Genomic DNA, 115,343 nt, shown 5'->3' on the forward strand with positions numbered 1-115,343 from the left:
TACTTGCTAAAAGCACGACGTAGAGAGATGGCTCATTAAGCAATAGGCCAAAAACCATAAGTTCTAAGGCTTGTCGTTCGACAAGCCTCTTTTGATTCATCAAGCTTAGCTAGACCCTTCATTTTTAGGCTTCATCAAACAACTCACATTGTGAAAATTCACACCCGATCAAGAAATGGAACAATAGTAATCCTCCTTTTCCACAGCAACAAATACTCATCGACAATACAACCAGCAACTTATAATTGTTGTACTTGAAGCTTCACTGAGCTCTAGGCTTGCACTCCACAGATTCTGCTATTTATTTCGATCCATTAACTGACACCGTTAATTTCCCTCTGATTGTAAATTAAGGCTAACTAACTTACCTTAAGCAGTGAATGCATTCACAAAACATAGTAATAAAAACATAAAAAAGGAGTTTTTATGAATAAATGGATATTTTACTCTGCGCTAGTGCCATTTTTAGCAGCTTGCGGATCCACACTTCCGAATACGTCTGCTGAAACTTACACTAAATACACATATGTCCCTTTAGATCCTCTTCCAATAGACACGAAACCAGGAGAAAGCTGTGTTGAAAACGCAGTGCAACTGAGCTATATCACAGAAATTGAATTAACTAAGGCGCTTCCCGATCAGACTGTAAGGATGGCGACACGAAAATTTAATGCCGATGGTAGCACTGACTTTACACTCGCTAAAACAGCAGTCGAGAATGAACAGTTTGAAGTTATTTTAGATTATATGAATACAGACACAGCTCCTGGCAACTTCAGTGTAAGGCGCTATGTAGCAGATTTAGTGAATTATAAAGCAGGTCTATTTAACACAACTTACAAGAATGTCAGTTATAAAAAAGGGGACACTCTTGGATTTACAACACCAACACCACCTGGTGTGATCAGTAAATATGAGATACACCCCTATGTTGATGGAAAATATACTGGAAATGAGTGGAGTCAGATCTCCATTCCAATCTATGTGGGTCTAGGACTTAGACTCAAGGCAAATGCCAATGTTATCAAAGGTAGTGTCAATATTTCCGGATTCCCGGGGATCGCAGCAAAAGCATCGAGTGGAGATATACAAGGCTCTCTTGTCGTGCAGACCTTAGGAGTTAGTGGAGAGAAGATTGCAGCAACCTTACCTTTACCCAGTGAATTGAATGAAACCACCTTTATGAACAGTATTTTGGCCATGGGGGCTATTAAAGCGCAAATTCATTCATCAGACACCGACAGAACGCCAAGAGTGGTTGGTTTTTATAACCCTTTCGGTGGCGGTGAAGAGTTCATCAACGCCATGATTAGCGCTCTATCGGAGAAGCGACATCCTTGGTTTAGAGCCTGTACAGCCCCGAAAGTAATTGGAGGCTAAACATTCGAGTCATTTATGGTACATCGTAATTAAGCTGCTATTTTCCTAAAACAGATTCAATTAATTCAAATTAATTTGATTACAACTGTCGACTTATTGATAAGATTCTAAATTTCTGGTTTAATCGAAATAAGGTGATTTGTCGATAACTACAAATCTGTCTCGATATCAAAGGCATTATTATGAATAACATGAACGCTCAGTTAGTTGATAAGCAGATCACCGATGAGTTGTGTGAATGGTCAATTATGCACGGTGTTGCCTTTAAAAATAGGGATGGAACGGCAAGCCATTGTCCATTCAGTCTTGCCCCCATGTCCATGAAACGTGGTGTTTACCAACACTTACTCCAAGTCACTCCCTTGCTAACCAAGTTAATCAGTCGGGTGTCTGAAGATCATCTTTTTCTGCAATCTTCGTTGAGTAAAATGGCAAAAGCGGATCCATTTTTTGAACGCTTGATGCTGTTGCACCACCAGATCCATGGAGTTAAAGAACAGCCAATGTTTCCGGCCCGCCAGCCGCTGCTGTTGATGCGAACAGACTATATGGATGATCGCCAGCAAGGAGCAAAGGTAATTGAATTTAATGGTATTGCAGCGGGAATGGGACCATTTGGCAAGCGTATCACCCAGTTGCACCAATTCATCAAAAATCAATGGCCAGAAACCTATCATGACTGGGTTGAAGATCCTTCAGCGACTCCAGCCGACAATGACGGCCTTGGGCAGTTAGCTTACGCCATTGCCCACTCAGCCCATAAAATACAGGCAGACTTTAATGAAACAGGCCAAGCCACTTTTTTGATGATTGTGCAAAGGCATGAAGATAATGTTTACGATCAGCACCTGCTTGAAGTTGAACTTCAAAAACGAGGAATAAGAACCGTTAGGCGCACCTTTGATCAACTGGCGTCTCAGTTATATTCAGGTGAAGAAAGAAGGTTAATGCTCAAGGATATCGGCGCTATCGATGTCGTTTACCTGCGTGCAGGTTATCAATATATCGATTATTTTGCGCCTGCACTGCGTGAAGATACCTGCTGCCAAACGTTAAGCCAAACGCGTGTTTTTATCGAACAGCATAATGTGGCAGTGAACGCGACAGTAAGCCAGCAACTTGCCACCAGTAAAACGATGCAGATGATATTGACCATGATGCCCGAACAGGACTTCTCACGTTGGGGGCTTTCAGTCGAGGAAGTTAGGCTAGTGAAAACCGTATTGGCTGAGATGGTGCCTATCAATCAAGCAACAATCACATGGTTTGCATCCGATGCTGACAAACATGAGTGGGTTTTGAAAAACCAAGGAGAGGGCGGAGGTCATTGTGTGTTTGGTGATGAGATCAGCCACAAGCTTAATCAGCTAAACGTTGAGCAGTATGATGCATGGGCGCTCATGAAGCGTTTACATCCACATGAGCGTGAACGCCCAACGATTGCTGTACGCAATGGCGAGCAGACGAAAATTGATGACTTAGTCAGTGAAATTGGCCTGTTTACTGCATTTTTCAATGGTGAGCCGATGACTGAATTGAATGGCTATGCTGGGTACCTAGTACGAAGCAAACCAGCAAAGGAGAATGAAGGCGGTATACACAGTGGTCAAGGGATCTTAGATTCTATCACTTTGGTTGATTAAGCCTGGCTTAGCCAGGCTCATATATCTCTACAGATAAGGATTCCACCCTAGCCGCCAGTGAGTTGCTGCCACCATGAAAGTGGCTCACCGCAGTTCTTAGCTGGGTGATAACTGGCTGCCAATGCAGGTAGTGCAATGGAGTTTTCACAGCCAGCTTGTTTAGCGACACCTGTGGTTTTATCGAAATGACCATTAACCACACCGCTGATTGGCGTCCTTCTTAAACTGATAGGTGGGCGAATACCAAGGAAGTCTTGATACACAGCCATGGCGCCACTGCTTCCATAAAGACCTGTCTTGCCATTGTCATCACGACCCACCCAAATTGCAGCAACGTTACGTTCATCAAATCCTGCAAACCAAGAGTCGCGGGAGTCGTTACTGGTGCCGGTTTTACCCGCTAACGTGGTATGTGGGAAAGTACGCCCAAGCCTAGATGCAGTGCCTGATTTAACCACTTGAGTCATAGCGTATTGCACCAGATAAGTGGTGCTGGCAGCCAAGGCTTCACTCTGCTCCACTCGTTTGACTGGTAAAGGGTTATTTTCCATGTCCAATACATCTGTAACTGATGACAGTCGTCGATAATGGCCGTTATCCGCGATGGTTTGATAGACTTGAGCAACCATTAATGGTGAACCATTAACCGCTCCCAGCAACATTGAAGGGTACTCAGAGACCTTATCTCTCCATCCCGCTTTATCAAGCGTGGTCGCGACACTGCTGACACCAATCTCCATGCCTAAGTTTACCGTTGGCACGTTGATCGACTTCTTAAACGCCGTTAACAGTGGCACTTCGCCTCTGAACTTTTTATCGACATTTTGCGGTGACCAAGTCTTACCTTGGCCGTTATTTAAGGTTATAGGTTGATCTTTCAGTGGTGTCGCCAATGTGTACTTCGCTGGCTGATTTAAGGCGGTCGCATAGACAAAAGGTTTGATTAATGAGCCTATCGGGCGTCTTATTTCAACCGCTCGGTTATACCCTTTATAGCCAGGTGCTTTATCGCCAACCATGGCTGCGATACCGGCTGAGTACTTATCGGTTACGACCATACCGATCTGCAGATCTTGATCATTTTTCCCTAAGCGAGCCATGGTCTTTTTCACCGCTTTCTCAGCCGCTTCTTGTGCCATCGGATCCAGCGTAGTGTAAACCTTAATGCCAGACTGCTTTAACAAAGAATCACCAAAACGTCTGCCAAGCTCATGTTGCACTACCGCAAAAAATGCCGGTAATTTTTGATGTACTGGTTTATCGGCACTTCTCAGGCCTAGAGGCGATTCAACCGCTGCGGTGTATTGAGCAACGCTGAGCTTACCGTCTTCCATCAGGAGGCGTAACACTAAGTCACGGCGACTTGCAGCACGCTCAGGATAACGCCACGGGTTGTAATAAGAGGGCCCTTTGATGACCGCAACAAGGAAAGCTTGCTGGGGTAAAGTCAGCTCTGCAATGGGGCGACCAAAATAGAATTGAGACGCCAGTCCCATGCCGTGAACTCCACGAGATTTGTCTTGACCCATATACACTTCGTTAAGATAAGCCTCTAATATTTCATCTTTTTCATAGCGAAAATCGATAATTATCGCCATCAAAGCTTCACGGATCTTACGTACCAAGGAGCGCTCGCTAGAAAGAAAGAAGTTCTTCGCTAACTGTTGAGTTAAGGTTGAGCCCCCTTGCACTGTTCGCCCAGCGCTGATGTTAACCAGTGCGGCGCGAAGAATGGCAAATGGACTCACCCCGTGATGTTCATAGAAATTACGATCTTCAACCAAGATAAGTGAATCAATAATCGGCTGTGGCAGCTTAGCAGTGGGAACAAACAGACGATCTTCACCGTCTCCGGTGATAATGCGATCCAGCAACACAGGCTCAAGATGAAAAACGGCTAATTGTCGCTTGTCTGATGCCCTTGTTACTGAGCTGACTCCCTGAGAATCAAAAGCGATCATCACTCTCTGTTCTGCCTGAGATCCCTTTGGATGCAGGAATGGACGACGCCAGAGATCAACTCGGGTTTTAGAAGCGGAAAATTCACCCACCTGTCTTGGGTTAGCCACTTTGCGATAACCCAGTAACTTAAGCTCGGCAATCAACTGACCATGACTCACAGCAGCCCCTGGGTATAATGCCATGGAGCGGCTAAATACCTGTGCTGGGAGGTGCCATTTCTGCCCTTCAAATTTGCGCGCTATCACCTGATCTAGATAGATGCCATAACTCAATACAGCTACAAACAGAATCAGCCCTAATTTCCAGCTGATAGACCAGATGCGGCGGCCTAATCCAGTCGACGGCTTGTTCGCTTTTTTTACTACTTTAGCTTTTGAGGCTCGTTTCTTGGGCGCTGCTTTTTTCACTGCGGCTCCAGAAGCTGGCGCCTTGCGAGCAGGTTTCTTTGGTGTTTCTTTATCTGTCATCTTTATTCCGGAAATCTATCTTGTAACCAAGGTTATTGAAAAGCAGCCTTGAAAAATAATGCTTGATGCGCGCCTGAAGCTGCTTCAGTGGGCGCTTATCTAATCTGAAAACTCAAAAATTATCCCTTACCTTTATCATTTTTCATCACTCGCTTTCTGCCCTTACAAATTCTGGTTTAAGGTCTTTTTCTTGGTGAAACGCGTCGGCAATGTATTGGCTGGATCGTCTGGCCATAAATGCTTAGGGTACCGACCTTTCATCTCTTTCTTTACTTCAACGTAAGGGCCTTGCCAAAAGCTGGCCAGATCCGCAGTCAATGCCAATGGCCGATGTGCAGGAGAGAGTAACTCCATGGTCACCGTTAGCTTTCCATTAGCGAGTACGGGGCTGAGTGCCATTCCTAACGCTTCTTGTAGACGCACACTTAACAGCGCTCTTCCGCCATCATCATAGGTGATCCCAGCTCGAGTGCCAGTCGCCATGGGCCAATGACAGGGAAACAGTGTATCAAGGCGCTGTTGAGCATTCCATTCAAGCTGGTTGAGCAGCAGATTATAGCAGTCAAGTGACTTCAATTGTGACAAGCTTCTGACATCACTGAGATATGGGCCGAGCCAATCGGTTAATGTATCGATAAGCTGATCATCACTGATGTCAGGCCAGCTTTGATCTTTGTCGAGTGTCGCCGCTAACGCAAGCCTATTTTGCAGCTGTAACACCTTGTCATTCATGTTCAGTAAACCCAGACCTTTAGTGCGGATCTGTTCGATAATGGCTGATTTAATCTGCTTAGGATCTGGCTTACTCACTGCCGTTTTACTTAAGACTATCTGGCCAATGCGTTGTTGAGTTTCAGCGTAAAAACGACCTTTAGTATCATCCCAACCACAGTGTTCTTGTTTGGTCACCAAAAAGGCGAGCCGACTTTTAAACGCCGCAGTATCAATTTGAGCCGCCAGATACACACGTCCGCTCGTTCGCCCTTCATTCTCCTGAAAATCGGCGACCACCAGCCAATCTACTGAGGATAAAGCGTCATGTTCAGGCAAGGTGACACCAGTACCATTAGCCAACAGGTAACCGGAAACACCACGATTTTTAGCCACTCTATCTGGGAAGGCTAAAGCAAGTAAGAAAGCAATGTCTTCATTGGATGCCTCGGCAATGCAAGCGGACAGATCCGGATTAACTTTTAGTTTCTTCATCCACTGACGTACTTGTTGCCCCGACTCACCTTGAACCGCCTCTCTCAAGTATCCGCCGATATCGATACCATGTCGTCCACGGGAGCGAGATTCTAGCGTTCCAGCCAAAATGCAGGCAAGGCCCACCAATTCATGCTCACCCGAATTCTGCGCGAGAGATTTAGCTTTTAGCAGCATGTGCGCCAATCTTGGGTGACAACCAAGCTCGTAGGCTTGTCGTCCATGTGAAGTGATTTGTCGCTGTTTATCGACCACCTCAAGCATCTTTAACAGCTCCCAAGCTGCACTCTCATTGGGTTTCGAAGCCGCGGTGAGCATAGGCAGCTCAGCAAGGGATTTCACTCCCCAGCAAGCCGCATCAAGCACCATAGGAATAAGGTCGGAATGCAGTACCTCAGGTTCATCAGCTTTGAGCAATCTGCCCTGCTCCTCCTGACTCCACAAACGCATACAATAACCAGGGGCTAAACGCCCTGCACGGCCACAACGCTGAGCTGCAGACGCCTGACTGATGCGCTTGAGGGACAAACGCGTCACCCCGGTTCTGGCATTAAAGCTTGCCTGACGTTTATAGCCAGAATCGACCACCATGGTGATCCCATCGATGGTCAAACTCGATTCAGCCACGTTAGTTGATAGCACCACTTTACGCTTGCCATCACTGGCTGCTGCAATCGCGCGGTCCTGCACTTTAGGGGGTAAGCTGCCATAGAGGGGGCATATTGAAAATTGATTGAGATCCAAACGGCTGCTTAAAAACTCCTGCAACTTCATGATCTCCCCTTGCCCTGGAAGAAATGCCAGTAAAGAACCGTGGGAGTATTGGCTAAGCTGGCTGTCATCAGCCAGCATATCGACGATGCACCTGCCCATATGCTCAATACAATGATGAGGAGAACGATTCTTTTGCTGTGAGGAAGATGCGCGATAAGCAATTTCTACAGGAAAACTGCGTCCTTCGCTCTTTAATGAGATAGCATCAGGCATTAGATCAGTTAACGGCAAACCAGAAAGCGTTGCCGACATGGCTAAAATCTTAAGATCTTCACGAAACGATCCTTGGATCTCAAGCGCCAACGCGAGGCCGAGATCGGTAGTCAGATGCCGCTCATGGATCTCATCGAAAATGATCATTTCGATCCCCGTCAACTCAGGATCTTGTTGGATCATTCGCGTTAAGATCCCTTCAGTCACGATCTCTAAGCGAGTTGATGCCTGACTACGAGATTCACCACGCACTCGATAACCCACCTCTTCACCGACTTTGCAGCCACGCTGACTGGCAATATAGTGGGCGACACTTCTGGCTGCGACGCGCCGGGGCTCAAGCATTAAGATTTTACCCTTAAGCTCATCCCAATTCAGCATCGCTAGAGGCAGGGCGGTGGATTTACCAGCACCGGTTGGCGCCTCTAATATCACTTGATGATGCTGACTGAACGCCTCTCTTAACGGAGCAAGCAGGCTTAGAACGGGTAACTGATCCAATGGAAATCGTATCTCAAAATCATTTTGGCTCAGTGTACTAACGATCACTACATAAGTGAATGCACAAGTTCACTTGGTTGAAAATGATGTTATAACTGACACATTAGAACGGACAAGTACTCTGAATCATGAAAAGACTCTTTCTTGGTATTGCACCAACACAAGCTCAACTCACTCGATTATCTACCCTGCAAACTGAGCTGAATATTGATGGGAAAAAAGTAAGTCCGACTAATTTCCATATGACGTTAGCGTTTCTAGGGCTACTTGATATGCATAGCCAATATAAACTGCAGCATATGCTCGATATCCGACACAGCAGTTCAGCACACCGTTGGCCAGCATTCAGTGTCACCTTAGACACACTGACCCTGTTTAGAAAACCTCAAGTGCTCTGCTTATCTGGGAAGATTGAGGATCCACACCTACAACTCATCATCGATGATTGTCGTGCACTTATGCTGCAAATAGGAATGGATATAGCAGCTAGGGAAAGTTCCGAAGTACCCAAAAACTTAATTCCTCAAGAACCTCCAATAGCATTCATCCCCCATGTCAGCTTATTCAGAAAAGCGAAATATCTACCTGAGCAATCCCCCCCTCTGTCACTCACTTTGACACCCGAGAAAGTGCATCTCTATGTTTCGACCAGTACTCCCGATGGCGTAAAATATCAAATTTTACAGTCCTGGCCCTTAAGTAAAAGGTCATCTCAGTAGGTATAATAGCGAGTTTCAGATAAAAAAAATGCTGCCGATTAGGGCAGCAAATGAAGAATATCTATTGATTATTGATATCCTTACCGTCTATCCCTCAAGAGAAATAACAAGCCATGGAGCTTGTAGACAGTAATGAATTTCAATATCTTATTGATATCATGAGATTAGATAATTAGGTACAGATAAACTTTGAAAGATATTGAAAAAGTTTGAATTGGGCTAAAATCACTTTAAAATAATAACTTATCTCTCAAATAGCCTTCAATTTTTTATTTATTTGTTCTGAAAATGATACATAACCAGTTTGTGTAGATTTTCAGAATCCACTGCAACCCCTTGTCCACCACTTCTACGAACCTCATCATTTAACTCCTGAGTGTCGTTTATCGTGTATATAATGTAAGGGATCTTCCCACCACTCTCGCGTATTTGCCTTAAGAGTTTCAGACCCGCGATAGGATCTTCACCCCTTCCCATATCCGAGATAACCATTTCATAGCCATAGATGGAAAGCAGTAACAGGGCTTCTTCTGTACTCGTGGTGATATAAACACCAATATCATGTTCGCGTAATGCCGCTCTTTCCTTAATATTATTATCGGGATTGTCATCGACCCATAAAATTCGCCCTATCGCTGCAGGTGACTGACTGTAAACAAGCTCTTTAGAATGATGAATTGAAGAGGTAAACCAAGAGGGACTTAAATGGCTAAACACTGAAATGGCAGCAAAAATAAATATCAAGGAGACGGCGATGACGTTTCTTCTTTTAAGCTGAAGACTCCCGAATAAGATAATGGTTTTGTCATCATTCAGCCAAGAAGCTAACTCTCCTTGAACAGTTGTTTCTTCATGGGTATCTGACTCTTTAAGTTGTAAACTTGGTTCCGAAATAACGGGGTTTAGTTGCTCAAGTTGCGAACCTTGACTGCCAAGCTGCTGACCTAGCTCTTTAGATAATCGATAGCCACGCCCATGAATAGTTTGAATTATCGGCACCTCACAACCTGCCAGTTTAAACAACTTGCGGGTATCTGATACCAACTTGGCAAGGGACATGTCTGAAACCACAGTATCTGGCCAAATATATTCCAGACACTCCTGTTTGCTACAGTGTGTGGGATAGTGCTCTATCAGTAAGCTAAACAGCAAGAATACCCGCTCATCAAGTTGCACAAGCTCTCTGCCAATCATCAACTCAAATGTTTTGGTATTAATACTAAATTCATCAAAACGAGTGTACATAAGCGATCTCATTCCCTGAGCTTGTTATGAATGTACGACAAACAAGCTGTCTTTTAAAATAGCTGGCAACCCAAAATAATTAACAATTATGCAACAACAGAAAGACGTAAACTATCAGCAATTAGTCTGATAGTAAAAAATAGATAGCAAGATTAGTTATTTAACTAAGTTCAATTAAACCGAACATACACATTATGCTGGTAACTCTAATCGCTGTAAGTAAAGCGATCGATTCAGAGTGACTATGAACTAACTGCTCCACTGCGAATAGAAAGTGTAGAGGTGTTTATATGAGGTACTTTAGGTGAGATGATTCTATGTAGTAACAGCGAGCCCAATATTTGTCATATCAGACTCGCGTTAATATTCAGGTCAAAAAACTCAATATATTTAGTCTTGTAGTATTGCAGTGATGGTCAACATACCATGAGTTGTACCACCGGCAGCCCAAAGAGAGTTAGGCGAGTCTGCAAAAGCCGATGCCAGATCCATATGTAACCATTTCACCTCTGGTGAAACAAAACGCCAGAGGAAGCCAGCAGCATTTGATGCACCACCAGCTCCACCGCCTTTCATCGGGCGGCTGTTGGCTGTATCAGCATAGGGCGACGGACACATATCACGATGCCAAGGATCCAAAGGAAGCGGCCAAACCCGCTCAGCAACTTCCGATGCCTTTAGTTGAGTCATTGCTAAGACTTCACTTTGTGGAGAGAAGATGGCGTTATAGTTATTGCCTACCGCCATAAAAGCAGCCCCCGTTAAGGTAGCAGCGTCGATAACGAGTGGCGCACCAGTTTCACAGGCGGCCTGTAGACCATCGGCCAATACCAAACGCCCTTCAGCATCTGTGTTAACCACTTCCACCGAGACACCATTCTTGTAAGTTAGGATGTCACCGAGTTTATAAGCATGACCGCTAATTAAGTTCTCAGCACAACAGAGGAATAACTTAACGCGTTTATTCAGTCCCTGCTTCATCGCAAGCCCCAAAGCGGCAGTCACTGTTGCCGCCCCGCCCATGTCGCACTTCATGCCCAACATGCCTTCAGTTGCCTTGATACTGTAACCACCTGAATCAAATGTGATCCCTTTACCAACCAATGCGACTGATACTGGCGCGTCATCCCCCAGAGGATTGTAATCGAGTTCAAGCATCGCTGGTGGCCGCTCACTGCCGCGGCCGACAGCATGAATACCCACCCATTTTTCTTCTAACAGTTGAGCACCTTCAACGATACGGTAAGACACTTTCTCACCGCCTATCTCCGATAACCAATGAGCAGCTAGAATAGCTAGTTTTACTGGCGCGAGGTTTTCTGGGGTTTCATTAATTAAGTGACGCGCAAAGCTTGCACTTTCAAGGCGGTTTGTCAGTTCTAGCTGAGTCGCTTCATCTCCGGTCCAAGTAATGTCAGGAACAGATTTAGCAGTAGCAAACCCGTGAGCTAACGACCATTGAGAGTTCAGATCCCAGAGATCGCCTTCCAAAGACAATCTAGCAATGCCAAGGTTTCTCAATTTACGCGCAGCCTGTTGGATTTGACGAAGTTCATCTCCACCTTGAAGATGGATAACAACCTCATTATTTTGAAAAGTGACATCTGCATTGCCCCAATGAGCCGCTGGAGCATCTTTACTCAGGCTTACTACCATTAAATCTGTCATGCCGATTCCTTTTGCTGTTTTTTCTTATAAATTGATTAAATCTTTGTCCGAAAGTGTACTGCAATGAAACAAATACCTAAAGTCATCTCCTTGAATATCAGACTGCTTTGTTCATTTTCAATTTTTCGATAATAGCGTGATTGTGTTGACAGTGCCTTGAGGTTTACTGCTAATCTAACTCCATTATTCATTATCAATGAGTTCATCATGTTGTTTACGCCTCCCTTTGAACAGGGCACTTTGCTCAGACGCTACAAGCGTTTCCTAACAGACATACGCTTGGCGGACGGTAGTGAAGTCACCATTCACTGCCCCAATACGGGTTCAATGAGAAACTGCCTCTTTGAAGGGGAAAAAGTGTGGTTCTCGACATCAGATAATCCTAAAAGAAAATACTCAAGAACTTGGGAGCAAGCTCAAACCGATCAGGGACACATCATCGGCATTAACACAGGCCGTGCGAATCAACTTGCGGAAGACGCCATCAGAGACGGAATCATTACTGAACTTCAAGGCTATAGTAAGCTCAAACGAGAGGTAAAATACGGCAGTGAAAATAGTCGTATCGACATTTTTCTCAGTGACGATGACACAGATGAGTCCCCCAAGCCTCACTGCTATGTTGAAGTCAAAAGCTGCACCTTGTTAGAAGACGATAAAGGTTACTTTCCCGATGCCGTCACAACTCGTGGACAGAAACATCTGCGCGAGCTAATGGAGATGGTCTCATTAGGTCACCGCGCCGTACTGCTGTTTATGGTACAGCATACGGGCATTGAGTCGGTTCAAGCAGCAAAACACATCGATCCTGATTACGCAAACTTGCTCAATCAAGCCAATAAAAAGGGTGTAGAGATATTAGCCTATTGCGCTGAAATGTCGCCAAACCAGGCCTCCTTGATTAAATCCTGCCCTGTCAGACTTTAATTCACCTCTAAAAGTTGAATTAATTGAGAATAGGGGACATAGTCAAGGAATATAGATAAACAGAAACAAAAAAGTTTGCTTGGTTTATCTCTTTCTGGTATAGATAGCGCCCGTAAAATACAAGCGCCCAATAAAGCAAACGATTAACAGGAGATGGGTTATGCCAATAGGCACTAAAAAACTTGGCGTGCTCGCTATCGCAGGTGTAGAGCCTTACCAGGAAAAGCCTGGTGAAGAGTATATGAACGCTGATCAGCTGGGCCACTTCAGAACGATTCTGGACGCTTGGCGAAATCAATTGCGTGAAGAGGTCGACCGTACTCTTAATCATATGCAAGATGAAGCTGCAAACTTCCCGGATCCTGTCGACCGTGCAGCTCAGGAAGAGGAGTTCAGTCTTGAACTTCGTGCTCGTGATAGAGAACGTAAGCTGATTAAAAAAATCGAAAAGACACTTCAGAAAATTGAAGAAGACGATTTCGGATTCTGTGATTCTTGTGGAATTGAAATTGGTATCCGTCGACTCGAAGCACGTCCAACAGCCGATCAATGTATCGACTGTAAGACACTTGCAGAGATCAAAGAAAAGCAGATGGCTGGTTAATCTAACTTTTTAATGATGCTACGTGAGCGGGGCTTTATAGCTCCGCTTAGTTGATTCTGACATTTGATATAACTCCCCTACCTTTCTCCAACACCTTGACCACTTCCTCGCTAACAACATATATCAGCAGCAAATCTTGCTGTAACTGAACAAATCGTATTATGCTCCTCTTTAATCTTCAGTTCACTCCGTCACAGGCACTGTTATTTTGAATCAAAACGCATATTTCGATCCAACAAAGACTCAGTTAACCTATGTTGGTCGTTTTGCTCCCTCTCCTTCAGGACCATTACATTTTGGCTCCTTAGTCGCGGCACTGGGAAGTTACCTTAGGGCACGTTCACAAAATGGGAAATGGCTGATTCGTATCGAAGATATCGATCCCCCAAGAGAGGTTCCTGACGCAGCCCAGAATATACTAAACACGTTAATAGCCTATGGCTTGAAGTGGGATGACGAAGTGCTGTACCAAAGCCAACGTGTTGAAGTTTATCAAAACAAAATCGAGCAATTACTATCAGAAGATCTTGCCTATTACTGCCAATGTACACGCAAACAGATCCAAATGATGGGTGGCACTTATGATGGACGCTGTGGTCGACTCGACACACCCCACAACCATGGGGCAATAAGAGTCCGCAACACCACGCCTGCTAATGGTTTCGATGATCTGCACATGGGTAAAGTACGTTTAGATACAGACTTTGCCGCTGAAGATTTTATCATCAAACGCAGCGATGGTTTGTATGCCTACCAACTTGCCGTGGTGATGGATGATGCTTATCAAGGGATCACTGAAGTGGTTCGTGGATGTGACCTGCTCACGCCTACTGGTAGACAAGTAAGCTTGTTTAACTTATTCAAATACCAAGTTCCGCTCTGGTTACATCTGCCTTTAGTGTGTGACGCGCCAGGCATAAAACTCTCTAAACAGAATCACGCTCCCGCTATCGATACGCTCAAACCGCAAGCCAGTTTAAATGCGGCATTAAACTTCCTAGGCCAGCCCACCGTACCAGAACAAACTGACATTCACGCTATGCTAGCTCAGGCCGTGATTCAATTTGATCTTGCAACCGTCCCCAAACAAGCGGAAATAATCCTTTAGCCATTGAATATCTGTAACGGATAACCATTCTCTCTATTACTCCAATGACTCTGCTCTTGTGTAGTGGACACACAGCAAACATTCACGACTATCATGGATACAGAAGATAAGGTGAAATCTAGATTCATGCAGGGACAGTTACCGAGAATAGCAGCGGTCAACAGCATTTTACTCACCTCAGCTTTCACTCAGTAAGAACATCACAAGGTCTCTAGGGTATCTATACTCATTCTCCCTGTTTTGAGTTATCATAGCGGCCTTATTGCAACCCATACTCAGTGCTATGTTCGAGGTGTCCCATTTTTCGCCGTATAACCAAATTCTGTAAGCAGTTATTTGATAATAACCAAACAACTGAAGAGACCACACCAACAGGCTTGAGTTTGTCGGTTGTCCCGAGACAAGATCACTCAATATCTCGTAGTCAGATGAGCGAAAATGCCATAAAGGTACTCTATCGCCTGCACAAATCTGGCTTTAAAGCTTACCTAGTCGGTGGCGGCGTACGCGATATTTTACTGGACTTGCAACCTAAAGATTTTGATGTGGTCACCAATGCCACACCTGAAGAGATCAAACGTCTATTCCGTAATTGCCGACTCGTAGGTAGACGTTTTCGATTAGCTCATATCGTCTTTGGCCGTGATGTTATCGAAGTCGCGACCCTTCGTGGTCACCATGTCGATACTGAAGAGAAGATCTCTAAAACTAATGCCGAAGGTCGACTGCTGCGTGATAACGTCTATGGCAGCATTGATGAAGATGCAGAACGTCGTGACTTCACCGTTAACGCTCTCTACTACGATATCAGTGACTTTTCGATCCACAGTTACGGTGGTGGTTTAGAAGATCTCCATGCCCGTACCATCAGAATGATTGGCGATCCTAATACTCGTTATCGTGAAGATCCTGTGCGCATGTTAAGAGCGGTTCGCTTTGCGACAAAGCTTGGCATGACGGTCGAAGAAAAGACAGCGGCGCCTATCTATGAACTGGCCCCTCTGCTAAAAGACATTCCTGCAGCACGTATGTATGAAGAAGTGCTTAAACTTTTCTTCAACGGTCACGCAGAAAACAACTTCAACATGATGCGTGAGTTTGGCTTATTCCAACCACTTTTCCCACTGGTAGACTCCCTACTGGTCGAAGACCCTAAAGGTCCTGCGACTAAGATGCTGCAAGTGATAATGAAAAATACAGATGCTCGTGTGCACGCCGAAAAGACGGTCACCCCAGCCTTCTTCTATGCCGCTATTCTTTGGTATCCGTTGACTCAACGTGCCGATGATATCGCCTTAGAAAGTGGTTTAAGCTTATATGATGCCTACTATGCAGCCATGGGTGATGTGATGGAGCAGCAATGCCGCACCATCAGTATTCCACGCCGCTTCAGTACACCGGCTAAGGATATCTGGCAGCTTCAGTTACGTTTCGATCGTAATCAAGGTACCCGTGCATTCAAGTTTATTGAAAACCCTAAGTTCCGTGCAGCCTATGATTTACTGCTATTAAGAGCGGATGCTGAAGGGGGCTCAGTTGCTAAGTCTGCTTCTTGGTGGAAGAGCTTCGTTGAGGCTGGTGAAGAGCAGCGCAGCGTCATCGCCCGCTCTAGTAACAAAGGTGGTAGTCGTAACCGCAATTCAAATCAGCGTAAGCGACGCAAGCCAGCGAATAAGACAGCTACTCCAACAGACAATAATGACTAAGGTTTTTGTTGCTCTAGGGGCAAATCTTACCAATCCGGTCACTCAGCTAGACAATGCTTGCCTTGCTCTCGCTGAGTTAGCCGAGGTTAACCCAGTTAACGGATTAACCTCGCTTAAAGTTTCTCCCTATTACCGTTCAGCACCTATGGGTGAGGTTGAGCAACCTGACTATGTTAATGCTGTCGCCAGTTTTGAAACAGCACTGACTCCTATCGCACTGCTTGATGCATTACAAAAGATAGAGAATGAACAGGGTAGACTGAGATTAGAGCGCTGGGGACCACGCACTTTAGATCTTGATATCTTGCTCTATGATAAGCAGACTATTGACTCTCCTAGATTAGTTATACCTCACTATGGTATGAAGCAACGCAGTTTTGTTTTACTCCCCTTAGCCGATATTGCGCCAAAGATAACCCTGCCTTGTGGAACGCTACTCAATGAATTAATAAGCGCTGAATTAGCCGCAGAAGTAGAACAAATAATCAGATAACATTGAACTCAGCCCTTAGTTAGCATATAAAGCACACTACTAAGATTAAAGCTTATACCTAAGTATCTGCCCTATTGAGACGCTACTTATGTATAGTTTTTACGTTAATAAACTCGATTTAAGAAAGTCACTATGTCTAAGATAACTAGCTCTACCCTGCTCAAATTTAAGCAGGAAGGTAAAAAGTTCACAGCACTAACCGCCTATGACGCCAGCTTTGCCAGCGCTTTCGACAGTGAAGGTGTTGATGTTCTGCTCGTCGGGGATTCCATGGGAATGGTGCTTCAAGGACATGATGATACATTACCCGTTTCAGTAGAAGATATTGCCTATCATACCCGCTGTGTCCGTCGTGGTATTAAGCACTCACTACTTATCTCTGATATGCCATTTATGAGCTATGCCACCCCTGAACAAGCCATGATTAATGCCACTGTTCTAATGCAGGCAGGTGCTAATATGGTTAAGGTCGAAGGCGGACATTGGCTGCTGGAAACCGTCACTAAACTGACCGAACGTGGTATTCCGGTCTGCGCTCATTTAGGCTTAACACCACAATCTGTTCACGTATTTGGTGGTTTTAAAATTCAAGGACGAGATGCAGACAATGCTCAGCGTATTCTCGATGAAGCTAAGGCATTAGAAGCTGCTGGCGCTCAACTGCTTGTGGTCGAGTGTATCCCGGCTAGCCTAGCTCTAGCGATAACAGAAGCGCTCACTATCCCTGTGATAGGCATAGGTGCTGGTGCAGATACCGATGGTCAGATCTTAGTGATGCATGATGTACTTGGCATCTCAAGCGGTTATATTCCACGTTTCTCTAAAAATTACCTCAAGCAAACAGGTGAGATCCGTGAAGCCATCAGGGCTTACATAGATGAAGTCGAAAAAGGGATCTTCCCAGGCAGCGACCATACATTTAGCTAAAAATGAAAATAAGGCCATTAGTAGCAACCTACCAATGGCTTTCAAACTAAGTTATATGCTGACTATTAACCATTACGAGTTGGCAGTGATTAAGGTATTACAGTCGTAAAATGATCACCACTCAAGAGATTCAACAGATCCGTGAACAGGTTCGAGCTTGGCACGCAAAAGGCGAAAGCGTCGCGTTTGTTCCTACCATGGGGAACTTACATTTAGGCCACATAACTCTGATTAGAGAAGCTGTCCAACGTGCTGACCATGTTGTTGCTTCGATTTTCGTTAACCCAATGCAATTTGGTGCGAATGAAGATCTCGATGCCTACCCCAGAACCTTGACCGCAGATAAGCTCGCCCTAAGTGAAGCTGGTGCAGAGCTATTGTTCACCCCTACGCCAGAAATCATCTACCCCAAAGGCATGGGTCAACAAAGCTATGTTGAAGTACCCGAGATAGGCGATCAACTCTGTGGTGCCAGTCGACCAGGTCACTTCCGTGGTGTTGCAACCGTGGTTTGTAAACTATTTAATATTGTCCAACCCGATATCGCGCTATTTGGGCGTAAAGATTTTCAACAACTCATGATCATCAAGACTATGGTCGAAGACCTTTCATTGCCAATTGAAGTCATTGGGGTTGATACCATACGGGAAGCCTCTGGCTTAGCCATGAGTTCACGTAACGGCTATCTGACACCAACACAAAAGAGTCAGGCTGCTATCCTCAAACAGGCCATGGACAAGCTCTCAGCAGATATCATACAGGGCTGCAACATTGAACTTGCGATTGAACATGGTAAGCAAGCCTTGATAAAAGCAGGCTTTACCCCCGACTATCTTGAACTTCGTAGTGCAGAAGATCTTTCTCAAGTCACTGATGAGCAAAGCGAGCTTGTCATTCTCGCCGCAGCCTATATGGGCGACACTCGTCTCATCGATAACCTCTGCTTTAAACGATAGCTGTAAAGGGCATAACAACTTATGCCCTCTCTTTTCCTCTTCATCCCATAAACCCACAAATTACTGTTAGTTTTCAGTGTTACATTTGTTAAAAGTAACCACCAAAAAACTGGTTTTATTGGTCAACTTACGCCATAGTATTTAGAATCGTTGGTTCAAAACGCCATCAACGAGATTACTTGATTTTCCTTAGCTATTTTCAGACCAGCGACAACAGTCATTAAAAGGGCAATACATAGGATGTGCAGCCAGTCGGCCAAAGTATTCATCACAATCATAGCGCTACTTATCATGGATATAGCCCATGCCGATGTCATCTATAAGTGTGTCAAAGGCGAAAAGGTTGTATTCAGCCAAACCATCTGCCCTAAAGAGTTCAGCCAACGGAAAATAGAGTTTGATTTAGGGATAACCACAGAAACAGATTCTGATAAACGTAACAAGAAAATCGATCCAATTAATTTATTACTTACCGAGAATGCGCTCCCCATCAATACGCAGATGCGCAGAATTAAGGCGGAGATATATCGGTTAGACCAAGAAAATAGTTATTTTGAAATTTTAAGAACAAGTGAATTGCAGAAAGTCAGGCGTCAAAAGTTTTGGCAAAAGAAAGATACAAGTGATCCTGAGTACCTTGCTGAAGTCGCAAAAATTAACCTCTACTTTGACGAGATGATAACCGGTAACCAAAAAATAATGACATTACTCGATACCCGTAACACACAGATTAAAATAAAACAGCAGGATGATAAAGAAGCGCAGTAGTTCTGCGCTATCCCTCATCACTTCAATTGCTTTAACCGCGATCATTATGTGGCGGTAGTTCACAAAACTGATGACCAATACAGATACCATCACCCGCTGCATTACCACCTGACACTGACTCTAATAAAGCGTCCTCGATAAGCGTTATTCTATTATTTTGAACATTGTCAGACTCAACAGAAGTTTGATTTACTGTGTTTACTTTATTCTTATTCGTCGTTGTATTCATTTTTCTATCCTTAAATTAAAACCCTGCCAACTTGGCGTTGTATTTTCCCTATAACACCCGCTTCATTGCTATCCATCGGATACCCGATGTGTTAACAATAGGTTAGGTGCATACCGTATGAATCACTAATGTGATGCATTTTAGCCAGAGAAGTAAGGACGATTTGAGGGCTTAACAAGGTTGATTACCTCGAAAAGCCAGGGTTTATTAGTGAAGTAAACCATTAACAAATAAAATAAAAAATGTAAAAACACCCAAGAATAAAATAGATCGTTACGCGTCACTGCATTTAAAAATACAGCCTAAGATTGAACAAAAAGTTCAACATGATCCCTGAATAGCAAATGAAAATTAACAAGGATGAGTCAGTATGTTCAAAAATAATCACTATAGCTTGGTCAGCTATTTAGTGTTTTTCTTTAGCTTTCTCTTTTCTCCGGGAGCCTATGCTGAAACGTGTTTAATCAGTAACGATGAGGCTAAAGACACCAGTCAAAAAATATTTATTTGTCAGCAGCAACTTAAAGAGACCGCCCATGACTCTGAGAGCTTTTACTCTCTGTCACTCTCTCTTTCGAAACTTTATCAACAATCAGGTGATCTCAATTCAGCAAAGCGAATGCTGAATCAAGTATTGTCCAAATACACCAAGATTAACGAAATCGAGCAGATACAAATAAACAGGCAGTTAGGGGTTATCTACTTTCATCAACGGGACTATGAGAAAGCCTTTAATACTTTCGAGCAAGCCCTCAGCCTATCAATAAAACTTAAAAACAGTTCATTCATTGCGCTGGGCTACAATGATCTTGCCAACATTTATCATATCTATGGCGATCTCGAAACCAGTACTAGCTTGCTCTTAAAAAGCTACGACATTCATACCGCAGAAAACAATGATCTCGGCCAAGCCAGTGTGCTCAATAATCTAGGATCCCTCTACAAAGATAAGGGAGATTACAACGAGGCCATCGTTTCATATCGGAATGCTTATACTATTTACACGCGATTAGGCCGAGAGCTTCAAGCCGCTTTGACCCTTTCAAACTTAGGTGAAACTTTTGAGTTAAATGGCGATCCAGATAAGGCGGTTGAACTATTAAGTCAGTCTGTCGAGAGCCTGAAAAAGCTCAACTCATTTCGATTTCTAGCTGAAATCTATATTTTACTGGCCCAGATATCGGTAAACAGTATTTCAACAGAGCAAGCTCAGTATTGGTTAGATCAATCCAGACTCACCACTAATCTGATTCAGTCCTCTGAAAAAAATCCTAAATACTGGTTTGTTCAAGGCCTTATATGGGAAAAAAAAGGCCAGCTAGATAAAGCAGCTGAAAACTATGAAAAAGCCTTCAACCAAGTTAATCAGCATAAGGAATATCCTTTTCAAAAACAGCTTTACACGGCAATGGCAGAGCTCAGCGAACAAGTGCAAGATTATGAAGCATCGAGTAAATATTGGCGTATCTATGCTGATACCCTCAATTCTCAGCTGACATTGAAAAATACGATTCACTCGAAAAATATTCGCAGTACGTTTACTTTTGAATCCGGTAACTCTCCAAGCTTAAATACCGTAGAGATGTTCATTCTTATTTTTTCGGCGATCCTTATCTGTTTTATCCTTTATATTTTCATCACCAGAAAAAAGAAGAGCACACCTGTATATAAAGAAGAGTCGACAGACGAAAGTCATTCAATTACGCAAGTTGAAACTGCCGCAACAGATACCAGTATCGAGACTGTAACCCCGCAGCCATCAAGTTCAACTCCACTCTTAAGTGAAAATGAACAAGCTGAACAGATCAGACATCAGTTGATTGAGTTAATGCACTTAGCATTGCAAATGTGGGAGGAATCAACGCAAACCAGCAAGCTCGAACTCGCTCAGCAGAGCAAAATATGGAGTGTCGGAATTGACGATGGTCGCATACGAGCAAGAGCCATGGAGCGGTATTTTGGTCTAAATACTCTGCCGAAAAAGCCCAGGTGGCGCTCTGTTGTACGAACCTGTAATTATGTTCTACAGAAGTGTCAGGGCAAGAGTCTTTATCGGGAGGAGTTAGAGAGTAAGCTAAAACATTTTCAGGATATGATAAAACGAAAGGCCATCATCGACAGTAAAAACCCTGGAAGTGATGATGAAATCTGCGGCCATCATTAAAATACCCTATGCCCCTAACTTGTAGTAGTTAGGGGCATAAAGGATTATCTAGCACTCGACGCTACTGGCATGGTGTGTGTGGGTAAGTTATCTACTCTTCTGGCTTTACCATAGTCTTCTTTATTCACTTCGATACATTCGCCTTTGACAAACTTAATGATACGGTCAGCAGACATAATCGTTTGTGGTCTGTGAGCAATCATCACTCGAGTAATATTCAACTTACGTATCGAGTTATTCACATGCTGCTCAGCATGTAGATCTAAACTTGACGTTGCTTCGTCTAAAAATAGAATTTTAGGACGTTTATACAAGGCTCTAGCCAAAAGTAATCTCTGCACTTGTCCGCCAGAAAGTGATGAGCCCATATCACCTATTAGTGAACGATATCCCATAGGGAGTAATAATATATCCTTATGTATCCCCGCCAACTGCGCACACTCTTCAGCCCAACTCTTATCAGGATCTTGACTGAAAAAACTGATGTTTTCCATTATGGTACCTGACAGCAGTTGATCGTTTTGCAGCACACTGGCAATTTGGCTTCTAAAGTTGAGCAGCCCTGTCTTTCTAATATCTTGGTCATCAACCATCACTGCACCGGATGTGGGTTTGAGTAACCCTAACATCACCTTCATCAGGGTGCTTTTGCCACAACCCGACGGCCCCACGATAGCCACAGACTCACCTGGCTTCACAGAGAGATTAATCTCGCTCAGAACATCAGGCTCTTCATCGGAATAACTAAAGCAGATCTTATTCATCCGCAAAGAACCTGTCACATCAAACTCTTCATCAACTTCACCTAAATCAGCTTCCTCTTGAGTCAGAGTAATATCACCAAGACGTTCAAGGTGTAGAGAGCACATCTTAAATTCAATATATTTATCGATTAGGTTACTTATTTTCTGTTCGAACTGAGTTTTATAAGAGACAAAGGCAAGTAGCATTCCCACCGTAAGTAGGTTCTCCATCACCATAGAGGCGCCATAATAGATGACGAGAATATTCTCTAAGCCAAAAATCAGCATGCTCGTCCAGCTAAAGAGCACACGTAGGCGCTCCACTTTAATCGAGGTGTTAGCTGTATCAACGTTATAGTTATCAAATAGATTCAGTCTGTCACTTTCCTTAGTGAACAGCTTAATACTTTGAATTCCTCTGACTGACTCCATGAAGTTACTGTCTTTCTTTGCCGTACACACAATATTTTCACGACTGACACTTCTCAGTTTCTGATAAGAGACAGAACGCACAATCAAATATAACCCTGAGGCCGCTAACACCAACAGCATCAAATCGACACTGTAGATGTACATCATCACCAAAAGGCCTATGACAATCAATCCATCAACCAAGCTCTCTATCAAGGTTGTTGTTAACAGGTTTTTAAGTGAATCCAATGAACGAAATCTTGAAACAACATCACCTATATGTCGCTTTTCAAAGAAATCCATTGGCAACTTAAATAGGTGACGCACTAAGTTAGAGTTCATTTGCAGTGACAATTGGTTTCCCAACAACATGATCACCAAAGATCGAAGCGCCGTTGAGAGGGCCTGTAACAACAGTACACCACCAAATCCAAATGCCAGTATGCTCATCAGACTATAATCATTCGAGATGAGCACATCATCGACTGTGAGCTGCATATAGATAGGTGTCACTAAGATAAAACTCTGCAGCAACATGGAGAACAAAAATACGGTCAAAAGAGATCGTTTCCAGCCAACCAGGTTTGACCAGAAAGAGGAGAGCGTCGCTTTAGTTGGCTCTTCCTGAACCTTAAAGTTACCAGAAGGAGTAAACTCCATCGCAACGCCGGTAAAGCTAGCGGATAACTCCTCCTTCGTACACGTTCGCTCACCAAGCGCTGGATCATGTAGGTAATAGCGGTTACCAGAGACCTTCTTGAGCACCACAAAATGATCTAAATTCCAATGTAAAATACACGGTGTTCTCAGCTGGTTAACAGCATCGAGATCGCACTTAAGCGCTCTGTGTGTTAAACCCACCTTGCCAGCAATGTCTGTCATCCCTTTCAAGGTCGAGCCCTTCATCGATACTCGATGCAGCTGGCGTAACTGGAACATGTCTGTATTGTGGCCATAATAACTGGCGATCATCGCCATACAGGCAAGCCCACACTCAGCCGCTTCAGTCTGTTGAATAACAGGTAAGACATGGCCGCCTGAAAAGTTGATTCTATCGATAAGAGATGCCATTTATCTATTCCTCAAGCTATAAATTGGTTCTAAAACCCACTGAACTAAGCTGCGATTTTCCAGTTTTACACTCGCCTCTAACTCCATCCCAACCCCTAAAGTGATCTCTTCACCTTGTGCTCTCACTGACTGTGAATCTAAGCCCACGATCACCTTGTAAACCGCCCCAGCTAACTCAACACTGGTTTCCAACTCCTCTGGAAGCGAAATAACTTTAGACACGCTCAGCACCTTACCGCTGTGCAGGCCAAAATGTTGATATGGGAAAGCGCTATAACGCATAGACACCTCTTGGGCTGGCTTAATGAAGCCAATAGATGTCGCCGGTACATAGAGCTCCGCTTGAAGTTGTGAACCTTGGGGAATTAGGCTAACCATCACGTTACCTGGGCGAACAAACTCCCCAACATGGGTCAGCTGATTACCTATCACACCATTTAATGGTGCATAGATTCGGTAATCGATATTAGAAGATACTTCGGTGATCCTCTGCTTATTCTCAATCAGAGTTCGCTTCAGGCGATTGTGCTTCTCTTTGAAGTTGCCAGGTTTGAGCTCAAGTTCATTCTTAAGCTCAACCAACAGAGATTGAGTCGAATTTAACTTCATCAACAGATCATTACGCTTAGACTGCAGTGATAGATGATCCTCAATCACTTGATCCAGTTGTGCTTGATTTGTGTGTCCAGCCCTTAGTAACTTCTCATTACGGGCCAGACCTGCAGAGGAGAGATCCACTCTTCTATCGTATATGTCCAACTGCTCATTAATCTGTTCAATCTCTATGGCCTTCGACGACACCTTACTTTTAATCAAAGCAAGCTCTAAGCCCGAAGCCTTCTCAGCTATCGCAATATCTCGCTCCAGAGAGGACTGCAACTCCATTTGTTGGGCTAGAATACTTTGATCTAAATTTTGATCGAAAGAACTGTGCCTATCTGTCGAGATAACATAAAGAAGATCGCCTTTTTTTACTGAATCTCCCTGCTTAACCAATTGCTCTATAATCTGGCCTTCTCGTCTCGCACTGACCTTTACTAACCCCTTGTCGACAGTGATCACACCAAATACATCCGCATATTTGGTATAGGTGCCAACAAAGAGAAAAACCAGTAAGCCGGAGACAACCAGAAACATTAAGACGGCAATCCACTGGTACTCCTTAGGTTGCCTTAGAAAAACGGTCCCTAGAGAATTGGTATCACCTTTCTCTAAAACCTCTTTTCTAAATAACTGTTTAGATGGACTTAGCTCTTCCATGATTGGCTCCTATAACATTATGTTTAAATTAAGCCGCATCAGAAAGTTCAGCTTGACGTCGAGCTAACTCTTGTTGCATTGACTCACTGCGCTTGAGTTCCGTTTCTAATGCCATCTCACATAAGCTTTTAGATGTATAACGCTGAGGATATTGTTTATACCAGCGCATAAATACCTGCTCACCTAACTGATCATAAATAAACTCATACTGCCAACGCTTCTTATCCATTAACGCCGCTTTACGCTCAGATAGAGAATAACCATCAAGCTCATTCTCAACTGAGGTGACACCTTCGGCAGTCATAGGTGAGTGATGAATATAACCACCAAAAAAATCCTTACAAAACTGGCCGTAATCTCGGGTAAACAACATAAAGTTATGCCACATTTGATCAAGCACCACTAATGCACGGTCGATAACTATTGGCTGTTCATTGCCTTGTACACGAGCTTCTGATGCCATCCAAAGCCAACGTTTGACATCCTCAAAAATCTCTACCGCTACGTCCTCTTCAACGCCATAAAGCTTAATAAAACGATCGGTAACATCTTTATTTTGGTAAGCGAGTACATCTTCTATCTTTGACTTTTTCATATTGCCTCCATACAAATTAAATGAAATTAAATTACTCCGAAAGACAACTAATACCGTCATCGAAACACGGACTAGGCAGACAGACTTCTGAACATGAGGTAGCACGCCCGCCAGAAATGTTATTCAATAATTGCTCTTCAATAAGTTCAAATTTCTCATCTTGCTTTTGTTTATTATCTGTATTTAATTTTTTCATGACAAACTCCTTAATAATATTTTTGCAGATCAAATAGCAATCGCAGACTTAGTAAATTGGCTCAGTTCTGGGATAAATGTTGTACTTTCACCTAATTGTTTTTGGTGATTCAACGCTAGATTTAATAGAGCACTAGGGGTATATTTTTTAGGATACTCCTTGTACCAAAGTAGAAACTCCTCTTTACCTAACTGGTCATACACAAACTCATACTGCCAACGCTTCTTCTCCAGCAATTCCTGAACAATCACTTGGGGTTCCTTCCCTTCAATTGAATCTTTGAACTCCTTTTCCATCGCTTTAGTTGTTGGCATATGGTTAATATAATGGCCAAAGAAGTGCTTACAGAATTTAATGTAGTCATCAGAGCAAAGAATAAAGTTGTGCCACATCTCATCGATGACGATAAGTGGAGTATCAATAGATAATTGCATATCTATTTTCAGTTGACGTCTTTGATAACAAAGCCACAACCATTTTTTCGTACTATTAAAAATGACCTTTGTGCCCGCTTCATCTATGCCGTAAAGAGTCATAAAGCGCTTTTCAACAACAGGGTTACTGTATGCTAGCACCTCACTTAATGTTGTTTTCTCCATGGTATCTCTCCTTAGTAAGACTGGATGCCCAGAACAGACCAGTTCCGGGCATTAGCCTTGTGCTCTATTTAGTCATCGAAACAAATTGATAGACAAAACTCAAAGCAAAGCTCAACGCAAAATGATTGCTCGCGTCCACCAGATACATTTTCTAACAATGCTTCTTCAATTAGTTCAATTTTATTATTTGTGTTCATGGGTAAATCCTTTTTAATTTATGTATTTATTGATTTGATTATTAATATATTATTTTTCTATGACGTTTTATTTAGTCGTCAAAACAAATTGACAAACAAAACTCTAGGCAAAGTTCGATACAAAATGACTGCTCACGTCCACCAGATACGTTGTCTAACAATGCTTCTTCAATTAGTTCAATTTTATTATTTGTGTTCATGATTAAATCCTCTTTAAATTCATTGATTGTTTAATGTTTTTTCTTGCGCGACATTTAGTCATCAAAACAAATTGATAAACAAAACTCTAGACAGAGTTCAATACAAAATGACTGCTCACGGCCACCTGATACGTTCTCTAATAATGTTTCTTCAATCAGTTCAATCTTATTTGTTGTGTTCATAATGAAATCCTTTATATTTATCTGATGTTATAATTATTAAGTCAGTTGAAACTTATTTAGTTCTCATAACAAATTTCAAGACAAAATTCCCAACAAAGCTCAACGCAAAATGATTGCTCACGTCCACCAGATACATTGTCCAACAATGCTTCTTCAATTAACTCAATCTTGTTATTTGTATTCATGGTTAAATCCTCATTTCAATTTATATAGATAGTTATTTAGTTATGCCGTAAAGCCATTTATCCCTAAAACCTGCATGACTCATTCGCTCTCATTTCATGTTTTTACTTGGGAGGTTAAGTACCTATATAGGTCGTTAACCCCTTTCTATATACACGTCAGTCAAACTTGTTTATGAACCACCCCTTCAGGGATTAAACAACTTCGGGGCTGACTTCATTAAGCGACATTAAAACCATGGAGGGTAGGAGTGTTACGGGACACTAACAGGAATGAACCGGGGTGTAACAACGGGGTTATTTAAAGATTAAATGTTTGATTATTAATTTAATTACAGTTAATCATTCCCTAAACGTCCCAATAAAAAATGCCGGGTTTTCACTCACTATTACGTGTAAAACAGTCGGTTTTATTGAAAATTTGAGAGAAAAACGAAAAGTGTTTACTATCGAGTTCAGGTTAAATAGGAAACATTCGGCTCGAATTATATGAGAAATGAGAAAATATGACTGAAATTAACTGGCCAGCTATCCTAATTCACTCCCATCAAGATGAGTTAATCTATCTGGAGTCTAATACTGACTGGCAAATTGAGTCACAACAAACCATAGATATAAGTAGCCAGCTCATTGACTCATCTGGCAGATGTTATCTACTCGGTGACTCAACTAAAGGGGGGCTTGGCTGGAAAATGTCTACCGAAGGTATCAAACTAGAGGAGTTAATTGAAAAGATTGGCGCTCATGCCAGCTTACTTGGATATTGTTGCAGCGCAAAAATCGGGGCGAAAGATTACCCACAAGCTTTTGAAATAATGCGTTACCTAGAAAATGAGATCTAAAACCCTTAAGCTTCAAAATCATACCAATCAGTATAAAGATTTGATCGCTCAGCGAGAGTTTAGCGGTACTGAGGCAAGGCAACGAGTGAAGAGCATAGTTATTCTACGATTAAGCTCGTTAACACAGCATCAGAACCGCTAAAACTCGCCTGTAAGGAGTGTTTTTGGCTGCCTATTTCTGCGTTGAACGAACTCACAAGGGAATAACCATTATGTCATCCATTCGCCTTGAATTAGTTTGCAAAAAAACACTCTGAGTAGATCAGCTTCTTATACTGATTGGTATTAAGGTAAAACGAAGAAAGCCTTGAAAGGCTTTCTGTCATACTGCTCCACAACCTAGAACGATTAGCTTCTTAGCCCAATCCCACGACTAATTAAGTAATACGCTAAAGCCCATAAACTGGTACAGAACCCTAGCATCACAGCAATCGAGAGGGGAACACTGATATCCGCATAACCTAAGAAGCCATAGCGGAATACATTGATCATATAGACCACAGGATTAAGCTGGGACACCCCTTGCCAGAACTCAGGCAGCAGTGATAACGAATAAAATACCCCGCCTAGATATGTCAATGGTGTCAGTACAAAGGTAGGAACAATGCTGATGTCATCGTAGCTTTTAGCAAATATCGCATTAATTAAACCGCCTAATGAGAACAAGATTGACGTCAGCAAAACAGTCAGAGCGACCAGACCAACATGTTGTAAGCTGATATTAACGAAGAACATCGCCACCAAGGTGACAATCGCACCGACACACAAACCACGAGCAACACCACCACCAACATAACCAGCAATAATCACATAGTGTGGAACTGGCGCAACGATTAGCTCTTCCAAATTACGCTGAAATTTAGCACTAAAAAAAGAAGAAGCAACATTAGAATATGACGCAGTGATCACTGACATCATGATAAGACCAGGAGCGATAAACTCCATGTAGGAAACCCCACCCATCTCACCAATTCGTTTACCCACTAGGTTACCAAAAATAAGAAAATACAGCGTCATACTGATCGCTGGCGGAACTAACGTCTGCACCCAAATACGTGTAAAACGATTGATCTCTTTAGTTAAAATACTCTTAAATGCCGTTGCATAAAGGGCTCTCATATTCATAGCGATGCCCCCTTATTAACCTGAGTATTGTTAACTGATACGGTCGACTCACTACTGTTTTGTTGAATAGTGCCTCTTTCCACCAATTCCACAAACAGCTCCTCTAAGCGGTTTGCCTTATTACGCATAGACAATACCTCGATACCTTGCTCACTTAACTGGGCAAATACATGATTAATACTCTGCTCTTTGGCGACATCGATCTCTAACGTATTGGCAAAAGTGAGGCGACTCGTAAAACCTTCAAGTGCAGGAGCTAGATTCAAATCAGCACCAAGATCCAAAATAAAGGTTTCTAGATTCAAACGACTAAGTAGAGATTTCATGCTCGTGCATTCAACCAAAATACCTTTATCGATAATGCCAATATTACGGCATAGCATCTCAGCTTCTTCTAAGTAGTGAGTGGTCAATATAATCGTCACTCCCTGTTGATTAAGCTCAGTCAAGAAGGTCCACATAGAGCGTCTCAGCTCAATATCAACACCCGCTGTCGGCTCATCAAGAATCAGAAGTTTAGGTTCATGCATCAAGGCACGGGCTATCATCAGGCGACGTTTCATGCCGCCAGAAAGCTCTCTCGCTGGAGTATCGCGTTTTTCCCACAGATCCAATTGCGTTAGGTATTTTTCGGCGCGTTCCATGGCAACAGACTTTGAAACACCGTAATAACCAGCCTGATTGACGACAATCTGCAATACCTTTTCAAACTGGTTAAAATTAAATTCCTGTGGCACCAAACCTATGCACAACTTCGCCAATTCAAGTTCATGGTCAATATCATGATCAAACACCAACACACTACCCGTCGTCTTCTGCACCAGTGAACTGATCACACCAATCGTTGTTGACTTACCAGCACCATTTGGTCCTAAAAGCGCAAAAAAATCGCCTTTTTCAACGGCTAAACTCACGCCTTTAACCGCCTCAACACCGCCTTTATAGGTTTTCTTTAGATCATTTATCTCAAGAGCGTAGACGGGGGCTCTTTCTGTATTTGCCATGTGTATCCTAATTCCGGTATATCACTGAGAAGAAAAATCTGAATATGTTCTATTGGTATAAACAGCTGGTATTAAAAGAAAATAATAATGCGTTAACCAGCGGATTTGAACATATGATTAAAAAAAACCCGCCGATGGCGGGATTTTTCAAATTAATTTATTAATCGCTTAATCTAATGGGATCACTTTTGCGATGTAAGGCAAGTTACGATACTGCTCAGCATAATCGATACCGTAACCAACAATGAACTCATCGGGAATAGTAAAACCAATAAAGTCGACGTGAACATCAATCTCACGACGCTCAGGCTTATCAAGTAGAGTACAAAGCGCGAGACTTTTAGGCTCACGTAAAGTAAGCATCTCACGGATCTTATTCAATGTATTACCAGAGTCGATAAGATCTTCAACAATCAGTACATCGCGTCCTTTAATATCAGACTGCACATCTTTAAGAATTTTAACTTCACGAGTACTCGTCATAGCGTTGCCATAACTAGAAACAGACATAAAGTCGATCTCAACATGGCCTTTTATACGACGACAAAGATCCGCCATAAATACCACAGAACCTTTAAGCAAGCCGACCATCAATAGGCGCTCGCTATCAGCATAATGTGCATTGATCTGCTCAGCTAGCAGATCCAGTTTCTGGTCAATCTCTTCGACAGAGATCATCTCTTCAATCGTGTGTTTCATAGTACTCACAGCATAGCCTTATAAGATATCTTACTTGGTGCGATCTCTGGGTTATTTTTGATCATAACCCCAGCGATTTGTTAATTCATGTTCCACGCCCAGATGATCAAGAATTCTGGCGACCATGAAGTTTACCAGATCTTGAATCGATTTGGGATCATGATAAAAGCCTGGACAGGCTGGCATGATAGTGACTCCCAGTCGAGAAAGTGACAACATATGCTCTAAATGTATGGAACTAAAAGGAGTTTCTCTAGGAACCAAGATCAATTGCCCGCGTTCTTTTATTACTACATCCGCTGCTCTTTCAAGCAAACTATTGCTCATTCCCGTTGCCACAGAGGCTAATGTCCCCGTACTGCATGGACAAATCACCATCTGCTTTGGTGCTGCAGAACCTGAAGCTGGCGGGGAGAACCACTCTTCTTTACCTAACAAATGCAGTTCTCCGGTGAACTCGACTCCCTGCTCTGTAAAGAATGCCAACAATTGCTCTTTCGCTTTATCACTATTGGCACTCAATTTCAGACCTTGTTCGGTGGCTAGCACCACTCGAGCGGCACTGGAAATCATCAAGAACACCTGATAATCAGCGACTAATAAACACTCAAGTAACTTAAGTCCGTAGGGAGCACCTGAAGCGCCAGTCCAAGCCAAGCTAATGGATTTAGTTTTTTTAGGGTAATTCATAACATCTCATTAAATTGTTATAAGCTGCGACTCTAGATGAAACCAATAAAGCACAAGGATTCGAAATCCAGCATCATACTGAACTCGTTTCAGTATGACGCATTTATCTTTAGCTTTTAGCTCACAACAAGCCTTAGTGCTTAACGTTTAACCTCTTCAGCAACTTTTGATGCAAACCACCAAAGCCACCATTACTCATCACAATAATCGTATCACCGCACTGAGCTGTACTCGCAACCGTTTCGATTATCTCATCTATGTCATATAGCACAGTTACAGGCAGTGAAGCTTTTTTCATCGCAGCAGCCAAGTCCCAATCTATATTGTCTGCTTGATAAAGATAGGCTTGATCAGCAAGAGACATAGAGCTCGCTAGAGTATCTTTGTGCACACCGCTCTTCATCGTGTTTGAGCGCGGCTCAAGAATAATCGTTATCTTAGACTCTCCTACTTTTGCACGCGTGCCTTGCAACGTCGTGGCGATGGCCGTTGGGTGATGAGCAAAGTCATCATAAACATCAATCCCATTGACAGTGCCAATGAGCTCCATTCGACGCTTAGGAGGCTGAAATTGTGCCAAAGCTGCAATCGCTGATTCAGGTTTTACACCAACATGGCGTGCAGCCGCAATCGCCATCGTGGCATTTTCAACATTATGCTGCCCGATTAAGCCCCAATCTACGACGCCCTGAGATTTCCCCTCAAAAAAGAGTTCAAACTGGTGACCATCATCGACAACCAAACGTGTTGTCCAATCAGCTTGGTTCGCAGTATTTGGCTTAAACTCGGAACTAGAATAGGTTTCCTGTTCACTCCAGCATCCCATTTTAATGACTTCGGCAACCGCTTGGCTCTGTTGAGGCCAGATGATTTTACCTTCGCCTGGCACGGTACGAATGACGTGATTAAACTGGCGCTGAATTGCTTTTAAATCATCGAAAATGTCAGCATGATCAAACTCAAGGTTATTGATCACTAAGGTGCGTGGCTGATAGTGAACAAACTTGGAACGTTTATCAAAAAAGGCACTGTCGTATTCATCGGCTTCAACCACGAAAAAGGGCGAGTTCCCCAAACGGGCTGACACCCCAAAGTTTTGCGGTACACCACCAATTAAAAAGCCTGGTTCATAGCCACAATCTTCTAATATCCACGCTAACATACTCGCCGTAGATGTCTTGCCATGGGTGCCAGAAACAGCCAATACCCAGCGTTCTTTGAGAATATGCTCTGCCAGAAATTGTGGGCCAGATGTGTATCGAATCCCCCGGTTTAACACCGCTTCCACACATGGATTACCACGACTCATGGCATTACCAATCACCACTAAATCAGGCGCATCATCTTCATTGTGTCCAAGCTGACTAGGATCAAATCCTTGAATCAACTCGATACCTTGCTCTTCGAGCTGAGTGCTCATCGGTGGATAAACATTAGCGTCGCTGCCGGTAACCTTATGCCCTTCTGCTCGCGCTAACAGTGCGAGGCCGCCCATAAAGGTGCCACAGATACCAAGAATATGTACATGCATCGGGTGAGTGCTCTAATGAGAAATAATCTGACTGGTATTCTAACGATTCGTTTTACCATTGTCAGTTAACAATGGTTTAAATCATGTTTGTTCTCGATTTTACTTTTGTGATTTATTGGAGGTTTTGGGCGTGATACTTTCATTGCGCTCTGTTGCAAAGCACCAGTTAACAGCCATCTGTATTAATAAGAAAGCTCTCTGAAGATCCAGTGTGCATATAATCGGCATAGCATTCGTCTGCGGCTAACGTCCCAGTTCCGTAACCGATACGGGAATGGCCATTATCTTCATAAACATTAAGATCACCATAAGAAACAAAACGGCTGGTATTGGTTTTAGTTTCAGACACTGCCCCAGATAACCCAAAAAAGGTTTCTAAGAAGTACATATTAGGATTGGTTGCTTCGCTTTTATTTTCAGGATAGCCGCGCCAGAACTCATAGTTACCATAGTCAGTTTCGATCGTGACTTGGTCTCCTAGCTTGCCATCTATTTGAGCTGTCATGTGCAACATGGTCGTCATCGACTTCATGTCACCTAAAAAACTTTCAACAGTACTGACTTTTGCATCTCGACTTAAATTGATAAACTTGGGCGCTGCGACAACAGCTAAAATGCCCAAAATGATAATAACGACCACCAGCTCAATCAAGGTGAATCCACTAGGTTTAACAAAAAGGTTAGACGAACGCATTAAAAAGCCAAGCTTTGTAGTTATTTTAATCTATTTAATCTAGCTTTCACGTCAAAGTCAATATCATTCATGCCCGCTAAAAGATTGGGTTAAATTGAGTGTTTCTTATTAGTTAACAATCCTCAGTAACAAGCTCATAGGTAACGCTTCCCTCAGCGACATCGGGGTAATCGACAGATAAAAAGCATTGATTTGCAGCCGAGGCGGGGTTATCGGCAAAGGAGATTAAGAAATGAGACAAGGTAGGGCCTGTGCCGCCATAATGCTTACTAATAATCAAATTATCATCTAATCCAGCATACTCCTTGGCCGAAACAACAAATTTGATGAGCCCATAATAACCAATTAAATCCGCTGTACCGTCACTGTCCATATCGATATTCGCAGAGGTGGCATCAATCAACTCCTGCCCTTGCAAAACAGCTTTACTGTAACTGAAGCGATTTGCTGTTGATAACGCTGCTTTAGCTCCCTCTAATACCGACACTTTCGCATCTTTATTTATGGAGATAAATTTAGGGGCTGCGACTACGCTTAAAATGCCTAAGATAATGATGACAACCACTAACTCAATTAATGTAAATCCACTCTCATGACGGAACAATCTCGCTCCTCCTATAAAACGATTTCAATAATTAATGCTTACCCAAACTAACCACTCCCCTTCAAAATTACAATATTTATGACTACACCACACCAATCAGCATAAGTAAATATTCCGCTGCGGGTAGTATTTGACGAACGAATTTGAGACGAATGGATTCAGAAGAGAGAGTAATATATGCCGCTGTTATTGAGGATGAGAGAGCTTTAGTGCAAGGTGATTAACTCACGTTGAGCACTCACGCTAGTTACAAAAGGGGACGTTATTTAGAAAAAATCAAAACAATCGCCTTGAAGAATGAAGCTACATTAGTCATCTTTATACTCCTCTTGTATAGCCTTAATTTCTGGGGTACTTGCAACAAAAATATCAACAAGATCTGGATCGAAATGAATTCCGGATTGATTCTTTAAATAAGCGATAGAGTCGTCAAAAGTCCACGCCTCTTTGTAAGGACGCGGAGTCGTTAACGCATCAAACACATCAGCAATACACACAATTCGACCTTCAATGGGAATCGCTTGCCCCTTAAGTCCTTTACTGTATCCAGAACCGTCCCATTTCTCGTGATGATGAATAGCAATCGATCTTGCCATCTGAATCATCATAGAGGGATGATCATCAAATAGTTGTCTCACAGTATCAACATGGGTTTTCATATGGGTAAATTCATCGTCATTCAGCTTACCTGGTTTTTTCAAGATATCAGGAGAGATCATGATTTTGCCGATATCGTGCATTGGCGCTGCTTTTTCTATCATAAAAGCGACTTGTTCATTCAAGCCACACTTACGCGCTAAAAGGCCAGAATACTTACCGACTCTAAGAATATGCTTTCCCGTATTTTCATCATACAGCTCAGCCACAATAGCCAGTTTATTAATGAGAAATTCAGTCGCCTGTTCAAGCTCTAACGTACGTAAATGCACCCGTTTTTCAAGCTCTGCATTTAAATGAGATTGTAATCTAAATGCTTTGATTATATTGAGTTGATTTACCACTCGTAGCTTAAGCTCATACTCATTAAAGGGCTTACTGATAAAGTCACTTGCACCACCTTTCAGCGCTTTAACATGGGACTTTTGGTCAGAAAGCCCACTCACAACAATCACAGGAAACTCATCTTAACTATAACTCTCCCTAATCTGATCCAACACTTGATAACCACTCAGGTATGGCATTTCTAAGTCAAGGATCACCAGCATCACATCGCATTCAAGCTCAGCCATCACTTTGCGTGGGTCAGTCAAACTAATGATATTCAAATCCATGTCTATGGTCTTAAGCATCTCATTCATCACCAGCACATTCGTTATCGAATCATCACAGATGACGACATTTATTTTTCCTAACACACAGCCATGTGAACTCATTGAGAGATTCCTTTAAAATCAATTAAAAATGTATTTCGTTATTATCAATTAAATTTTTTTGCTTAATCTATTAAAAATAGTGTCGTTCTCTACAAACTTATAACGCATTTATTGTGGGTAAATATTCTTTACCAAAAAACATTACTAATTTATTAGCCGCTTACTGAGTATTCAAACCAAAACTAGTCACCTAAAAAACATAGCTTAAACGTACCTGAAAGTGTTTATCTGATGAGTAAAATACTCCAATGCCAACTATGTCAGCTGACTTTGTTTTTTACTTTGGTGCATTTTATATTCAACCGTTTCAATCAGCTTTTCGGCATCCGTCTCCGAGATCATCCCTTCATGGGTTAAGAGTTGGATCATTTTACGTTCGGTATTGAGTAATATCCTTAAGGCAAGATAGGACTCAACACGCTCAACTAAGTGGGGTGACTGCTCTTTAAAGTCAATTAATGTCATTTTAGCAAAACGATTGACCTGATCCACTTGCTCTAAGGCTAATTTAAGCTGCTCCGGCTCTAAAGACAGGCTCGGTGCCAACTCCTTTATGTATTCACTGGCCTCAAATAGTCCCCTTGCACTCTCAAATACAATCACATGCTGCTTGTAACTAGCGGCGCGGGCATAGGAGCCTAACACAGGGATTGAGCGACATCTGATAGACCACGCGGGGATTTTCCAGTGCTTAACAATTGATGTTCTCGGCCAGACCTGCGGGGTTCCATCCAAGGCCTTTTCAATAGCATCGACCAAGATATGGGTAGCATCTTTACTCAATAATCCTTTCGCAAATTGATTCCAGTAAAACTGGCGCTCAGACTCGAGTAACTTACGTAGATACTCCACTTGGGTATCTATCTTTTCCTCCCCAAAATCCTCGCCAACTACAACAATATTCTTGTCCACAAGAGCCCAGTTAACCGATTTTAGATATTCATCATTCTGAAGTTGCTCCCTCACCTTACCCATCTCATTAGAGATTTTATGCTGTACCTTATCAAAGGTTTGCTGCTTAGCTTTAGGCAGTTTATCTAGCCCTAACTTAGCCATTACAAAACGCATCGTTGAACCATTAACGACTATGGTTAGCACCACGATACCCGCAGTTAAGAAGAGCACTTGATCCCTGAGTTCAATATCCAAGGAGTCATTGGTGGCAACAATCAAGGCTAATGCCAAAGATACAGCCCCTCGCAAGCCTCCCCAAATCAGCACTACAGACTTCTCCTTAGTTAGCCCAATGCCTATTCTAGCTAAAATGGGCATAAGACCTAAAATAACGCCTCCTCTAATCATAAGGACCCCTAAGAAAATAATGGCCAAATACTCCCAGTTTGCTAAATCAGCTAAACCTAAGCGGGTCGATACCACAAGACCCACGAGGAGGAAAATAAGAGTATTAAACAGGAAGGATAACGTGTGCCAAAAATGGTGCAGATGCTCCATCACTTCAGGTGAAAACCGCGTTCGACCAGGTCCGGCATAGATTAATGCTAAGGTCACCACACTCACCACACCAGATGCATGAAAAATATGCTCGGAAACATAGAAAACGAGGTAAGGTAAAACTAAGGTCAGGGCTATCTCAATTAAGCTGTCGTTAAACAGCGAACCAATAAATATCAGGCTAATCGCAGCAACTACCGCACCTATTATCCCCCCAATAGTAACGACTCTAATGAATTCGTAAATAACAACACTCGTCTCAAACTCAGGTTTAACTTGAGTAGCAAGTGTCAGAAATAGAGTGAATAGTACAATCGCGGTACCATCATTGAGCAGAGATTCCCCCTCGATCAAGGTCTGTAATCTGACCCTGGAACATGTCTCTTTCAACAGTGACACCACAGCAACAGGATCGGTGGCGCTCACTATCGCGCCAAACATCAATGCCGTACCTATCGACCAACCCCATGGCAACACAGTCAAACACAATAATGCGGTAATTAAGGTGCAGATAACCATTCCTGGTATCGCTAAAACAGCGATCTGCGAGAACATTCGCTTAAAGAGATGTACCTCAAGAGAGAAAGCCGATTCAAATACCAAGGCAGGCAAAAATATAAACATAATTAGATTTGCATCTAACTGGCTTGCTAAGATAAATGACTCTTTTAGTTCACTAATAACAGGTATGTTAGTTTCGAAACTCAAACTTCCCCCGATCAACATCCCCAAAGTTAACAGGGCAACCGAGTAAGGTATCGCGGTGTTTTTAAGCAGCCGACGTAACATGATCCCGAGTAGTATCGCGATCACAAAAAATACTAGTAATAATAGAGTTGTTTGCATGTGCATAACGCGATCTCATCATCCAGCCATCTATTAAAAGTAGTCTGTTAACTGTATTTATCCATCTAATAGCCTCTGTGTTTCTCTAGAAGAACGCTTTATATTGGAGAAATCATTCTTGAATAGCTATCTGTCAAACATTAATAGCCTCACGTTATAGGGGGATGAGGTGTGCTGATGTATCTATGTACGTACAAGCTTATTGGTGATGAAAAATTGATAACTCACTATCGAAATAAATTAAATTTTAACCCTTTTTCGATATCTGTCCGTTTGTACCACCATCAAACGGCACTGATAGGCTCACGAACTTGAACTTAACCTGTCCTATAAACCGTCAAATATATTATTAAATATTACTATTTTGGGAGTTTCTATGAAGCATTCACTTATTTCGAACGTTCTAGCAAGCACATTTATCAGCGCCAGTATTTTTGTCGCCCCTGCGTTGCAAGCCAGCCAACTCGATTTTCCACATCTTGAAACCGTCGGTGTCAGCCAGTTAGTTGTAGAGGCTGATATGGCAGAGATTAACGTCGAAGTCACCATCAAAACTAAAACGGCAAAAGAAGCTAAAGAGCTTTCAGATAAAGCAGTGGCAAAGTTTATCGGTCGTCTTAAAGCTGCGGGCATCGCTCGGGTTGATATCCAAAGTGCGAACCTGAATCTTCAGCCTCAATATCACTATCAAAAGAATAAGCCTGCCGAGCTCACGGGATACAACGCCAGCAGACAAGTCACAGTCAAAGTCAAAGAGCTATCACGCCTTAACAATGTCTTAGATTCTGCATTGGATGAGGGGATTAACCGCATCAATAATATTGCCCTTAAAACCAGTAAAGAGAGTGAATATATTGCTAAAGCACGACAGGCCGCTATTGTCGATGCCAAGAACAAAGCCAATTCTATTGCTCAAGGTTTCGGGGACAAAATCGATGGCGTATGGGAAATTCGTTATTTAGATCAGCATCCAGTCCAACCTGTCATGCTTAGAATGAATGCAGCAAGCCCAAGCTTTGATGCGGCAGAGAGCTACCAACAGGGACAAGTCACCATTAGCGACAGAATTGAGGTTGTTTTTAGACTAAAAGATTAATCTTGCGACTCTGATAATAAAAAGCTTGCGCGAGTGCGCAGGCTTTTTAAAGTCATTAATACCGTAAACTCACTCTAGTGAAAGAAAGTCACCGAGTTTTGTCCCTTCACGCCATTGAGCACTGCAAACTCACCTTTGACTAAAGTCAGGCCTTGAGCATTCGCCACACCACTGAAACCGTAAGCCGCTTCAATGTTATTAGTGCTGGTCGACATTACTAAGATCTGCTCGGCACTTTGGCTTAACAAGTAAGCCTTGTTTTGCTCTATCGCCAAACCTGTCACCATCGGGTACGTGTCTGCAGCGTTAAGGATCTTAGCTTCGCTATTCAGCTCAAAATCTTGGTTACTGAATCGAGATACCACGAAGTTATTACGCACCTTAGCAGGCAAAGTAATCGTGACGTATTCTTGAGTTGCAGCATCCCAACCTAAACCACCAATGTAGTTGTACTTAGCACGAACAGTTGAGAAACGGCTGCGCTTAAGCTCTTTCACACCATCAGTGCCGTCCATAAACTTCCAGTAACTGTCGGCAATTTTTGCTAATGGATCATATTCAAGACGCACATAGCTCTTATGATCCGCGGTAACGACAACGCTGTTATCACCGTCAAAGACAACACCCGTAAGATTAGAAATCTCAACCGAGAAAGCACCATCGATCATGACTGAAGCCAACACCTCACTCAAATCGCCCTTGAGGAAATGTACCCAGTTATCACTCGTCACAACCGCATAAATATCGCTATTCGGGCTATAACTAATCCCGGTTGCTAAGCCGATGATCTCTGCTGGTAAAGCCTGAGTTCGCACTGAGGTTAAACTCAGGTCAGTAACTATTTCACTTCCTTCAACCACCGCCATATTAGCAAAATCTGGTCGCTCAATAGCAAAACTGCCACGGGCTGAAAGAGAAGAAAGCTTAGGCCAATTAGCTGTAGACCAAACAATCTTGTCATTGTCGAACGTCATGCGGTACGGATCGCTTTGACCGATGAATGGGAAAGGCCCTGTTTGGCTAAATGCCTGCACGATATTGAAACCAATCACCACCAAGAACACCATCACAGTCGACTTATTTAGCATCGTCCAGCTGTTCTTATCTTCTTTCTCACTGAGTTTATCGCCCTGTAACATCAGTAGAACTGCTGCAAATAACAGGATAACCAAGAAAACAACCATGACCCACACATAGGTGTGCACGCCCAAAATAGCCGGACCAAAACCTTGACCAATATCTTTCAAAATATGATTTGAGCTGTGTCGGTAGCCAGCCCAAAGGCCATACACCGAAGCAAAGATAAGTGCGCCAAGATACTTAGGCTTTAAGCCATAACGAGTAATGAAAATAGCAATAAGTGCCACTAATACCATCGCGGTACGTTCTTGCCAGCATAAAATACAAGGTGTATCACCTAAGCCGTAACCTAAAATGATACAGGCTATTCCAACAGGCAAAGCAATCAATGCCATGGCCGCAAGAGACACAATTTGATTTACAGTCGATTCTTTCATTTTCATATTCTTATAGATTCCCTGCTGGTACTAACATGCCCCAAGTGGCAATAATCCAAATAAGAATGCTCATGCCGATGCTAGCGCACAGACAGATATCTGCCATGCCCTGTTTCTGAGGTTTAAATGCCACTAGATAGGCAGTAAAGAAGATGAGACAGAAGAGTAAAAATTCCATAATTTGATCCAAGTTATAATAGAGATAAACGCGTCTTAGCGGTTTTATGGTCGTTCGATTCAAATACCCGATCTAAAGCCAGTATTCACTGCAAAAAGCAGCTTCTCTGACCCTGTTCCCCAACGAAGATCTTTAGTGGTATTAGCTCAAACAAGCTCATGATGAAATCATTGCCAGCGACTCAAGTTCACTGATCGATTTCACGCGGTAAAATAACAAGTTGCATTAGGAATTGATGCGATATCACGCATGAAAATGTCTGTAAAATTAAGGGGATTCTTATATTTGGGCGGTATGTTTAACTGCATGATATTTTGTGACGCTACCTACAAATAGGTATTTGATATTCGTGAGCTTAATTTGATTGCTAACGAGTCATTGCATCACCCACAAATGAGTAACACGGCACGACAGAAAAATGGCTGTTCAAAAGGGAGATAAAACAAAGGGAGTGATAGCATCACTCCCTTAGTAAGACGAAGACGAAAATAAAATTAACTAGGCCATAACCAAGCGGCGCCTCTCACCCCTGATGAACTGCCAAATCGATTTTTGACCACAGGCGTCATGCATTCCCCACCAAGTACGTATTGTGGTAACAGCTCAGGTAATCTTGAATAGATAATGTCCACATTAGACATGCCGCCGCCCAAGACGATGATGTCAGGATCCAGCACATTGATAATATGGGCTAGGGATCTCGCTAGTCTGTCCATGTAGCAATCAAAGGCCAACATAGCCGAAGCGTTGCCAGCTTTGACCAACTCCATAATCTCACCACCCGATGTGACCATCTTTCCTTTATGCACCTGATGATAATCGCGCATAAAGCCGGTGCCAGAGATAAACGTCTCGATACAATCCTTATGGCCACAGAAACAATCGGTAGTGTTAAATTCATCAACCTTTAACCAAGGTAAGGGATTATGACCCCACTCACCACTCAAACCGTTACAACCTTGATGCACCTTACCGCCCACAGCGAGTCCGCCACCACAGCCTGTGCCGATGATCACGCCAAAGACTAAACCCTTTCCTTCTCCGGCGCCGTCAACCGCCTCAGAAACAGCAAAACAATTAGCATCATTGGCCACTCTCACCTCGCGGTTTAAACGTTTACCCAAATCGACGTCTAATGAACGACCATTGATCCAAGTGGCGTTAGCATTTTTGACCAAGCCCGTTTGCGGTGACAAAATGCCGGGGATCCCCACACCAACGCTTGCCTGCTGCCCTAACTTAGTTTCGACCTCTTCCACTAAGCTAACTATGCCGTCTAAAGTTGATTCATACCTACGTGGCGTTGGGATACGTTTTCTAAATAATTCTTCACCCTGCTCCCCTAAACACACCACTTCAATCTTAGTGCCGCCTAAATCAACTCCAATGCGTAGCATCTATCTAGTCCCGTTATTTATCGAAAATATATGTAGAGATCACCTCCCCTAACCAAAATGAGTGAACTCAAATTAGTTGAGGGAGTTATCTGTTTATTTAAAAAATAATTCCTTTGAAAAGCCGTTAGCCACCATAATTAAGCTTGATATTATGACGGCTTAATCTCTCATGGCTGACGTTGAAGTTTTGATCGAGAATATTCAGTAGACCATTCACATCGCCAGTTTTAAACATGCCTGCGACTTTGATTTTTTTAAGGTTCTCATCATCTGCCAGCTCAAAATGGATATCGGTATAACGGCTAATCTCCGCCATGGCCTCCTCCAATGATTCGCCCCTAAATATCAAGTTTCCGGTACGCCACGAAAGCTTAGTGGCTATCTCACCCGGGGTCACTTTCGACGCAACCCGTGGTAAAGGCTCTTTATTGTTCAGCATCACACGCTCATCTTTTGCCACTGCCAGTGCAGAACTGGTTACCCGAGGCCGTGACTCTTTACTCTCTTTCAAAAAGGCGGCGGCGCTCTTTTTCACCACCAGCACCTTGCCATCTGTCACAATCAGTTCAACACCACTCGCTCGCACATCGACATTAAATGCAGTGCCCACTGCTCGGATCACCTTGCCACCCGCCAACACACTTAACGGACGAGAGGTATCATGGGCAACTTCAATATTTATCTCCCCTCGCTGCAGCTCAATAATCCGCTCCTTCGCCGTGTATCTCACCTGTACAAAGCTGTTGGTGTTTAAGACCAGAATGCTGTTATCTGGCAAGTTAATCGTATTACTTTCGCCCACCGCAGTTTGATAGCTGCTCTGGATCGCAATCAAGCTCGAAGGCTGACCATTAGGCTCAATATCTTGTGTGAAAACATAAATACCGACACTTAAAAAAAGCAAAATAGAGGCGGCGATAGCCCCCATCCACACAGGAGATTGTTTACGGGCAGGCTTGGTTTTAGGAAAGATATCCGACAGTCGTCCTAGCTCATCCATCTTGTCCCACATCTGGGCAATTTCGAATAACACTTTCAGATTTTCAACATCACTGTGCAGCCAAGTCGCTAGCGCTACGCGCTCTTCATCGGTCAACTCACGATCCATCTTGGCAATCCATTCGCTGGCGCGATCTAATCGCAGATCTTCAGCATTGGCGTCAGCATTTAATTGATGAATATTACTCATGACTACCTCCGCACTTGCCAGATGTTGGAACCACGTTTGCTTGAGTCTTACTATTCTGGGCTTGTCGCATAAATACCGTACACCGTTTAATACCTTGAGAGATGTGTTTCTCAACTGTGCTTTCGCTCAATCCTAGCTCACTCGCGATCTCTCGCTGAGAATAGCCATAGACCTTTTTTAACACAAAGACCTTGCGACATTGCAGTGGCAGTAGCCTAACCGCCTCACAAAAATGATCAAACTCAAGGCTAGTGATCGCATTGTCATACACTTCGTCACGTCGGTCACACAGTGCCTTTTCAAATTCATGCCAATCATCAACGCTATCCACCAATCTCACATTAGCGCGCTTTTGATGGTCTAAAGCTAAATTCCGCGCCATCTTGAACATGAATGACTTCGCAGAATTAATGTTCTCTTTATTCTCCACCTGGCATAAACGTACATAGGTCTCCTGCACGATATCCTCTATCTCATGGGGAGGCACTATTCGAGAAACAACCCGAGCAATTCCCTCTCTCGAGGCAAGGTAGGTCTTGTATATCAAGCTATCTTTTAACATATCGTCTTATCTATACCAGCCAATAACACTATCCATCTCATTAAGACGATTCAGCTTTAAAAATCCGCCATAAGATTGATTTTACAATCAGTCAAAAATGGCGAACGCCACCGCCAAGCAGCACCTTAAACTAGAATAAGGCTTTTACACCAAGCATACAACTGGATAACCTAGCAATAATAGCAATATTTAAAACAATAAAACTAAAACATCAATCCATTGTTTTAATAGAGCTTTAAATAGCTAACAATAAAAAATATAGGCGTTGCACAGCAGATGCATCGACAAAAAAAGCAGCGAAAAGCAAGTGGGTGGTTACACAAATGTTTCACAAAAAAATAAAAATAATTAATTTTTTATGGAGGAAAAATTTCTATCAATCGTCTTCCTTTGGTGCATGGCGAAAAACCATACACATGAGGGACCGAAAACGGGTTCGCCAGCTCCTATTTTTCTGTTTGGTCTCAGGTTTCACACCTGGACTCATCGCTAAAGAAGCCATCGACAGTGTCGTTTTCGATATCCCCCAACAAAGGGCCTATTTGTCACTCATCTATCTAGCTGAGCAGGCGGACATCACCTTGCTCTTTTCATTTGAAAAGGTAGAGGGGATAGATGCAAATGCGATACATGGTCAATATGAAACCATGAAAGCCTTGGAGCTTATGCTCGAAAACACTGGGCTTGTTGCACAGATGAACGACAGTGGGCAGATCTCAATCTTATATAATAAAAATCATAAGAGACAAGACGATATGACCACCTACAACAAAAATAAAGTAGCCAGTGCTGTGCTCGCCGCAATGGGAACATTAGCCACATCACAACTATTAGCAGCAGACGCAGAAACCAGTGCCGAACCTGCAATAGAAGTGATTGAAGTGACGGGGATCCGCGGATCATTAAGTCGCTCCATGGATGTAAAACGCAGCGCCGAAGGGGTTGTCGATTCGATCTCCTCTGAAGATATCGGTAAATTCCCTGACACCAATTTAGCTGAGTCGCTACAGCGTATTACCGGTGTTTCAATCGATCGTTCTGGGGGAGAGGGACAATCGATCACCGTCAGAGGATTTGGCCCACAATTTAATACCGTGTTAGTCAACGGACGTCAAATAGCCAGTGAAAGTGATACCCGCGGCTTTAGCTTCGACACCATCGCCGCTGAACTCGTTAGCAGCTTAGACGTGTACAAGACCTCATCGGCCACCATGCAGTCAGGTGGTATTGGCTCAACCATCAACATCAATACCGCACGACCTTTTGCCATCAACGGCTTTAAAGCTGTCGGTAGCGTCAAAGGGATCTACGATGAAAATAGCGAAGAGACCACGCCACAGTTTTCCGGCTTAATCAGCAACACCTTTTTAGATGACTCATTTGGTGTGCTATTAGGTGTGTCACACCAAGAGCGAAAGACACGACTCAATCAAGCGCAGATCGATGGCTGGTTAGAAAATGTGGGGATCCCGAACCCGAAAACGGCTTCAGGTGAAGATTACACAGGCAATACTTTCTCAGCCCGTAACTATGACCACAAAGTCACTTTCGAAGAGCGCAAAAGAACTAACGCCAACCTAGTCCTGCAGTACGCTCCCACTGATAACTTAGTGATCACCGCCGACGCACTCTACTCAGACTTTGATGTCGAAACAAATGCCACATCATACGGCCACTGGTTCACCGCACCAAACGTCACTGGTGTTGATGGCGGCAGCCCGATTGTCGATGCTAACGGCACAGTAGTCGACATGTACCAAGAGGTGGGTCTCGCAACCGATTTCCACGCCAAGAAGTTCGATCGTATTACTGACTCTCAATCTTTTGGCCTTAATGCCGATTGGGATGTGAACGACAACCTCAACATGAGTTTCGATTACAGTCACTCAGAGGCGAGTCGAGAAGCCAACAATGGTCGTGGTAACCAGTTATCACTCATCGGTTATGCCAACCGAGTTCGTTTTCAGGTCAACGACAATATTCTGCCTAATGCTTCGATGTTTGAAAGCGCTAATCCTAATATCTACAGTGGTCAACAAGAGCTAGATGGCACTGCTTACGATCCTTCAGTGACCCCCGCTGGCGTACAAGATTACCTAAGTACAGACAATAGTCGTGCCCATGTGATGCTGCGACGTGGTTGGGAAGTCGAAGATGAGTTGGACCAACTTAGATGGGACAATACATGGCTTGCTGACGGTGACAACGGCTTTAGTGCTGCACGATTTGGCTTGATGTACTCAACCGAAACCAAAAGCCTAAATCGTTGGGATAATGAAGGCCAAGGTTTGCATTGCGCCTACTGTGGTTATCCAGACAGCCCAACAATCAGTCCAGAGTCGCAATATATCTTCGATGCAGGCAGTGACTTCCTGAGCGGCGTCAGTGGTAGCGGCCAGATGCCAACCTCGTGGCTCGCCCATGACGGTGAAGCTAACTTTGCCTTTTTGGAGCAGTACTACGCCAGCACTCACAACGATTCAATCAGTTTCGATGCCCTATTACGCGATAAGTCATACAGCGTTCAAGAGGATATCTTCGCTGCCTACTTCGAGGTCGATTTTGTTGGCGAGATAGCCGACATGGTGATTTCAAGTACCGCAGGTGTTAGATATGAAACCACTGACACTGATGTTAAAGGGCGCGATAAGCCGATATCTCAGCTCAATATTCTTGATAAAACCGAGATGCTACCTGCCTACGGCACCGTTGCCGCCATCAGTCAGGCTAATAGCTATGATGCAATTTTACCGAGCTTTACGGTTAAGTTAGAGATAACTGACGATCTCATCGCTCGACTCGCGGCATCGAAAACCATGACCCGTCCTACGCTAAACAGCATGTCGCCCATCACAGTGATCAACACCACTCGTCCCGGTGGCGATCTCACGTCTAGCCAAGGTAATCCAGCGCTTAAACCCTTTAGCTCAGAGAATTTAGATCTCTCTCTTGAATGGTATTACGGCGAAGTCAGCTATGTTTCGGCGGGGTATTTTAGAAAGAATGTCGAAAACTTTATCGTCAATACCCAAGAGGATCTGACCTTTACCTTAAGTGATGGCAGCTTGTTAACCGATCCCTCCACCGGTGACGACACCAACAACCCCGACAGCAATGACGGTGTGGCTCATTTCAACAACACCCGTCCGAACAACGGTGAATCAGCCATTGTCGACGGTTGGGAACTTGCCATACAACACGGTTTTGGTGATTCAGGCTTCGGCGTCATGGCCAATGCCACCTTGGTGAGCAGCAACGCTGAACTTGAGCCAGCTAACATCAGCCAAGTTTTCGCACTCACAGGACTAAGTGACTCGGTCAACTTGGTAGCCTTCTATGAGAGTGGTCCAATCCAGACACGTCTTGCTTGGAACTGGCGCGATTCATTTGTGCAGTCGCTAACGCAAACCAATGGTGACGGCCCGACCATCGTCGAAAGCTACGCTCAGCTCGACTTAAGCGGCAGTTATGCTTTCACCGATAATTTTGCCGTCTTCTTTGAAGGCGTCAACTTAACTGAAGAGTATGTCCATAAACGTGGACGCTTTGAGAACCAACTGCTCTCAGTTGAAGACAGTGGCCGTCGATTCGCCGTTGGATTACGCGGCTCATTCTAAGTCACTGACGTTCAGTTTGTTTAGCCTACATCACTGACGATGTAGGCTAATTTCTGTCTTTAATTGTGAGCAGCATTATGCAAAAACCAACAAAGAAAATTGTGATTGTCGGCGGCGGCACCGCAGGCTGGATAACTGCAGGTTGGCTGGCAGCGCACCACAGAACCTATGACGCAACTAGCCGTGTCGAAGTGCTCTTGGTCGAGTCGCCCAACACTCCCACCATAGGTGTCGGCGAAGGCACTTGGCCGACCATGCGCAACAGCTTGATCAAAATGGGGATCAGCGAAACCGACTTTATCCGTGAATGCGATGCCACGTTCAAACAAGGCGCCAAGTTTGCCAAGTGGGTCGATGGCACTCAGGACGACTTTTACTACCACCCGCTGGTGCTTCCCCAAGGCTTTACCCAACAAGATCTAGCTCCATATTGGTCGTCTCAACAAAAACAGACCAGCCTGTCGGCAGATAAACACTCTTTCTCTAATGCCGTCTGTTTTCAAGAAAGTGTGTGTGAGCAGGGCTTAGCCCCCAAAACCATCCGCACCGCCGAGTATTCAGATGTGGCCAACTACGCCTATCATCTCGACGCAGGCAAGTTCACCGATTTTTTAAAACGACACTGCATTGAAAAGCTTGGTGTCACGTACGTGTCCGCCGACGTTGTCGCCGTTAACGCACACGCCAACGGCGATATCGCTTCGTTAACCACTCACGTCGACAATATGCCTAATGGTGACATCAGCGGCGATCTATTTGTCGACTGCACCGGCTTCTCCTCCCTGCTACTGGGTAAACACTATCAAGTGCCCTTTATCGATTGCAGCGATGTCTTGTTTATCGACACCGCACTGGCCGTGCATGTGCCCTATGACGACGCCGACAGTCCTATTGCCTCTCATACTATATCCACTGCACAAGACGCGGGATGGATCTGGGATATCGGCCTGCAACACCGACGTGGCGTGGGGTATGTTTACGCAAGTAAGTACACCAACGAGGCCGCAGCGATGCAGGCCTTAGCCGACTATATCGGGCCTAAGTTCACTTCACTCAAGGTACGAAAAATTCCCATACACAGTGGCCACAGAGAAACCTTCTGGCACAAAAACTGTGTGGCAGTCGGCCTCTCGGCAGGCTTTCTTGAGCCATTAGAAGCGTCAGCGATTGTGCTTATCGAATTGTCGGCCCAGATGATCAGCGAACAACTGCCCGCCAATCGAGAGGTGATGGATATCGTCGCTAACCGCTTTAATCAGACCTTTCGATACCGATGGGACAGAATTATCGATTTTCTCAAGCTGCACTATGTCTTGAGCCAACGGGATGACACTGATTTTTGGAAGGATAACCGCGATCCAGCCACCATCCCTGACAGCCTGAAAGATCTGCTTAAAATTTGGCAGCACAGAGCCCCTGCAGACATGGACTTCACCAGTAACAACGAAGTTTTTCCCGCAGCCAGTTATCAATATGTGCTCTACGGAATGGGCTTTGAAACCGACTTCTCGATGACACCTCATATGCTCAACGATTGGCACACAGCCCATAAGCAGTTTGCCAAAAACGAGCACCTTATTGAGCGGGCATTAGCATCATTGCCCACCAATAGAGAGCTGATCAATAAGATACATCAATATGGATTTAACGATCTTTAGCGCCGTTCGGCTGTGCTTATTTGGCAGCCCCACATTAACGTCCCGTATTAAAGAGTGATGATATGAGTAATTTAGTCCAATTAAATTTAGCCAATCACCGCCACTTGCAGTTGGAACCACAACAGTGTGCACAACATGGCGCCGAATTGAATCTGATCCCCGTGGTCATGTCTGAATTTCGTCAGCTGGTGACTCAATACCCTATCCTGCTGACCAAAAATGGTGACACTGGCGCCTTCACATTTGTCGCCATGTTAGGGTTTGCAAAGGGGGAAAACCTCTTTTGGCGAGACCATCAATGGCACAGCATCTACCTGCCGCTGCAGATCCGCAGACAGCCCTTTTTTGTTGGCGCCAAAGATGCTGCAACAGGTGAACATCCGCTCTGTATCGATATGGATAGCCCAAGCATCAGTCAAGCGCCGAATGCAGTCGCGTTATACAGCGATAGCGGGGAAGAATCAGATTACTTGCTAGAAGCCAAACAAAACCTCGCCCAGTTGTTGCAAGGGGAAGCGGATAACTCCGACTTTATCCTGTTACTGCAAGAGCTAAAACTGCTACAGAGTTTATCGGTAGAGATAGAGTTTGAACATGCCGCTCCAACTCGCCTCAATGGGCTTTACACCATAGACGAGAAGCAATTTAACAACCTCAGCGATGCACAACTGCTGAGACTACACAGAACCCACTTTTTTGAACCTATCTACATGATGATCGCCTCTTTAGGGCAGATTTACAGCTTGATCGATCTGAAGAATAAACGCAGTGGCACTGATCATGATGACTAGTATGAATCAAGGGGCAAGCTCCCCAATGGGCGCGAGACCCGCTTCAGATCTGAGCATGACAATCGCCCCAGATTTGGTCACTGAAACCCTGGCGCAATTTAATCCTGATGCTCGTGTAACAGTCCATTATGTGGGCACCGAAAAAACGCCAGTCATCGTCATCGATGATCTACTCGCCTACCCAGAGGCCATGGTCGAACTTGCCTGTCAGCCCACAGAATTTGTGGAAAATCGTCAGGATTTCTATCCCGGAAAACGCAAAACAGCGCCCCATGCTTACAGCGAACAGCTCAAGCGGCAATACGCGGATCTTATCCGCTCACACTATCAAATTGAGCCAACAACTCAGCCTAACTGCCTGTTATCCGCCTTTTCGCTCACCATGACGCAACCTCAATACCTGCGCCCCATTCAGATGCTGCCTCACTTCGACAGCCCTTTGAGTGAGCAGTTTGCAGTGGTCCATTATCTGTTTCGTGGCCCACAAGGAGGCACCTCCCTTTATCGCCACAGGAAGACCGGATTTGAGACGGTTACCCACTCACGGATCGCGCAATATGGCAAAACCTTAAAACAGCAGGCCTATGGCATGCACCTGCATCAGTCACCCGCCTACACCAACGGCAGCGGGCCGCTGTTTGAGCAGATACATACTGTCGAAGCCAAGTTCAATCGAGCCGTACTCTACCCCAGTAATTGCTTACATTCCGCCGACATTAGCAGCACAGCTAAGCTGCCGGATGATCCAAGAACAGGGCGGCTTACGCTCAATACTTTTCTGCTATTTCAGCATGAAAACACCTGATTAAACGGCATTTCAGCCGATGCGCGCTAACATCGGCCGAGCTTAGATAACCTAAATAATAAAGAGAACACTATGCAGCAACTTTCAACTTTAGATGTCAGTATTTTCATCATCTACGTACTTGGGCTCATTACCATTGCCTATTTTGTGTCACGGGAAAAAGTGGGACATCAAAAAGACGCCAGCGATTACTTCCTCGCAGGCAATAGCCTACCTTGGTGGGCCATCGGTGCCTCGCTGATCGCAGCAAACATCTCAGCGGAGCAGATTATCGGCATGTCAGGCTCCGGCTACGCCATGGGGCTGGCGATCGCCTCTTATGAGTGGATGGCAGCCATCACCTTGATCTTGGTCGGCAAGTATTTCCTGCCTATTTTTTTGAAGAATAAAATCTTCACCATGCCTCAGTTCCTTGAGCAACGATTCGATCACAATGTCCGCATGGTCATGGCCTTCTTCTGGCTCGGGGTTTACATCTTGGTCAACCTCACTGCAATTTTATGGCTCGGCGCCTTAGCCATCAACACAGTTACAGGTGTTGATATCACAGTGGCAATGGCCTTTCTTGGTCTGTTCTCCCTCGCCTACTCGCTTTATGGTGGCCTCAAAGCCGTTGCCTACACGGATATTATCCAAGTCGTACTGCTCGTCTTCGGCGGCTTGTTCTTGTGTTACACCACCCTCAATATGATCAGTAATGACAATGGAGTAATAGAAGGATTCGGTCTACTGCTAGCGCAAGCGCCACAGAAATTCGACATGATATTAAACCCAGAACATGAGCACTACATGAGCTTGCCTGGACTCTCCGTCCTGTTCGGCGGCATGTGGATCATGAACATCTCTTACTGGGGTTTTAACCAATACATCATTCAGCGTGCATTGGCGGCCAAGAGCTTAGGCGAAGCCCAAAAAGGGATCGTATTTGCTGCATTTCTGAAAGTGTTGATGCCAGTTATCGTGGTTCTGCCGGGTATTGCCGCTTATGTGCTAATGCCAGATTTAGACCCCGCCGATAAAGCCTATCCGATGTTGATGAGCTTAATGCCTTCAGGTATTAAAGGCTTAGTCTTCGCCGCGCTGGTTGCCGCCATCGTGTCATCACTGGGTTCAATGACCAATAGTATCTCAACCATCTTCACCATGGATATCTACAGTCACTACCGCAAAGACAAGTCGCAGCAACACTATGTCAAAGTCGGCCGCTACGTCAGCTTACTTGCCATGCTCATCGCGCTACTGACCACTAAACCTCTACTCGGTGAGTTAGACCAAGCCTTCCAGTATATTCAGGAGTTTACCGGCTTCTTCACCCCAGGGATCGTGGTGATCTTCGTGATGGGCATGTTCTGGAAACGCACTACAGCTAAGGGCGCGCTCACCGCCGCCTTAGGCTCTGCTGTGCTCTCACTGGCCTTCAAACTCGGCTTGCCTACATTGCCGTTTATGGATCGCGTTGGCTTAGTCTTTATCGCCTGTTTGGTCTTGGCGGCAGTGGTGTCTCATTTCGATAAGAGCTCTGCTGACGCTCAGAATCAGTCTGTGGATATTGCCACGGTGGAGTTTGCCACGAGCCGCTCGTATAACGTCTCTGCTATGGCGGTTATTCTGATTGTCGGGGCGTTTTATGTGTGTTGGTGGTAGATGAGGGCCTATGTATATGAACATAGGTTGAGTCATTTTTTGGGTTAGTTTGCCAACTGGGTTAGGTTGTTCCGAATGTTATGGAATGACTTAGCACTAGTAATAAGTGGATGCCTGCTAATTAATGAGTTATCTATTTAATACTTATAGACGACAGGTGTTTTTGTACTTAACGCCTGTCCGGCGAGGAATGTGTAGGCACTTCTGCGAAACGCCGTCAATCCATCCATGGAGGCTCTACCAAAACATCCTTGTTTTGGAAGCTCGCAGCCGTATCTACACCGGGTTATAACAAGCAAGGTCTCTCTTCGAGAGACCTTTAATAAGAAAAGTTTACTCTCATTTATTTATATAGCACACTCGTTGTGATCCATTAATTACAAGTCAGAAATGAGAGAGCTGTATGGTAGGGAAGAAAATATGGGCAAATGCAAAAGATAAACATACGAATAAATATGTTATAGGTACAGAACATCCACTCAAACTTTATTACGTATGGGAAGCAAGTAAGCTTCAAAAGACCAACCCGGCGCTCTTTGATAATCTTCAGTTCATGAGTACCCATCGTATTGAAGATGATCGTCGAAAAATGCATCTGCACACAAATGGATTCTTTAGATATAACCCAAATCAAGCGCCGAAAGGTTCCGCTGACGGAGATTCGGACTCCATATCCCACATGCTAGCAATTGCAGCCATAACAAAACTCAGCAGCATAAACTTTGTGTGTGGTAGACAATCATTTGTAGTTAAACCTACTTCAGTAGATACCGAACAACGTATCCAACTCGTCTCAGAAGGTAAATATAAATACTACATTCCAGACATTGTTTTCACGTTTAACGATGACTCACATTGGGCAAAAAGGTGGGGGAATAAGTTAGCCGTTGAAGTAAAGCATACGCATGCTTGTGAGCAAATAAAAATCAAAGACTTTGAGGGGCATGGTATCCCAATAGTAGAAGTGAGTATAGGTAGTGTATCTATTGAACAAAAATTCGAAACAAAGTCCCCCAACATGCAGCAGATGCAAGAATATTTCGAATATCTCTGCAAGATATTCGGAAATCAGGTGTACGGTAAGCTCTTATCCAACCCAGTCTCTTTGACATTTCATCAAGAAGCCATGGCCACCAAAATCAATGAATTAAATTTGGCCGAACACTCACATAAAACACTGAAAAGAAAACACGAAGCCCTTGAAACCACGGTTATGAAACAAGGGGTTGACTTTAAACATAGCCAGGGGGAAATAGATACCCTCCGTCGAGAAATCGACACCAACATATCAAGTACAAATATGCAGAAAAGCAACATGCAGGCTGAGGTGGAAAAGCTCAAACTGAAATTGTTTCAGACAGAATCAGACCTTCAAGCTGAACGTTCAAAAGGATGGTTTGATAAGTTGCTCGGCAGGTAAAAAAAGATGTGAGCGTTATGTCTTTTACCAAAAAACTTTTATTATTTACGGCCTATGGCCGCTTAATTAAGGTCATGAAATTCCATTCTTGCTATAAAAAGCAGGACAAAGAGGACTGCTGTCTAATGTGAAATAGCTGCCTACCTTCCTTGCATCCTCCCTGACGCCCGGTGAAACCCTTCAGAGAAGCAAAGGATTTCCAACGGGGAATTGTTGTCGTGGGCTGAGGAGCTTAGATTAAAGGTGAAGGTTCACACTGACTCTACTAATTTATTTTCCTAAACTTTGATTACTAACTTTAACACCTGTGCTTTTCGAAATTTGGCTTTCAAATCTCTTCAAAAAACCATCTACATTTAAGCCTGCGAAAAACGCTAACACAAAAAAAACATAGTTAGTATTTCCGATACCTGAACTTCCAAGAGTTATCAAGCCTATATTAATAATAAAATATGTAATTCCCCCCATAATCATTGATACGACAGGTCTAAGTAGATACCACATCACCCATCTTGGTACCCATTGATTACGAACACAACGATTAAGGTATACAGCTCTTAAACAGTAAGTAGTGCCTCCCAGCAGCCCGAACAACACACACTCCACTAGTAGCTGGTTAAACTTTACCCACTGAGGAAGACCTTCTTGAGACGCAGTAACATAATACGCAAAAGGAATGAGTAACAGGAATAAAAGATAGAATGAGACACGTTTGATGTAATGAGTCCTGATATTATCGCTTTCATTACCAGCTTGATCTTCGTTTATTTCAGGTATGGGCATTTAATTTATACTCTTTTGAGCCATCAGTTAGAACAACATGGCTTTTGACTACTTCACTGTTACTTAAAATGAATAATATAAAAAACTTCAGTTCATGTTTTGAGCTGTTGAATGTACTTCTTATCGACTCTATATCTGAGCCTGATGGTTCGGGAAAAACCTCAGGGTGAGTATGCCAATCGCCCAAATAGTGTAAACCTTTAGAGTATTGCTCTTTAATCACACGATTAGCAGCCTTCTTCTCCCATATGAAACTAAATAGTGCACGTTTGTCTCCATTACTAGGTGTAGAGATTTCCTCAACAATTACTTGGTTACCTTTAAACGAACCAAACAACATTCCTCCAGCCTCATTCTGTGTCAAATTCTGTTTAAATTTTTCAAACTGTTCTATGGCTTTAAAAGAGAAAATAAGCTCGATACCAACACCTACAAAACGAATAGTGCAATTAGGCATAAATAAGTCTACTTCCTGTTCCAATTTGAGAGTACTGACTCCAACTTGAGTTCCACTGACCATTATTATGAAACAAGAGACTCTCACTTCCTACCCACACCATGTAATGATCTTTTTCAAAATCAAGATTCCCTAACAAACAATTGATAGCAAGATCGGCAATAACACTTTGACCAAAACTTAATTCAATGGCTCCATATGGTTGAAACGAGCCACCACAAAGAGGTAAATCTAATTTCGTTTGAGTGGGAAACTCTGCAACTGTCCCTTTAAACTGACCACAATTATCATATAAAGACAAATAATCATGTTTACCTATCCCACACAAATATGCGTGAGTCGCAACAGCATGTGGTTCGGTAAACCCAAACAGGATAGGGCATTCTATAACTTCTTTAACAGATAACTCCATCAAGGCGACATCAACTCCCCATTCACCGGTAGTATTAATGATCAAATCGCAACTTTTTAAGTGTTCAAGAACTGAATCTTCATAGATCCAATTAGCGCAACTTATTGACTCAACATTTACCCACGGAAAATATGAAGATACAGCCAGCTGACATCCTTTCGCTTTGTTTTCCCCAAGGTAAGCATAAGTCAGCCAATGCCTACCTAAATTAGCTGGTTCTAGCCTATCAATATCAATTAGACATAAATTAGATACTCCCGCTTTAATAATCAGCGGTACCAATTCGGAGCCTAAAGACCCAACCCCAATAATTGCAACTCTATTTCGGCAGATTTGTGGCAACAACTTATTGTGCCCTCTTCCCAAAATCCAACTTTGATCAATTCTATCTACGTTCAGTCCTTTCAACGTCTGGTTCATTGCGCGTGAACATAGAACATTAGCTGTAACTTTTCGGTCTCTGAAACCATTACCTAAGTTCACTATTTTTCTACTAGGGTAATTTCCATTCCCTCTCTGCAAACAATTCGCAGCCAGTTGCATTGAGACAAAACATGGACCGTTATTCGTATTGACCTTTATAAGAAATTTCGGATTGTTACTATCACCAGCAATCATGCTTCCAATGAGCTCTTTTGCTTTCAGAAGATCACCAAGCTGAGTTGATAGTAAACTCACTATTTCATTTAACTTTTCAGGGTATTGAGACGGGATCCAAGGCTTATCCAACACCAATAAAAAGCTGTTACTAATAGAAATATTTTTGGAGTTTGAGTCTACCTTTTCAATCCATGAGCTCAACTCATCCTTTGAGTCAGCAAATATTGTAGTACCGTTCAGATACGCAACATATATCAATCTGCAACCCCCTGTTTCAGAGCATAAGCTAGAAACAAGAGAGGGTGTTTTGACATGTGAGTTCCAATAACTTAAAAAGCCGTTATTGAAATCTTCATTAAGTTCTCCAGTTAGCGTGCTTTCTAACAGTTTATGCGCATCAATGACCAGAGATTCCACATAACATATATCTCTAGAGTCGAACAAAACCTGATCACTCCATACGCACATTTTACTGTCAGCCTCTATATGAGGAAATTCAGATTGAGGTATTTCTGGTTTGACATATATCCATGGCTTTTTATATGGAAATATACAATTCACTGGAACTACAACCAAAATGTTCAACTTTTCACCAAACATTTCAATGTTAGTTGGGATGATCCAGCCTCTATCTATTTCCTCAAAAGGCAAGTCAAGCAGCCATTGCTCTGCCATTTGTTCAACAAGCCTGAAGGCATTGAAACGTTGTCTTAACAATCTATCAAGAGCATTAAGTGCAGACAACTTGGCCTCACGCATAGATATTACGTCCACTCTTGTTTACAGCATTAGGGTTCTCTGAATTTGCAAATGAAACTTTCCCTGTCCCACTACTTTTGCTTCCACAACTAAATGTTATAACAAGAGATGTGCCTTTATTTTCACTATCTGTCTGATCTGACACCATGAGGAATTCACCATCAGCAGCAGATACTATGTCTTCATATTCAGATTTAGCTAACTTTGACGGAGGCGTTTTCTCTCCAAAAGGCCTACTACTAGTTACTATCATCGCATTTGAATTAGCGTAAGAAAGGGCACCTTTTGCGGATTCATTAACCTTAGGGTTTTCACTATTAGACTCACTATCATCAGAGATAGAACGCCATGAACAGTGATGAGGTGTCTGGAGAACATCATAGCTTAATAGCGGAGTTGAACACTCGGATACCATTCTATCATTAAGTAGCTCCCAACACTTAACACCTGCATCTCCACCTGTAAGAAACTGATGTGAAAAGCCATACTCATCTTTTATACAAATATTAAGAATAACACTTGAGTCATTCTTACATAATTCGTCTTCGTCAGTAGGCACATCTTGCTTGTCAGCAGGCCCTAATAACAAAGCATCTATTGAGTTGTCATTTAGACCCGAATTTAGAGAAACAAACTTACTGTAAAGCTTCGCTACTATTTGCTCAAAACCTTCTGTTTTTCCATCTTCATCCTCAGTAAGAATTACAATTCCGTCTCCGTCTTTTTGGGTAAATAGGTAACCTGAGTCTTTAAACAATTTAGCCCTACGCTTCGCCTCTTTGTTCAAGTCCTTAGCATCCTGACAAAGCTCATTCATGCCAGTTCCACCATTAATTGGTTTTCTACTCGCTCTACGAAATACTCGTGGTGATGACCAGATTTCATTAATTATCACTTTGTCAGACGCTAAATTCCAATCATCAGGAGACCCAGTGTGAAAAATCTCACTAAAACCTCGAACATGGTCAAGATCTGGATGAGTCGAAACAAACACATCTAGATATAAGCGATCTAAATTATCTCGAACTAAACGTTCTCTAAGAATTTCCTTTACATCGATATCTGCACTTTGACGATAGTTACAATCAATCAAAATCCGCTTACTATTAGCTGTGGTAATCAAAACCATGTCGCCATTGTCTACAGGGAAAAATTCAATCGTTGGCTTTACACTCATATTAACCTCCATTTATCAAATCTAGTCGTCTAACAAAGTACTGATATCTTCATATAACTCTGCAAATGATTTATTTAAATTTTTCTGTACAGATCTATCCCTTGCTTCTGTTTAGTATCCACCAAACTATCCATACAGAATTCTTAATCTCTCTTTCGAATATCTATGGTATTTCAGGAAAATACCGCTCAGGTTATAGCTAGCACAGTGAGCGTTCATTTTTTAGAACGGCATTTATATTGCACAACGAGTCGGCATACTTGGATGGAGAGAGAATTAGATAAATATCAAAGAATTAAATCCTGATATGTAAACTGAAACATCGTCCCTGATGCAAGTGCCCTCCGTTACCATGAAGGTATTGGGGTTCATCCTTGTTGTACTTCTTTAACGTCAATAACATCGCTAACGCTAATTAATTACGGTAAATAATATACCGTTCTGTATAGACGGTGTCGAACACCTAACCGTATCATTTTGTATCACTTTAAATTCATTAAGCGATACCTAAGGCAACCTACCTCAGGGCTTCAAACAAGAGAAAGGGGCTTTAATTAAGTAATACCAAGCCATATCTTATTGTTCAAATGTGGTCGCAGGTTACAGCAGATCCCCTAAAGAAACACCGGATAGCCTATTCTTTGATTTACCTCCAGCTTTTCTCCGTGAACTCCGTGTAGCGCTCCGCTCCGTGGTAAGAATCTCTTTTTACGAGTAAAGAATGGATCCCGGAACAAGCCCGGGATGACGGCAAATGCTCAACTTGGCTTTTTACTGTAAGCAAAGCGTTACTGTAGCCGCAGGCTATTCCGTGAGCAACGCGTCCTGTAGACATTTCTTTTCAACTCGCAGTGAGCTTGCGAACGACCTCGTAGGCACAAAGTGCCGTCCTAGCAGGGCGAAGCCCGCCCTTCTGAGCTTCAACCTCCAGCTTTTCTCCGTGAACTCCGTGTAGCGCAGCGCTCCGTGGTGAGAACGCTCTTTTCCCCTCCACTCAAACTACGAGATAAAAGCGATTCACCACCGAGGACACGAAGAACACGGAGAGAAGCAACTGCCAAAGTTATATGGCATCTTAAGTTGTCATCTCTTGAACTTATCGCAGCGCAGCGATCTCGTAGTGAGCTTACGAACGACCTCGTAGGCACAAAGTGCCGTCCTAGCAGGGCGAAGCCCGCCCTTTATTGTGGTGAGGACGCTCTTTTCCCCTTCCCTCAAACTTCAAGATAAGTAAGAAATATGGCTGCGCTCTCTTTTTGTTGTCTTTTTGTTACTGGGAGTATTAAGCTGTTGATTGCAAAACATCCGGTAAAAAGATGACTATCTCATTCAAGCAAGGCTATTAGGTCAAAATCAACAATGCCCATATTTCAGCAATATCTATTCGTCATCGGTTCATTTCAAGGTTTACTTATGGCGGCTTTATTAGTTATGGGCTCACAGGTAACCAATGCCAGTCGAATATTGGGGCTATGGTGCCTATTCCTTTCGCTGAGCTTTTTAGGTTACTTCATCTTCATGGACGGAGAGGTTAATATCTTCTCTTGTTTGATCGGTTGGTCAATGTTTTTACCTGCAAGCTACGGTGCTTTCTTATATTTGTATTGCCGTCATGCAATTATTGAACGGCCGCTTCAGTTAAAAGATCTTTGGCATTTCTCACCATTATTAATCTGCTACTTGCTCAATTATGAGATTCTGTTTGCTTCACCCGAAGACAAATTGAACATGTTTTTAACTCATCCCCCCGAACCGATCACGTTAGTAATAAGCGAGTTCATTCTTTTCTTACAGGCGTTTATATACATTGGTTTTAGCGCGGTTTTAATTCGAAAATATCAAATTAAAGCGCGTAAAACTTTGTCGAATTTTAACCCAGACATATTCCAATGGCTTTGGAAATTACTGATTCTCGATGCGGTGATATGGAGTTTGAAAGGCGCTAGCAGTATTGTTGGTTTCAATTTTACCCTGTCCACCATGGGCGATATTCTGATTATTGTGCTTATTTATAGCATCGCCATGGCACAGTGGCGTAATCCAAGATTGTTCAAAATTGACCAGATTGAAGATAAGCCTAACCCCAAGCTCAATAATCAGGACAATACAGTAGAGACGGATGAAATCCCCACCTCTCCTTCAACGGCTAAAAGTGATGGCGCCTTGGATGAAAGTACCCGTAATAGTTTGTTATCACTCGTTAGGCAAAAAATGCAAGACTCAAGCCTTTTTATGGATAACCAACTGACCTTGGCTCGGTTAGCTGAAGCCGTTGGGGTGAGCACTCACCACTTATCTGAAGTTTTAAATCAGCAAGACGGCAAAAACTTCTATCGATTTGTGAATGAGTATCGAGTCAATTTTGTGTGCACTCGATTAAAAGAAGATCCTTCAATAAAAATATTAGAACTTGCACTGCTATCTGGTTTTTCTTCAAAGAGTACTTTCAACGCCGTTTTTAAACAGTTAACCGATCAAACCCCTACCCAATTCCGAGATGGATTAAAATCAACACGTTAATCCCTTTAATTAAACGTGCGTGAGTCCGAACCTGTCGAATTGCACGTCCAAGTCGAACGAGCTGGACGCTTGATACCCTATTCATTGTTTTAATAAGCCGACTTCAACACTTGAGCTTTCATATCACTAGGTAGGTACTGTTAATGCAATTAAATGAACTCCATGCTTCCGGCATCTCACCAGATCAATGGTTCGGCTATGCAAGCCAACTCGCCACATTGGGTTGGCTGATGTTGATTTTTTTGCCCCGAAGAATTAAACCGTTATTCTTTATTCCTCAATATGTTATTCCGTTCTCACTAGGCTTACTTTACGCTGGTTTAGCGTTAACGACCTATTTTACCAACGAAGGAGATTACGGATCGTTAACGGGGGTTCGCACTTTATTCGACAATGACCAGATGTTACTGGCTGGCTGGGTGCACTACCTGGCTTTTGATCTGTTCATTGGGGCTTGGATTGCTCGAAATGCTGACGATTTGTGTATTTCAAGATTACTGCAAGGGCCGATTTTGGTCACGACCTTCATGTTTGGTCCTATTGGCTTAGTGTTGTTCTTATGTATGCGGATGACACTTTCTCCATCGACAAAAATAGTTGAGAATCGAAAGGAGATCACACATGTTTAAGTCTATGACTAGCGTTAAACTGGCTGACTTCATTTCACGACTATTTAGGTGCCCATCGAATCAATGCCCGGCACTTCCGTTTGCAATGGATCAAGATCATATGACTCGACTCTGGTGGATGAGCGGTCTTTTTCTGTTGTCCGTTTTAATCATTTTAATTCCTGCCTATTATTTTGATCCGCGTCTGTTAAACGGTGATCCTATTTGGGCTAAGCCGATAAAATTCAGTCTGTCTTTGGCCATCCATTTCTTTACACTGGCACTACTTGCGCAGCAACTTGAGCGCAAACGTCGAACAGGTATTTTGCTCACACTATTTGGCTATGCAGCTGTAGCGTCGATGTTACTTGAACAGATTTACATTTCGATTCAAGCTGGTCGCGGAAGACAATCACATTTCAATTTGGAGACGGCTTTCGAATCCTCCATGTATGGTCTAATGGGTGTGGCAGCAGTTTTGCTAGTACTTGTCTCGTTAATTCTTGGATTGATGATTTGGAGACAAGATAAAAGTAAGAGGTCGGCTCAAGGATTATTTCTTGGCTCTGTGATTGGATTAGTTGCAGGTTCTATTCTGACCTTTTTGCTGGCTGGTTATATGTCTATGGGTACATCACATTTAATTGGGGAAACGGTTAATGATGCCAACGGTGTACCATTATTGGGTTGGTCACGTACAGCGGGTGATTTACGCATTCCTCACTTTATCGCGACTCATCTGATGCAGATACTTCCATTAATCGGATGGTTCTGCGACCGCTACCAATTACCACCTAAAAGGGTCGTTTTAATTTCCAGCTTTATCTTAATTTCAATCTGTGCGGCGACTTTCTTTATCGCACTCTCAGGAAGACCACTATTTTCGTGAGTTATCTTAGTTTTACTTTAGCGAAGTAAACAACAGAGGGGGATGGGGGGCGTACACCTGCAGGAGGAAGTTCGTAGTGATAAATATCAAGTAATTACAAATTGATACATCGTCCCTGATGCAAGTGTCCGCCGGTTACCACGAAGGTACTTCGGTCCATCCTTGTGGCCATAAACATAACGTAACCTTTGCTGCATGTCTATCAAACGATCTAATGATTCATCTTATATTTTAAGTACTTAATGAGTTACTAATATAGCTGACCGAGTGAGCACCGCTGAGCTTAAGGCTCTAATAGTGAGTTATTCTGCAATATTTTATTCACCAATATAAAATATTAACAACTCAAAAAAGATACAACACTTGTCTTTTTTGAATGTCCATCAGCCGTTAGATGTAGCTAACTATTCACCAATGAAAACATATAGTCGGCGAGTTGAGGTAGGCTGATTTGATCACTTCAGCACATTCAGGGCAGTCTCGTAACAGAGCCCTCATTACTTGAGGTATTGAAGAGTGCGATGTCTGTGTGGACCCATCTTTTTTGATAGTGGGTAAGCAGCTGGCTGGCCTCCTCAGTTCTTCATTCATATCTCGCATAATGTGCAGTGTAAGCTAATCTTCGGATATGCCTCAAAGACTAGTAACTGTTTGACAACACCAAAGAAACTAATAAATGTAGACTTATATCATTTGTGGAAAAGGAATTTGCAATGATTAGAATATTGATCTTACTCCTCATATTTCCTAGTTTAGCTTTCGCGCTCGATTATATTGAATACCCCAAATTTGATAGCTCTCAGTCGTACCGTAGAGGTGATATCGTTTCACACCACAACCACTTATGGGTATCTAAATTCCCAAGCGTTAACCATGAACTCGCTTTAAATTCATGGAGGTGGAGCCAAGTTTCTCTGACCAATATAGATGAGTGGCGTTACGGTCAGTTTTACTTTCTCGGTAAAACGGTGAGTTATCAAGACAAACTCTATTTCGTCAAAAAGTTTGGATTCTCTAAACCGGAAACAAATAGAGGTGGCTACCAATGGGAAGAGTTTTCCCATCCTGCAATTGGATATGAACTGCCAAATATCGATTACGAGACTGTGAATTTAACGGTTGATGGCGTTGATTCTAATTACAACGGTATTAGGGATGATTATGAAATTTTTGTGGTAATGGAGCACACTGATCCAGTATTGCGTCATCTAGGCTTGCAGGCTGCACAACTTTATAGAAAGCTATTTGATATTGCACCGATAGATATTGATGAAACCTCTCTTCAAGAGCTGGCATTGCTGACTGATCAGCTTGTTTCTTTACGTGTTTGCAACCGCCAGAACATTAGAAACGGAGTTGGTTTCAATGGGTATCAGCATAAATATGTAAATACACCTGAGCGCTTTGAGGCATTTTTAATGGCTCAGAAGTTGTTATATGAGGTGCTTGGCGACGAGTATGAGCCCAAAATACCTAATGACCCCTGCAAATATATTGCAAACATTGGGGGTGAGTAAATATGAAACTTTTAATCGCTCCTATTTTATGTTTATGCTCATTTTCGGTGGTATCAGCACCAAAATCATGTTCAGACTATGTTGATTACCTTCGTGTTTTCTATATTAACGGTATGTTCCCCCCCGATTTCGGCCCTAAGTGATCGGATTGCGCCTGTTTTCTCATCGATTCACCACCTAGTTTATTCGATGCCCGTTGTGGATTAACCGATCTAATAACGCACCAGCAATAGTGACGTTACCAATCCTGATGTACCACTCTTTTACTGGCAGTTGGCTGATCACTATGAACTGCTTTCTAAATACCTTCTTTCTGTAATAAATCTAACTAGCCATTATTAATCAACAGATACTCAAGACACGGCTTCTAGCGCCGTGACTTTTGAGCCGCAATGCTTGCACTTTTTAGCGGCTGACTTGATCACTTCAGCACATTCAGGGCAGTCTCGTAGCAGAGCCGTCATTACTTGAGGTATTGAAGAGTGCGATGTCTGTGTGGCCCCATCTTTTTTGATAGTGGGTAAGCAGTTGACACAGATAATAGCGATCAATGGGCTACATAAAAATGAGATGAAAAACCAGATAAAACCTGAACGATTTTTAGCCCTAGCGATAGTCGCTACAGCAAGCGAAAACACGATCCAAAACAGCACAAACAAAAGTGGTAAATACATCATTTTAATCCCTTAAAAAAATATTACCTTCAACAAGCTAGTACAAACTGAACGCCTACTAGACTCTAGGTCTGTTAAATTGAACAACAAGGAAGTATACGCTTAGGAATAAAGTATTTAGTGATTAATATCAGACTGTTACTATTTGTCACATGACTTGATACGTCAGCTTGATACATCATCCCGATGCGAGTGTTCGCCAGCGCCTTGAAAGCAGTGAGCTTCATCCTTGTTGAACATGAATATAACGTGATGAACACATGGTGTCTATCAAACAATTTAATGATTCATGTTATATTTTAAGTACTTATTAAATCGCCAACCTGTTTTTTACTTCCAGCTTTGACTGCGTAATTGCTCAATGACATGCTCAAACGGCGTATTGCTCTTCATCACCTTCCCCATTAATAACGCGCCTTCTAGGCTGGCTAAAATGAAGCAAGCTTGTGCTTTTGCTTGAGGGCTTTGCGGAAACAAAGCGCTTTGTAACCAGGCAATATTCACGTCAAAAAAACGTTTAGCTTCCAGCTGTAACGCTTCAGGTAGCACGTCGCTTTCACTTGCTAATACACCACATAAGCACATTTTTTTATCCACTTTCAGTGCATGACTAAAGAGTGCGATATAAGGCTCAAGCCGCTCTAGTGGTTCTCCAGTGCTCGCTATGATGTTTGCCAAATGCTCCTCAAACCTTGCGGTATAGCGGTTAGCAATCGCCACACCAAGATCGGCTTTGGTTGGGAAATGATAGTGAATGCTGGCACTTTTAATGCCTATTTCCTTAGATATCTCTCTAAAACTAAAGGAGTTATACCCCCCTGCCCGTACTTGTAATTCCGCTATCTCAATAATTTTATCAACGGTTGAAATGGTCATACCTACTCTCGTTATCCCCTGCTTCTTGATGAGTGAGTATAACATTTTTTTCTACCTACCTGAAGATAGGTGTTGACAAATAAAACAGGGATCTCTAATGTACACAACATCAACCTACCTACTGATAGGTAAATTGTAACCGAGTTGATAATCATATAAACAAGACAACAATTTTGAGGAATATCTAATGGAAAACACAGTAGCGTTAATCGTAGGCGGTTCAAGTGGAATGGGTAAAGAGACTGCAGAGCGTTTGTTACGCCAAGGTCATCCTGTAATGATATTGGCCCATGACCCTGTCGGTTTGGCGGCAGCTAAAGCTGAATTAGAAGAGAAAACAGGTGGCAAGGTCGATACCGCCGAGGTGGATTTGTACAATGCTGACGCAGTTGCGGAGTTTATTGCCCGTATAGAAAAAGAGCCTCGCCACATTAACTACTTGGTCAACGCTGCGGGTTTCTTCAAGCCTGTGACATTTCTAGAGCATTCTGAAAAAGATTACGATTTACAGTTAGATATTAATAAGTCTTTCTTCTTTATTACTCAAGCCGTGGCTAAAAACATGCAGCAACATGAAGGCGGTTCTATCGTCAACATCGGCTCTATGTGGGGCAGCCAAGCGGTTAAAGCCACCCCTTCATCTGCGTATTCAATGCAAAAAGCCGGATTACACGCATTGACCAGAAACCTAGCCATGGAGTTGGCGGATTACGGTGTGCGCGTTAATGCCGTCGCCCCGTCAGTGGTTTTGTCGACCATCTACAAATCGTTCATTGCTGAAGATGAGATTAAAGAAACACTGCAAGGTTTCAACGATTTTCACCCAATCGGTCGCATTGGTACCACGACAGATATTGCTGATGCGATTGAGTTTTTACTGTCAGATAAAGCCAGCTGGATCACAGGCACTGTGATGAATGTTGATGGTGGCGTCATGGCTGGCCGCAACTAAGCACGCTGGATCTTTAAACTGAATAAAGAAACTGAATAAAGGATATTAATATGAATAACCTACCTCTAAACGGAATCAAACTCGATGATCTGGCAGCTTACACGCAGGTGATCACAGACAATCCAGTCGAAGCGATCTCTGAATACGGCATTGTTGCGCAATGGAAAGGCGGCGTTCATAGTGAAATTCGCACTTTAAATCAGAAAGTGGGCAGTAAAGAGATCATCAAAGATTTTCGCTTTCAAGTCGGTGAGCCTGAAGAACTTCTTGGCAATAATGCTTACCCTACTCCGCAAGACTATCTGCTAGGTGGTATGGCTGGCTGCATGATGGTGGGATTTGTCGCTGGCGCCAGTGCCCGTGGTATCAAGCTAGACGAAGTGAGCTTGACCATTAAAGGTGCACTCAATTTACGCGGTTTTTTAAATGTCGATCCCGATGCACCAGTGGGCTTTGCCGAAGTTCAATTTCACTTTGAAGTCAAAGGCGACTCAAATCAAGCTATATATGACGAAGTCATTGCTGGTGTACAACAGTTCTCACCCAATTACCGCACCATTAGTGATGCAGTTAAAGTGTCGGCGACAGCGGTTTAACGGTACGTCTTTTATGTTTAGCTAAGCAGGGTGACTGGTACTGAGTGCCAGCCACCATATTAATAACTTTGGCAGAGCCATTTTGCCCAATGACATAGCAGAAACTTATCTCATGCTGGCCAATCAGAAACGCTCAGCATGGAGTCATGAATTAGACATCCGCCCATCTGGAGAAAACTTCTAATGAACAATCAAACTCATCATTCACTCAGTCATCAAACGACACCGAAACGATCAGTCGTCATTATTGGTGCAGGTCTCAGTGGATTATACAGCGCCTACTTACTCAAAAAACACGGTATAAAAGCCACAGTTCTTGAAGCAAGAGAGCGTATCGGCGGTCGAATTCACAGCATAAGGCCTCAGCTCGGAGAGGCTAACAACCACGAAGACTCTGGATACTTTGATATGGGTCCAGCCTGGTTCTGGCCAGAGATGAATCCATTATTCAAAGGGCTAGTTAAAGAGTTGGGATTAGTTGCATTCGAACAGTATAGCGATGGCAACTATTTGATTGACGAATCAAGGGATAAAGGGCCCAGAGTTTACCCTGCTGCATATATGAATCAATCGTCATCCCATCGGTTAGAAGGTGGAATGATGTCCATTGTTAATGGGTTGCTTGAAGCGCTTCCCCCTGATTCCGTTATATTGAATACACAAGTCACGGCTATCACTAAAACCGATAGCAATGGTTATCTGTTAAAGGCGACACAAGATGGCCAACAAATTAACATTGAAGTTGATTATGTAATCACAGCAATGCCACTTAGATTATTGATACAGTCAATTCAATTTGAACCAGCACTACCATCAACAATGCAGAAAAAGATGCAAAGTTTACCCACTTGGATGGCGGCTCATGCCAAAATTATCGCCATTTATCCGACACCATTTTGGCGTGCTCAAGGTCACTCTGGCTCAGCCATGAGTTATCTAGGCCCAATTGCAGAGACCCACGATGCCTCTACGAATTTGAAAGAGGGGCAATTAGGACACGGAGCACTATTTGGTTTTATGGGGGTAAATGCCCCAGGCCGTAAAACCGCAGGTGAGGATACCTTAAAAGCTATGTCGATAAGACAGTTGACGCGTATTTTTGGTCCACTGGCTGCAGAGCCATTGTCTGTAGAGTTGCTCGATTGGACTCGCGAGCCATTTACCGCCACCTATGACGATGGAGCCAATCTAACCCATTCAGTGTATGGATTAGTACCTGCCAATGGCGGAGCAGAACACCCACATTTACTCTTTGCAGGAAGCGAAGCGGCTACACGTAATGGTGGATATCTGGAAGGCGCTTTAGAGGCTGCAGAAACTGCAATCGCCCGTTGGCAAAGATTGCAGGGTTAGGATGATGAAGTTAACCGCCAGTCACGTTTTATCTCAATTTAAACCAAAAAAGATCGCCGAAGGCGATCTTTTTTATTGGTCTAATAGATGACTCTCATCTTTTCATGAATAGCACCCTCAAAAAACTTACCCTGTAGAGCGCTATCTCACTGAAAATGCTCTCACTCGATGTTAATGGTCACTGTCGAGTCTGCTGCCATACTTTTTGGTTCGTCGGGCCAAACCATATCGATAGCATTGTTGCCTTTTTTTACTTTACTTGCGGGTACAAAAGCATAAAAAGTTGATGCCTGATAAGGCACAAAACGAGTCATGCAAGCTTGGCCGTTAACTAAGATCATTGGCGAGCTCGATAGCGTCAGATCCACTGCTTTCTCTGTCTCCACCTTAATCACATAGGCTTTACCTTCAAAGGGTAAGTTAGCCTTACCCATCACCTGCACTAAGGCAACCTTATCTAGAGTCACTAGGTAAGCTTGTTTGATGGTGATGGGATGCTTTCCAGACATAACTTTTGCATCAGAGTTATAGTCCGCAGCCATCAGTGAGTTCATCGATGTAATAAGCAGCAATAAGGCCAATAGTGTATTAGCGCGAAAATTCAATATCATCCACATAAATCTCTCCTTGTGCTGGATTGGTAAACTTGAATCGTAAAGTGTCGATATTGGTTAGATCGACATTGGAGTTATTGATGATGAATGAATGGAGCGGAATACGCACCGTCGTCATCACATTGTAATTGGTACCGGGACGATCGTAGGGCACAGGGATCTGATCGAAATTAGCTGCATGTGTCGATTTAGTATTTGCCCCACTAATCAACTCAACTCTAAAGTCTTGAGTTCCACTGACCGGATTAACGCCTGAATTAGTCATTCCGACCCTAAACGACAACACCTCAAAGCCGGACACGTCTTGCTGTGCTGCGGGAATGTTGTATTCCATCGTCGCAGTTGATGAAGACCAGCTGGCTCGTAATGCTTGCGTCGTATGAATTGATGGACCACTCAAGGACGTTTTTGCCACCCCCGTAACACTGCTGACATTGTCGCTACCATTTTCAACTTTTTGGTGAATTTTTTCATGGTGTATTGGATAATTCTTCACCCCAGCGGTTGATGGGAAGGTTAAATTTCCCCGTAACATATCCTGATAAACAGATTCACCTTTTAGGTGGATTAGGTTAAATGCTGCAAGGTAAGCTTCACCAATTTTTTGCTGTTGCGGGGCATTAATGTAATCCGGACGAGCAGCTGAAGCGTCATCTCCGTCATCAGCCCAGACCGTATTGAAAAAGTTGTGGTTTGCGCCATAAAGATAGAAGCCACTTTTAATGGTGTTATCACTTACGATACTGCCTGCTCTGTCGTAGATACGCAGCCCCCTTAGATCTGAGACATCACCGTCAGCTGCTGGCAACATGACAAAATAGGGAATATCCCCCAAGGTATAGAGTGGATTACTCATGTCATATCTGTCGGTTGGGGCAATAGATGAGACCGCAACAATATTAAAGCTGGTATTCTGCACAAATGCTGCAACAGAGCCCTCTCCGCCACGTGAATGACCACTAACAGCTATTTTGCTCATATCAAGATGATTGATAAACAATCCGCCACTGGGATCAGGATAGCTAGGATAAGTTGCTCCATCATCCATATGTGACCATAACTCAATGTGTTTAAGTATCAGCTCACCACGCTCTGGTATCCACTGTGGAACCCAACCGCTTAAATCAAAGGCATCGATGGAAATAGCAATAATACCTCGACTGGCAAGGATATCGAGCAATCGCATATAGCCTTCATGATTTGGGGTTCGAGATGCAACCGGGCAATTTATGTGGTGAGGTGGCGATACTGCGATCTCACAGACTTTATGATTTCCATGTTGGATCAGAAATACTGGATGTTGACCGGCAGCAACGGGAGTGCCATATCCTGCACTGGTTGCTGGATACCTGACAATAGCACGCAGATCCACATCAGATGCGCTACCCATTGAGCTAAAGTAGTCATCCAAACTGTACTCAAACTCACCGATTGCTTGACTACCAAGATCGTATGGATCATCTGCAACAATAAAGCCTATTTGAGTGGCTCCATCAAGAAAATCAATACTGTTATCGTAATCAAAATCGGTGACAAAGTCCGTTGGTGTCATGGCAACTGTTGAGCCAAAATCCACTACGACGTCATACTCACCGATATTTAATGGCGCATGCCAAATAATGGTATCAGTGCCATTAATACAGCCAGATTTTACGGTCATGATTTCAATGCCGCCAGAGACATCGATTAGATTCGTGGAACCTCCCATGCCTGGATCCCAGCCAATGGCATCACGATGATTTACCACATAATATGCAGCATAGTTGCCCCCAGGGTGTCCAACAGCGACATATGTAGGGTCAACGGCGCCCCAGACATCATCATTCTGGTCTGCAAATGAATCAGCATATTCGAAGTAGGGGAAGCCTGAGTTTAATTGCCGACCCGCAAGATCCATTAGTGGTCCACCGGGGGGATAATAGAGGAGGAACAATACAACCGCTGTATCTTGCCCGTATGAGAGGACATCTGTAGCATCTAGTCGCTCATACCCCAATTGCCTGTCTGTACGTTGCGCGACAATATCGTAAGCACCACGACGCTGAAGCTCGCGATCCCAAACAGGGACATTAAAACGGCCATGACTATCAACGGTCACCCACTCAGCACGAGATGCACTAAATTCACCGGTGATATCATTGACATTGTCACCTGCATTCCAACGACGTTGATTTGGCACCAATGAAACTTTTAACGTTTCACCAGGCTCGAAGTTTCGTCCAGTGACATACATATTCTGACTTTGGTTTTCCATACTATTGTAAAGGCAACTACGGCGATCAGAGGAGTATACGATGGGTCGATGAGAGCGCTTTATGGGCAATGCCAGTTGCTGTATTGGCTGGCTAACACTTAACTTCATCGGAGGCGTTCTACCAGATTCATCTTGTTCAACTTCATGTAAAGTTAATAACAATTCGTGGCCAGCTAACGCTTCGTCAGCCTCTTCAAAGGTTTTAAAAGTATAAGCTTGTTTAAGCTCCTTATCAGAGCGGATAGAGCAGCCAACCACTCCTGTGTGGTACCAAAGAATAAACCCCGGCAGTCTACCCTCACTGTCAGTGCTAACTCTGGAAAATTTAGTGGTATGTTCGAGTGATCTTGCGGGACTTTTATCAACGCCCATCCTAACTTCATAAATACGGTTGGGTTTTAAATTTGTGGCACTAAGCCTTAAAGAGGAACCTGTTTCCAAATATTCGAGTGGTTTGCCTTGTTCATCAATAGCCCCAAAACTATCCCGAGCTAAGCAGTTAAAGCTAACCAGATAGATTAATAGTAGGTAAACCATACCCCACTTATTATTACTAATCATAATGAAACTCCTTATGTCATTTATCATCAGGTTGTCCCATACCTAACATCCTTCAGGTTATATGATGAAATAGACCTCCTTGATTAATTTTGGTGGATTGATTTTAGTTAAACCTGTATTCAAGAGCATAAGACTGCAATTTAAGTAGGTTAAATATAATCGGCCTACGTTGACGTCTATTATGCAAAGTTTAATGCATCATGACAGTTAATTTGAGGGACGATATCGGGAGAGTAAAATAATTTACATTGGTAGAAATGTCGACATAACTTAAATATAACAACACCCATTCAACTTAAGTTTTTGTAGAAAAAACAGTGAGCAATACCCCCACCATTATTTCATATACTGGCATTACATCAATTACATAATGTTTTCATCATCGATATAGATATTATATTAGTCATTAAGCTCAGCCTTAACCATCATGGGCAATAACCGACATTTTAATAATAAATAACTTTATCTATTCATTCAATCTAATATGTATAGTAAGTAGCAATCTAAATAGGGAAAATTAATTTATGTTCTCTTCCCTCTCTTTTTTATACTCTTTATTGCTGCAGCCTGCTATTGCCAGTAATAGCACGAATAAAGATGCCGAAACCAATATTATCTTATGCTAGAGAGTGGGTTGTAAAAAGCTCATTCACTCTCTTGTAGTCCAGTAAATCCAACTCTGAACTCGCCGTATTTTCAGAGTTTTGGGGATTCAACAGTGCAGAGTAAGCATTTAAAAAACTAGCGGGGCCGACACTGAATCGGACGATTCCGCACTGTGCTAGTTTATCCACGGTTCTGAGGCTATTATCCACCATCAAATTCAGCGGCATGTCGATTTCATTCGCAAGCTCCGTGACGATTTTCTCGCAGGCAAGTCCAGGAATAAAACCGCTATTGGCTCCAGCAGTTTGATAGCTTTGTAATCGTAGCTTGGTCATCTCTACCGCGTCTTGTCCGACGGCTAATTCACGAAGAAACACATCTGTGCGGGCATTAATGAACAGATCACGACAACTTGCTGTAGCACGTATTGCTGCAATTTTTGCAACTAGGAGTTCAGGGTCTTGGTCGCCATCTTCCAAGTTGATCCCAACAACACCAAGATTTACCAGCTCGGTGACCAGAGTGACCACCTCTGCCGGGTTATCGCTATAACCTGATTCAATATCCACACTCACAGGAAGCTGACTGACACTCATAATACGGCTCACCGCATCAAGAAGTGCGCGCCTTGGTAGCACTTGACCATCGGGATAGCCCAATGACCAAGCCAGTGATGCGCTGCTGGTAGCCAGCGCTTTAGCACCAGAGTGTTGTACAAGTGCTGCACTCGCAGCGTCCCAAATATTAACAAGGATTAGCGGCGCTGAAACTTGGGTGGCGATGTTGGGCGTTGCGATCTTGGTGTGTAACTCTGTGAAGGCCTGTAAACGGGATTCAAACATAATTGCTCCATAGTGAATTGAATACTCATGCTCTAAACATGCGATTGGTATTCCTCACTGTAGCAATCGAGTTCCATTCAACCTCGCGCTAAACGGAACTCAATGTTGAAAAGTTATTTTGGCACTAGCTTGCTTAAATAATTGTTTTTCTGCTCCTTAATAAAAGATTGTCATCTTGGCTATAATTCTCTTTTACCTCTTTCAAATCATCATAACTGTCACTAAAGTAATCAGCGGTGGTCACAGAGGCATCCTTAAAACTGATAAAAGCACCACCTGTCTGCGGAATATCATAGTTACGGCATCGCTCAATCCAATCTTCAGTGCGATTTATATATTTCCGATTTTCTACCCCATAAACCACAGCATCGGCAGGCGGTAAGGTCATCTGGCCATCAACATCTAAGAACTCATCCCACCAAGCCTGATATTGCAGAGTAAAGAGCCGATCTTTATAGGGGAACGCACTGCCAATAGCCCCTGCTTCCTCTTTATAATTTTTATAAAACTCTCCTGAGATAGCCCCTATGGTGATGTAAGTATGAATACCATATTGGTTATCGCCTTTGCAGAGTAAAGGCGCGAGTAACGAGGATTGTAAGGAGCAGATGAGCGCTTTTCTGCTCTCATTATTCCAGCCACAATCTGCTAAACGCGAGGTGATCTTGTGAGGTGCGGGGCCATCAGAGTCCAATTTAAGATCATGATATCTTCTATCCCATCCCTCAAAGCGCCAATTCTTAGGATTAACATCAATACCAAGTGCATCCGCTTTATCTTTTATTGCGGCAATAAAAGTCGATGTATTAGTGATACTTGGCGATCAGGGACTGTTTGGTGAAAAGCAAGGTGAAGAGCAATTGTCCCACTTTATCAACGCACAAATAAAAACACTTAAAGGTGGTCATCATTTACATCTCGAATCCGCTAAAGAGCAAGTCGCAGAACTGATCAATCAGTTTCTACCCACAGCCTCTGACATACATTAAGGAGTAACATTACTATGTTAAAAATACATACTTCTACAAGTTCACTTTTAACGATTTCATTGCTTGCCACTATGCAATTAGCGGCAACGACTCACGCAAATGCAGGTGGCAGATTAGCGCTAAACGATGATGCTTTTATTGATATCAACTTAGGTCTCAAAACATCTGTTGCCTATATTGAAAATAAAGCACCAAACGCGACAGATAATGACCTCAATTTTGATCTGGAAAGTGCACGCTTTTATTTATCAGGACAGTTATTTAAGAATGTGACTTTTGAATTTACCACTGATTACAGTAATTATGGTGATGCTGACAATAACAGTGATGTTCAGCTGCTAGATGCCTCGGTCAATTACCAGTTTAGCGAGCAATTGAACGTGAAAGCAGGTCGATTTATTCGCCCAATGGATCGCTCGAATCAGGCTGGTCCATACTTTTCAAATACATGGGACTATCCAGTCATCGCCGCAATTAACGGTATCGCTCCCATTATCGCTGGACGCGATGAAGGTGTCGTAGTGTGGGGGTACACTGAAGGTGGTAAATTTAAATATTATGGCGGCATTTTTGAAGGTGTTAAAGGCGCAAGTCCTCATTCCAGCTCTCCATTATTGACCACGCGGTTAGAGTACAACTTTTGGGATCCAGAACCTGGATATTATAGCGCCAATGCCCATTATGGTGATGCCAATATATTTGCATTAGGCTTTAATTATCACACTCAAGATAATGCTGTCTCTGCAGATAATAAAACTGACAGCGTGACGACAACCTCTGTCGATTTGCTAATCGAAAAAGTACTGGGGAACGAAGGCGTTGTTACCTTAGAAGCAGCTTTTTATGACTATGATTATAGCGAATTGAGTGCTCTGCAAGGAGACGCATATTTGGTGTCTACCAGCTACTTATTTCCAGCATCCTCACCTTCGGCCAATCGTTATCAAATCTTAGCCCGCCATCAACGATTTAATCATGATGATACCTTTCCATCGGTGGTGGCTGATTCCTACAATCAGCGTAATGAAGTCGGTCTGAATTATATTATCAAAGGTCATTCGGCAAAACTGAGTTTGGTTTACGCCAATGAAAAGATAGAGGGTGGCGACAATAATGTGTTGAGATTTGGTGTGCAACTTCAAACTTTTTAGGAAGAGATCATGAATAACTACTTAATTTCGCCATCCATTTTAGGTGCCGATTTTGCTCGCTTAGGTCAAGAAGCCCAAGATGTACTCGAAGCGGGTGCTGACATGATCCACATCGACGTAATGGATAACCATTATGTCCCTAACTTAACCATGGGGGCGATGGCCTGTTCATCACTGAGACGTTTTGGTATTAACGCGCCATTAGATGTTCATTTGATGGTTAAACCCGTTGATCGCATTGTGGGTGACTTTATTGATGCAGGAGCCAGTATTATTAACGTTCATCCGGATGCGACGACACATCTGGATCGCACATTACAGAGGATTAAAGAAAGTGACTGCAAAGCCGGATTAGCCTTTAATCCAGCGTCATCACTGGACGCGTTAAAGTATGTGATCGATAAAGTCGACAACATACTGTTAATGTCGGTTAACCCTGGTTTTTGTGGGCAAACTTTTATCCCTAATGTATTGCATAAATTGCGAGAAGCCAAAGAGCTAATCAAGCAATCAGGCCGTAACATTAGGTTAGAAGTGGATGGTGGGATCACCATCGACACCATAAAATCCGTCGCAGACGCAGGAGCAGATACCTTTGTTGCTGGTAATGCGATTTTTAAATCAGCGGACTATCGAGAAACGATTAACAAGATGCGAGAACAGCTTAAATAATAAGTTGACTGGTGCCTACTGATGTTGAGTCATCAATAGGCGTCTGTGAATCATTCACCGTTAACAATCGCTCTGAGTTGATTAAGTGCCTCTACCGAAAAACCATCATCATAGAAGTAGAGCACGGTGCCATTTTCATCTAATAGCACGACTCTAGTGTTATTAGGGTCCTCATTACCGGTATACGACTGCACTTTTTCTCCGTCTTTATAGACAGTAACAACGCCTTTCCAAAGCGACTTTGGAATACCAGCCCGCATGCCATTATTGATCATGGTGCTGAACATTCTCGGAAAAAGCCCTTGTATGGTTGGCACTTCATACACGTCTAAACGAGTTTCAGTCATGTCCAAACCAATTAGCCATCGATCAATATCAAACTGAGAGTCTTGTTTATAGCCAATTAATAATAGTGAAACTTTGCCATTAAGATCATCAGGAAGGCTCATCTGCTCCCCCTCTAATGTCTCACCGATAACCGCAGGAAAAACCTGACCCGTAATCGATTGATTAGGATAGGTGCTACTGCACCCGCAGATAAATAAAGCCAGTAAACCTAGAACCATCGCCCGCATTTAATTTACCTATAGAGTCAATTTTTGATATTGAATGATACTGATGGAAATCTAATACGTATTACAACGCGTTATGGATCATACACTCAAGAAGTTTTAGCCGCTAAATTGAACTAAGCCAGCCACAGCCCACTTTGACTAAGGCGATAATATAAACCATTTACACTAAAGCTACTTTTGCTAGACTGAAGATAACAATCAACTGAGTGCAAAGGATAAAACCACATTTGAAGCCACTATTAATGTTCTTCATCTGGGCCTCCACAGCAAGCTTAATCACTGCTTGCAGTGAACAGCAGATAACCCGAGCACCAGATTCAATACATCGCTATACCGAGGTGCGCCTTGTTGCCGCTCAGTTAGCCCAAGATGCCAGCGTCTCTGCACTGCTCACCCGTGGTCAGGAGATCTCTGTATGGGACAACCAGAGTAAAGCACTCATTAATCATTGGGATTCTACTGATCTGTTTGAGCCTAGTTATATGTTGGCACTATCAGGTAACAAACAGCTCTTAGCCACCGCAGGTAAACAACAGGTCACTTTGTTCAATATTGCCACAGGTAAATTACACGCCAACTGGAGCGTCGCGGGCTTTAAAGAAAACGCCACCATCGCCAGCTTATCCCTAAACCAAACCGGCTCAGCAGTGTTAATCGGCTTAACTGAAGGGACGATAATCAATGCAAACTTGAGTAACGATACTCTCTCCATGTTCCACCTTCATAGCGGTCCTGTGACCAATGTGAGTTTTGCCGCACTCGGACAGCAAATCCTCTCTTCATCTCACGACGGAAAAGTCCTGTTATGGGCAGCCAGTAATGGTCAGATCATCAAAGAGTTCAGCCGTGAGTTTAGGATCACAAGCTTGGCTTATGATGAAAAAAACAGACGCCTCTTTTATGCCGATATCGTTGATAACAACAGCATTGTCGATCCCACCAATTCGAGGGAATTAAGCACGCTTAATTATCTGGAGCGCTACCGCTACTTCCGCCAAGCGATTTTTACTGAGCGAGGAAACACCTTAATTACCTCCTCATCTAAGCAAGGTTTGACTCGTTGGGATGTAAAGACAGGGCAAGAGTTAAGTACATGGAATGTCAACGCCTTTACGCCCGGTACTACTGTACTTTCGATGGCATTAGACAGTGAAGGCAAGCTTTGGACCATGAGCTCAGATGCAGCGCTAGAGGAGTGGGCGGATTAAGTATAAAAAAGCTGCCGACTATATCTTTGAACATAAATATAGACGGCAACTCAACGCACTAGATATTAAACCTTAGGCCTTCGCTTTCGCCCCAGTTAAATAAGGACGTGCAAGCAGGAAAATTCCCACAAGAAGGAAAGGAATACTCAACATCTGACCCGCATTTAATACAAACCCATCTGCATAGGCCGCTTGAGTGACCTTGATAAACTCGATAGCAAATCTGGCACTGAATATTAAGCAGAGGAACAAGCCAAATATCGCCCCCTCTTTCTGCTTCATCTGAGTATATTTATAGACAGCCGACAGAATAATAAAGGTAATAAGATAAGCGAAAGCTTCATACAGCTGAGCCGGATGACGCGGCAGCAAGTCGATACGCTCAAACACAATCGCCCAAGGCACAGTGCTTGGCACGCCTAAAATCTCTGAATTCATGAAGTTTGCAATGCGCACAAAGAAGCCGAATATCGCCGTTGCAATGGCCAATCTGTCCAGTAAATACAGGAAAGGCATCTTGGTCTTCTTGTGATAATAGAACAGGGCTAGAATTGCGCCTAAACCACCACCATGACTCGCAAGTCCACCTTCCCAGATGGCGAATATCTTAAGGGGATGACTAAAATAGTATGCCGGATCGTAAAAGAGACAGTGAGCGAGACGAGCGCCGACGATGATGCCCACAACACAATAGATAAGTAAGTTATCTAATGACTCTACATCGTGACCCTCTTTGATGTAGATGCGTTTCATCACCTGAAAACCACATGCGATTGCGGTGGCAAAAAGCGCACCATACCAATGTACTGTCAGTCCCATAAACGAGAATAATATGGGGTCGATATTCCAAATAAAGTGGTCCAAAATAAGCCTTCCAAAAATTTGATGGGTCAATAATCATCGAACTGATTTTTCAGTTAACTCGGAGTTTTACCCTGATGTGAATCAATAGGCAAGGGATTACCTAATTCTTATGTAATAATTCATCTTTTAGTCACTAAGGATCTAATAGGCACACAAATTACCTCATCTCCCTCGAATTAGATCCCGACCTTATCACTTCGACGTTCCATCAGAACCACGTCACGCCATACCCCATGTATTTTCCCCAATCTTTCTCTGACACCTAAAATCTTGAAGCCACACTTCTGATGCAACTTAATGCTTGCTTGATTTTCGGTAAAAATAGCCGCCTGAAGTGTCCAAAAACCCGCGGATTCAGACTGTGTGATCAGTTCACAGAGCATGCTATAACCCACACCGTTTCCCTTGGCTTTATCACTGACATAGATACTCACCTCAACGACACCAGCGTAAGCCTCACGAGTCGATGTTGCTGACAAGCCTGCCCAACCAACGCGCTTATGGTCGATTTCAGCCACTAGTCTGCAACTGGGTAACATGGCTGCATCCCACTCTGGCCAGGTTTTAGTTTTCAGTGCAAACGTGGCATTGCCGCCATCAATTCCCTCTTGGTAGATGGCGCTAACATCTGTAAAGTCTGCCGTATCAAAGGTTCTAATGTTCATTGCTTCAACTCCTGTGTTTCACCAGCGACATATTTATAAAAGATGCAGGTGGCCTCGAGTTCACCCTCCGTGCTAAGCGCAAAGCAGGGGATCTCTCCCACCCTCTGGTAACCCAAGTTAAGATACAACTGATACGCTAAGGAGCCTGTTTGTGTGTCTAAGATGAGCAGTCTGCGATTTTGCTTACTCGCCACCGCTTCAACTTGGTGCATAAGCTGTTTGGCAATGCCCTGTTTACGAGCATCAGGATGCACCATCAACTTCTCTATTTCTGCTCGGTGTGATCCATTTTGCTTCTCAGATAAAGAGAGTTGAACCGTCCCGATGATCTGCTCATCTTGGATTGCGATCAGCAGTATTCTCCCGCCTCTTTGCATATCAGAGGCCACGCTATCCCAATACTGTGTAGCCTCAAGTTCAGAAAATGGCGTAAGAAAGCCAATGGATGCCCCATGCTTGACGCAAGTCAGCAGCAGTGAGATCAGATTCTGTTTAAGGGATTTGTTTGAAGGAGTAAGGCTCGCAATCTCAATTATCTGCATGTTGATCTCGTTAATTTGCTCTTTCTAACGAAGCCAGTATGCAGATAATATTCCGCTTTATTCCTGTGTAAGAAGTTTACAGTTAAAGAGCCTATTGCAGCACTCATTAGCAATGACAAAAAAGCCTGACAATGTCAGGCTTTTAGCACTTAGTTAATAAAGCAATAAACTAACTTTTTGCGGCATCATTAAATAGCTGTTCAAACTTACCTAAACCTTCGCTGATGATCTCATCACTGATGGTCAACGCGGGTAAAAAGCGGATAACGTTGCCGTAAAAACCACACGCCAACAATATCAATCCATACTCTGCGGCCTTAGCGATAATTGCTTGAGTCAACGCATTATTAGGCTGTTCGCAGTCACCATCGACCACCAGCTCAATGGCGATCATGGCGCCTTGATTACGCACCTCACCGATTAATTGCGGATACTTAGACTGCAGCGCTGTTAAGTGCTCATTGAACGTGGCACCAATTTGAGCTGCACGTTCAACTAGCTTCTCCTCTTTAATCACATCCAGTACCGCAAGGGCTGCAACACAGCCAACGGGAGAACCACCATAAGTGCCGCCCAATCCACCGGGGAGTGGGGCGTCCATGATCTCACTTTTGCCGACAACCGCCGCGATAGGGAATCCGCCCGCGATGCCCTTAGCCATAGTGATCAAGTCAGGCTCAACACCTGCATGATCAAAACTGAACATCTTACCGGTACGACCAAAACCTGTTTGAATCTCATCAGCAATCAAGACGATACCGTGCTCATCACACAACCCGCGTAATGCTTGTAAAAACTCAGTTGGCGCAGCATAAAAACCGCCTTCACCTTGCACTGGCTCGACAATAATCGCCGCCACATCACAGGGAGCAATATCCACCTTAAACAGGTTATGTATCGCTTTAAGTGATTCCTTAACCGACACATCGTGGTAACTCATCGGATACGGTGCATGGAAGATATCACCAGTAAAAGGGCCAAACTGGTGCTTATAAGGGCTGACTTTACCCGTGAGTGCCATGGTCAAATTGGTACGGCCATGAAAACCACCATTGAAGGCGATAACACCACGACGACCTGTATGAGCACGGGCGATTTTGATGCAGTTTTCCACCGCTTCAGCGCCCGTGGTAACAAATATGGCTTTCTTATCACTCGGCCCCGGTGCAATCTCAGTCAGCTTTTCTGCTAACTCCACCGCTGACTCATAGGGATTAACCATCACGCAGCTGTGGCTAAAGTTATCCAGTTGAGCCTTAACGGCAGCAACGACTTTAGGGTGGCTATGACCGGTATTACACACCGCAATACCTGTACCGAAATCGATATAGCGTTTACCCTCAACATCCCAAAGCTCTGCATTCTTAGCTCGCTCAACATACACCGAATATACGTTACCTTGACCGCGCGCGATGGCCTTTATTTTTCTCTCTTGCAAGCTGCTATTTGTCATGATTCTTGTCCTATTCTAAACGTCATCCAATCTCTAGTTTTAGGCTAGATGACTAGCCGACCCTAGATCTGGGCACTCTAGCTATTTCTAGGTTTTAGCAGGCGATGCCTACTTGTCTATACCACCCATACAGAGGTATTTAATTTCCATGTAATCATCGAGGCCATACTTAGAACCTTCGCGGCCATTACCAGACTGTTTCACACCACCAAAGGGAGCGGCTGGGTTGGAGATAATGCCTTCGTTCACGCCAACCATGCCGTATTCAAGCCCTTCGCCTACGCGCCATACACGACCAATATCACGGGAGTAGAAATACGCTGCCAGTCCATATTCAGTATCGTTAGCGATCGCAATCGCCTCGGCTTCTGTATCGAAAGTGATGATAGGTGCCACAGGTCCAAAGACTTCGTTGCACGCCAGCGCCATGTCATTGGTCACATTCGTTACGATAGTGGGTTCATAAAAACTACCGCCACCAGTGCTGCGCTTACCGCCCTTGATGACAACGCCGCCCTGCTCCACCGTCTTATCAACTAATGCTTGTACGCCATCAACGGCCATAGATGAGATCATCGGACCGACATTGATACCAGCATCGAGACCATCGCCCATCTTAAGCGTGGCTACCGCTGCGACGAACTTATCGGTAAATGCTTGAGCTACGCCTTTTTGCACTAAGATTCGATTAGTACAAACACAGGTTTGCCCAGCATTGCGATATTTAGAAATTAGCGCACCCTGAACCGCAGCATCGAGATCGGCATCATCGAACACTATAAACGGCGCATTGCCGCCCAATTCCATGGAGATCTTCTTCACGGTGGTGGCCGTTTGGGTCATCAAAATTTTGCCTACCGCTGTAGAGCCGGTAAAAGTGAATTTGGCGACATCAGGATGCTCAGTCAGTACCTTGCCCATGCCTACGGAATCTTCACCAACCACAACATTAAACACACCCGCTGGTACGCCAGCACGTTCGGCAAGTTCAGCCATGGCCAATGCAGAAAGAGGCGTTGAAGGTGATGGGCGCACAACAAACGTACAGCCAGCTGCCAGTGCAGCCGCCGCTTTACGCGCGATCATGGCGTTAGGAAAGTTCCAAGGGGTGATAGAGGCGACAACCCCGACTGGCTGCTTGATAACGACAATGCGCTTATCAGCCGATGGCGCAGGGATAGTATCGCCATAAACACGCTTACCCTCTTCGGCAAACCACTCAATAAATGCCGCACCGTAGCCTATCTCACCTTTGGCTTCGGCTAATGGCTTACCTTGCTCAAGGGTTAAGATGCAACCAAGATCATCTTGGGCTGCCATCATTAAATTAAACCAAGTTCGTAGGATTGCGGCGCGCTCATTGGCCGATTTTTTTGACCATGCAGGCAATGCACGTTTTGCCGCTAATACCGCCGCTTCTGTCTCGGCGATACCAGCATTGCGCACTTGAGCAACAACCTGACCGTTGGCAGGATTGGTGACATCAAACCTTGCCCCAGAATCACTCCACTTACCGTCGATATAGGAACTGAGTTTAACTAATCCTTTGTCTTTAACTGCTTGCATGTTCACTCCTACGATGTATCTCGCTGACACCTAAGACATAAATGACGATCTGGCGTGGCGAGTAACTTGAGACTAAAAAGCATTTTGAATAGAGCTATTGAATAGTAAATTTATCTCATGTTAAATACAAAACATTAAACCTTATGTTTTAGGTAGGTAAAACTTTGAAAAAACACTCCATCATTCCTAAAGCCGTTACGGAATATGATCTACGTCTGCTGCGAATCTTTCGCACTGTGGTTGAGAACGGCGGTTTCTCCGCGTCAGAGACTGAACTTGGGATCACTCGCTCGACTATCAGCGTTCACATGTCGAACCTAGAAAGTCGAATGAAACTTAAACTCTGCAGCCGAGGGCGGGGAGGATTTTCGCTGACAGAAGAGGGACAGGCCGTATACCATGCCTGCATATCACTATTCGACTCAATTAATGACTTCTCAATGCTAGTCAATAACTTAGGTCAGGAGTTAAGTGGTGAATTAATCCTATTTTGTGCCGATCAGCTCGATAACACCATGCAGAAAAAATTGGCCGAAGTGATCCACTTTTTGCATCAAAAAGAACCTCAACTGCATCTGATTTTAGATGGAGATTCTATCCATAATATCGAACGTTCTCTCTTGCAGGATAAAGCCCATGTAGGCTTACTTCCCAGTTACCACCAAATAGAAGGTTTGAGTTACCAAACCATCTACAGCGAACCGATTTATCTGTGCTGCAGCAGCCATCACCCCTACTTCGACATGAAAGATGATGAGATCACCGCAGAAATACTAGCCGAAGCCCCCTCTATTCATCCCGGAATCGACATCGATGCCGAAGGCCGCGAACAGCTTAAAAAGCTCAATCTTTCAGCCAAGGCATATCAGTTTGATACCAGAAAGACCCTGATTTTATCTGGTTGCTACATAGGGTATCTGCCCGGGAGTTACATTAAAAGCGAGCTTGCCAGCAAGCAGATGCGGATCATCCATTTTGATACGACAAAGTATCAATTTAATCTCTCTATGGTATTTAAGAAAAATCCACGGGAAACCCATAAAGTTGAGCTTTTAAAAGCCGCGTTCGACAAGGTGTTTAGTTAATTGCTTTGATGGTGATCGACAGAGAGTATCAATGTAAATGCTATGTTTGCCCATAATAGAAAGAAAATATTACCTCCTGTAAATTGAATATTAGCTATTCAACATTCAACAGGATTTCACCCGCTAGCAGTTTGACGAATAGCCAAGTAGACTGGCTGCAGGGATGGATGTTATTAATTTGGAAATTAGGTAATGCAGTTAAAGGAAGAACTTTTACAACTGAGGGCTGAGCTCGATGAGTTACAGAGAAAGCAGGGAGATCAGCAGCAAAGTTTAGCGATACAGTTAAGTTTGATGAGCAATAAACTTGATAACCTAAGCCATCAAATAAAGACCTCTCCACTAGCGATTAATGAAACAGATGAGGCCAATGCACCTGCTGATGTCAATATGCAGCGTAGCAAAGACCAAGCTGATGTTGAAGCCGTTAAGCTGCCCAAATACTCCGAGAGAACATCCCAAGTCAGTATCGATCCTTGGACTGAGGCCGAACAGCCCCCACAACCACAACGTCATAACCAAAAAGCCAAAGTCAGTGCCAGTTCAGAATTGCTCAATCAGTTGAGTCAATCTGCAGGGCAACTTAATGCCAGTTTAAGCAGCCTCCTTGGCCCGTTCGCTGGGATCTTCAATCAGGTAAAATCTTTCTATCAGCACTATCAGGAAAAAGGGCAAGGTCCAGTCTTTCTGATGACGGTCGCCGGTATCATCACCTTAACCTTAGGTTTTGGTTACCTGTTGCAATATTCAATCAACAACTGGTTTTCTGAACTGGGAAAAGCCCTATTCGGCTTCGCGTCCGCCAATGCCTTTATCGCACTAGGTGCATTCATCTATAAAAAACGGCCAGGCATGCAGGACTTTGCCTCCGGTCTCATCGGGCTAGGGCTAATACTCAATTTTTTAAGTACCTATTTTATCGGCCCCTATTTCGGCCTTATTCCCACAGGTATAAGCTTTATCTTGTTATTTCTAATCACGTTAGCGGGGTTTGGAATATCGATGAAGTTTGAAACCAAAGTGGTGTCTATCATCAGTCTGATAGGCGGTTCGCTCGCACCAGTCATGTTAATCTCTGGCAGCCAAGCGCCCCTGCTTTACCTTCCTTACCTCTTGCTTATCGGTTGCTTTGCGTTAATACAGAGTCGAAAATTGAATTGGCCTCCGCTTATGGAAGTCACCAGCTTGCTCCATATCGCGTGTATTGAAGCCTTTATGCTCTACCAAGGACAAGCCTTTATCCACTTAGACTGGCAAGTCATCCTAGGTATAGTCTCAATTTCAGGCAGTTTCTATCTCTATAGTTTTACCAGTATTTATTGGCTGTTCAAGACACAATCGAATGCCGTGGATAATAAGATAGAGCAAAGCAAACAAAGGCCGTTAACCTCACGGATCCTAGCGCTTCCTTTTGCGTTAATCGCACTGGTTTTAATGGCGACAAGTCAATTTACCCTTTATAACGGCGAAGTCTTTCTGCTAAACAGCCTGATATGCGCCGGTTTATTTATTGCTTTACGACAACACCAGCAGCTCAGGGGCATACTTTTAGTCTTTGCGGGTAGCTTTGCAGGTTTCGCCGCATTAAACCTAATCAGCCATGAGTACCTGGGACTGGCGCTGCTACTGGAAGGTTCGCTACTGCTCTGGCTAGGTGCAAAAGAGAAATTAACCTCAGTGCGTGCTGAAGCTTATGTACTGCTGACCTTAGGTCTCGCGCTCAATATTTATGGGCTAGCCGAAACAATCAACTTGAGTCGCTACAATTTAGACAGTTTCAGCTCCAATAGTTTTACGCTGATTCTACTGCTGCTGACGACAGCGACGCTTTACTCTTCAAGCCTCATCATGCACAAGTTTTTAAGACAAGAAGATAACACTTGGGGCTTAGTGTATGAGCAAAAAATATGGCGATTACTCAAAGAGTTGCTCAGTGTTGGCTATACCGTCACACTGATCTTTATTGCCGCGCTTATCAGCTATGAGCACAGCTTAAATACCTTACCCCTAATCAGCTTATTCCTGCTCTATTTAGCCGCAAAAGATAACCTTAGATTCACTGAGTTATTTGCTTGGCTGCTGATGATTCCGCTATTGATTATGATCGGATATGGCATACTTGATTCAGGCAGCTTTAGCCTTGGTCAGCAAGCGCTCTACGCAAAAATCGCCAGAATTGAAGTATTTGCCAGCTTAATGTTTGCTTACTACTGGTATAAACGCCATTTTGCCGATTCTAAACTGATCAAGTTTACCGCTCTAGTCCAGCTTGTTTGCTTCATCGCTCTGCCAGTTTTGTTCATCCCTAAGGTACTGAGAGATTTTGAGCATTACATTAGTATCGCTATCTGGGGAAGCTGTTTCATGAGTCTAATACTCGCCCGTATTATAAAACATAGGGCGCTAATATTAGAAGCAAAAGTACTCACCATAACCGCCATATTGATCACTGCGGCAAGCTGCTTAGATCAAAGATGGCAGGGGCTTATCGGATTAACCATCGGCGCGGTAATGATGTCAGGACTGCTTGTCCGATATCGTTCATTGGATAAAATTTCGCAACGAATATTCACATTCCAATGGCAACTCAGTCCCTTTTATTTCGGACTCATCACAGCGGTTATCATCCAGAGTTTTGTCGGTAATTGGGGAGTGGTGGCTGCCGTGTTGTCTGGCTACTTTGTTTGGCTTGTCAGCTTAAAACCGCTACCTGAGGTACTGAAGTCAGGCGTCAGTTTAGCCTATGGATTAACCTTTATTTTCGGTATTGCACCGCTACTGGTCCACGCGCAAACTTATACCGCATCCGGCACAGAAAATTTACTTTATTGTCTTGCCGAGGCTGTAAGTTTAGCGATACTCGGATGGCTGGTGTTGCAAAATGGTGCAGTGATTAGGGCGCATAAATCCAGTATATCTCTCGCTGTTTTACAGTGGGGATGGCACCTATTATTAGCACTCAGTTACCTGCTTTGGAGTTATCAACTCCCCACCGTTTTTGCAGCCCCTATTAGCGCCATTTTACTTGTCATACATGGGAGTTGGCTGATGTTTATTAGCTTGAAGCCTAAACAGGCGCAGATGGTCAAACTCGCAGGAATACTATTTGCCCTATCCTGCGCAAAAGTTATTTTTATTGATATGGCCACCTTCGAGGTAATACAAAAAGTGGTCGCCTTTATGGTAATTGGTGCCATATTACTGTGTGTTTCATATTTCTATCAGAAGGCCAGAAACAAAATAAGCTAAAATATTAAACCAAGCTTTTGGTTAATATTTAAATGAGTAATAAAATGGACAGACGCGGCTGTTTAAAATAAAACAGCCCTTTATTTACACTACTCGAATGTAATAGAAATGTTACTTACCCTCCCCTCAGTGAAAGCACACTAAAAGTGGCCAACTTTAGAGGGGGGACACCATGCTACTTTGTGCTTACACTCTTATCTAAAAAAGGCCTGAACCCTGTTAATTTAAAGGTGACTAGCCTTAAAAGTGATATTTAAATACACCTCTATTCACTCCCCGTATTCCATGCCTACATCACCTCTCTCTTAGTGTGCCTATTAGGACCACTTATACATCAACGTTAAGCACAACTTCACCCCAAAGAGCTGTAAAGCAAAGAGTATTTTATGCTAAAAAACCAAATGTAGTACCCCTTTGCTACCACATTAATCGACTAACGCATTACATTATCCCTTTTTCGTCATTGGAATTAGGCTGTCGTTATGGGCGAACATATGATCTATTTGCTAGCTCGTTTCAAAGCACAAAGTGGTAAAGAAGATGCACTTCTTGTACTACTCGAAAGTGTTGTTATAGCAGCTAGGAATGAATTGGGTTGTGTTGAATATGAGCTTCATGAAGAGAATAAAAACAAAGGGCATTTCATTTTTATTAAGAAATTTGTTGATAGTGCTGCCTACGAAAAACATCAAAACACCATACACTTTAAACGCTTGATTAGGGAAATGACCAACCTAATAACAACACCACCAGAAATCATAATGCTAACAAAACACCTATAAATACCCTCATGAAATTAACAATGGTTCCGATAAGATACCACCCTACCCATTCACTGACTATTAAGAATACAATTGCAGATACTTATTATATGTTTAAATTCATTGATTAAATCCATTCAGCTGTGGAGTTTAAATTATTTATTATGAGCAATCTTTTTTTCGATAGCCCTACTAGCCACTACTTGCCGATCCAGAAATCGATTAGAATTCAGGGTCACGTCACCAGTATTTCATTAGAAAAGCTCTTTTGGGATCTGTTAGATCAAATAGCAGAAAGCCAAGGAGTGAAGAGAAACCAATTTATAGCTAGCTTATATATTGAAGCGCTGAATCATCATGGTGATGTTAAAAACTTCACCTCACTGCTCAGGTCTGCCTGTGTTCAGCATATTTTGTCAGATAAGGCCGATAGTCAATAACCTCAGCCTTTCAGAGAATTCCTGACTAGTTAAAATCCTTCAACATCTCATCATCAAACTGTTCCAGTGACACTGTCAAATTATGCTCGGCAATCGTGTGGTGCAGCTCAGTGATATCTTTCTCAACCTTGCTCATCGTCAAGGTGTTATTGTCTAGAAAATAGACCTGTTTTAAACTCTCGTAGTAGTAATTCAAGATAATCAGCGCATTGAGATCTTGGTTTTTTGCTGCCGCTTTAATGGCCTTAAGCCGACGATAGATGCGATTATGTAACGCCTTAAGTCGCCACACGTAGTAAACCTCTGTCATAAAAGGCGTATCTTTCACGCGGATCATCACCATCACACAGATCACCGCAGCAAGAATGACACCTAACAAATTAAGATGAAAATTCCCTGTTGGTCCCTCCCCAGTAATCCCCTCACTGCCATTGCTTCCAAAAGCCGCAATCAACAGCGCACCAAATGCCAAAGATAGAACACTCAAGCCAATCACTAGAGCCACGCTCACAAGATTAAGGTGTTTCTTATATCGTTTTTTATCAATATCAATGAGTTTCATAGCACTTACCTTCAAATAAGGTTCAACAGATCCTACGGATCATCTTTTTTGTGGGGGGTGATATGATAACTCAACTGCGCGAGTAATAACGTCATTCGATCTCGGGATATTGATTAATTCGAGTTAAACACGATATAGCAGTAAAAACATCTAGACGTCTAAATTGACAGACGTCTGTAAATCTCATATCCTCTCAACTATTGAGATGTACCATACTGCCAGTTTCATGATCCTAAAATGAATATGGCAGCATGTTCCATGCTAGGAGGGCGATGGGAACTTATGGTTCGATAGAGAATTACTGAGAAAGAGAGAACATTTTGACGACTTCAACAAACAATTCACCAAACAAAAATGTGGATACCCAAAGTATCCCACCTACAGCCTCCTTCTTGGCTCTAGTTCCATTATTCCTATTTTTAGCGCTATTTATCGGCGCTGGCGTGTACTTTCAGAGCCAAGGTGTCGATTTCGCTTTCTATCAACTTCCTAGTGTTGTCGCCATTTTACCTGCGATAATCTTTGCGCTTATCATCTCTAAGCAAAAATTAAATCAGAGCATAGAGACCTTTATTGCCGGAATTGGCCACGCGAACATTATCGCCATGTGCCTTATCTATTTATTAGCTGGCGCCTTTGCTGCCGTCGCTAAAGCAACCGGTGGCGTAGATGCCACTGTCGCACTAGGCCTATCTTTGGTGCCATCTAACTTGCTACTTCCAGGCTTCTTTGTGATTGCGGCCTTTATTGCAACCGCGATGGGTACCTCAATGGGCACCATTGCCGCTGTTGCTCCCATCGCTTTAGGTGTGGCTAACGAAGCACAAATCGAACTCGCCCTTATGGCAGGTGCGGTTATATCAGGTGCACTTTTTGGTGATAACCTTTCCATCATCTCTGACACGACGATTGCCGCAACCCGCACTCAAGGTTGTGAGATGAAAGATAAGTTCAAAGAGAACTTAATCTTTGCCATTCCAGCATCCATCATCACGCTTATCGCCTTTACGTTAGCGGGCCAAGGGCAAGCTGAAGTTGCGACCCAAGAGATCGACTTCGTTAAAGTGATTCCTTACTTAACCATTCTAGTACTGGCAGTTTCGGGCTTAAACGTATTTGTAGTACTCACTATCGGCATACTACTCGCGGGCATTACTGGCCTATTCACCATGGATTACGGTGTGATCCAGTTTGGTCAGGATATCTACGCAGGTTTTGGTAACATGCAGGAGATCTTTATTCTCTCTATGTTAGTCGGCGGTCTAGCAGCATTGATGCAACAACAAGGCGGACTTGCCTTTGTCAGTAAGCAGATAGAAAAACTGATCGCTAAATTCTCTAAAGCTAAAGGCGGCGCATCTACCCGAGCATCAGAACTGGGTATGGCGGGCATTGTTGCGATAACCAACACCTGTGTGGCTAACAACACAGTTTCTATTGTGGTAACAGGGGATATCGCTAAGGAGCTAGCAGAGAAGCACCAAGTCACGCCTAAGCGCGCTGCCAGTATCTTAGATATCTTCTCCTGTATTATTCAGGGTCTTATCCCCTACGGTGCTCAAGCCTTGCTGATAGCTTCAGTCTTTAGCCTTTCGCCATTAGAAGTGGTAACACACGCTTGGTACTGCATGATCTTAGCTGTCGTCGCTGTTGCGATTGTCATTTTCCGTAAACGAGTCTAAGCCACAATACTGAAAATCCCCTTTGATTTGATAAGGGAGTGCAGATATCTGCACTCCCTTTTTATTTGCTCCGCATTTCCTCTCAATAAACAGCAATATATTTGCTAACAATTAAATGCAGATTATCACTCCGATCCTATTGAGAATTTATAGGGCTTAGGGCAAGTTAATATGAGCAAGAGAGTTTGCATTTGATAAGGAGATCTAATAATGAGGCTAAGTCCTCGTTTAATTTAGCGGTGCTATAAAGCCACGCTTTAATCCCTTATAAAAGTGAACTAAAATGTCACAAGAACAAGAGCTTGATATGCATTCCCCACGTTATGACCTTCATAGATTAGTGGTGTTAATGATCCTAACCGGCGCGTTTGTCTCCGCCATCGGAATCGTTATTTCAGTCTGGGCCAAATACCAAGTTATCGGTCCAGAGGTGTTCCTCAGACGAGCTGATTTCTTAGGTGATTATATTCACTCCCCCCTCGCCTATATCTACAACTTTTCATTAGTCATCGCAGGATCCTGCATCTTGCTCTCTATGTATGGCCTATTCAAACTCAAGCTGGGATACTACAGCCATTATATTGCTGCTGCTGGCTCCTGGGTCGGCCTGTCTATCATCCTTGTCGGTGTGTTCCCCATCAACTATCTCGATGAACACCGTCTAGTGTCCACCAGCTTTCTTGTTGGTACCTTTGTGCTTTTCCTGCTCGCTAATATCATGCGATTCATCCATAAAGACGTGTGTTCTAACACAATGTTTATAGTCAGTATTTTGGGGTTTATCAGTGCGGCAGGCTTACTCTATCAACTTGATTGGCAAACATTAGATTTTTTCCCGTGTAATCATCTGCATACAAGATTCTGTTGGGTAGCGTTCAACATGTGGTTTCAAACAAGTATCACCATGCTGTGGTGCGTGATCCTAGCGTTAACAATCAGAAAGCTGGCTAATGACACCAAGCTCACGATGACGTAAGCGAGTTATGGCGTAAATAATGGTAAACTGCCCCCAGTCAGCCTTATATGTGTATCCCAAAAAGAGATGGAACAAGATCCCACCAGAATGCGTCTGGCCAAATATTTAGCGCTAACCGGATTGTGCTCCCGAAGAGCCGCGACACGTTATATCCGCGATGGCCAGATAACCTTAGATGGCCGCTTAGCCAATCACATCGACACTGTCACACTAGCCAATTCATCAGAGACTGCATCTTGCCTTGAAATGCTCACCTTCGAAGGTCAGCCCATCGCTGGCGTAGAGATGAAACAGTACAGGGTCTTACACAAGGCCGTGGGAACCGATTCACGCTTGCTCATCGACGATCCAGCCAGCTTGTTGCACCTTCTGCCATCAACACCAAGACTTTACCCCGTCGGCCGCTTAGATAAAGATTCTCGGGGTTTGCTCCTGCTTACCAACGATGGCGAACTGACTCAAACACTCATGCATCCGGATTTTGGTCACAGCAAAATTTATCATGTCAGGGTCGACAGAGCCTTTGGTGATGATTTCCTTCAGTTAATGGCACAAGGCGTGAGTTACCGCGATGTCACCACGAACCCATGCTCGATGACACGATTAGCTGACGATCAATTTGAGATCACCTTGACTCAAGGATTAAATCGGCAAATCCGGCGTATGTCTCAAGCGCTGGGATTTAAGGTGGTTGACCTTAAGCGAGTACAGCTGCAAACACTGGCACTGGGGGCGTTAAATGAAGGCGAGATGCGAGCGTTAACCATTGAAGAGGTCGCAGCACTAAAAGGCAAAGTAGACTGACTTTCAATATCCAGCCTTACCTTCATTAGCCATCCTAAACTTCAATTGCCACCTCCGACCTTCAGATAGTCACTCTGGACTTCAATTGTCATCCTGAACTTGTTTCAGGATCCAGTGTGCGCACTCCTCGATAACCCTTCCGCTTTATCAAAAAATGCCTATTTCAACCTTTTCACCATCCGCCTCAGTTTAAATTCTATTATAAGGTTCATAAAAACAATGACCTGAACCCATTAGGTCATTTTTACCCTATACCGTCAGTTTCAGCGGTGCTAAAAATACCCCATATCTAAAAAGGAGCATGTTCGCTCACAAGGAGAATACAGTGAAGAACGTTAAGATTTTTAAACAAGGGTTATTGGCAGCAAGTTTACTATCAGCCAGTGTTTGCAGCTATGCCGGAGACTGGAATCTCGGCAGTGGCATTTATGACATTACAGGGCCTGCAGGTGACACACATATGTTGGGCTACGGATTTCTCAATCCGACTCAAGGTATTCAAACTCGGCTTTGGTCGCGAGCCTATGCGATAGAATCCTTTGGCACTGGCAACATGGTTATTTTTGTCTCAACAGATCTGCACAGTATTCCTCAAGGTGTAAAACAAGGAGTGATGGCAAAGTTAACCGATGCCTATGGCGAGCGCTACTCCGATGCCAATGTGATGTTAACCGCGACTCATAACCACAACGGTCCTGGCGGCTTCGATCATAATGTGCTCCTTAACGCAGGTACTCTGGGTCATGATAAAAGGCACCATAAAGCGATTGTTGATGGCATTTTTCAGTCAATTAAAAAAGCGATTGAAACCCGCGAGCCCGGCGAGATCTATTTCAATAAAGGCGAGTTAAGCGAAACAGGGGTTAACCGTAACCCGACCGCTTACGCGCTCAATCCAGATCGTGGCCAATACGGCACTAACATTAATCAAAATATGACCTTGCTAAAACTGGTGGGTGACGATGGCACTGAGATAGGTAGCATCAACTGGTTTGGCGTGCACAACACCTCATTCAGTCAAAACCAAAGACAGATCAGTGGCGACAACAAAGGCATTGCCAGTCAGCTATTTGAAAAGAGCAAAGGCAGTAACTATCGAGATGAAAGCACCTTTGTCGCCGCCTTTGCCAACAGCACCCTAGGGGATGTATCTCCCAATATCTGTGGACAACGTAATGGCTGTCGTTACACAGATTCAGACAGTGCTCTACACTCTGGTACCAAGCAATTTGATAAAGCTAACGAGCTGTATCGACAAGCCAATTTCCGCTTGAGCAATGAGCTGCAGTTCCGACATCAATATGTCTATATGCCGGAATATACCGTCACCGAAGAGTTTGCCTATGAACAAAGCCAAGCGCGAGTCTGTGAAGGCGAGTTTGGCCTGTCATTTCTAGCGGGCTCATGGCATGACGGTTATGCAGCCACACTAGGGACTTGGGAAGGGATGAGTTTACTCAATAATGCCGCCTTTGCCATGCCGGGGCTACATTGGTTTGCCCCTATAGCCCACAACCAAGTGAGTCGTAAAATTTGCCAATACCCTAAACCTGGCTTTATTGCTCGCAGCACCATCATTGGCGATCTTTATACTGCTCATATTCCTTTTCAGATTTTCACTTTAGGTGAACTTGCTATTGTTTCAGTCGCGGGTGAAATGACCACCATGGCGGGGCGTCGCTTAGAAAATCAATTACTCGATCAACTCCAAAGCATCGGCGTGAGACATGTTGTCATCGCCGGTCTCGCCAACGCTTACCATGGCTACATCACCACACCTGAGGAGTATCAAGCCCAAAGATACGAAGGGGCTCACACCATTTTTGGCCCTAATACTGCGCCTGCCTACATGCAAATCTACGCAGATATGGCAGATGCCATCGTAAGTAACAGACCTGTTGCAGCAGGCCCTACACCGCCAGATCTCTCCCGCAATCAGGTTTTACTGACACCGGACACAGTGGCTGACGGCAAACCCATTTATGAACACTTCGGTCAGGTGCACCATGACGCTAACTCGGAGTACTTGGTCAATGATGAGGTCTATGTCAAATTCAGAGCAGGTACACCAAAGAACAACTACTTGGCCCAAAATTCGTTTTTAGAGGTACAGCGCTGGACCAACGGTGAATGGCTAACTTACCGCACAGACAATGACCTCGACACTACCTTTGTTTGGTATAACGACCCTAACCTGCTGTGCATCGACTGCTCATTCTCCGAGGTAAAATGGACACCGGATGCAGAAACGCCAACAGGCATGTACCGAATCATGCATAAAGGATACTGGAAAGACGGTTTCAACCAGCACTATTACCAAGGTTACTCACGGGATTTTCATGTCGCGAACATCAAAAACCACCTAGCATTAACCAGTACTCACAACACTCTTCTCTCCGCCGACCAAAATGGAGGCCAAGGACTTGATGCCAATGGTCAGGCTATCGATAGCTGGGAAACCTTCGGCGTAGTAAGGTTTGATGAAAATCGCACTGTGGCCCAATCAAATCAATGCATCAAACATGGCGACACGATTGGACTGAGAACCGGAAATGGTCATTATGTCAGTGCACCGGGTAATGGCGATTTAGATGCCGACCGTTCTCACTTTAGAGCATGGGAGCGCTTTAGACTCATCAATCTCAGCAACCCTAGTGGCTGCTTGCAAACAACCGATGCTATCGCCTTGCACCACACCAGTAGCCAGAAGTTTGTCGCCGCTGAACCCAACGGACAAGCCGTGGCAAGATGGGCAGCTTTAGGGGCATGGGAAACCTTCGGAGTCACCCTGATTGAAGAGAAGCTTAAGCACGAGGAGATATCACTGCTCAGTGATCATGGCACCTATGTCTCTGCAGATAACGCAGGGGGTGGCAACGTATTTGCCAATCGAAATCACATGCAAACTTGGGAAAAATTCCAGCTACGCACTATGGAGCCAGACAATATATCCAACTGCATTCGCGGCGGATCGCGTATCAGTTTACGCACCGACCGAGGCTTCTTTTTCAGTGCTAAAAACAATGGAGACATGTTAGCCGATGGCGAGAGATTGGCTGAATGGGAGAAATTCACTTTAACCAATCACAGCAGCAATGCTTGTATGCAGGATGGCGATGTCATTTCACTGCAAAGTACTCACGCAAAATACATGATGGCCCATGGTAATGGACCGATGAAAGTCACCGCGGGGAGTCAGCAAATCGCAGCATGGGAACGGTTTAGAATCACCATCCACTAATCAACAGCTGCAGTAAACATCTAGGGTACCTTTCAACAACTTTACTTGTTAGGTATCCTTTTCCACATCTGTATCGCTCGGTTCACTAAGATTTATCGACGGGATTTTTCAACAAAGCAACCAGTTCACTGCGACTGGCGATCCCCAACTTTTGGTACATACGATATAGGTGGTTAGACACCGTTGACGGCGATAACTCCAGCGCTTTCGCTACCTGCTTGAAGGTCATCCCTTTTCCAAGCCAAGAGGCGATCTCCAGCTCCCGCAAAGTCAGCTTATCCAAAGGACCAATCAAGCGAGCCTCGATTTTAAACAAGCTTTCAGCCGCGACGATATTGAACATCACCTCATCGCACTTTATCTCTGCGGGGCCTTCGATTTTATAGGGAAAATAACTGCTATCGACAGAGTCAGATTCAAGACCGCTCAAAAACTGCTGAAACCCCGAGGATATGTGCCAGTAATAGCCATGTCGATCGCAAATCGCGAACGCTTCACCATCCCCTTGTTGGGGTAAACTGAGTTTGTAATTATGATCGCCAGCGGACACCAGATGTTGCACCAAACGATTAATAAGCTGCTGCTCCTCCTTGGTAAAGTCTTTTGACTCATCAGAGCGATACAAACTAATTAACGAATACAGTTCACTGGACTTTTCTTTATATGCCGTCGAGATAATCCGGCTTATTCCGTAAGGCTTAAATAATATCTGATAGAGCTCTGAAGAATAAAACTCATCATCAGGTAAAATATCACTCATCACAATACTGGTATTCAGGCTTTTCATCACCGTCTTGGCCATTGGATTATAGATAAGGCTATTCCTTAACTTTTCACCATATTGGCTATCCAGCCCATAGACCTTGCAACAATGGAACTCGTAAGTTTGATAACTCCCCGTGCCCCACAATGCCGCATCGGCGGAGCACAAGTTAGCAAACTGCTCTAGAGCCCAAGCCCTAAAAGCGATCGGCTCCCAGTCACTTGCTCGACAATATAAGTCTCTAATAAAGTTTTCCGAACCTGTCAGTGTCACCGTTCACCTCTGCAATGTATGAATCTATAAATGTCCTAAACAACAAAAAAGAACGGTAAGCAAGCACAGTAATATCGGCCAAATACTATTAGTTTATTGGCGATTCCCCCCAATAAATGAAGTTAATACAATACCGTCTACTGAATAAACTTAATGGGCAATATAATGACGCTCGATTGTAATTGAGTAAAAACCTAACTGACTTGAGTCGTATTCGTCAATTTATTTCTGATTGTATTCCAAACTCATAAGGCCAAATACTGATATAAATCTGCTCTCACCTTTAATCTTCTTCATGGTCTTCTCTAAACCGATACATAGATACTATTGCGACATCATCACTCCCTTTGACTCTAAAGAGATTGCCAACGGCAAGTGAATTGGGATTATAATGGCTTAGAATTAATGGTCGTGAATCGCACAAGAGTTAACAGTTAATGAAAAGTTTAATCAACAATGACCGAGAAACTGTCGCACGTCTGCGCGAAGGTATTCCGACATTCGAATGTGTGCTGGGTTGTCACGATTGCTGCGGACCAGTCACCACATCTGCAGTAGAAATAGCGCGCCTACCGGTTAAAACTGACGCCGAACATGATGCCGCATTAGAGAAGTGGGATTGCGTACACTTGGGCCCTAAAGGTTGCACTGTATACGAGCAACGCCCGTTGATCTGCCGACTCTTTGGTACTACACCCAATATGCCTTGCCCAAATGCTTGTCGACCCAAAGAGATGATAGACATTAAAGTTGAGGCTGAAATTCATCACTACATCGCCAACACACGCCAAGTATTGGTCTAGGTCTAATCGACAAACTCCATCCGTTCAGAAATAAAAAAGGCGTCTAAGTTTTCACTTAAACGCCTTATAACAATTATAACTCGAAGCCAGAGGCTAGTTAACGATTTCCATTTCAGCTAACAAGTTATCTGCATTATCCAGATACTTCATTACCCATAGCATGTAACGGCTATCGACCTGAATAGAGCGATTAGTCACGGGATCGTAACCCCAGTCACCAATAATACTCTCGTACACACCATCAAACAGCAGACCCACTAGCTCAGCACGACCGTTTAAGGTTGGTGAGCCTGAATTACCACCCGTAGTGTCTAAGGTAGACAGGAAGTTAACCGGTACTGAATCGATTGATTTCATATAGTAATCGCCATACAGCTTCTGCTTAATAAGCTCAAGCTGCTTAGACGGTGCATCAAATGGATCAGCGCCAGTGTCTTTCGCTAAAATGCCCTCTAAACGAGTGAAAGGCACCGCCTTAAGGCCATCTTCTGGCGAGTAGCCTTTTACATGACCAACGGTCACGCGCAAGCTTGAGTTCGCATCGGCGTAAACAGGATTACCTTGCTCAGTATTGAAGGCGATGATGGCATCCATGTACTGAGGACGTATCTTCATCAACTTACCGGCAAGCTCTTTATCTTTCTTCTCAGCAGCCATATCGGTGTCATACATGGCAACAGCAAGCTGGATGAAAGGATCGTTTGATGCCTTAAAATCAGCAACTGATTTGTTCATCCAAGCTAAACGAGTCTCCATATCACCCAGAGTTGTCTCGGCGTACATGGCATCTAAAGTCTTAGACAGTTTCTTCACATCTAAGGTCTTACCAATGCCAAAGGCTTTATCCAGTGCAGGAATACGTTCACTCGCTGGTAACACGGCATAGCGCGATAACATATCAAGCAGAACCGCTTTATCAACACTCGCAGCATAACGACGGTCGATACGTTCCATACCTGACTTAAAACGAACAAGATCGCGCTCTTGATAGCCTGGCTCACGCGCTATATCATCAAGTTGCTGTTCATTGGCTAAACGGTATAGTTTACGCGCCGTTGGGACCATAGTGGTGTAACGGATATAGCCGAGGATAATGTCGCGAGCTTGATTCTCTTGCCCTTCGACGATCAATTTATCCAGTTCAGCCATTGTCTGACCATATTGCTGCTGACGCTTGCTGTCTTTATTAATCCAGCTAGCCAATTCAGACTCACGTCCTTTACGTTCATCGAGCATGGTCGACTTACCATAAAACTCAATCATTGAAGTAAAATTCTTGGCGTAGTTGGCTAAACCAGCAATCAAGCTTTCATACTTAATACGCTCATCACTGCCTTCTGGTGCTGTTTCTTTGATGATCTCAATAAAACGCTCACGCAGCATTTTGCCTTCTGGGTAGGCCCACTCAAAGGTATTTTCAACTTCGTTGGCTGTGCGGTAACGATTGGTGCGGCCTGGATAACCGGCTACCATCACGAAGTCACCTTCACTAACACCTTTAGCCGAGACTTTCAAAAAGCTCTTTGGCTCGTAAGGTACATTGTCTTTATTGAAATCAGCTGGCTTGCCGCTTTTAGACACATAACCACGGTAGAAAGAGAAGTCGCCGGTGTGACGTGGCCACATCCAGTTATCAATATCGCCGCCGTACTTACCAACGCTTGCTGCTGGGTTATAAACCAGACGCACATCGCGGATTTCTAACTGTTTAACCAAGTAATATTCAAGGCCGCCGTGAAAGCTATAAACCTGACAGCGATAACCATCTTCGGCTTCACATTCAGCCACTAACGCTTTCTCTTTCTGCTCAACGCCTAGGTAGTAATCGTTACCGATTTTACCCTCTAAGCCTTTTTTTACCTTATCGGTCACATCGGTCACGACTTCAGTCACGTAGATACGTGAACCGGGCGTGGCCTGTAACTCTTCGCTATAAGATTTCGCTAAAAAGCCATCTTTAAGAAGGTTTTTCTCAGGGGTTGAGTTGTATTGGATGGAGCCATAAGCGCAGTGATGGTTAGTCACTACCAGGCCTTTAGGGGAGACAAATGATGCAGTACAGCCACCTAGGCTAATCACTGCATTCATCGGGAATTCAGTTAATTTAGAGATAGACTCGACATCAATCTCCAGTCCTTTAGCTTTAAGTTCATCAGCCATTGCAGGCAGTTGGTGGGGTTGCCACATACCTTCGTCAGCCTGTGCGCCAAATGTGGCAACAACAGCGACGGTGAGAAGCCATTTCTTCATGTTGTTAAATCCATTTTTTAATTATTAGTTGGGTCGTGCTTATTTTGGTTTCAATTTGTTGCTTGTATCCGTTCATATCACAGCCATTTCAGCGATAAACTTTGCATTAGCAAAATTTGGGTATAGAAAAAGCCGAGTTCGATATTTTCATATTCGACCTCGACTTTATCATAGGCAACAAGCGTTATACCAACCTCTGAATCAATCCCTTACAAAGCTATGTAATCCCCAAAGTAAAGGATGTTGTACAACCGCTTAGAGTGCAACCATTAACTGGGCTGCAATAATCACAATGCCCAATACCCCAGCGGTAGCTAATGCAGGCTTACCGCCGCACACTTGATAACCCGATACGCCTTGCTGGCGCTGTTTTAATACCATCACAATCGGCAAGAAGATAATGATGAACACTAATGGCACGGCCGCGAAACCTAGCACAGCAACAAAGCCCTCTGGGATGTAAAGCGCACATAGCACTGGCGGAACAAAAGTGATTAGCCAAGTCTGAACTCGACCCACTACCGTGCTTTTCGCGCCAGTTAACTCACTGATGAAATCGTACAAACTCAAGGTCACACCGATGAACGAGGTCACTAAGGCGAAATCCGCAAACAGCGAAATACACTTGCTGACCCAAGGCTGTGAGGCGATCTCTTGCAGAGAAGTGATCAACGCGGCCAGCGAGCCACCGAATCCTTGGATCTCTTGTGCGCCCACAGTGCCTAACGTCACTAATAACCAGAGTACATAGCAAAGCAGTGGCAAGGTTGAGCCAATTAGCAGCACCTTACGTAAATTGACGGCATCGCCCTCTAAGTAACGCACTAACGTCGCGATACACACATGGAAACCAAACGAGGTGAACACGACAGGAATAGCAGCCATCCAAAGGTCAACGTTCCCCTCTTCCATCGCCGTCACGGCCATCTGTGATGGACTGACTTCAGGCAATAGGAAGCTGACAGTGATAACCAGCAGCGCGATCATCAATGAAAATAGCACCCGTGAAACTTTATCAACCCAAGCCACACCAAAGGCAGCGAGCAAACCAAGAGTTAAGGTAAACATCACCACAGCCAGCTGATTGTCTAGGGCAATGCCAAACATGGTTTCAGCTTTCAATACCAGTAAAGATGAGCCACCCGTCAGGTATGCGGCTGTTAACGCAAACAATAGGCTGAGGAAAGAAGCCCCCTGTATTAACTGCCCTTTTTTGCCTAACATTTTGCCCGTGATAGCATGAAGATTATCACCCACGCCAGCGCGCAAGTTAACTTCTAGCATCAACAGCGAGGTGTAAGCTGACAGACCCCAAATAACAACAAGTAGCATAATCGCGGGGATAATACCGAGTGCAGCCGTTGCCAAAGGCAAGGCTAACATTCCGGCGCCAATGGCGGTTCCGGCGACGATGGCGACTGAGCCAAGCATTTTTAAGTTCACAAATTTGTCCTGTTAGATATATTTTTATTCTGGATTTTTGGTAGGTCTGATTTAGAACGAATTGAAAAGAATGGTATTAGCAAGATATGAAATCATGATTAACAGCCTCCAATCGAATCAGGTCTACTGACCTTGTAGTGATTACAATTGGCCTCAATGACGAGTTAATAGTGTTGTTTTACTCTATCGACAAAGCCATTGAGGCTGAATAAATCGAGAAAAAAATAGATATACAAATTGCACTACAGCTTAACTCATTAAAAATGACAGGCAGCGACATTAACAGAGCAAAACCCAGTCGGCAAGCCACTTGTGTACAAATTGAATAAGCGCTCAAAATTACAACAATTCAGTGACATAAGCTTAAATATTCCTCTATCTACTAAACATAAATCACCAATAATCACTGAAAACACTTACCCATGACTCAATGACATTAATCAGGATTTCCTCCCCTCATTGCACTCTCGTTTTGAGTCAGTATAATGCCCGACACTACTTCAGGGGAGTAGCCACCAAATGTGTCACTAATGAGTGAATGCAGTTGGGTGAACATCAACATACTTGGCCACATCGCCATGGTGTTCACGACAATCAAACGTTAAGCAGAGATTGTTAGGCAAGACCTGAGCGCAGTTACCGCCAATATGTTTAAGGGGGCCGGTACTGTACTCAGCATTTTTTGCCCCCTAAGGAAGTCTTTTGGAAACAATAGAAGCTTTACTCGCATCAACCTTCACCGTATCTATTGCCGAAATCGGCGATAAAACTCAACTACTCGCGCTTATTCTTACAGCTAGATTCAGTCATCTGAGCGGAGCAAAAACAGCGATCATTCTCGGCATCTTTCTCTCAACGTTAGCGAATCATTTTGCCGCAGCTTGGCTAGGTCAATGGGCCATTAGTTTTCTCAGCCCAGAGCTAGCGCGTTACTTGGTGGCAGGAGCCTTTTTTGTCATCGCGCTGTGGGTGCTCATTCCAGATAAGATGGATGAAGAGCAAAATAACGTCTATAAAATGGGGCCTTTCCTCGCCACCTTTATCCTGTTTTTTATTGCCGAGATGGGCGATAAAACGCAAATCGCCACAGTGGTACTCGCGGCCAAGTATGACGCTCTGGCCATGGTGGTGATGGGGACAACATTGGGCATGATGATCGCCAATGTGCCAGTGGTTATTCTTGGGCATTTTAGTGCAGAGAAACTGCCGATGACCTTGATCCACAGAGGATGCGCCGTGCTATTTGCACTGTTAGGTGTGTTCACACTGCTGTTTTAAAAAAGCAGGACGAGTCGCGAGTTAAAGACAGAGAATAAAAAGTTACGAGTTAAAGCCGAGACACAATCTCAATACTTTCCTCGTAACCTTCATATGAATGACTCTTTAGCTAGTCACTGCTGTTAGCTCGAAACTCGTAACTCGCAGCAGCGGTTAACTCTTAGCTTATAGCTCGTCAGCAGTGATGCCCAACGCCTTAGCAATACCTTCACCGTAAGCGACATCCGCCTTCATACAGTTCTGGATATGTCGGATCTGAATATGTCTATCAGCGCCGCCAACTTGAGCTGCTGTATTAGCAAATAGTCTTTGCTGCTCATCGCTTCCCATCAACCTAAACAGGTCGCCAGCTTGGCTGTAGTGATCATCATCACTTTGGCTGTAAGCATCCGCATCACCATCTATCTGCATTGGTGGCTCGCTAAAGTCAGGCTGTTCCTGCCATTGGCCTTGAGAATTTGGCTCATAACCTATGGTGCGGCCCGCATTACCATCGGTGCGCATCAGTCCATCTCTATGGTAAGAGTGGAACGGACATTTAGGCGCGTTAACCGGGATATGGCTATGGTTAACACCAAGACGATATCTCTGCGCATCACCGTAAGAGAACAAACGTCCCTGCAACATCTTATCTGGTGAGAAACCAATACCTGGTACGATAGTAGTCGGTGCAAATCCAGCCTGCTCAACATCAGCAAAATAGTTATCTGGGTTACGATTAAGCTCTAGCTCACCCACTTGGATTAACGGGTAATCCTTGTGTGGCCAAACTTTGGTTAAATCGAAAGGATTAAACGGACAATCACCTGCCGCAGTCTCTTCCATTAACTGAACGTATAGAGTCCACTTAGGGAAATCACCTTGTTCAATCGAATGCAACAGATCCGCTTGATGACTTTCGCGATCGTTAGCAATGATTTCAGCTGCTTCTTTATCTGATAAATTTTGGATCCCTTGCTGAGTCTTAAAGTGGAACTTCACCCAATAGCGCTTATCATCTTTACTGATAAAGCTGTAAGTGTGAGAACCGAAACCATCCATATGACGGTAAGACTTAGGGATACCACGATCACCCATGGTCATTGTGACCTGATGTAATGATTCTGGTGATAATGTCCAGAAATCCCAGTTGTTGTTAGCACTGCGCATGTTAGTGTGAGGATCGCGCTTCACTGCATGGTTAAGATCTGGGAACTTAAGCGGATCTTTAAGGAAGAAAACAGGCGTATTGTTACCGACTAAATCCCAGTTACCTTGCTCAGTGTAAAACTTAATTGCAAAACCGCGGATATCACGCTCAGCATCGGCAGCACCACGCTCGCCAGCTACTGTAGAAAAACGGACAAACACTTCACTCTCTTTGCCAACCGACTCAAACATCTTAGCTTTAGTAAACTCGCTGATGTCATGAGTCACAGTGAAGCGACCAAAAGCACCAGATCCTTTAGCGTGCATACGACGCTCAGGGATAACTTCACGATCGAAGTGAGCGAGTTTTTCAATAAACCAAGCATTCTCAAGCAACATTGGGCCGCGCTTGCCTGCAGTTTTAACATTTTGATTATCGGGTACCGGTGCGCCAAACGCAGTGGTCAATTTCTTATCCATAATAAACTCCTAGAACTCACATCAATCATTATAATGAAGTCGGTTATCAGCTTAAAAATCTTAAAATTAATAACATCAGCATGAAAACAAACGGGTTACTTGGTACGTTAAGAAAGCGAATCGTCACGCTTATCATTAATCCAAGTTTCGATCAGGTCGTAAATAGTTGTCATGGTCACCGCTCCTAAAGCCATATATTTAATAACGTGTAACTATGTCGATGTGATAAGAGTAGTTAAAAGTCATAAAACAATAAAGCGATTAAAGTAGATTAACCTAAAAGGATTTAGCGATTGAAATTGTTTTCATAAAAAAAGAGCATTAACGCACCAAAGCCTTTACGGACTGAAGGGTAGTGCTTTAGGGTGTTAGTCATATTGATTTAAATCAATGAAATCAATTAAGTGAATTAACTATCTCCTTGCAGTGATTGATCAACATACAAAAAAATATAGCGTTAATTATATTAAGTAAATAATAATCACACTGATAAAAACAAGATCAACCAGAAGTGGTATGCTCTTTTTTATACAGTTTTACCAGATAGTAGGCATCGATGAGCACGATAAAGAAGTTAACCAATGCCACAGGAATAGCATCGATGGCCAAGCCATAAGCCACAAATAAAGCGGCGCCGATAAGGTTCCACCAGCGTAGCTTTTTGATATCAGACATCATCAGTGAAATTGCAATCACAACAGACGCCAGGTATCCAATCCACTCCCACATGGTTGCGCTATCCATATAAGCTCTCCCTTAGCTAGATAAGGCCATTATGGACAAAATCTACTCACTGGAACAGCTTAATTGGCGAGATAACAACAAGCCCTTGATAGCTATCATTTAACGCTTAACAACCGCAGCCGTCATTCTAGGATTTACAACAAGAGCAGCATAGGTTGCCAGACATAGCAGTTAGTTTATGGATTTAACGCTTAACCACTGCCGCCGTCATTCTAGAGATGCAACAAAGCTCACCAGCGCTATTATGAATAAGCACTTCCCATACCGAACTACGTTTGCCCAAATGAACCGCTTTAGCAGTCGCGGTCAATGTGCCATTACGCGATGCTTTGAGGTGATTAGCGTTGATCTCTTGGCCGACGCAGTAGTACTGCTCAAAATCCACTGCAAAGTTAGCCGCATAGCTGGCAACTGTTTCGGCTAATGCCACATTGGCGCCGCCATGAACAATACCAAGGGGATTATGAATCGCAGGGGTCGCGGGCATCGTTGCTTTCATGTAATCAGCACCGATCTCAGAAATTTTGATCCCCATGGTCTGCATTAACGTGCCCTTGCCATGCATGCCAGAGTCCATTTTTGCACAATCTTCTAAGCTTACAGGTCTAAACCAGATACTCATTACCATCGCCTCTATTTATCATCATTAGGCCACAGTCTACTGGGTCATGGAGGAAATTTAAACAAGTGTTTGAGTTTCATTTAGCGGGAAAGGAAAACTGAGACATGAAGCAAAAGCTGGATACTGAAACGAGTTCAGCATGACGAGCTTAACGACTTCACTTATCCGTCACCCTGAACTGGTTTCAGGGTCTAGTTTATTTACGCTCAGCCTAGTCACTGAGTGTCGTGCCATCGTGGGTGGCTCCCGCATATTCTTATTTTTGATGTCGATTCAGTTTACACAGATCAACTTTTGGTGAATATTTGGGAGCCGTAGGGCAAGGGTTATCACTCTTTTTATATCAATCGATATACCTAGCCCGCAGGTTTGCAGGTTTGCAGGTTTGCAGGTTTGCAGGTTTGCAGGGCTAGGTTAAAAGAGATTAAAGGTCTTTGCTAACCGCTTCTAATGTTAACTTGATCATCTCATTAAGGGTTTCTTGACGCTCTTCAGCCGTTAAGTGAAGCCCTAGTCTGATATGATCTGTCACTGTCATCATTGCCAGTGCATTGGCGCCGTATTCAGCTGCAACACCATACAAACCAGCCGCTTCCATTTCGACACCTAAAATGCCGTACTTCTCCATAAGATCGTAACGACTCTCATCTGAGCTATAGAAAAGATCAGAAGAGTAAAGGTTACCCACATGGTAGTTAACCCCTAATTTATCAGCCGCATCAGCAGCTTTTCTCAGTAGGTTAAAATCTGCAATCATGGCAAAATCAGTGTTTTCAAAACGGCTACGGTTAACCGCTGAATCCGTACTGGCACCCATCGCCATGACCACGTCCATCAACTTGATTTTTTCACTAACCGCACCACAAGAACCGATACGAATGATGTTCTTCACACCATATTCAGTGATCAACTCTTTCGCGTAGATAGAGATAGAAGGAATGCCCATACCAGAACCCATCACAGAGATCTTCTTGCCCTGATACTCACCCGTGTAACCCAACATGTTACGGACATCAGTCACCAACACAGCGTTTTCAAGGAAGTTTTCAGCGATATACTTAGCGCGTAGCGGATCGCCAGGCATAAGCACAGTAGTTGCAAACGCGCCAGCTTCAGCATTGATATGTGGAGTCATGATCTTTTCCTACTCAAATATTGAGTGCCGTTTCAATTAACGACACAGTAAAATAATGGTAAAACCTATTAATACGTTAAGCGTTAACCCGCTAAGCTAAACAGTAAGCCTGCGATGGTACCGCTCATTAAGTTCGCTAATGCCGCAGCAATAAGCGCTTTCATGCCGATAGCACTGAGATCTTGACGACGCTCAGGACACAGCGCAGCTAAGCCACCAATCACCATGGCTAAAGAGCCGATGTTGGCAAAGCCACACAAGGTAAAGCTGATAATAATCTGGGTCTTTTCAGAGAGTTGATCGGCAACCTTTAAGAAATCGATATACGCGACAAATTCGTTGATCACCATCTTCTGGCCAATAAACGAAGCTGCTTGCACAGATTCACTCCACGGCACACCCATGATCCAAGCCAGTGGTGCAAGCAGGTAACCTAAAATCATCTGCATGGTTAATTCGCCGAAACCGAACCACCCACCCACGCCACCAATAATGCCGTTTACCATCGCAATCAATGCCACAAACGCTAATAACAACGCAGATACCGCAATCACTTGCTGCATTCCCATCGCAGCACCACCAGCGGCGGCATCTAAGACGTTGGCAGGTCTATCTTCCTGATCATCCATTATCTTCTTGATGTCGTTTTGCGGTTGCTCTGTTTCAGGCCAGATAAGCTTGGCGAATAGTAATCCCGCAGGCGCAGTCATAAAGGCAGCAGTCAGTACATATTTAATGTCGACGCCCATCTGGATATAACCGATCATGGTGCCGCCAGCTACCGATGCTAGCCCCCCCGTCATCACGGCAAATAATTCAGAACGGGTCATGTGCTTCACAAAGGGACGCACCATAGAAGGCGCTTCGATAGGGCCAACAAAGATATTGGCTGTCGCTGAAAGCGATTCTGCGCGGCTGGTGCCAAGCAGTTTTGAGAGTCCACCACCAATCACACCGATGATCAGCTGCATAATCCCTAAATAATACAGAACGGCAATGAGTGAGCTAACAAACACCACCACAAACAGCACGTTAATCACGAAGATAAAACCAACACCAAATTTAGCTAGGTCACCAAATAGGAACGCGATTCCTTCATTTGCGTAATTGATCACATGCATCACGCCACCAGACGCACTGTCCAGCATCGTCTGTCCAATCGGCACATACATCACAAACGCGCCAAAGGCGATCTGGAAGATAAGTGCCCCGATAACGGTACGCAGGTTTATCGCCGATCTCTTTTCTGAGATAAGCACGGCCAAACCGATTAAGCTGATCATTCCCAACAAACTGATGAAAACTTCCATACATTTCTTACCGAGATAACGTTTAGATGTCGGCAGTTTATACAGGCTTAAATTAGCTGCAAGAGATATGGGTCAATTTATGAAAATTTAATGTCACTTTTAGCCCCTTAAACCAGATAATAGTCTTAACCAATTAAAGCTCACCAAACAAACCAACTTTCACGCCACAACGAAATAAGAAAAACAACACAAACCCCTTTAGAATAGCTAGTTCAACACCAATACATCTCATTTTGTATCAAGCTCATTTATTTATAAATAGATCGTTACCACGGAAAATATAGATCTATTTATTACACCTTGGTAATTTTATAACATAATAATATAGACGTTTAGCCACTAAAATAGCCGTTAAGCTTGATTTTAATGCCATAGAGATAAAAAAACCGCCATCAGCGCAAGCCGAAGACGGTTTAAACAAGAAAGTAAGTGCGAATTAACGTGTTCTGCGACGTAATCCCAGCAGAGATAGCATTGCCAATCCAAGGTAACCGAGTGAACCACCATCATCTTTCGGTGCTGGCTCTGGCGTAACTGGCGCAGGGTACTCAAGTGCGATGATCACAGGATCGTGATCCGAAGAGCTAAATACATTCTCAGACTTCTCAAGATCACCGGTATATTTACTGCCGTATTCGAACAGATTAGATTCAACCGCATTGATATGCCAATCTTCAATTGCCACCATACGCTTAGCGACACTGGCGTTACCTAATGCATGATCGAGATTGCCCAGCTCACCACTGTAGCTGTAACCGAAGGTCGCAGGCCCATGGGCTTGCGTGTTCAAGTTGATTAAACCATAACCCTTATCAATCTTACTGCCCTCACGCTCATAAATAACACCATCGAGTGTTGTCCATGAAGCGGTCACAATCTCACGGTTAGCAGTCGACGCATCATAATCGGTCAGCACAGCAATAGGATCTTCCATGCCGTAGGCATTCATATCACCGATAACTAACAAGTCACCTTCAATATCGCTAATCGCTTCACCAATCACTTTCGCAGCCGACACACGGAACTCGTTACAATGTCCTTGAAGATCGGCTGGATCTTCATCTTCAGCAAACTCAATCCAATCCTCTAAACACTCAGAACCTTTCGACTTTAGATGACTCACGACTATGGTGAGCTTGTCATCATGAATGCTAAAGGTTTGACCTAAGCTATGACGCTGGTATTTGTTATATTCAGGGCTGGCTTCATCTTCACCACGTGTTGCAACACCTTCTTCAGCATGTTGCTCCGGCGTTTTAATGACGAAGGCACTGCTATCAGGGGCTACCGTTGCAGCGCGGTACAAGATACCGACGGTGATCGCGTCGCTGCCGATAAACTTGCCTTGATACTTATCTTCGTCACTTATCTCGATAAAACTGTAAGCCTCTTCGGCTGACAGCTCAGCATTAATAGCATCGAGTAGGTTCTGGATCGCACTCATCTCACCAAAGCCGTTATTGGCGATCTCCATTAAGCCAACAATATCAGCATTCATGGCCGTAATAGCACTAACCAGCTTTGCGCGCTGAAGTAACATCTCTGCCTCAGTTGAGGCGCCGCGGTTACCATTGGGGGTATCGTCACCGCCAACCATGTCGTTAAAGAAGTTCAGTACATTGAAGCTAGCGACGCGGATATCACCTTGAGTAGCGATAGCAGGTACAGCAGTACGATCGTTTTCACGAATGAGGTCGCCAGCCGTGATCTCATTGGTCACCACCAAACGATAATTACTGTAGCTATAGCCGACAACACCAGCGATATTGGTCAGCTGATCGCCAACACGCATATAACCTGTTTCAGCGTTAAAATCAGGGAAGTAAGGCACTTCACCGTTATTCGCTTTATAGTCAGACTCGATATACAACTCATTGCTGCGGTTCGCCTTTTGCTGTGCTACCGCTTCATCCGAGAGTGGAGCATACACTTGAGTAGGCTTCATTAATGGTGCTATATGGGAGAGCACCATGTTGTTACGGTAGCTTGAATAATCGAAGCTAAAATTGCGAGTGATCCTCATATCGCTACCGGCATCTAGTACAATATGCATACCTTCGTAGCGCTCTAATGCTTGCGCTAGATTCTCTCCATCGGCGACATAAAAAGGAGTAGCAGCGAGCTTTTCACCCTGTTCACCAATTTCAATATTAGCGGCGTCACCTGCAATCTGGGTCTGATTATATCTCTCTTGTACCAACCCCTTAACACAAACTGCCACACCAGCTTGGATACCTTCGGCGGCTTTTTCACCTAAATAGACAAAGACCCCATCAGAGGTATATGGCGATCCATCACCTTGGGCTTCTTGCAGGTAAAAGCCTTTTTGTAATGAGTCGCCACGAGCGGTAACGATCCCCTTTATCGTGACTGTCTCAGCTGACACAAACTCGCCAGTTGGGACTAGAGGACTAGAATCACCAGCGCCCTGCACCTTATAGATGGGCGTGATCGTTTCGCCGACACAACTAAAGGCAGATCCCTCAACATATTCACTAATAAGTACATCTGCATTGGCCACAGCAGGTAAAGCAGCCGCTATTGACAGTGCAAGCACTGACAATCTTTTAACATTATCCATTTTTTCAACCCCATTTTAATACCAGTCAGTATAAAGATGTGATCGCTCAGCGAGTGTTTAGCGCTTTTGAGGCAAGGCAACGAGTGAAGAACATAGTTGTTCTACGTTTAAGCTCGTTAACACAGCATCGGATGCGCTAAGGCTCGCCTGTAAGGAGTATTTTTGGCTGCCTACTTCTGCGTAGAATGAACTCACAAGGGAATAACCATTCCATCATCCATTCGCCTTGAATTAGTTTGCCAAAAAATACTCTGAGTAGATCACTTTCTTATCCTGATTGGTATGAATCCGTTAATTTGTATTAACGTGAGCGATAATTGTCACAGAGTTTTATGACAAAAAATAGATGAACCAGTCACAGATTTAACAGTAAGAGACTGTTATTAATACAGAAAGACACATGAATTAGACTCGACACAGAACACCCTTTCCCTGCACTGAGTTAAGCGTTTAAAAGTCATCAACTTAAGCAAGAACGCTACGAATGTAACCTGCGGGTTAAATACTCGAATTAGAGGTAAATTAATTTTGCAAAAAATGCTGTGAAATGATGTAGCTTGATAAGAGTGGATTAAAAATAGACAGTTACACATTGATTCTAAATGTATTTAGCACAAAAAAACGGCACTGTTGCCGTTAATGGTTTGCGACACTCACGCCTGGCGATTCACTGATTAAGGAATATTAAGAGCAAAGTTCCAAGTGTTCAGCATAGGTTTGAGCCCAGCGAAGTAACTCGACTCGATTGCGCGAGTGGGTCTTTCGGAATATTGAAGAGATATGGGCTTTGACAGTGTGTTCACTGATAAACAGATCATCGGCGATCTCTTTGTTTCTCGCACCACTGGACACCTGTCGAATAATGGTGCGCTCTCTTTTGGTCAACACTTGCAGCACATCTTCGGAATTTTGTGAGTAGTCTTCGCTGGTCTCAAGTCGCTCCACAAGCTGACGGAATATTTTACTGATCAAGGTACGATCATACCAAAGTTCATCGGCAACCATCTTCCTTAACCCCGTCAACATGAGATCCATGCGTTGATCTGAAAAGAGTAAACCACGGATCCCCAATAACAGTGCTGAAGCAGGATCCAGCTTATTTCTATCGACCTGATACAGGGCAACGGGGACATGGGCAACAAGGCGAATGGCTAACAAGGGTATCCCTCTGTTATCCAATGCAGCTCCTTCTTGGCCTATCAGATAAAAGCTATTGCGGCCGTTATCAGGATCTAGATCAGAAACCTGCCTAATCACTCGCGTATTTAATCCGATAGACTCAGCTAAAATAGCCAAATTACATGGCGTAGATAACTGATGAAGAAAAACCAACTCATCAATTTTACCCATCTATTTCCTCCCTGGAAAATTGCTTAACTATCGTAAACAATTTGACCAATATGAACGATTAGGCTCTATTGATCTTTCAAACATAAAGCCAACATATGTCACCATTCTGTCTCGTTTTCATTGGTTTGAATAGCATTAGTTTCCCCTAATAGTGAAAAATCATCAAATGATTATCAAATGATTACGGAATACTTATTACAAGGGGCGGCCTTTTATTGAGAAGAACCAAACCTTAAAAAAATCAGATTCTTAGCAGTGATATTTATCTCCGGCTAAGAAACAAACCTAAACATCACCAGCATTACCCCTTCAGGTCTGACAACTGTTTATCATGGATTTTCACCAAAAACAGCAGTCCCAAGATGGCTCCCAGCAAGGCCATCCCCATATCTGACTGGGTATCCCAAATGTAACCTTGGGTACCTAAAAAAGCCTCAGCATCTTCACCGGTGAGTAGCGCAACCCACCACTCAATTAATTCATAAAATGCCGACAGTGCGAGAGCAAAACAAACACAGATAAAATTGCTCCACCCTCCCGGTTTTAGCACCTCATTGCGCAGCAATATTTCTCTAGCGATAAGCGCAGGAATAAAGCCTTGTGCAAAATGACCCACTTTATCGTAATTATTTCTGTCCCCCCCAGAGACCTCCGCGACCCAATCGAACAGAGGTACCTCTGCATAGGTATAGTGTCCGCCCACCATCAAAATAACGCAGTGGATCAATATCAAAACATAAATCAGAGGCGTTAAAGGAAACCGATTGCGGGTAAAAATCAACACAGGTAATGCGATTAACGCAGGCGCCACCTCCAAAAACCAAGTGAACTGATCTTTGGGATTAATACCCGACCAAACTAGGACAGAGAAGAAAATGACAAACCAGAGCAACTGTTTATTCAAAATTAGAGCCTCATTAGTGAACAATCTGTATTGTTTTAGGATAAGAATAATAACTTTGGCCATCTAGCCCTCCACACTGAACAAAAAAAGTGCTAATTTAGTGCGGATAATAAATAGTATATAAAAATACAGAACAACCTAACTAACATAATACCAACAATTGAAGAGGGTACCTAAATCATGGCGAAACATTCGCTGGACAAGGATAAGATCAAGATCCTGCTTTTGGAAGGCGTCCACCAATCTGCGGTAGATGTATTCAAGCGTGCTGGTTACAGCAACATTGAATACCATAAGGCATCACTTGGAGAGAGTGAGTTAATTGAATCCATAAAAGATGCCCACTTCGTCGGACTGAGATCACGTACTCAGCTGACCGAAGCGGTAATAAGCCAGGCACAAAAACTGGTCGGGATTGGTTGCTTTTGTATCGGTACAAATCAAGTTGATCTCAGCGCTGCTGAGAAAATTGGTGTCCCCGTGTTTAATGCTCCGTTCTCCAACACTCGAAGTGTGGCAGAGCTGGTACTTGGCGAGATCATCATGCTATTTCGCGGGATCCCTCAGCGCAATGCCATGGCGCACCGAGGCGGATGGCTTAAAAGTGCCAGTGGCAGCTTCGAAGCTCGCGGCAAAACACTGGGTGTTATAGGTTATGGCCATATTGGTACTCAACTTGGCATCTTGGCTGAGACCTTAGGCATGCGCGTGATCTTCTTCGATATCGAAGATAAGTTATCACTGGGCAACGCGCAGCAAATTCACTCGATGCAAGAGCTCATGTCTCTTGCCGATGTGGTTAGCTTACACGTCCCTGAAAACCCGCAAACTAAGAACATGATTGGTGAAACAGAACTGTCTTACATGAAAAAAGGCAGCATCTTAATCAACGCTTCTCGCGGGACTGTTGTCGATATCGACGCCTTGGCCGCCGCTCTTAAGTCTGAAAAGATAGCCGGTGCTGCCATTGACGTGTTCCCCGTTGAACCTAAGTCTAACGATGATGAGTTTATCAGCCCGCTACGTGGTCTCGATAATGTCATCTTAACGCCTCATGTGGGCGGCAGTACTCAGGAAGCGCAGGAAAATATCGGCATCGAAGTGGCGGGTAAGCTCACCAAGTACTCTGATAATGGCTCGACTGTGACGGCGGTGAACTTCCCAGAAGTCTCACTGGCTCCCCATAAAGATGCGTCTCGTTTGCTACACATTCACCACAACCGCCCCGGCGTGTTGATCAAGATTAACCAAGCGTTTGCAGAAAAGGGCATCAACATTGCGGCTCAGTATCTACAAACCACGGCTGAAATTGGTTATGTGGTCATGGAAGTCGATTCAGATCAAGCCGATGAAGCCCTTGAACAGATGAAAGGTATCGAAGGTACTATTCGAACTCGTCTGCTTCACTAGAGCTTCGCTATAAAAGAAAAGTTACGGGCGTACAATTGCAAAATTATGCGCCCGATTTATATCCGTAGCCCCTATTTGACGTTACAATCCTCCTCACTTAACGCCCTTTTTTGGATAATGATATGACCCAGTCAGTTTCTCAGCCCTCTTGGAATGCAAGCGAACCACAACTCACCTTTGCCATATTGTCCCACATGGGATTAATGAGCGTGACAGGCGAGCAAGGCCGCAGCTTTATTCATGGCCAGGTCACCACCGACATCAGCTCGCTGGAGAAACATCAATGGAACTGGGGCGCACACTGCGATCCTAAAGGTAAAATGTTAGCCAGCTTCAGAGCTTTTTCTGTTGAAGATGCATTATTCATGATGATGCCGTTAGACACCCTAGCAGCAGACTTGCCTCAGTTGGCTAAATACGCCGTATTCAGTAAAGCCGATCTTGTCGACGTCACCGCTGACTGGACGATTTTAGGTGTCGCAGGAGAGAAAGCACAAGAGTGGGTTAACAACTACTTTGGCGAGGTAAGCCAGCCTGTCACAGAGATCCCTGGCGGAGTACTGCTTAAAGATGGCGCGCGCTTTATCATCGTGATTGAAAAAGCCCCTTCTGTGCCGCTGATCAATTCAATCAGTGAACCAATCCAAGATGCCAGCGTATGGCAAGCCCTTGAGATCCAAGCAGGACTACCCAACCTTGGCGCTTCACATCAAGGCCAGTTTGTGCCTCAGATGTGTAACGTCCAAGCCATTGACGGCATCAGTTTTCAAAAAGGCTGTTACATGGGACAAGAGACCATCGCCCGTATGAAATATCGCGGTGGTAATAAACGTGCGCTCTACATTCTTTCAGGCACAAGCTCACAGCCGCTCACTTTAGAGAGTCGCTTAGAGTTGGCCATTGAAGGTGGCTTTAAAAAGGTCGGTGCGATTATCGAAATGGTGCAAGCTGGCGATCAAGTGCTACTCACCGCCGTACTGCCTAATGACACTGAAAACTCAGCCGTACTTAGAGTTGCAGATGATGAACACTCAAGCCTGACAATTCAGCCACTGCCCTACTCTCTTGAAGATGCTCCACTGGTTTAATCTTCAAGTTAAAGCAGTATAAAAAAGGCGCCTAGTGCGCCTTTTTTATTAGTTTGATTTTAGAATTAGTCATCTAATACCAATCAGTATAAGAAGTTGATCTACTCAGAGTGTTTTTTGGCAAACTAATTCAAGGCGAATGGATGAGATAATGGTTGTTCCCTTGTGACTTCATTCAACGCAGAAGTAGGCAGCCAAAAACACTCCTTACAGGC

General features: G+C 43.7%; 104 protein-coding genes and 1 riboswitch (1 of these 105 only partly in view). Of the genes, 45 read left to right on the plus strand and 59 right to left on the minus strand.

Features of this window, described 5'->3' with window-relative positions; genetic code table 11:
• The 3 genes from FN961_RS08450 to FN961_RS08460 form a co-directional block, all read left to right on the plus strand.
• A protein-coding gene (locus FN961_RS08450; RefSeq protein ID WP_143564118.1) for a sugar transporter crosses the window boundary here: on the plus strand, positions 1-39 show its end. The gene continues 1,131 nt to the left of window position 1, outside the view; 39 of the gene's 1,170 nt are visible here — the last part of the coding sequence; its start codon lies beyond the left edge, outside the window; it ends in the stop codon at positions 37-39.
• 387 nt (positions 40-426) lie between these two features.
• Entirely contained in the window at positions 427-1,380 is a 954-nt protein-coding gene (locus tag FN961_RS08455; protein WP_143564119.1) for a hypothetical protein, read from the plus strand.
• 182 nt (positions 1,381-1,562) lie between these two features.
• Positions 1,563-3,023, plus strand: coding sequence for a glutathione synthase (locus FN961_RS08460; protein ID WP_143564120.1), 1,461 nt, complete (start codon positions 1,563-1,565; stop codon positions 3,021-3,023).
• A gap of 47 nt (positions 3,024-3,070) precedes the next feature.
• On the opposite strand, the gene mrcB is transcribed toward FN961_RS08460, so the two are convergent.
• On the minus strand, positions 3,071-5,452 hold the full coding sequence (gene mrcB, locus FN961_RS08465; RefSeq protein ID WP_185972751.1) for a penicillin-binding protein 1B: 2,382 nt from the start codon (positions 5,450-5,452) through the stop codon (positions 3,071-3,073).
• Positions 5,453-5,614: 162 nt separating this feature from the next.
• On the minus strand, positions 5,615-8,146 hold the full coding sequence (gene hrpB, locus FN961_RS08470; protein WP_143564121.1) for an ATP-dependent helicase HrpB: 2,532 nt from the start codon (positions 8,144-8,146) through the stop codon (positions 5,615-5,617).
• 128 nt (positions 8,147-8,274) lie between these two features.
• Between hrpB and FN961_RS08475 the strand changes: the two genes are divergently transcribed.
• Entirely contained in the window at positions 8,275-8,865 is a 591-nt protein-coding gene (locus tag FN961_RS08475; protein WP_143564122.1) for a 2'-5' RNA ligase family protein, read from the plus strand.
• Positions 8,866-9,138: 273 nt separating this feature from the next.
• Here the strand turns inward: FN961_RS08475 and FN961_RS08480 are convergent, their stop codons facing one another.
• Together FN961_RS08480 and pepB are read right to left on the minus strand one after the other, a co-directional pair.
• The gene (locus FN961_RS08480) at positions 9,139-10,110 is read right to left on the minus strand and encodes a winged helix-turn-helix domain-containing protein (protein WP_185972752.1); all 972 of its coding nucleotides are present in this window, start codon (positions 10,108-10,110) and stop codon (positions 9,139-9,141) included.
• 390 nt (positions 10,111-10,500) lie between these two features.
• Positions 10,501-11,778, minus strand: a complete 1,278-nt coding sequence (gene pepB / locus FN961_RS08485) for an aminopeptidase PepB (RefSeq protein WP_143564124.1) — start codon at positions 11,776-11,778, stop codon at positions 10,501-10,503.
• A gap of 207 nt (positions 11,779-11,985) precedes the next feature.
• On the opposite strand from pepB, the gene sfsA reads away from it, so the two are divergent.
• The 3 genes from sfsA to gluQRS all read left to right on the plus strand — a co-directional run bounded on the left by sfsA (position 11,986) and on the right by gluQRS (position 14,417).
• Entirely contained in the window at positions 11,986-12,705 is a 720-nt protein-coding gene (sfsA, locus tag FN961_RS08490; protein WP_143564125.1) for a DNA/RNA nuclease SfsA, read from the plus strand.
• 160 nt (positions 12,706-12,865) lie between these two features.
• Complete coding sequence (gene dksA / locus FN961_RS08495) at positions 12,866-13,309, plus strand: RNA polymerase-binding protein DksA (protein ID WP_143564126.1); 444 nt, start codon at positions 12,866-12,868, stop codon at positions 13,307-13,309.
• Between the two features lie 208 nt (positions 13,310-13,517).
• The gene (gene gluQRS / locus FN961_RS08500; protein ID WP_143564127.1) at positions 13,518-14,417 is read left to right on the plus strand and encodes a tRNA glutamyl-Q(34) synthetase GluQRS; all 900 of its coding nucleotides are present in this window, start codon (positions 13,518-13,520) and stop codon (positions 14,415-14,417) included.
• Here the strand turns inward: gluQRS and FN961_RS25785 are convergent.
• A complete protein-coding gene (locus FN961_RS25785) occupies positions 14,414-14,584 on the minus strand; it encodes a hypothetical protein (protein WP_185972753.1) in 171 nt (56 codons plus the stop codon). The two genes, gluQRS and FN961_RS25785, sit on opposite strands and share 4 nt — an antisense overlap.
• A 210-nt stretch (positions 14,585-14,794) precedes the next feature.
• Here FN961_RS25785 and pcnB point away from each other — a divergent pair, with 210 nt between their 5' ends.
• The 5 genes from pcnB to FN961_RS08525 all read left to right on the plus strand — a co-directional run bounded on the left by pcnB (position 14,795) and on the right by FN961_RS08525 (position 19,267).
• Positions 14,795-16,123 (plus strand): polynucleotide adenylyltransferase PcnB, encoded by a 1,329-nt coding sequence (pcnB, locus tag FN961_RS08505; protein ID WP_373293370.1) that lies wholly within the window; start codon positions 14,795-14,797, stop codon positions 16,121-16,123.
• Complete coding sequence (gene folK / locus FN961_RS08510) at positions 16,116-16,616, plus strand: 2-amino-4-hydroxy-6-hydroxymethyldihydropteridine diphosphokinase (RefSeq protein ID WP_143564128.1); 501 nt, start codon at positions 16,116-16,118, stop codon at positions 16,614-16,616. Before pcnB ends, folK begins: the two co-directional genes overlap by 8 nt.
• 132 nt (positions 16,617-16,748) lie before the next feature.
• Positions 16,749-17,543: a 3-methyl-2-oxobutanoate hydroxymethyltransferase gene (panB, locus tag FN961_RS08515; protein WP_143564129.1), complete on the plus strand. Its 795-nt coding sequence runs from the start codon at positions 16,749-16,751 to the stop codon at positions 17,541-17,543.
• Positions 17,544-17,653: 110 nt separating this feature from the next.
• Entirely contained in the window at positions 17,654-18,499 is an 846-nt protein-coding gene (gene panC, locus FN961_RS08520) for a pantoate--beta-alanine ligase (RefSeq protein WP_143564130.1), read from the plus strand.
• A gap of 291 nt (positions 18,500-18,790) precedes the next feature.
• Positions 18,791-19,267, plus strand: a complete 477-nt coding sequence (locus tag FN961_RS08525; RefSeq protein ID WP_229814643.1) for a DUF4124 domain-containing protein — start codon at positions 18,791-18,793, stop codon at positions 19,265-19,267.
• Between the two features lie 31 nt (positions 19,268-19,298).
• On the opposite strand, the gene FN961_RS08530 is transcribed toward FN961_RS08525, so the two are convergent.
• Positions 19,299-19,496: a hypothetical protein gene (locus FN961_RS08530; RefSeq protein ID WP_143564132.1), complete on the minus strand. Its 198-nt coding sequence runs from the start codon at positions 19,494-19,496 to the stop codon at positions 19,299-19,301.
• A 370-nt stretch (positions 19,497-19,866) separates the two neighbouring features.
• Here FN961_RS08530 and FN961_RS08535 point away from each other — a divergent pair, with 370 nt between their 5' ends.
• Positions 19,867-21,660 carry a tetratricopeptide repeat protein gene (locus tag FN961_RS08535; RefSeq protein ID WP_143564133.1) on the plus strand — a complete coding sequence of 598 codons (1,794 nt, stop codon included), beginning with the start codon at positions 19,867-19,869 and terminating at the stop codon, positions 21,658-21,660.
• A gap of 44 nt (positions 21,661-21,704) precedes the next feature.
• Here the strand turns inward: FN961_RS08535 and FN961_RS08540 are convergent, their stop codons facing one another.
• The 9 genes from FN961_RS08540 to FN961_RS26175 form a co-directional block, all read right to left on the minus strand.
• Positions 21,705-23,885, minus strand: coding sequence for a peptidase domain-containing ABC transporter (locus FN961_RS08540; RefSeq protein WP_143564134.1), 2,181 nt, complete (start codon positions 23,883-23,885; stop codon positions 21,705-21,707).
• A complete protein-coding gene (locus FN961_RS08545) occupies positions 23,886-25,145 on the minus strand; it encodes an HlyD family secretion protein (RefSeq protein ID WP_143564135.1) in 1,260 nt (419 codons plus the stop codon).
• Positions 25,146-25,173: 28 nt separating this feature from the next.
• Positions 25,174-25,740: a glycine-rich domain-containing protein gene (locus tag FN961_RS08550; RefSeq protein WP_143564136.1), complete on the minus strand. Its 567-nt coding sequence runs from the start codon at positions 25,738-25,740 to the stop codon at positions 25,174-25,176.
• Positions 25,741-25,771: 31 nt separating this feature from the next.
• The gene (locus tag FN961_RS25790) at positions 25,772-25,936 is read right to left on the minus strand and encodes a hypothetical protein (protein ID WP_185972754.1); all 165 of its coding nucleotides are present in this window, start codon (positions 25,934-25,936) and stop codon (positions 25,772-25,774) included.
• 29 nt (positions 25,937-25,965) lie between these two features.
• Positions 25,966-26,535: a glycine-rich domain-containing protein gene (locus FN961_RS08555; protein WP_143564137.1), complete on the minus strand. Its 570-nt coding sequence runs from the start codon at positions 26,533-26,535 to the stop codon at positions 25,966-25,968.
• A 68-nt stretch (positions 26,536-26,603) separates the two neighbouring features.
• A complete protein-coding gene (locus FN961_RS26160) occupies positions 26,604-26,732 on the minus strand; it encodes a hypothetical protein (protein WP_268241152.1) in 129 nt (42 codons plus the stop codon).
• Positions 26,733-26,803: 71 nt separating this feature from the next.
• Positions 26,804-26,932, minus strand: coding sequence for a hypothetical protein (locus FN961_RS26165; protein ID WP_268241151.1), 129 nt, complete (start codon positions 26,930-26,932; stop codon positions 26,804-26,806).
• Positions 26,933-26,986: 54 nt separating this feature from the next.
• Positions 26,987-27,115 (minus strand): hypothetical protein, encoded by a 129-nt coding sequence (locus FN961_RS26170; RefSeq protein ID WP_268241150.1) that lies wholly within the window; start codon positions 27,113-27,115, stop codon positions 26,987-26,989.
• A 56-nt stretch (positions 27,116-27,171) separates the two neighbouring features.
• Positions 27,172-27,300 (minus strand): hypothetical protein, encoded by a 129-nt coding sequence (locus FN961_RS26175; RefSeq protein ID WP_268241149.1) that lies wholly within the window; start codon positions 27,298-27,300, stop codon positions 27,172-27,174.
• A 503-nt stretch (positions 27,301-27,803) separates the two neighbouring features.
• Here FN961_RS26175 and FN961_RS08560 point away from each other — a divergent pair.
• The gene (locus FN961_RS08560) at positions 27,804-28,139 is read left to right on the plus strand and encodes a DUF4144 family protein (RefSeq protein ID WP_143564138.1); all 336 of its coding nucleotides are present in this window, start codon (positions 27,804-27,806) and stop codon (positions 28,137-28,139) included.
• A 348-nt stretch (positions 28,140-28,487) separates the two neighbouring features.
• On the opposite strand, the gene FN961_RS08570 is transcribed toward FN961_RS08560, so the two are convergent.
• From FN961_RS08570 to FN961_RS08610, 10 genes are all read right to left on the minus strand, one after another.
• A complete protein-coding gene (locus FN961_RS08570; protein WP_143564210.1) occupies positions 28,488-29,258 on the minus strand; it encodes an ABC transporter permease in 771 nt (256 codons plus the stop codon).
• Positions 29,259-29,260: 2 nt separating this feature from the next.
• Entirely contained in the window at positions 29,261-30,268 is a 1,008-nt protein-coding gene (locus FN961_RS08575; RefSeq protein ID WP_143564139.1) for an ABC transporter ATP-binding protein, read from the minus strand.
• A 168-nt stretch (positions 30,269-30,436) separates the two neighbouring features.
• A complete protein-coding gene (hpt, locus tag FN961_RS08580; protein WP_143564211.1) occupies positions 30,437-30,967 on the minus strand; it encodes a hypoxanthine phosphoribosyltransferase in 531 nt (176 codons plus the stop codon).
• A 51-nt stretch (positions 30,968-31,018) separates the two neighbouring features.
• Positions 31,019-31,657: a flavin prenyltransferase UbiX gene (locus FN961_RS08585; RefSeq protein WP_143564140.1), complete on the minus strand. Its 639-nt coding sequence runs from the start codon at positions 31,655-31,657 to the stop codon at positions 31,019-31,021.
• Positions 31,658-31,790: 133 nt separating this feature from the next.
• Entirely contained in the window at positions 31,791-33,188 is a 1,398-nt protein-coding gene (mpl, locus tag FN961_RS08590) for a UDP-N-acetylmuramate:L-alanyl-gamma-D-glutamyl-meso-diaminopimelate ligase (RefSeq protein ID WP_143564141.1), read from the minus strand.
• A gap of 166 nt (positions 33,189-33,354) precedes the next feature.
• Positions 33,355-33,882 carry a type II secretion system protein gene (locus FN961_RS08595; protein ID WP_143564142.1) on the minus strand — a complete coding sequence of 176 codons (528 nt, stop codon included), beginning with the start codon at positions 33,880-33,882 and terminating at the stop codon, positions 33,355-33,357.
• A 112-nt stretch (positions 33,883-33,994) separates the two neighbouring features.
• Positions 33,995-34,486 (minus strand): type II secretion system protein, encoded by a 492-nt coding sequence (locus FN961_RS26180; protein WP_143564143.1) that lies wholly within the window; start codon positions 34,484-34,486, stop codon positions 33,995-33,997.
• A 308-nt stretch (positions 34,487-34,794) separates the two neighbouring features.
• The gene (locus FN961_RS08605; protein ID WP_229814642.1) at positions 34,795-35,598 is read right to left on the minus strand and encodes an HD domain-containing phosphohydrolase; all 804 of its coding nucleotides are present in this window, start codon (positions 35,596-35,598) and stop codon (positions 34,795-34,797) included.
• 12 nt (positions 35,599-35,610) lie between these two features.
• Complete coding sequence (locus FN961_RS26060) at positions 35,611-35,859, minus strand: response regulator (protein WP_229814641.1); 249 nt, start codon at positions 35,857-35,859, stop codon at positions 35,611-35,613.
• Between the two features lie 255 nt (positions 35,860-36,114).
• A complete protein-coding gene (locus FN961_RS08610; protein ID WP_229814640.1) occupies positions 36,115-38,163 on the minus strand; it encodes a cation:proton antiporter in 2,049 nt (682 codons plus the stop codon).
• Between the two features lie 370 nt (positions 38,164-38,533).
• Between FN961_RS08610 and FN961_RS08615 the strand changes: the two genes are divergently transcribed.
• Positions 38,534-39,253, plus strand: coding sequence for an oxidative stress defense protein (locus tag FN961_RS08615; protein WP_143564144.1), 720 nt, complete (start codon positions 38,534-38,536; stop codon positions 39,251-39,253).
• Between the two features lie 74 nt (positions 39,254-39,327).
• Here the strand turns inward: FN961_RS08615 and FN961_RS08620 are convergent, their stop codons facing one another.
• The 5 genes from FN961_RS08620 to FN961_RS08635 all read right to left on the minus strand — a co-directional run bounded on the left by FN961_RS08620 (position 39,328) and on the right by FN961_RS08635 (position 44,096).
• Entirely contained in the window at positions 39,328-40,776 is a 1,449-nt protein-coding gene (locus FN961_RS08620) for a disulfide bond formation protein B (RefSeq protein ID WP_143564145.1), read from the minus strand.
• A gap of 4 nt (positions 40,777-40,780) precedes the next feature.
• On the minus strand, positions 40,781-40,948 hold the full coding sequence (locus tag FN961_RS25795) for a hypothetical protein (protein ID WP_185972755.1): 168 nt from the start codon (positions 40,946-40,948) through the stop codon (positions 40,781-40,783).
• A 494-nt stretch (positions 40,949-41,442) separates the two neighbouring features.
• A complete protein-coding gene (mak, locus tag FN961_RS08625; protein WP_143564146.1) occupies positions 41,443-42,345 on the minus strand; it encodes a fructokinase in 903 nt (300 codons plus the stop codon).
• Positions 42,346-42,469: 124 nt separating this feature from the next.
• Complete coding sequence (locus FN961_RS08630) at positions 42,470-43,534, minus strand: FecR family protein (protein WP_143564147.1); 1,065 nt, start codon at positions 43,532-43,534, stop codon at positions 42,470-42,472.
• Positions 43,527-44,096, minus strand: coding sequence for an RNA polymerase sigma factor (locus FN961_RS08635; RefSeq protein WP_143564148.1), 570 nt, complete (start codon positions 44,094-44,096; stop codon positions 43,527-43,529). The genes FN961_RS08630 and FN961_RS08635 overlap by 8 nt, the downstream gene beginning before the upstream one ends.
• A gap of 755 nt (positions 44,097-44,851) precedes the next feature.
• On the opposite strand from FN961_RS08635, the gene FN961_RS08640 reads away from it, so the two are divergent.
• From FN961_RS08640 to FN961_RS08665, 6 genes are all read left to right on the plus strand, one after another.
• Positions 44,852-47,713: a TonB-dependent receptor gene (locus tag FN961_RS08640; protein WP_143564213.1), complete on the plus strand. Its 2,862-nt coding sequence runs from the start codon at positions 44,852-44,854 to the stop codon at positions 47,711-47,713.
• Between the two features lie 77 nt (positions 47,714-47,790).
• Positions 47,791-49,371, plus strand: coding sequence for a tryptophan halogenase family protein (locus tag FN961_RS08645; protein ID WP_143564149.1), 1,581 nt, complete (start codon positions 47,791-47,793; stop codon positions 49,369-49,371).
• A 62-nt stretch (positions 49,372-49,433) separates the two neighbouring features.
• Entirely contained in the window at positions 49,434-50,162 is a 729-nt protein-coding gene (locus FN961_RS08650) for a SapC family protein (RefSeq protein WP_143564150.1), read from the plus strand.
• On the plus strand, positions 50,152-50,967 hold the full coding sequence (locus FN961_RS08655) for a DUF6445 family protein (protein ID WP_143564151.1): 816 nt from the start codon (positions 50,152-50,154) through the stop codon (positions 50,965-50,967). The genes FN961_RS08650 and FN961_RS08655 overlap by 11 nt, the downstream gene beginning before the upstream one ends.
• A gap of 72 nt (positions 50,968-51,039) precedes the next feature.
• Positions 51,040-52,611: a sodium/sugar symporter gene (locus FN961_RS08660; RefSeq protein WP_143564152.1), complete on the plus strand. Its 1,572-nt coding sequence runs from the start codon at positions 51,040-51,042 to the stop codon at positions 52,609-52,611.
• Between the two features lie 403 nt (positions 52,612-53,014).
• Entirely contained in the window at positions 53,015-54,031 is a 1,017-nt protein-coding gene (locus FN961_RS08665) for a hypothetical protein (RefSeq protein ID WP_143564153.1), read from the plus strand.
• A 270-nt stretch (positions 54,032-54,301) separates the two neighbouring features.
• Here the strand turns inward: FN961_RS08665 and FN961_RS08670 are convergent, their stop codons facing one another.
• The 4 genes from FN961_RS08670 to FN961_RS08685 are packed head-to-tail and all read right to left on the minus strand — an operon-like array spanning position 54,302 to position 58,219.
• Entirely contained in the window at positions 54,302-54,814 is a 513-nt protein-coding gene (locus FN961_RS08670; protein WP_143564154.1) for a hypothetical protein, read from the minus strand.
• Entirely contained in the window at positions 54,801-55,295 is a 495-nt protein-coding gene (locus FN961_RS08675; RefSeq protein ID WP_185972756.1) for a Mov34/MPN/PAD-1 family protein, read from the minus strand. Before FN961_RS08675 ends, FN961_RS08670 begins: the two co-directional genes overlap by 14 nt.
• Positions 55,264-57,042: a ThiF family adenylyltransferase gene (locus FN961_RS08680; protein WP_143564156.1), complete on the minus strand. Its 1,779-nt coding sequence runs from the start codon at positions 57,040-57,042 to the stop codon at positions 55,264-55,266. The genes FN961_RS08675 and FN961_RS08680 overlap by 32 nt, the downstream gene beginning before the upstream one ends.
• Positions 57,035-58,219, minus strand: coding sequence for an anti-phage 6A-MBL system MBL-fold protein (locus FN961_RS08685; protein ID WP_143564157.1), 1,185 nt, complete (start codon positions 58,217-58,219; stop codon positions 57,035-57,037). Before FN961_RS08685 ends, FN961_RS08680 begins: the two co-directional genes overlap by 8 nt.
• Positions 58,220-59,632: 1,413 nt before the next feature.
• Here FN961_RS08685 and FN961_RS08690 point away from each other — a divergent pair.
• The 4 genes from FN961_RS08690 (at position 59,633) to FN961_RS08705 (ending at position 63,753) form a co-directional block, all read left to right on the plus strand.
• The gene (locus FN961_RS08690; protein ID WP_185972757.1) at positions 59,633-60,739 is read left to right on the plus strand and encodes a helix-turn-helix domain-containing protein; all 1,107 of its coding nucleotides are present in this window, start codon (positions 59,633-59,635) and stop codon (positions 60,737-60,739) included.
• Between the two features lie 143 nt (positions 60,740-60,882).
• Positions 60,883-61,368 carry an ABA4-like family protein gene (locus FN961_RS08695; RefSeq protein ID WP_143564159.1) on the plus strand — a complete coding sequence of 162 codons (486 nt, stop codon included), beginning with the start codon at positions 60,883-60,885 and terminating at the stop codon, positions 61,366-61,368.
• Positions 61,361-62,236 carry a hypothetical protein gene (locus FN961_RS08700; RefSeq protein ID WP_143564160.1) on the plus strand — a complete coding sequence of 292 codons (876 nt, stop codon included), beginning with the start codon at positions 61,361-61,363 and terminating at the stop codon, positions 62,234-62,236. The genes FN961_RS08695 and FN961_RS08700 overlap by 8 nt, the downstream gene beginning before the upstream one ends.
• A gap of 713 nt (positions 62,237-62,949) precedes the next feature.
• The gene (locus tag FN961_RS08705) at positions 62,950-63,753 is read left to right on the plus strand and encodes a hypothetical protein (protein ID WP_143564161.1); all 804 of its coding nucleotides are present in this window, start codon (positions 62,950-62,952) and stop codon (positions 63,751-63,753) included.
• A gap of 177 nt (positions 63,754-63,930) precedes the next feature.
• Here FN961_RS08705 and FN961_RS26185 read toward each other — a convergent pair whose 3' ends face one another.
• The 3 genes from FN961_RS26185 to FN961_RS08720 all read right to left on the minus strand — a co-directional run bounded on the left by FN961_RS26185 (position 63,931) and on the right by FN961_RS08720 (position 65,303).
• The gene (locus tag FN961_RS26185) at positions 63,931-64,077 is read right to left on the minus strand and encodes an ATP-binding protein (protein WP_425326425.1); all 147 of its coding nucleotides are present in this window, start codon (positions 64,075-64,077) and stop codon (positions 63,931-63,933) included.
• A 29-nt stretch (positions 64,078-64,106) separates the two neighbouring features.
• Positions 64,107-64,430 (minus strand): zinc ribbon domain-containing protein, encoded by a 324-nt coding sequence (locus FN961_RS08715; RefSeq protein ID WP_143564162.1) that lies wholly within the window; start codon positions 64,428-64,430, stop codon positions 64,107-64,109.
• Between the two features lie 327 nt (positions 64,431-64,757).
• The gene (locus FN961_RS08720) at positions 64,758-65,303 is read right to left on the minus strand and encodes a TetR/AcrR family transcriptional regulator (RefSeq protein ID WP_244950667.1); all 546 of its coding nucleotides are present in this window, start codon (positions 65,301-65,303) and stop codon (positions 64,758-64,760) included.
• Between the two features lie 187 nt (positions 65,304-65,490).
• Here FN961_RS08720 and FN961_RS08725 point away from each other — a divergent pair, with 187 nt between their 5' ends.
• The 3 genes from FN961_RS08725 to FN961_RS08735 all read left to right on the plus strand — a co-directional run bounded on the left by FN961_RS08725 (position 65,491) and on the right by FN961_RS08735 (position 68,204).
• Complete coding sequence (locus tag FN961_RS08725; RefSeq protein WP_143564163.1) at positions 65,491-66,255, plus strand: SDR family NAD(P)-dependent oxidoreductase; 765 nt, start codon at positions 65,491-65,493, stop codon at positions 66,253-66,255.
• A gap of 50 nt (positions 66,256-66,305) precedes the next feature.
• Positions 66,306-66,851 carry an OsmC family protein gene (locus FN961_RS08730; protein WP_143564164.1) on the plus strand — a complete coding sequence of 182 codons (546 nt, stop codon included), beginning with the start codon at positions 66,306-66,308 and terminating at the stop codon, positions 66,849-66,851.
• A gap of 183 nt (positions 66,852-67,034) precedes the next feature.
• The gene (locus FN961_RS08735; protein WP_143564165.1) at positions 67,035-68,204 is read left to right on the plus strand and encodes a flavin monoamine oxidase family protein; all 1,170 of its coding nucleotides are present in this window, start codon (positions 67,035-67,037) and stop codon (positions 68,202-68,204) included.
• A gap of 161 nt (positions 68,205-68,365) precedes the next feature.
• Here the strand turns inward: FN961_RS08735 and FN961_RS08740 are convergent, their stop codons facing one another.
• The 4 genes from FN961_RS08740 to FN961_RS08755 all read right to left on the minus strand — a co-directional run bounded on the left by FN961_RS08740 (position 68,366) and on the right by FN961_RS08755 (position 73,775).
• Positions 68,366-68,821, minus strand: a complete 456-nt coding sequence (locus FN961_RS08740; protein WP_143564166.1) for a hypothetical protein — start codon at positions 68,819-68,821, stop codon at positions 68,366-68,368.
• On the minus strand, positions 68,793-71,633 hold the full coding sequence (locus FN961_RS08745) for an alpha/beta hydrolase (RefSeq protein WP_143564167.1): 2,841 nt from the start codon (positions 71,631-71,633) through the stop codon (positions 68,793-68,795). The genes FN961_RS08740 and FN961_RS08745 overlap by 29 nt, the downstream gene beginning before the upstream one ends.
• Before the next feature lie 617 nt (positions 71,634-72,250).
• Positions 72,251-73,081: an isocitrate lyase/PEP mutase family protein gene (locus FN961_RS08750; RefSeq protein ID WP_143564168.1), complete on the minus strand. Its 831-nt coding sequence runs from the start codon at positions 73,079-73,081 to the stop codon at positions 72,251-72,253.
• Positions 73,082-73,214: 133 nt separating this feature from the next.
• Positions 73,215-73,775 (minus strand): hypothetical protein, encoded by a 561-nt coding sequence (locus FN961_RS08755; RefSeq protein WP_143564169.1) that lies wholly within the window; start codon positions 73,773-73,775, stop codon positions 73,215-73,217.
• A 115-nt stretch (positions 73,776-73,890) separates the two neighbouring features.
• Between FN961_RS08755 and FN961_RS08760 the strand changes: the two genes are divergently transcribed.
• Genes FN961_RS08760 through rpe form a run of 3 tightly spaced genes read left to right on the plus strand, consistent with a single transcriptional unit; the run spans position 73,891 to position 75,893 of the window.
• Positions 73,891-74,070, plus strand: a complete 180-nt coding sequence (locus FN961_RS08760) for an alpha/beta fold hydrolase family protein (protein ID WP_143564170.1) — start codon at positions 73,891-73,893, stop codon at positions 74,068-74,070.
• A 14-nt stretch (positions 74,071-74,084) separates the two neighbouring features.
• Complete coding sequence (locus tag FN961_RS08765) at positions 74,085-75,221, plus strand: porin (RefSeq protein WP_143564171.1); 1,137 nt, start codon at positions 74,085-74,087, stop codon at positions 75,219-75,221.
• 9 nt (positions 75,222-75,230) lie between these two features.
• Positions 75,231-75,893, plus strand: coding sequence for a ribulose-phosphate 3-epimerase (rpe, locus tag FN961_RS08770; protein ID WP_143564172.1), 663 nt, complete (start codon positions 75,231-75,233; stop codon positions 75,891-75,893).
• 50 nt (positions 75,894-75,943) lie between these two features.
• Here the strand turns inward: rpe and FN961_RS08775 are convergent, their stop codons facing one another.
• On the minus strand, positions 75,944-76,468 hold the full coding sequence (locus FN961_RS08775) for a hypothetical protein (protein WP_143564173.1): 525 nt from the start codon (positions 76,466-76,468) through the stop codon (positions 75,944-75,946).
• Between the two features lie 227 nt (positions 76,469-76,695).
• Here FN961_RS08775 and FN961_RS08780 point away from each other — a divergent pair, with 227 nt between their 5' ends.
• Positions 76,696-77,676, plus strand: a complete 981-nt coding sequence (locus FN961_RS08780) for a WD40 repeat domain-containing protein (protein ID WP_143564174.1) — start codon at positions 76,696-76,698, stop codon at positions 77,674-77,676.
• 72 nt (positions 77,677-77,748) lie between these two features.
• Here FN961_RS08780 and lgt read toward each other — a convergent pair whose 3' ends face one another.
• From lgt to FN961_RS08805, 5 genes are all read right to left on the minus strand, one after another.
• The gene (lgt, locus tag FN961_RS08785) at positions 77,749-78,540 is read right to left on the minus strand and encodes a prolipoprotein diacylglyceryl transferase (protein ID WP_143564175.1); all 792 of its coding nucleotides are present in this window, start codon (positions 78,538-78,540) and stop codon (positions 77,749-77,751) included.
• Between the two features lie 176 nt (positions 78,541-78,716).
• Complete coding sequence (locus tag FN961_RS08790; RefSeq protein ID WP_143564176.1) at positions 78,717-79,205, minus strand: GNAT family N-acetyltransferase; 489 nt, start codon at positions 79,203-79,205, stop codon at positions 78,717-78,719.
• Complete coding sequence (locus tag FN961_RS08795) at positions 79,202-79,747, minus strand: GNAT family N-acetyltransferase (protein WP_143564177.1); 546 nt, start codon at positions 79,745-79,747, stop codon at positions 79,202-79,204. The genes FN961_RS08790 and FN961_RS08795 overlap by 4 nt, the downstream gene beginning before the upstream one ends.
• 169 nt (positions 79,748-79,916) lie before the next feature.
• On the minus strand, positions 79,917-81,200 hold the full coding sequence (gabT, locus tag FN961_RS08800; protein WP_143564178.1) for a 4-aminobutyrate--2-oxoglutarate transaminase: 1,284 nt from the start codon (positions 81,198-81,200) through the stop codon (positions 79,917-79,919).
• Positions 81,201-81,308: 108 nt separating this feature from the next.
• Positions 81,309-82,766, minus strand: a complete 1,458-nt coding sequence (locus tag FN961_RS08805; protein WP_143564179.1) for an NAD-dependent succinate-semialdehyde dehydrogenase — start codon at positions 82,764-82,766, stop codon at positions 81,309-81,311.
• A 164-nt stretch (positions 82,767-82,930) separates the two neighbouring features.
• Between FN961_RS08805 and FN961_RS08810 the strand changes: the two genes are divergently transcribed.
• The 4 genes from FN961_RS08810 to FN961_RS08825 all read left to right on the plus strand — a co-directional run bounded on the left by FN961_RS08810 (position 82,931) and on the right by FN961_RS08825 (position 88,301).
• On the plus strand, positions 82,931-83,851 hold the full coding sequence (locus FN961_RS08810) for a LysR family transcriptional regulator (RefSeq protein WP_143564180.1): 921 nt from the start codon (positions 82,931-82,933) through the stop codon (positions 83,849-83,851).
• A gap of 192 nt (positions 83,852-84,043) precedes the next feature.
• Complete coding sequence (locus tag FN961_RS08815; protein ID WP_143564181.1) at positions 84,044-87,100, plus strand: DUF2339 domain-containing protein; 3,057 nt, start codon at positions 84,044-84,046, stop codon at positions 87,098-87,100.
• A gap of 482 nt (positions 87,101-87,582) precedes the next feature.
• Complete coding sequence (locus FN961_RS08820) at positions 87,583-87,882, plus strand: putative quinol monooxygenase (protein ID WP_229814638.1); 300 nt, start codon at positions 87,583-87,585, stop codon at positions 87,880-87,882.
• A 143-nt stretch (positions 87,883-88,025) separates the two neighbouring features.
• A complete protein-coding gene (locus FN961_RS08825) occupies positions 88,026-88,301 on the plus strand; it encodes a ribbon-helix-helix domain-containing protein (RefSeq protein WP_143564182.1) in 276 nt (91 codons plus the stop codon).
• A 25-nt stretch (positions 88,302-88,326) separates the two neighbouring features.
• Here the strand turns inward: FN961_RS08825 and FN961_RS08830 are convergent, their stop codons facing one another.
• A complete protein-coding gene (locus FN961_RS08830) occupies positions 88,327-88,863 on the minus strand; it encodes a DUF3087 domain-containing protein (RefSeq protein ID WP_143564183.1) in 537 nt (178 codons plus the stop codon).
• Positions 88,864-89,183: 320 nt separating this feature from the next.
• Here FN961_RS08830 and FN961_RS08835 point away from each other — a divergent pair, with 320 nt between their 5' ends.
• The 4 genes from FN961_RS08835 (at position 89,184) to FN961_RS08850 (ending at position 95,566) form a co-directional block, all read left to right on the plus strand.
• Positions 89,184-90,545: a Na+/H+ antiporter NhaC family protein gene (locus FN961_RS08835; protein ID WP_373293369.1), complete on the plus strand. Its 1,362-nt coding sequence runs from the start codon at positions 89,184-89,186 to the stop codon at positions 90,543-90,545.
• 283 nt (positions 90,546-90,828) lie between these two features.
• Complete coding sequence (locus FN961_RS08840; protein WP_229814637.1) at positions 90,829-91,521, plus strand: DUF998 domain-containing protein; 693 nt, start codon at positions 90,829-90,831, stop codon at positions 91,519-91,521.
• Between the two features lie 66 nt (positions 91,522-91,587).
• Positions 91,588-92,325 (plus strand): pseudouridine synthase, encoded by a 738-nt coding sequence (locus tag FN961_RS08845; RefSeq protein WP_373293368.1) that lies wholly within the window; start codon positions 91,588-91,590, stop codon positions 92,323-92,325.
• Between the two features lie 325 nt (positions 92,326-92,650).
• Positions 92,651-95,566 carry a neutral/alkaline non-lysosomal ceramidase N-terminal domain-containing protein gene (locus tag FN961_RS08850; protein ID WP_221936111.1) on the plus strand — a complete coding sequence of 972 codons (2,916 nt, stop codon included), beginning with the start codon at positions 92,651-92,653 and terminating at the stop codon, positions 95,564-95,566.
• 85 nt (positions 95,567-95,651) lie between these two features.
• On the opposite strand, the gene FN961_RS08855 is transcribed toward FN961_RS08850, so the two are convergent.
• Positions 95,652-96,602: a helix-turn-helix transcriptional regulator gene (locus FN961_RS08855; protein ID WP_143564185.1), complete on the minus strand. Its 951-nt coding sequence runs from the start codon at positions 96,600-96,602 to the stop codon at positions 95,652-95,654.
• 449 nt (positions 96,603-97,051) lie between these two features.
• Between FN961_RS08855 and FN961_RS08860 the strand changes: the two genes are divergently transcribed.
• Positions 97,052-97,405 carry a YkgJ family cysteine cluster protein gene (locus tag FN961_RS08860; protein ID WP_143564219.1) on the plus strand — a complete coding sequence of 118 codons (354 nt, stop codon included), beginning with the start codon at positions 97,052-97,054 and terminating at the stop codon, positions 97,403-97,405.
• Between the two features lie 93 nt (positions 97,406-97,498).
• Here the strand turns inward: FN961_RS08860 and FN961_RS08865 are convergent, their stop codons facing one another.
• Together FN961_RS08865 and FN961_RS08870 are read right to left on the minus strand one after the other, a co-directional pair.
• Complete coding sequence (locus FN961_RS08865) at positions 97,499-99,655, minus strand: S46 family peptidase (protein WP_143564186.1); 2,157 nt, start codon at positions 99,653-99,655, stop codon at positions 97,499-97,501.
• Positions 99,656-99,910: 255 nt separating this feature from the next.
• Positions 99,911-101,086 (minus strand): aromatic amino acid transport family protein, encoded by a 1,176-nt coding sequence (locus tag FN961_RS08870; protein ID WP_185972761.1) that lies wholly within the window; start codon positions 101,084-101,086, stop codon positions 99,911-99,913.
• A gap of 509 nt (positions 101,087-101,595) precedes the next feature.
• Positions 101,596-101,715, plus strand: a riboswitch (yybP-ykoY riboswitch).
• Positions 101,716-101,809: 94 nt separating this feature from the next.
• Between FN961_RS08870 and FN961_RS08875 the strand changes: the two genes are divergently transcribed.
• Positions 101,810-102,376, plus strand: a complete 567-nt coding sequence (locus FN961_RS08875; protein WP_143564220.1) for a TMEM165/GDT1 family protein — start codon at positions 101,810-101,812, stop codon at positions 102,374-102,376.
• Positions 102,377-102,541: 165 nt separating this feature from the next.
• On the opposite strand, the gene FN961_RS08880 is transcribed toward FN961_RS08875, so the two are convergent.
• From FN961_RS08880 to FN961_RS08890, 3 genes are all read right to left on the minus strand, one after another.
• Positions 102,542-103,984, minus strand: a complete 1,443-nt coding sequence (locus FN961_RS08880) for a catalase (RefSeq protein WP_143564188.1) — start codon at positions 103,982-103,984, stop codon at positions 102,542-102,544.
• Between the two features lie 501 nt (positions 103,985-104,485).
• The gene (locus FN961_RS08885) at positions 104,486-104,728 is read right to left on the minus strand and encodes a YgjV family protein (RefSeq protein ID WP_143564189.1); all 243 of its coding nucleotides are present in this window, start codon (positions 104,726-104,728) and stop codon (positions 104,486-104,488) included.
• Positions 104,729-104,912: 184 nt separating this feature from the next.
• Complete coding sequence (locus tag FN961_RS08890; protein ID WP_143564190.1) at positions 104,913-105,350, minus strand: PaaI family thioesterase; 438 nt, start codon at positions 105,348-105,350, stop codon at positions 104,913-104,915.
• 139 nt (positions 105,351-105,489) lie between these two features.
• Here FN961_RS08890 and FN961_RS25805 point away from each other — a divergent pair, with 139 nt between their 5' ends.
• Complete coding sequence (locus FN961_RS25805; RefSeq protein ID WP_185972759.1) at positions 105,490-105,651, plus strand: hypothetical protein; 162 nt, start codon at positions 105,490-105,492, stop codon at positions 105,649-105,651.
• Between the two features lie 123 nt (positions 105,652-105,774).
• On the opposite strand, the gene deoD is transcribed toward FN961_RS25805, so the two are convergent.
• From deoD to FN961_RS08915, 5 genes are all read right to left on the minus strand, one after another.
• Complete coding sequence (deoD, locus tag FN961_RS08895) at positions 105,775-106,485, minus strand: purine-nucleoside phosphorylase (RefSeq protein WP_143564191.1); 711 nt, start codon at positions 106,483-106,485, stop codon at positions 105,775-105,777.
• A gap of 83 nt (positions 106,486-106,568) precedes the next feature.
• Positions 106,569-107,795 carry a NupC/NupG family nucleoside CNT transporter gene (locus FN961_RS08900; RefSeq protein ID WP_143564192.1) on the minus strand — a complete coding sequence of 409 codons (1,227 nt, stop codon included), beginning with the start codon at positions 107,793-107,795 and terminating at the stop codon, positions 106,569-106,571.
• A 436-nt stretch (positions 107,796-108,231) separates the two neighbouring features.
• Positions 108,232-110,376 (minus strand): ExeM/NucH family extracellular endonuclease, encoded by a 2,145-nt coding sequence (locus FN961_RS08905; protein ID WP_143564193.1) that lies wholly within the window; start codon positions 110,374-110,376, stop codon positions 108,232-108,234.
• Between the two features lie 684 nt (positions 110,377-111,060).
• A complete protein-coding gene (locus FN961_RS08910; protein WP_143564194.1) occupies positions 111,061-111,726 on the minus strand; it encodes a response regulator transcription factor in 666 nt (221 codons plus the stop codon).
• A gap of 301 nt (positions 111,727-112,027) precedes the next feature.
• Complete coding sequence (locus tag FN961_RS08915; protein WP_143564221.1) at positions 112,028-112,630, minus strand: DUF2238 domain-containing protein; 603 nt, start codon at positions 112,628-112,630, stop codon at positions 112,028-112,030.
• 180 nt (positions 112,631-112,810) lie between these two features.
• Here FN961_RS08915 and serA point away from each other — a divergent pair, with 180 nt between their 5' ends.
• Together serA and ygfZ are read left to right on the plus strand one after the other, a co-directional pair.
• On the plus strand, positions 112,811-114,040 hold the full coding sequence (gene serA / locus FN961_RS08920) for a phosphoglycerate dehydrogenase (RefSeq protein ID WP_143564195.1): 1,230 nt from the start codon (positions 112,811-112,813) through the stop codon (positions 114,038-114,040).
• 122 nt (positions 114,041-114,162) lie between these two features.
• Positions 114,163-115,128 carry a tRNA-modifying protein YgfZ gene (gene ygfZ, locus FN961_RS08925; RefSeq protein ID WP_143564196.1) on the plus strand — a complete coding sequence of 322 codons (966 nt, stop codon included), beginning with the start codon at positions 114,163-114,165 and terminating at the stop codon, positions 115,126-115,128.
• Positions 115,129-115,343: the final 215 nt, after the last annotated feature.

Origin of the sequence: Shewanella hanedai, assembly GCF_007197645.1 — a bacterium.
In the GTDB taxonomy this organism is placed as follows: domain Bacteria; phylum Pseudomonadota; class Gammaproteobacteria; order Enterobacterales; family Shewanellaceae; genus Shewanella; species Shewanella hanedai.

What these genes read in the sequence shown, in the direction of transcription:
- FN961_RS08455 (WP_143564119.1), top strand. Translation starts at nt 427, where the DNA reads ATGAATAAATGGATATTTTACTCTGCGCTAGTGCCATTTTTAGCAGCT.
- FN961_RS08460 (WP_143564120.1), top strand. Translation starts at nt 1,563, where the DNA reads ATGAATAACATGAACGCTCAGTTAGTTGATAAGCAGATCACCGATGAG.
- mrcB (WP_185972751.1), bottom strand. Translation starts at nt 5,452, where the DNA reads ATGACAGATAAAGAAACACCAAAGAAACCTGCTCGCAAGGCGCCAGCT.
- FN961_RS08475 (WP_143564122.1), top strand. Translation starts at nt 8,275, where the DNA reads ATGAAAAGACTCTTTCTTGGTATTGCACCAACACAAGCTCAACTCACT.
- FN961_RS08480 (WP_185972752.1), bottom strand. Translation starts at nt 10,110, where the DNA reads ATGTACACTCGTTTTGATGAATTTAGTATTAATACCAAAACATTTGAG.
- pepB (WP_143564124.1), bottom strand. Translation starts at nt 11,778, where the DNA reads ATGACAGATTTAATGGTAGTAAGCCTGAGTAAAGATGCTCCAGCGGCT.
- sfsA (WP_143564125.1), top strand. Translation starts at nt 11,986, where the DNA reads ATGTTGTTTACGCCTCCCTTTGAACAGGGCACTTTGCTCAGACGCTAC.
- dksA (WP_143564126.1), top strand. Translation starts at nt 12,866, where the DNA reads ATGCCAATAGGCACTAAAAAACTTGGCGTGCTCGCTATCGCAGGTGTA.
- FN961_RS25785 (WP_185972753.1), bottom strand. Translation starts at nt 14,584, where the DNA reads ATGCTGTTGACCGCTGCTATTCTCGGTAACTGTCCCTGCATGAATCTA.
- folK (WP_143564128.1), top strand. Translation starts at nt 16,116, where the DNA reads ATGACTAAGGTTTTTGTTGCTCTAGGGGCAAATCTTACCAATCCGGTC.
- panB (WP_143564129.1), top strand. Translation starts at nt 16,749, where the DNA reads ATGTCTAAGATAACTAGCTCTACCCTGCTCAAATTTAAGCAGGAAGGT.
- panC (WP_143564130.1), top strand. Translation starts at nt 17,654, where the DNA reads ATGATCACCACTCAAGAGATTCAACAGATCCGTGAACAGGTTCGAGCT.
- FN961_RS08525 (WP_229814643.1), top strand. Translation starts at nt 18,791, where the DNA reads ATGGATATAGCCCATGCCGATGTCATCTATAAGTGTGTCAAAGGCGAA.
- FN961_RS08530 (WP_143564132.1), bottom strand. Translation starts at nt 19,496, where the DNA reads ATGAATACAACGACGAATAAGAATAAAGTAAACACAGTAAATCAAACT.
- FN961_RS08535 (WP_143564133.1), top strand. Translation starts at nt 19,867, where the DNA reads ATGTTCAAAAATAATCACTATAGCTTGGTCAGCTATTTAGTGTTTTTC.
- FN961_RS08540 (WP_143564134.1), bottom strand. Translation starts at nt 23,885, where the DNA reads ATGGCATCTCTTATCGATAGAATCAACTTTTCAGGCGGCCATGTCTTA.
- FN961_RS08545 (WP_143564135.1), bottom strand. Translation starts at nt 25,145, where the DNA reads ATGGAAGAGCTAAGTCCATCTAAACAGTTATTTAGAAAAGAGGTTTTA.
- FN961_RS08550 (WP_143564136.1), bottom strand. Translation starts at nt 25,740, where the DNA reads ATGAAAAAGTCAAAGATAGAAGATGTACTCGCTTACCAAAATAAAGAT.
- FN961_RS25790 (WP_185972754.1), bottom strand. Translation starts at nt 25,936, where the DNA reads ATGAAAAAATTAAATACAGATAATAAACAAAAGCAAGATGAGAAATTT.
- FN961_RS08555 (WP_143564137.1), bottom strand. Translation starts at nt 26,535, where the DNA reads ATGGAGAAAACAACATTAAGTGAGGTGCTAGCATACAGTAACCCTGTT.
- FN961_RS26160 (WP_268241152.1), bottom strand. Translation starts at nt 26,732, where the DNA reads ATGAACACAAATAATAAAATTGAACTAATTGAAGAAGCATTGTTAGAA.
- FN961_RS26165 (WP_268241151.1), bottom strand. Translation starts at nt 26,932, where the DNA reads ATGAACACAAATAATAAAATTGAACTAATTGAAGAAGCATTGTTAGAC.
- FN961_RS26170 (WP_268241150.1), bottom strand. Translation starts at nt 27,115, where the DNA reads ATGAACACAACAAATAAGATTGAACTGATTGAAGAAACATTATTAGAG.
- FN961_RS26175 (WP_268241149.1), bottom strand. Translation starts at nt 27,300, where the DNA reads ATGAATACAAATAACAAGATTGAGTTAATTGAAGAAGCATTGTTGGAC.
- FN961_RS08560 (WP_143564138.1), top strand. Translation starts at nt 27,804, where the DNA reads ATGACTGAAATTAACTGGCCAGCTATCCTAATTCACTCCCATCAAGAT.
- FN961_RS08570 (WP_143564210.1), bottom strand. Translation starts at nt 29,258, where the DNA reads ATGAGAGCCCTTTATGCAACGGCATTTAAGAGTATTTTAACTAAAGAG.
- FN961_RS08575 (WP_143564139.1), bottom strand. Translation starts at nt 30,268, where the DNA reads ATGGCAAATACAGAAAGAGCCCCCGTCTACGCTCTTGAGATAAATGAT.
- hpt (WP_143564211.1), bottom strand. Translation starts at nt 30,967, where the DNA reads ATGAAACACACGATTGAAGAGATGATCTCTGTCGAAGAGATTGACCAG.
- FN961_RS08585 (WP_143564140.1), bottom strand. Translation starts at nt 31,657, where the DNA reads ATGAATTACCCTAAAAAAACTAAATCCATTAGCTTGGCTTGGACTGGC.
- mpl (WP_143564141.1), bottom strand. Translation starts at nt 33,188, where the DNA reads ATGCATGTACATATTCTTGGTATCTGTGGCACCTTTATGGGCGGCCTC.
- FN961_RS08595 (WP_143564142.1), bottom strand. Translation starts at nt 33,882, where the DNA reads ATGCGTTCGTCTAACCTTTTTGTTAAACCTAGTGGATTCACCTTGATT.
- FN961_RS26060 (WP_229814641.1), bottom strand. Translation starts at nt 35,859, where the DNA reads ATGAGTTCACATGGCTGTGTGTTAGGAAAAATAAATGTCGTCATCTGT.
- FN961_RS08610 (WP_229814640.1), bottom strand. Translation starts at nt 38,163, where the DNA reads ATGCACATGCAAACAACTCTATTATTACTAGTATTTTTTGTGATCGCG.
- FN961_RS08615 (WP_143564144.1), top strand. Translation starts at nt 38,534, where the DNA reads ATGAAGCATTCACTTATTTCGAACGTTCTAGCAAGCACATTTATCAGC.
- FN961_RS08620 (WP_143564145.1), bottom strand. Translation starts at nt 40,776, where the DNA reads ATGAAAATGAAAGAATCGACTGTAAATCAAATTGTGTCTCTTGCGGCC.
- FN961_RS25795 (WP_185972755.1), bottom strand. Translation starts at nt 40,948, where the DNA reads ATGGAATTTTTACTCTTCTGTCTCATCTTCTTTACTGCCTATCTAGTG.
- mak (WP_143564146.1), bottom strand. Translation starts at nt 42,345, where the DNA reads ATGCTACGCATTGGAGTTGATTTAGGCGGCACTAAGATTGAAGTGGTG.
- FN961_RS08630 (WP_143564147.1), bottom strand. Translation starts at nt 43,534, where the DNA reads ATGAGTAATATTCATCAATTAAATGCTGACGCCAATGCTGAAGATCTG.
- FN961_RS08635 (WP_143564148.1), bottom strand. Translation starts at nt 44,096, where the DNA reads ATGTTAAAAGATAGCTTGATATACAAGACCTACCTTGCCTCGAGAGAG.
- FN961_RS08640 (WP_143564213.1), top strand. Translation starts at nt 44,852, where the DNA reads ATGACCACCTACAACAAAAATAAAGTAGCCAGTGCTGTGCTCGCCGCA.
- FN961_RS08645 (WP_143564149.1), top strand. Translation starts at nt 47,791, where the DNA reads ATGCAAAAACCAACAAAGAAAATTGTGATTGTCGGCGGCGGCACCGCA.
- FN961_RS08650 (WP_143564150.1), top strand. Translation starts at nt 49,434, where the DNA reads ATGAGTAATTTAGTCCAATTAAATTTAGCCAATCACCGCCACTTGCAG.
- FN961_RS08655 (WP_143564151.1), top strand. Translation starts at nt 50,152, where the DNA reads ATGATGACTAGTATGAATCAAGGGGCAAGCTCCCCAATGGGCGCGAGA.
- FN961_RS08660 (WP_143564152.1), top strand. Translation starts at nt 51,040, where the DNA reads ATGCAGCAACTTTCAACTTTAGATGTCAGTATTTTCATCATCTACGTA.
- FN961_RS08665 (WP_143564153.1), top strand. Translation starts at nt 53,015, where the DNA reads ATGGTAGGGAAGAAAATATGGGCAAATGCAAAAGATAAACATACGAAT.
- FN961_RS08670 (WP_143564154.1), bottom strand. Translation starts at nt 54,814, where the DNA reads ATGCCCATACCTGAAATAAACGAAGATCAAGCTGGTAATGAAAGCGAT.
- FN961_RS08680 (WP_143564156.1), bottom strand. Translation starts at nt 57,042, where the DNA reads ATGCGTGAGGCCAAGTTGTCTGCACTTAATGCTCTTGATAGATTGTTA.
- FN961_RS08685 (WP_143564157.1), bottom strand. Translation starts at nt 58,219, where the DNA reads ATGAGTGTAAAGCCAACGATTGAATTTTTCCCTGTAGACAATGGCGAC.
- FN961_RS08690 (WP_185972757.1), top strand. Translation starts at nt 59,633, where the DNA reads ATGGCGGCTTTATTAGTTATGGGCTCACAGGTAACCAATGCCAGTCGA.
- FN961_RS08695 (WP_143564159.1), top strand. Translation starts at nt 60,883, where the DNA reads ATGCAATTAAATGAACTCCATGCTTCCGGCATCTCACCAGATCAATGG.
- FN961_RS08700 (WP_143564160.1), top strand. Translation starts at nt 61,361, where the DNA reads ATGTTTAAGTCTATGACTAGCGTTAAACTGGCTGACTTCATTTCACGA.
- FN961_RS08705 (WP_143564161.1), top strand. Translation starts at nt 62,950, where the DNA reads ATGATTAGAATATTGATCTTACTCCTCATATTTCCTAGTTTAGCTTTC.
- FN961_RS08715 (WP_143564162.1), bottom strand. Translation starts at nt 64,430, where the DNA reads ATGATGTATTTACCACTTTTGTTTGTGCTGTTTTGGATCGTGTTTTCG.
- FN961_RS08720 (WP_244950667.1), bottom strand. Translation starts at nt 65,303, where the DNA reads ATGACCATTTCAACCGTTGATAAAATTATTGAGATAGCGGAATTACAA.
- FN961_RS08725 (WP_143564163.1), top strand. Translation starts at nt 65,491, where the DNA reads ATGGAAAACACAGTAGCGTTAATCGTAGGCGGTTCAAGTGGAATGGGT.
- FN961_RS08730 (WP_143564164.1), top strand. Translation starts at nt 66,306, where the DNA reads ATGAATAACCTACCTCTAAACGGAATCAAACTCGATGATCTGGCAGCT.
- FN961_RS08735 (WP_143564165.1), top strand. Translation starts at nt 67,035, where the DNA reads ATGAACAATCAAACTCATCATTCACTCAGTCATCAAACGACACCGAAA.
- FN961_RS08740 (WP_143564166.1), bottom strand. Translation starts at nt 68,821, where the DNA reads ATGTGGATGATATTGAATTTTCGCGCTAATACACTATTGGCCTTATTG.
- FN961_RS08745 (WP_143564167.1), bottom strand. Translation starts at nt 71,633, where the DNA reads ATGATTAGTAATAATAAGTGGGGTATGGTTTACCTACTATTAATCTAT.
- FN961_RS08750 (WP_143564168.1), bottom strand. Translation starts at nt 73,081, where the DNA reads ATGTTTGAATCCCGTTTACAGGCCTTCACAGAGTTACACACCAAGATC.
- FN961_RS08765 (WP_143564171.1), top strand. Translation starts at nt 74,085, where the DNA reads ATGTTAAAAATACATACTTCTACAAGTTCACTTTTAACGATTTCATTG.
- rpe (WP_143564172.1), top strand. Translation starts at nt 75,231, where the DNA reads ATGAATAACTACTTAATTTCGCCATCCATTTTAGGTGCCGATTTTGCT.
- FN961_RS08775 (WP_143564173.1), bottom strand. Translation starts at nt 76,468, where the DNA reads ATGCGGGCGATGGTTCTAGGTTTACTGGCTTTATTTATCTGCGGGTGC.
- FN961_RS08790 (WP_143564176.1), bottom strand. Translation starts at nt 79,205, where the DNA reads ATGAACATTAGAACCTTTGATACGGCAGACTTTACAGATGTTAGCGCC.
- FN961_RS08795 (WP_143564177.1), bottom strand. Translation starts at nt 79,747, where the DNA reads ATGCAGATAATTGAGATTGCGAGCCTTACTCCTTCAAACAAATCCCTT.
- gabT (WP_143564178.1), bottom strand. Translation starts at nt 81,200, where the DNA reads ATGACAAATAGCAGCTTGCAAGAGAGAAAAATAAAGGCCATCGCGCGC.
- FN961_RS08805 (WP_143564179.1), bottom strand. Translation starts at nt 82,766, where the DNA reads ATGCAAGCAGTTAAAGACAAAGGATTAGTTAAACTCAGTTCCTATATC.
- FN961_RS08815 (WP_143564181.1), top strand. Translation starts at nt 84,044, where the DNA reads ATGCAGTTAAAGGAAGAACTTTTACAACTGAGGGCTGAGCTCGATGAG.
- FN961_RS08820 (WP_229814638.1), top strand. Translation starts at nt 87,583, where the DNA reads ATGGGCGAACATATGATCTATTTGCTAGCTCGTTTCAAAGCACAAAGT.
- FN961_RS08825 (WP_143564182.1), top strand. Translation starts at nt 88,026, where the DNA reads ATGAGCAATCTTTTTTTCGATAGCCCTACTAGCCACTACTTGCCGATC.
- FN961_RS08830 (WP_143564183.1), bottom strand. Translation starts at nt 88,863, where the DNA reads ATGAAACTCATTGATATTGATAAAAAACGATATAAGAAACACCTTAAT.
- FN961_RS08840 (WP_229814637.1), top strand. Translation starts at nt 90,829, where the DNA reads ATGTCACAAGAACAAGAGCTTGATATGCATTCCCCACGTTATGACCTT.
- FN961_RS08845 (WP_373293368.1), top strand. Translation starts at nt 91,588, where the DNA reads ATGGAACAAGATCCCACCAGAATGCGTCTGGCCAAATATTTAGCGCTA.
- FN961_RS08865 (WP_143564186.1), bottom strand. Translation starts at nt 99,655, where the DNA reads ATGAAGAAATGGCTTCTCACCGTCGCTGTTGTTGCCACATTTGGCGCA.
- FN961_RS08870 (WP_185972761.1), bottom strand. Translation starts at nt 101,086, where the DNA reads ATGCTTGGCTCAGTCGCCATCGTCGCCGGAACCGCCATTGGCGCCGGA.
- FN961_RS08880 (WP_143564188.1), bottom strand. Translation starts at nt 103,984, where the DNA reads ATGGATAAGAAATTGACCACTGCGTTTGGCGCACCGGTACCCGATAAT.
- FN961_RS08885 (WP_143564189.1), bottom strand. Translation starts at nt 104,728, where the DNA reads ATGGATAGCGCAACCATGTGGGAGTGGATTGGATACCTGGCGTCTGTT.
- FN961_RS08890 (WP_143564190.1), bottom strand. Translation starts at nt 105,350, where the DNA reads ATGAGTATCTGGTTTAGACCTGTAAGCTTAGAAGATTGTGCAAAAATG.
- FN961_RS25805 (WP_185972759.1), top strand. Translation starts at nt 105,490, where the DNA reads ATGACGAGCTTAACGACTTCACTTATCCGTCACCCTGAACTGGTTTCA.
- deoD (WP_143564191.1), bottom strand. Translation starts at nt 106,485, where the DNA reads ATGACTCCACATATCAATGCTGAAGCTGGCGCGTTTGCAACTACTGTG.
- FN961_RS08900 (WP_143564192.1), bottom strand. Translation starts at nt 107,795, where the DNA reads ATGGAAGTTTTCATCAGTTTGTTGGGAATGATCAGCTTAATCGGTTTG.
- FN961_RS08905 (WP_143564193.1), bottom strand. Translation starts at nt 110,376, where the DNA reads ATGGATAATGTTAAAAGATTGTCAGTGCTTGCACTGTCAATAGCGGCT.
- FN961_RS08910 (WP_143564194.1), bottom strand. Translation starts at nt 111,726, where the DNA reads ATGGGTAAAATTGATGAGTTGGTTTTTCTTCATCAGTTATCTACGCCA.
- serA (WP_143564195.1), top strand. Translation starts at nt 112,811, where the DNA reads ATGGCGAAACATTCGCTGGACAAGGATAAGATCAAGATCCTGCTTTTG.
- ygfZ (WP_143564196.1), top strand. Translation starts at nt 114,163, where the DNA reads ATGACCCAGTCAGTTTCTCAGCCCTCTTGGAATGCAAGCGAACCACAA.